Genomic DNA, 115,343 nt, shown 5'->3' with positions numbered 1-115,343 from the left:
AACATCGTGATGAGCCTGCAGGAGTACACCACCCGGACCTTCTTTACCGGCGAAGCGCCGTGGGTGGGGATGGCGAACTACGCCACCGCCGTCGGAAGCAGCCTTTTCGCCCCGGCCATGCTCAACACGGCACTGTTCACGCTGGGATCGATCGCAGGCCAGTTTGTGATCGGCCTGGCGGTGGCCAGTTTCTTCAAGCGGCGGTTCCCGCTGAGCGGGTTCCTGCGTTCGATGCTGCTGCTGCCGTGGCTGCTGCCGCTGATCGTTTCGAGTGCCACGTGGCGGTCGATCCTGGACCAGGACAGCGGCATCCTCAACGCCTTCCTGCGGAACCTGGGCGTCCAGGACCCGATCCCCTGGCTGACCAGCCCGTCGGTGGCGCTGCTGGCCGTGGTCATGGTGAACATCTGGGTGGGCATTCCCTTCAACGTCACCCTCCTCTACGGCGGCCTGCGGGAGATCCCGGAGGAGCTGTATGAGGCAGGCGCGATGGACGGTGCCACCGGCTGGAAGGCGTTCTGGCACATCACCTGGCCGAACCTGCGTCCGGTGGTCAGCGTGGTCCTGGTGCTCGGCGTCGTCTACACGCTGAAGGTCCTGGACATCATCCTCGGCCTGACCAATGGCGGACCCGCCAACGCCACCCAGACGCTGGCTGTGCGCTCCTACCAGGAGTCGTTCGTGAACTTCCAGTTCGGCGTCGGGGCCGCCTTCAGCAACATCCTGATCCTGATCTCGCTGGTGTTCGCGGTGGTCTACCTCCGCCTGAACCGCCGTGCGGTGGACGAGTAGGAGGACCACCATGACAACCCTTGATTCAATGACGGCGCGCCCCGTTCCCGCCGGGCCGGCCGGCCCGCGCGCGCGGAAGGCCAACCGGCCCAAGGTGGGGCACACCGCCATCGGACTTTTGCTCCTGTCGGTGATGCTGTTCCCGGTGTACTGGATGGTCAACGCGTCGCTGCAGCCGTCCGGCAACACCCTCACCGCGGACTTCCTGCCGCTGAACCCCAGCTTCGAGGGCTACGCGAAGGCGATCGCGGACCAGGGCCCCAACCTGCTCACCAGCCTGGTCATCTCGCTGGGAACGGTGGCGTTCAGCCTGGCCGTCGCGGCCCCCGCCGCGTACATGCTGGCGCAGTTCCGGTTCCGGTGGATCAACCTCGCGCTGCTGGCCATCCTCATTTCGCAGATGATCCCCGGGATCGTGGTCGCCAACGCGCTCTACGCGGCCTACAACGACCTCGGCCTGCTCAACTCCATCCCGGGGCTGATCCTGGCAGACTCCACCCACGCCATCCCGTTCGTGATCCTGATTCTGAGGGCGTTCATGATGCGGATCCCGCCCAGCATCGTGGAGGCGGCGAGGGTGGACGGCGCCGGGCTGGTCCGGGCGTTCGTCTCGATCGTGCTGCCCATCAGCCGCAACTCCATGATTACCGCTGGCCTGTTCGCCTTCCTGTTCTCGTGGAGCGACTTCCTGTTCGCCCTGACGCTGACCACCACCGAGGAGGTCCGGCCCGTGACGCTGGGCATCTACCAGTATCTGGGTACGCAGGTGTCCAACTGGAGCGCGGTGATGGCGACGGCGGTGCTCTCCTCATTGCCGGCCATCGTGCTGCTGGTGCTGGCCCAGAAATACATCGCTGCCGGGGCCACCGGCGGCGCCGTCAAGTAGCTTTTCCCTCAAACTAAGGATTTTCATGACTCAGAACCACGCTCCCCTGCGCGTCACCGTATGGGGCGAAAACCGCCACGAACAGCACCAGCCGCACGTGGCCGGGATCTATCCGGACGGCATGCACAACACCATCCGCGAGGGCATCGAGGAGAACCTTGGTGCGCGGGCGGAAGTCCGGACCGTGACCCTCGACGATCCCGAGCACGGCCTCACCGAGGAGCGGCTGCGGAACACGGACGTCCTGGTCTGGTGGGGCCACGCCGCCCACGCCGAGGTGGCGGACGAGGTGGTGGAGCGCGTCCACCGGCATGTGCTGGCCGGCATGGGCCTGGTGGTGCTGCACTCCGGGCACTGGTCCAAGATCTTCGGCAAGCTCATGGGCACCACCTGCACGCTGCGCTGGCGCTCGGAACGGGACCGCGAGATTGTCTGGACCGTGGACCCGACGCACCCGATCGCGCAGGGCATCCCGCACCCGTTCATCATTCCGGAGCAGGAGATGTACGGCGAGCACTTCGACATCCCCGCACCCGACGAGCTGATCTTCCTGAGTACCTTCTCCGGCGGCGAGGTGTTCCGCAGCGGCTGCACGTTCAAGCGCGGCTACGGCAAGATCTTCTTCTTCAGCCCTGGTGACCAGGACTACCCCGTCTACCACCACAAGGACGTGCGCAGGGTCATCGCCAACGGCGTGGAATGGGCCCGCACAGTGCGGCCCGAGCGTACCGACCCCGTGCTGCTGCGGTATGAGACCGAGGAGTTCTACACGGGCCACAGCTACGAGGGGGCGATGGCGAATTGAGCCGTTTCGCTACTTTGGCAGACTCTTCTTTGGCTGACCCGGCGGCGCCGGTCCGCGTGGTGCAGGTGGGGGCCGGCGGGATGGGCCGGGCCTGGCTGCGGCTCCTGGGTGAATCGGCCGACGTCGAACTGGCCGGCGTTGTTGACCTGAACCCGCAGGCGGCGCGGGATGCCTTGGACGATCTGGGACTTGCGTCCGTGCCGGTGGGAACAAGTCTGACCGAGCTGGCAGGTGCCGTCGGTGCGCAGGCGGTGGTCAACGTGACGGTCCCTGCGGCGCACCATCCGGTGAACGTGGAGGCGCAGTTCCTGGGGCTGCCCGTGCTGTGCGAGAAGCCCGCGGCGCCCACCGTTTCTGAGGCCCTTTCCCTCGCCGCTATGGCCGAGGCGACCGGCCAGCTGCTGATGATCAGCCAGTCGCGCCGCTACTTCCGGACGCTCGCCGCGTTCCGGCGGCAGGCCGCCTTGCTTGGTGAGATCGGGCTGCTGACGTGCGACTTCTTCAAGGCTCCGCATTTCGGCGGCTTCCGTGAGGAGATGGAGCACGTGCTGCTGGTGGACATGGCGATCCACGCGTTCGACGCCGCGCGGTACCTCCTCGGCCAGGACCCGGTTTCCGTTTACTGCGAGGAGTTCAACCCGGGGTGGAGCTGGTACGCCGGAGACGCCGCCGCCACGGCCGTCTTCGAGATGGACGGCGGGACGCGGTTTGTGTACACCGGGAGCTGGTGTGCTGACGGACTGGAAACCTCGTGGAACGGCAGCTGGCGGATCAACGGAGCCAACGGAACGGCGGTGTGGGACGGCGGGTCCGAGCCCGTCGCGGAGCGGGTTTCCGGGGACGACGGCGGTGCGCCGGATTCCGCTTCCTTGTCACCTTCTTTCGTTGATGAGGAAGCCCCGGAGGAGATCGCCGGGGCCTTGGCCGAGTTTGTCCGGAGCCTGCGGACGGGTGAGGTTCCCTCGGGCGAAATCCATGCGAACGTGCTGAGCCTGGCCATGGTCGAGGCGGCCGTGAAGTCGTCGCAGACCGGGCAGCGGGTGCTCATCCGGGATGTGCTCGACGACGCCCACCGGCAGGCGCTCGCGGTGGAACCGGTCGCTGCCGCCAAGGAGGTCCTGGCCGCGTGGACCTCGCCGCTCGAGGCGTTGCAGCGGGCCGGCTACGCAGGTTCCGTGACGCCGGTTCCTTAGCGCCGGTTCCTTAGCGCCGGTTCGGCGACGGTCCGGGTGGCGTGCGGTGGGAGTCCCTGCTGTAAGGGGTACCAGCAGGGACTCCCACAGGCGATGTGAACGCTGGTTAGCTGGAAGCGCATCCCCACCAACCGCCGTCGAACTTTCGGCAGCCCCTTACCCCTTGAACGGAGGCAGCGTGACTGTGACCGACGCTCCGGTGACCACGCGCGAACAGGCAGTCGGACGGCCGCTGGCAATTGTCCTTGGCCTGCTGACCATCTTCGGTCCGATATCCATGGACCTGTACTTGCCGGTTCTGCCGGCGCTTTCGGCGGAGCTGGGAAGCTCCACGTCGACGGCGCAGCTGACCATCACCGCGTGCCTGCTGGGCCTGGCCATCGGCCAGGTCATTGCCGGTCCGCTGTCGGACCGCTTCGGCCGCCGGCTCCCGCTGCTGATCGGTGTGGCCGCCTACACGGTCACGTCAGTGCTCTGTGCCGTGAGCCCGACGGTCGAGACCCTGATTGCCGCCAGGTTCGTCCAGGGCCTGGCCGGCGCGGTGGGCATCGTGATTGCGCAGGCGGCCGGACGGGACGTGTACGAGGGTGCGAAGCTCCTCCGCTACTACGGCCGCCTGACGGTGCTCGGCGGCCTTGCGGCCATCGTTGGTCCGGTCATCGGCGGCCAGCTGGCGTCCGTCACGGACTGGCGCGGCGTGTTCCTCTTCCTCGCGGGCATCGGCGTCGCGATTCTGGTGGCCTGCCTGGTGATCTTCAGGGAGACGCTGCCGGTTCAGCGGCGGGCGGCAGGCGGGTTTGCCCACACGCTGCAGGATTTCCGGCGCCTGCTGGCGGACCGGGTGTTCGTGGGCGCGGTGCTGATCACGGGCTTTACGTACTCCGCGATCTTCGCCTACCTCAGCGGCGCTACGTTCGTGCTGCAGGGCATTTACGGGCTTTCGCCGCAGGGGTACTCGTTTGCCTTCGGCCTGAATTCGCTGGGGTTCATGATCTTCGGCTTCCTCGGTGGCCGGCTGGCCGAACGGTGGAACGAGAAGGCAATGCTGGCCATCGGGCTGGCGATGGCGACGGCGGGTTCCCTGGGCCTGTTCATCACTGCACTCCTGCACCTGCCGCTGATTGCGGTCATCCTGTCGCTGTTCACGATGGTGGGCGGCGTGGCGGCGGCGAGCCCGTCCGCGACATCGCTGGCTCTGCGGGGTTATCCGGACATCGCCGGTACCGCGTCGTCGCTGCTTGGCCTGGCCCGGTTTGCGTTCGGCGGCGTGGCCGCACCGCTGGTGGGCATCGCCGGCGCGGACAATGCGCTGCCGTTCGGCGTCGTCACCGTGGTGTCGGTTGCAGCGGCGGTGGCGTGCCTTGGGCTTGTTAGGGCGCGTGAGGCGCGTTAGGGCGGGCACGACGGCGGGGTGAACCGCCGTCGTGGCTTTGGCAGGGTCCGCTCCGGCTAACGTGAAGCCTTGGTGCGTTTAGCTTTGTAAGTGTCCAGAGCCGGCCTTCTTTTCCGCTTTTTGGCGTGCCCGGTCGAGCGCGCGGTAGACGGTGGAACGGCCTACGGAGAACAGTTCGGCGAGCTCATACATGGTGTGTCCGCCGGCGTCATGGAGTTGGAGCAGGAGTGCTTCCTGTTTGGCGGACAGTTTGGGCTGTTTCCCACGTAGCCGGCCCTTGGCTTTGGCGATCTTCATGCCTTCGCGGGTGCGGGCCCGGATGAGATCGCCCTCGAACTCGGCGACCATGGCCAGGACGCTGAAGAGCAGCTTGCCGATCGGGTCCGCGGGATCATGCAATGAACCGCCGATGCTCAGCTTCACTCCGCGCGCGGCGAGGTCGTCGGCGATCTGGTGCGCGTCCCGGACCGACCGGGCCAGCCGGTCGAGCTTCGTCACCATGAAGGAGTCGCCGCTTCGGCATGCGGCCAGCGCCTCTCGCAGGCCTGGACGATTTGTGTTGCTGCCGGTGAGGCCATGATCGACGTAGATACGATCAGGTTCGACGCCCATGGCAGCCAAGGCATCACGCTGGACCGTGAGGTCTTGTTCGTCGGTGGAAAACCCTTGCGTAGCCAACCTTAATTTCACCCATGAACAGGAGTGTCCGCCTCAGGGGTAGCGGTGCGCCATATAGGAGTCCGTCACCGGACATTTCACCGAACCGGTCGTGTGGGACGGTCTGGTCCGCTTGAGCCTAACGCTGCAGGTCAATTGGCGGAGTGTCCGGTGGGTGACCGGCTTGCGGGACGGTATGCGGACTGGCCTCTTTCGGACGTTTTTTAGGCCCAGAGTTCGGCTCTAGATGTCGCAACCAGGAATCAACTCATGTCTGCCAACCGCAATGACCAGCGGCACTGTGTTTTGGACTATGAAGCGTCCGGCTTGGCAGGGCGCCAAGGGTGCTTGGGGTCTTTGCCCTGTTCGGGCCAGTATTCGTCCCTTTGCCACAGTGAAAACCGGGTGGCCCAAACGCCCAAAACGATGACTCCGGCCCCGAGGATGGCAACCTTGATCCAGATCCACGGCTCGGTGGTGAACGGCAGCAAATTCAAGGCCAGCACGATTGGCATGAAGAACATCATGTAATAAGTGAGACGGCGGAATCTCCGCTGGACTTCCGGGCTGGCACGGACAGGTTGCATATCTACCGGACTCAAGCGTGCCTGCTGCCACCGTTTATACATGTAGGGCAGCATCAATGTGAACAAGACCAACGTGCCAACACCTGGAGCAAACTCCCACACGCTTGTCTTGGCGTCGGCTCCATAAAAAATGAGAAGCACGGCCACAAGACTCAGCGTCCAAAGCGTGACTTGAATCCAGAACATTGCGCGCCACAAGTTTAGGTCGCTCTTTCGACCGGCCGTTTCCCAGTCCACCATCTCATCAGCGTAAGTGGGCAGAAACCACTTACGTAAGTAGCTCCCGCCGCCACCTCTGCCTAGGAATGATGGCCGTTGTCGGGGCCCGCTCAAGGTTCCGCTTGTCAGTCGTCGCGGAAGGCGTTGTTGCGATCCGGTCGCTTACGTGGTTGGCCTCAGTCGGGATCGGACCACTACAATCCCGGGACCGTAGCGCTTGTCCATTGCCCTCTGCAGCGATCCGTCGTCGTAGGGAACGTACCTGAAGAGGTAGCCGTTTTCGACCTGTGTATCTGCCGCGGGTCGCTCCGTCTCCCATATCTCGCGTTGAATTTGTTGCAGACGGGCTTTGCTCGCGGTGCCAGGGTTGCGTGGATCCTGTCGAGGATCCGGTTCCCCCCCAGGATTCATTGGACGCGATTTTTCGTGGAGGTCTTGTGACAGTGAAGCTGGTTCCGTCCCAGGTCACGTGGACCACGAAGTCACCGTAGGTCACGTTGCCCACTGTCTCTTCGCCGTCCGCTTTTGACCAGTCCCAGCCGCGGAGTGGCGGCCCGCTGCATAAGGGTGGATCGGAGGTGGCGATGCCACCCATACAGAATATGGGCAGTTCGTTTCCCTCCTGACGCACGAATCCGCGGCCAACGAGCTCGCCAGGCACGGCCGTTGCGGACGGCTGCCCTGTGGGGTCTGACGGCAGTTCGCCGGAAGGTGGAGGGGAGGAGGAGGTGCAGGCTGAAAGCGCCGCCAGGAGAGCAACGATGATTGCGCAACCGGCAAACCTTGGACTCATAGGAAAAGTATGATCCCGGCGAGGGCCCATTCAAGATCGTCAGAGCAAATTCAACAGATGGTAATTCGCGGATGAGGAGGTCGTACACGCACTGGATCCAATTTAAAGGTCAGAGGCTTGGCCAGAATTAGGAGCCGGCCGGGGACCCATTGGACGTAGACGAGGCAAGACGCCGGGTGGGTCAGCTGTTGGGTGTGGGAGAGTTGGGCAGCCGTGCTGTCCTTGACATGCAGGTTAGAAGATTCACCCGAGACCACCGTCAGAAGCTCGCTTCCGAGGCAGAAGAACTTAGATCAAGTTTGCCTGATGGCCACTGAGGCCCAATGTCTCCGTCGATCACTAGTGCCTCGTCATCCGATACAGGTGCTGCGGCTCAGTGATCCGATTTCCGGCTTCCCACTTTGGAGTAGACCAAGGAAACTGGCCCGGTTGAGGTTCGGCCATCAGCCGGCGTACACGTAGCGTCAAGACCTGCCCGTTTCATATGCGAGGATCGATCGATCCTCCTGCTCCTGCAGATAATCAGCAATGCATTTCGCCAGCGGTTCGTTGTGTGCATCTACGGCCAAGAGATTTGGCGAGGACCACTCCATCAGGGCTCCAAGGGAAGCAAGCGCGGATGTTGTGGTCTCCTTCGGGGTTGCTTCAGCTAAGAACACTCGAAAGACATAACGCCCTGATTGTTCGATTACTCGTTCCGCCATGAACTCTGGGGTGGTTTCGACGATGTCCCCCAGAGCGAGGTTGTACGCAAAGAACGGGATACAACAGATTTCGAATTGGCGTTCCCCGACCCGGCGAGCCCACAACTGTTCGGTTGCGACTGCGGTTGTGGCAGGGTCAATTGGCGTGGCGATGATGAAGTCTGCTCGACTGCGCCACACGGGATCTCGGTGGGTTGCTTCCATTTCGCCGGCCAGCTCTTTCGTCCTCAGAGAAAATGATCTGTGTGCACTGTATCGGAGCATGCGCGTCTCGACCGTTCGGGGTTCCTAATTCCGGCTATGCGGTTCCACGCCGTGGTCCAACTGTGCCCAGAGGCGATCACGCTGGGGTCCGGTTACGGCGGCTGCGTCGAAGGTTGCTTCCTGACCGGTTGAAGGATCGGTGGTGACAAAGTGCCCGCGTCGCAGTTCCTCTGCGACATGCCATTCAGGACCGTAGTCCTCTTCGAGATAGTCGTGCTCCCCGCTCAGCCAGTGCACCTGCGTCCACATGCGCTCCTCCTTGAGCCAGAGGAAGGGGAACGATCGCATGGGAGCGACCCCGGTAGTCACCCAACCCATTGGCTCGCCGTTCAGGGACAGCTGCCACACAGCATCCCGAAACTCGTCCAGGCGCGGGTCCTTTGGCCAATCCGTGTCGTCGAACCACTTATTCAGCCATGCCATGAATTAGTTGTACCAGCCCACAACGACCCCGAACGACCGGTAGCCATATGAGCTAGCTGGTTCCTCGATCCAACCTGGTGGAGGTGCTGATGCTCATTGATCTGACATGTCCGTTTTCACTTTTGGAGTAGACCAAGGAAACTGGCCCGGTTGAGGTTCCTCCGGGGACAAGAAAATGCTTGGTGGAAATGGGGGTCGGTCGCGGGGGCCCCATTTCGATTAGCCCAGGTTGTACTTCTGCGCGAGTCGGAATGCTGGCTCGAACTCGCTATTGACGGGCTCTCCGCCTGCCGTTGACGTGGACGTGGCGTGATGCAACGCTCCACGGGAGCGGAGATATTCCATGCGATCGTCGACCATCCGAGTCAGCTCTGCCGCGTTGGCCAGGTCCGCGCTCTTCAACTCGATGTACGGGAGGTCTCCGTGCTCGTAGTAGTACTCGAAGCCACGGGCATCAACGAGAAGAGTGAACTCTCCATGTATGAACATCTCAGCCAACCCTTCAAGGGCATCGCGGTCCTCGAAGCAGTGCACTCCTCCTTCCTCGTCGACGGCCAGGACGGGGTAGGCAATAAGGTCGGGCGCTGAATCGTCCCTGCTCTGGCGGCCTGCGATCGCTTGCCAGCGGCTCAGCGCTTGCGCAAGGACGGAGTCATACTGGCTGCGGTCGAAGGTGATCGTTCGAGGGCCGGGCACTGGCCTGACGTCTTCGCCTTCCCCGGTTTCGTCCTGCCACCCGGCGTCCGCCCAGATGACGGTGTCTTCCGTCCTGCGGACTTGGACGCTCAACGCTCCGCACGCTGCCTCCAGACAGCCTGGGCAAACGAGCAAAGCAACCCGCCCGTCATTGAAATCAGGTTCAACCTGCCCCAATAGACGATGCAGCTGGGCCAGAGCATGATCAGGGGCATCCGTTTTTAGGTTAGTTTCCTCCGCCGGTGGTCGTGGTTCATTCAAGTCAAAGATGTCGGACAGCTTTTTCCCATCGATCAGGAACTCTTGTGCCGACGACGACCGGGACTCGAGCTGCCAAAAACGCGGAAACTGACGGACAGACCAGTACCGAACCAGGTCCCGCAGCGCGAGCATCGAAAGTCTTTCATCCATGACGGCAATTATCGCCGGAAGTGCTCTCAGAAACTGGGGAGATGACCCGACAGGCGTTTCCGAAAGAAATGGACTAGATCTAGCGCCCTGTGCTGTGAAGGGTTCGGCCGAGGGACCGGTCTAGGACCGGTAAGCACGTCCTGGACAGCAGACGGACAGTTTAGATCTTGCGACCAGGCTTCTTTTCTGGCCGGATTTGCGCCCAGACGTCCCCGAGGAGCGGACCGCCAGGCGGCTGCAGTTTGTCATACCGCTTCATCAATTCCCGGCGTTCATCGTCGGTGGCGCCGACCTGATCCAGGAATTCTCCAAGGGCCCATGCGACGTGTTCAGCGAGCGGGCCCATCTTCTTCAGTTCCGGGGAAGCGTGCCAGCTGGTGGCTAGCATCGCATGAGCTTCCCGTAAGCGTTCCGCAGCCCGGTCCAAAACTTCGGGCGGGGTAGTTTCGTTCATCGCAAGCGATGTCAGGACGTTGATGTCGCTCGCTTCAGCAAGGATGAGAAAAACCTCGCGACTCAAGTCTTTGCGCTCTGAGAGAATACTTTGCTCTAGGGCCGAGCCATTTCGCGCTACTTCCTCTAATGGCCGATCAAAATGATGTTCCGGTGGGTTAGAAGAATCCCAGGTAAAACCACGCATACTGCCACCCCTTACCTTGCTCGACGAGCTGGTTGGCCCAGTCCATGGGAGGCCCCCTGAGCTCGGACCCGCCAAAATCCTCTGTCCAAGGTCGAGCCTACGTCACCAGATGTGCTGCACGGGGTTCCGGGTGCGAACATGGTCTAGACCTAGAGACTTGTGCCGTGAGGGGTTACCCATTCGAAAGGCAGCATCATTCAGATGTACCGGCGCTTTGTGAGGCGCAGGTTTCGTGGAATGCGGCGTTGACCCGGCAGGATGATGCCATGGAAAACTTCCGCGATCTGGTCCGGCCAAGGAAGTCAGACTGGATTGGCGTGCCCAGACGGAGGTCCGGGTCCCGGATCGTTTTGACCGCATGGCTGACAGGCGTGGCCACCATTGGGTTGGCGTTCGTCGTCGATCGGGGCTGGGAGGAACCAGCACTCTCCTGGGAGGAATCGCTCCTGCCAATTAGTGTCTTCACTGCTGCCGCGGCAGCTTGCACGGTCGCGGTTGCCTTATTGGGCTGGGCTCTGGGCAGGGCATGTGCCTTCGGACTGGTCATTGTTCTTGCAGCCTGCGCATGGCTACATGGTTCCGTCGGTGCTGCATCTGCCCCTGTCTGGGCAACAGGGGTCATGGTCGCTGTCGTCCTGGCTGCTGCAGAAGCCTGGGCCTCCTCGCGGCAGTTGAAAGCGGTCCAGCAGCTCGCGAACCGACTCAAGGACGGTTCGACAGTGCGGGTAGGAGCCAACGCGCTGTCCTCTGAACGGCGTGCCCTGATGCAAGGGCGTTGGATCACCGCCGGCATGGTGGCTGTGTCGGTCGTACTCTGGGGTTGGTTCTCGGTGCAGTGGTCCATCGCAAGGAACCAGACTCCACCGCCGGACACGAATTTCTTCGAGCCCGTCGTAGCCCAGTTTGCTGCTGTGGCGACCGTGCTGACGGTGGTTTCCGCTGGTCGGAATGTCTGGCGGTGGTGGGCGCACAGGCAGGTACGGCGAACAGTGTGGATCGTGCCCGGCGCAGGCGGACCTGTCTGGGCACCCGGTCTGGACCCTTCATACGGCGACGGGATCGACCCCAAAGACAGTGAAACTCAAGGATGCTCCTGCCTGGCCGAAGCCCAAAGCCGTGACATTGACGGCGAAGAAGATTGGAGCAGCGGCACAATTCCGGCCGATGACTACTGCCCGGTGCACGGAATCGATGCGATTAATGCGCTGGACCACGATACGTTCCGTGCCCTTGCCCGCGCCGCCTGGCTTTGGGACAAGAGCTCGATGGTGCCGTCCACAGGGTCTGACGCTCCTGACAACGCCGCGGGTCTTCTTGCCTTTGCCGGGCACGCATTCGGCGGAATCCCTGTCCAAAGGAACGGCGATCTGTTGGATGCAGCAAGCCCACGGGTTGAAGCAGCCGAAGAGCTGAAAACAACAGACGCCGTCGTCCCGGAGTGGGCCAAACCGCAGTTCCTGTCTCCCCCGGAGCGCGGAATCCTCGACATCGTGGACCTCACGCCGGCCGGCTTGCCCGGGACAGCAACGCGATACCGCCACGGACGAGCGTGGCACGACCCCGATCGGACCCCAACAGACAAAACCATGCCGTAGAGGGTTCCCCTTGGAAATCGCCGCAGGTTCCCCAACGCCCAAACGGGTCATGGCGGTTACTGGTAGGTGCTCGCGGGTCCTGTTGCTATAGGTCTTCCTCACCCATCATCGCCTTACGGAAGAACCGCTGCGTGACGGCATCTACATAGATCCCTACGGGGAGCCAGCGAACGTCCCACGCCACAAACAAGGCTTGCAGTCGGGCGTCGTCGATGCGTTGGTAGGCATCGCTGATGCCTTGACTGCTGCGCTCCCGGGAGACCTGAAGATCCCATCCGTCGTTCTCCGCGGGTTGGACAGCGATATACCTGCCGGCCTTTTGTCCGTTGGTTATGAGCCCAACGCGATGTTCGGACCATTCGCTAGATTCCGATGGCAAGGGTTCTGAGGCCGCGAGTTTCACGGATTTTCGCCAGCTGACGGGCACTTTCCTCCGGGAAGCCGGATGCGGTTGGCCCGGCGAGTACGTTGGGCTGAATGAGGATGAGTCCCAATCGCCTGAAAGCAGCCGGAATGCCGCCTCCACGAACGTCAACAGAATCTGGCCGATCCGGAGTTGCGGCGGCACCGACCGCCGTCCGGATCGGTACTCGCGTCTTCCTGCCATGCCGTTCCCTTGCTACCGCCTTCTATTAGCGTCAGGTGCAGCTAATCACGTCGGAGCCAGTTTGGTATGCAGCGGCAACCGAACTGAGCCAGGATTACGAAAAGGTGCCCCGAAGAAAATGGACTAGACCTCACGGCTTGTGCCGTGAAGGGTTCCTTCGGCGATCCCCAACTGGACGCCATGCCCCATTGATTTCCCTCGTGCAAGAATCGCCGCATGGATGAGGACGAGCGGCAGACAAGGCAAGAATTGATGATCCTCGATGCCGTGCTCCAGGCGATGGACCGGCGTGACGAGGTCTTCCAGATAATTGGGGATTCAGGGGACGAGGACGAAGCAAGGCTTCGGGTGGGTCAGCTGTTGGGTGTGGGAGCGTTGGGCAGCCGGTTCGTCCTCGACATGCAGGCGAAGGGATTCACCCGCGACCGGCGTCAGGCCCTCGCTTCCCGTGCGGAAGAACTTAGATCAAAGTTGCCTGATGGCCCCTGAGGACTTCGTGTTCTCCGTCGATTACTGGTTTCACCATGCCGATCGTTTGAGCATTTCCGCAGAGCTCTGTTGGATAGCTATTGCTGGCGCGACACTTTAACCATGAGGTCAAGGCTGATTGGTGCCGGGTTAGCGTCTGCGGTCGTGGCGGCGGTTATAGGTTGTTCGGAACCAAGCACGCCAAATTTGGAACCGTCCAAAAAACCCTCATATCGTCCCTCTGCAACTGTTGGACCTGGCGAACTTGTTGGACGCCTGCTTGTACGACAGGAAGGCAATGAGGGGCCTGTATTCTGCATGGGCGGTGTCAACAACTCTTACCCGCCCGGATGCACCGGCCCGGTCATTCACGGATGGGATTGGGATTCGGTAGACGGTGAAAAAAGAGCCGCCAACGTGATCTGGGGAGACTATGAAGTGCGCGGGATCTGGGACGGGACCAGCTTCACCGTCGGCAAACATCCGCCGCAGAGCTTCATACAGCCATCTGAGCCACCCCGAAACCGTCCAGCCGATCCGCTGCTGGACCCGCGCAACCGCGGTGCCGGCACAACCGCCCGGCTGGAACAGATACAACGCGAATTGTGGGAATCCTGCCAGCCGGCGCTGACCGACACGCAGATCGAAAACGGGTATCTCTTCCTGCGGGTGCCCTATGACGACGGCTCCGTCCAGGCGCTGATGGATAAACGCTTCGGTCTAAAGCTCGTGGCTGTCCGAAACGCATTCTGGCCGGCCAATTAGGCAACGCGATTATCGTCCCGCGCCAGCCCCAGGCGTATTTCCGACCGATCGCAGTGCTCCAACGACTGCCTTAGATCAAAGTTGCCTGATGGTCGCTGAAGACTCGCCGTTTACCGGCGATCACTAATTCCACGTCCTCCGATGGAAGTGCTGAGGCTCAGCGATGCGGCTTCCGACCTCCCCTTTGGAGTAGACCAAGGGCACAGGCCCGGTTGAGGTTCCTCTTAAAGTCTTAAGTTCACGTGTCACGTTTGGGTCCCGACCTGCCTCCGGTGTGGTTAATCGCCTGGGGTCGGAGTACTTTCGGCGTATGCGGAGGCTGCCATCGCTGGACTCCGCGGTAACTGCAGTAGCCGCTGTACGAAGTGGTTACGAAGTACATCCCCATCGTGCTGAGAGAGGCCGGAATGAATATGGGCGACGTTAAGGCAATTGCACTGATGGGCGTGCTCACCGTTTTGCTAGCTGGCTGTGCGCCAGCTGACGTAGCTCAACCAGCTGCCCCGAGTGACAAAATGGCAACCTCGACTACTTCGAACATGCCACCAACCGCTCCGCCTGGAATTTCGGCGGCCATCGAAGACGTCAATGCAAGTGCAAAGAAGCGAGGCATCCTGCCAAATAAGGTCTGGTACGAAGCCGACCAAAACGTGGTGATGGCCATCATTCCTCCATCGCCACCACACGCAGATGTAAGGGCGTTCGAGGCCGATGTAGCAGCGATCTCAGCCGCCGCTGACGGGTTTACCGTCGGGATCAGGAACGCCCTTCGTAGTTTGGAAGAAGCTAAGGCGATTCAGCGCCGCGTCGACACCGATGGTCCTTTTTTGCGCTCAAAGGGGATCAACATAACTGCAACAGGCATTACCACGAATGGAGACACCGTCTTAGTTGACGTAATCGGTGCGAGCGACATTGAGGCCGTCAAACGTCAGCTTGTCGAGCGTTACGGGCCGGGAATTGATGCACAAACTGCCGTCGGCTGGGCCACTAACTAAGCCTCGTAGCTTTGGGCAAAAGTCGACCGCCGGCGAACGGTTCCCAAGGGAAAATGGTTTAGACCGAGCGAGCTGGTCCGTGAAGGGTTCCCCAAGCTGCCCAGGGGCAGGGATGCGACATCAGGGTTCGGCTGTGACCAATTCTGCGCCGGCCTCCTGCCAAAGACCCAGAGCGTCTCTGTTTTGGTCTGCCAGGACGACGTGGAAGGGCAGGGCGGGACGATCCCACCATTCGCTGTCATTCAATGGTTCCCCAAAGCTCGCTGCCGCATTGTAAATAGCACGGACCAGGGCTGCCAGTTCTTCAGACTGCTCATCTTGGAGCAGCTGGGAAGCCTCGTAGATCACCACGACGAATCCAGTCTGTGCGGACAGCCAGTCGAGGTCGGCCAAACATTCGCTGAACGCTGGCCAGTTTTCCCCGAAGTAATACGGGAACTGAAGCGCCGCGGAGAACTCATCGAACAGGGACTCCAGGGTTCGAGCCTTGGAACCACGGACCGATCGAACTGTTAGCGATGCATCAGCCCATCCGAGAACCAACTCAGCGGCCGTTGGGGCATCGGTTGGAAGAATGAGCAGTGGCCTGGATGGATCGACACGAAGCAGGTGCTCAACGAGAGTCATTTGCCGGACCCGAACACGATCACACAATTGTTGCGATTCATCTTGCACCAGATCTAGGTTCGCGGTGGTAGCCCGGACTTGATTCGCCTGATGCTGGCCAGCCAGTCTTCCCAGGCGGCTGAGTCAGTCGGCTGACCATCCATCTCCAGTACGGTATCACCTAGAAGGGTAATTAGGTCATCTCCAGCCCTCTGGGCGTATTGCCATATGAAATTCGACATGACCAGAAAGCCCTCACGCGCGGTGAGGTGAATCGTATCTTCAACCCGGTCGTGTAGCGATGCCATTTTGTCCCTCCACTGGTAATTCCAGAACCCAGCTTAAGCGGCCTAAAACCAGCAGTGTGCTGCCGGGTCGAGCCTACTTCACCAAATGTCCCGCTCGGGGTTCCTCCAGGGGTGGGGTTCGGGGGGCCTTCAGTGGGGATTTGCTATACCAAGTAGGCCGTTAGCGCAGGCGAACTCAGCAGACCAGTGGCGCTTGGTTGCCAAAGAATCCAGGCAACGATGATGACAACAACGGCAAGAACCAGCAGCAGCGCTGAAACGAGGATTGCGCGAGGTTTCATGAGCGGAGCGTAGTCCCGTTTGACTGGCAAGAACCATACGATGGCTTACACGCCGCCAAAAATAGGAACTGCCTCTTTTAGGGTTACGAGATCGTGCAGCCTACGCCTTATCGACTTATGCTGAGGGCATTTCCCACGGATCCGGTGACCAGTATGAGTCCGTCATATTGAACTCGGATCGTCCGAATCGCCCTAGTGCATACTCAAGTTCTTCCCATGAGTCAGCGGATACTCGAGCAACCGCTGAGCGCAGAAACGACTCGACATGCTGTCGGTCAAATGTGGCAACGATGACTTGGCCGTGGCCGGCAACGCAGGGTTGAAAGCGCAGGCGCCGGCTCAGTTCCTCGACGGTTGTCACGGCTATTTCGTACCTAAGCACTGCAGAGTGCCCTGGTGACGTCACGTACATCTCCAAGAGAGTCGGGAAGTCAGGGACTGCCGCATCCTCCTCGATGTCCGTCCACTGAAACTGCTTTACCTCCGCGAACATGCATTTCCTGTCTAGGTCAGATCGAATATTCGGGGTACCGGACAGAGAACATCTTGGGGTGGCCCTGAAAGTTCAGCCGTAGGTCTCTGTGCAGGATTGCCGAAGGGGAAACATGGTCTAGACCTAGAGAGCCGTCCCGTGCAGGGTTCGTTCTTCGCACCGCCACTGGCTGGTTTCCTGTACGGATATGCCGGCATCAGACCTCGTGTGGGCGCCGGTGACCCACTATTGTCCGGAGGACGCAGTCACTCTCGCCCCTTCCGGGCCACGATAATTAGTTCGGCGAAAATTGCCCCGATAAGTGCGAGTGTAAACGGCGACTTTGCACCTTCTATGCCCATATACAGCATGAGCGGATACTGCTCCTCGTCCAGGGGAAGCCCCGACCCGATCGGGCTGGCGACGGTGGCCAAGACCGCCAGGGTTGTGAGAGTGGCGAGGCGTGCAGCAGTAGCGCGAATTGTGAGGCGGTAGACGAGGACTGCGGCGACAGCGAGCAGAACGAAAGCTAGCCGCCACACATACGGCAGCCATTCTCCCGAGACCCCTACAATCCGGAAGTTGAATCCTAGAACAGCATTGGCATAGGCGGCTTGTAGCTGCATCGTGAGGTACCCCGTTAGGAGAACCACGAGCAGCGGACCAGCCAAAGCGACGACGATAGGAACGGCCGATCCGGGTTGAAGCGTTGATCCCGGATTTTTCTTGTCCGAGCTGGTCATTTTCTCCATCACATATCCCCCAATTCGATTGCTCTGACTGTAAGCCTCCTCCCGCAATTCGGGTAGACACCCGTCATCCGCGCCGCTTGCCGAAGCCGAAATGGACTAGACCTAGCGACATGTGCGGTGAGGGGTTCCCTCAGCTGTAACCACAGCCTTTCAACGTCGCTCCGGCCGGAACATGAGATATGCCAAGCGTAGAGTGTTTCCCGCAAGCGCCGCTGCGGCGACTCCCCAGAAAATCACCGCCTGCACAGCGCTGCTTTCGGTGTAGGGATCAAGCCCCAAGGCCGAACGGAGAACGTCCGACTCGTGCCCAGCCATCCACAACGCGGGCTCTAAGGCCAGCCAAACCGCTAGGGCAGCAGAAAGACTCCAACCAAGCAGTTGGAGAACCGCGAGCCACGCATCCCTAACCAAACGACTTCGGCCCGCGCGCTTCGCCGGCCCAATCCGGTCCCGTCGGCGTCGGTAAGTTGGAGGGTCGTAACTCCTCTCCTCTCCATAGGCTGCAGATTCTGGCCCCTCCACGGGTGGGCCAACAAGCTCCTCCCGCAACCGTTCAAGCGTTCGTGTGTTGTGCTCACGGCCGATTCCTTCGCGGCCGCCAGCGAGATCTGTAAATGCGATCACCCAGGACACCCGCACGTCGCCAGCTGGGGCTATCCACACCAGCTGGCTCATCGGGGTTATGTCCAAAACGCTCTCACGGGCGATCTTCCTGTCGCGGAACAAACCCTTTATATGGACCTCTGTCGGTGTAAGCCGGACCCCGAGCCTCCAGTGTCGCCAGCTGAACCAGAGCAGGACCACGCCGACGCAACTCCAGAAGACCAGCTCTACGGTGGGCGCGCCAGAGGGGGTCCATAACGGAACTAAACCTTCATAGATCACAACGCCTAGGCACAGCAGAAATAACGCAAACAAGGCGACGCGGGTAACAAACAGCTGATGAAAAACCGCTTCATCCCCCACGAAGCCACTCCCTTCCGACAGGCTCTCACCTTTATGGATCGAAACTTAGCGCGGCTCCGATGATTCCAGTCTCAAATGTAGAATCTAAGAACGCCAAACCAGCCACCCTGCGACGGTCCGACTAGGTGGACAGTTCGAACTGCCGCGAGTGAGAGCCGGGTCAGTTTGTAACTGGAGTAGACCAAGGTAACTGGCCCGATTGAGGTTCCAGGACTGGATACTGCCGGGGTCGCTCAAGGCGCCAAACGCGGTGCGAAAACGGGCGACGGGCGTCTTCGTTTTGGGTTTACCGCCGGTTCTGCGCTCGATAGAGGAGTTAGAAGCGGTGCCATGCACGTCCGTGGCGATAACGGACAGCCGTGCCAGGGAAGCCAGCTGGCCCGAGGTCAATGACGTCCAAGATGCCTTGGTCGGCAGGTGGCACGAAGTCTGGATCTGCCCACTGAGGCGGGCCTGCCCGTTCCGGTCGAGTTATTTCAGTGGCCGGTTCAACAAAAGGCGAAACCGAATCAACATTGTCCGCTTCTCTAAAGACTGGCATTCCAGGGAAGGCGTGCCCGGCAAAGGCCAGCAGCCCCGCACCTGAATAGAAGGTCTCACCCTCGCTATGCGGAACCGCGGAGCTCACATCCCACAACCAGGTAGCCCTGGCCAGTTCACGGAAGGCGCCATGATCCAGCGCGTTCACTGCGTCAATACCGTGCGCAGGACAGTAATCATCAGCAGGTATTGATCCGATCATCCAGCCGGGATCTTCATCGAGATCGTGACGCTCTGCTTCTTCCCGGCAGATGCACCCAGACGCTTTGCTGTCCCTAGGAGTTAGGCCTCCGCCGTAGGACCTCATGAGGTGCGCTGTCCAGACCGGCCCCTCTGTACCAGGTATCTGCCAAACGGTCGCTGCCAACTGCCGATGCGCCCACCAACGCCAAGCGACTTGCACCGCCCAAAGAACCGTCAGCAATGAAGCCACGCCGGCGACTGAGGCCGTCGTCGGAGCAAGGATAGTTTCAGGAGCTACCGTGACTTGACCTCCGCCGTTGGCTAACTGCACCAGGAATGTCGCCCACAATAGAAGGGCGACAACTGCCAGAACCACCACGATCCGACGACCACGGGCCAAGGCGCCGTGCTCGGCCGCCAGTGCTTTGGATCCAACATGCACCCTGCTGCCGTCCCGGAGCCGATCGGCCAGCGATCGAACCTTTCGGAGTTGCCCGAGCGACGCCCTGACTTCCCTACCTGCCAACAGCAATCCCGTTAGGGCACCTGCCGCCCATACTGGAGTGGAACCCGACCCACCTGCGGCGTGGACCAGCCAACACGCTGTGAAGATCACCGGCGACGCGAAGGCTGCTCGTCTGCCCAAAGCCCAGCCGAAGGCCGCGAAGTAAACAGCTGCAAGGGTCGCGGCGATGACAGCGACTTCCAGAGGCGCCAGGGCTACCTCCGGACTCGGCGCCGGGGCAGCTTCCCAGCCTTGGTCAGCCACGAAGGCCCCGGCCACCGTGCCAACACCTGCCAGCCAGACAGTTAACATCACCCGGATCCCGGAACCACGACTTGGCAAAGCAGCCCAATCCGACTTGCTCGGCCTGAGAAGCTCACGAACATTACTCATGGCATTTATACTGCCTGAATACCCATCCCTTGATTGACGGCTCACTGCTCATCTAACCTGGCGCCAGGGCTGCGCTACGGATTCACTGCCTAATAGCTCTGCGGTCCACAAACAATTTGGACTAGACCAAGGATCCTATCCCGGTTGAGGTTCCCGAATGCACCCAAGAATGCGAATTAGTTCTCGTGCTTCCCGCAGCGTTAGGGGCCACTAAGAAGACGCTTGAGCCATGAGGGTCGACGAGCGCCGGCCATTGGCGGCGCCTCCACTACCTCGGCACCCCACCCGTCATAATCACCGCCATGGCGCTCCACTACGGAGGACACCTCCTGAACGAACGTCTTCACGCTGTAAGGGTCGAGCGGACTCAAGTGTTGGGCTTCCAAGAGGAAGTAGTCATCCTCTTCGAGGACTTCTGCAGAGTAGCCCAAAGCAGCAAGTTCCTCGGCGGCCTGTGATGCCCCCTTCACATTTGGGAAAACAGCACTGTGGCCCACCGCGCGTGAACTTTCGAGATCGTCGCCAATTTCAAGGCGCTGCTCGATTTGTTTTGCGGAAAGCGCTGTTGGGTCGACGAGCTTGTCCAAAGGGTCTGCCATGGACACAGTCTAGGACGTCGAGCAACCGGCACTTCGCCGTCAGCAGGGGCTCCCGAAGCGCGACATGGATAGACCTGGCGAACTGTGCCGTGAAGGGTTCGGCTCCCGGTAACGACCAGCGCGAAACGAGTGCGCTTAGGGTGAGCCACAAGAGCAGCTCAGAAGAACCTTTACAGGAACTGCCAGCGGGAATGCCGAGAAGGCAGCTATTTCCAAGCGCGAGGCCAGATGCTACTACGCAGAGCAGAAAGCCTCGCCACTCTTGATGAACCATCAATGATGGTTTGCCGGCCGATCTTGCCCGGCCTGTCGGGATGTTCTACGGAGACCTCCTCACGCACACTATTCCCGCAGCCCACTGGGAAGTAGTCGAGGAGGGATACCCCTTGGTTCGTGTCAGCAGGGAAGTTGCCGTTGATGTCGTCCGAGTCGCGCTACGGCGCCTGGCTACCCCGGAGCCCACCCTCGAACAAAACTATGCCCACGTCCTCGAACTCGTCAGGCAAGAACCGTAGAGGGTTCCCATTCCGGCCGTCGATGACCGATGCAACGCCTAAGATCTTCGAAGGGAACTGACAGGAGACGGAATCTCACGCGGACGACGCCGCGCCTGCGGACGGGGAAAGGATACGAATGGAAACTGGGCAGCGCTGGAACGTGCGCTGGTGGATTCGCCTCGCAGGCATTGCTGCAGTTCTAATCCTGATCGCCCAGCAATTCTCGACGACTGATTTCGTTGATCGCGGAGAAATACCGGCTTCTGAAATCCGCTGGGCTGGACCACAGTCTGCGCACTCGCTTTGCTCGTTGTGCTGTGCTACTGAGCTTTCGGCCCTACATAGAACTCCGGGCCACTGGCCAGCTCGTGCTGCAGGGACCGATCCGCAGACACACTTTTCATCGCAACCAGGTCAGTGATGTGCACCCGACAGAATCGAGACTGAGGTTTACCCTTAGGGACGGCTCCCATAGGACGAGCATCGTCTGCCAGAACACTTGGTCCCGCAACGAGCCGCGGTGGCTGGACGTGACTCAAGCAGTTACGGGGCGCCGGCCATTCCTGGACCATCGCGACGGCCGGTCCGACGACACGGCTGACGAAGGGAGCCTGTGAAAGCACTGCGCAGAGCCTTCGATTTACGGTTCGGCTTAGGGCAGCCACCGGACCACTCTTGCAGTCGAGCCGTCAGTTGACCTTAGTCGTCGTCCCATTCATCGCGCAGCGACTTGCGCAGCACGTCCACCTGCACGGTTAGCGCCCCAAGCAATTCCTCACGACTGAGTCGATTAGTGGTTCGGTATGACCACGCCACGTCGCCGTCTCGGTCCAGAACTTTGAGGAGGATGAAGGCCTCCAGCACAGTCTCGCCTGGCTCGAGCGCATGCACTTCGAGCCCGTTGAGTACTTGCTCGACGGGTACTCTTTGTTCTCCCTCAGCCGGGGCTCCTGAATGACTTCCCATGAGAGGAAAGACTACACGCGGAAACGAGGGGGTCTCGCGTTGAAAACGAGTCCCCGTAAGGGTTACCAAAATGATCCGTAGCTGGGGAGAGAATTCGGGATGCTAGAACGCTTGCTGAGATAACCTAGGCGTGCAGTAGGCGCAATCATTGGGGATGAAATATGGCTTACGTACTTCCTGGGTCTGGAATAATCCGGGTGATTTACCGCGCCTCCCTCGCTACTAATGCGCTGCTGTTTCTGGGAGGGCTCTTCTTGACTGTGGCTGTTTCCATCCAATTCGCCAGATACATTGCCACATATCAAGGCCCCGTGGACGGTGACGTCACCCGGGGCCCGGGTATCGTCATCGCTACTGGCCTCATCGCCGCGGTCCTCGCTGGAAGCGCCTTCCTGCTGCTCCGAATCGGCCAGAGGTGGGCAAACTGGTTTGACGTCCTGATCTGGTCCGTTGCATGGTTGCCCGCAAGCATCAACTTGAGTGGCATCATTCGAGACCCTGGCATTGGGTACGCATTGACCTCGACAGTTTGCCTGCTAGGCATCATCCTTGCAGTGGCCACATTCTTTCTTATGCCGCCATCCCCTGGAAACGAACAACCAGGGCATAACAAACCAGCCGACAGCTAGACCGGTAGCGGTTCGACTTACTAGATGAGAACGATCTCTGGAGTAGCGGCACCGAGGGTCCTTGCGCCTATCGGCGGGACGCCGGCGTCAATAGGATGAGGCATGAGCAAGACGATGAAGCGCGCGATATGGGTGGTCTGGTCCCTGCTTATGTGTTGGATTGCTTACCAGGTCCTCGGATAGCTTGGCGTTCTCTTCCTTGTAGGGGGCGGAGCAATTGCAGGCGTCTTAACAATCTTCATCAATCGGAAGGTGAAGCGAGACGAACAAATCGCACAATTCCGAAATCAAACCGATACCTAAAATGGCCTGCTGGCCTTAGCGCTCGCGATTGGAAACTCGGCAGCGGTGGAACGTGCGTTGGTGGATTCGCCTCGTAGGCGTCGCTGCGGTTCTAATCCTTTTGGCGCAGCAATTCTCCACTATCGAATTTGTTGCACGCGGAGAAATGCGGGCTTCCGAAATCCCTCTTGGCTGGATAGCCATCGGCGCTCTGGCTTTGCTCGTCGTGCTGCTGACCTTTCGTCCCTACATCGAGCTCCAGGCCGATGGTCGGCTCGTGCTGCAGGGACCGATTCGCAGACACACTTTTCAGCGCGAACAGGTCAAGGATGTGCGCCCGACAGAATGGGGGCTGAGATTCACGCTCGAAGATGGCACCCAAAGGACTAGCATCGTCTGTCAGAACACTTGGTCCCGCAACGAGCCTCGGTGGTTGGATGTGGCTCACGCAGTTACCGGCGGCAGGCCAGGCTTGGAACATCGCGGCGGTCGGTGAGACCCGGCGGAGGGCGAACGGAACCTGTGACGCATGTGCGCGGAGCCTTCCCGAGGGGAAATGGACCAGACCCAGCGACCTGTACCGTGAAGGGTTGGTTTTTTGATTGGCTGTGCGCCATCGGCGGGTTAGCCCCTTCTGGCTCGAGCAACATGCACGAGGTGCCGCGCGAAGTAGATGACGGCGGCAACGCTCACCAGCACAAAAATCCACGTGCCATCCATGTTGAGTGCGGGGCCGCTAGTACACGCGCCATCGATTATGGGGCCAACGCACTCGCGGCTCTTATACGCCAGAAGAATTAGGTTCACGATGATCACAAGCAGGATGGCTAGGGCCCAGGGCCACCTTCGCAGTGAACGGAATCGCGGCGTTTCATCCATGCAGTCACCATATCGACGGAGCCGACTAATGTCTGCCCCTTGAAGGTTCGCGAATGGCGTAAGTTCCAGCTTTGCGCTTTCCGATGAAGTAGCCGCAGAGCAATAGAACGACGCCACCAAGCACGACCAAGTACGCCCAGATGTTGTTCGCCGTGGACTGAAGGACCAACATGGCCCCCGGTTAAGGCGTTCACGGCACCCACACAATGTACGGCGATTCCAAGCCATCTAGGCGTCATGCCGCCACCCTAGAGTTTCCTGATGGGAATAGCCAGACAATAGGCTGCTGTTCGCTGGTGATGCTCAATGCGGCGCTGTCCCACGAAACATGAGGTATGCCAACCGTAGGGTGTTCCCTGCAGGGACCACCGCCGCGGTGCCTCCTGAATGACTTCCCATGAGAGGAAAGACTACACGCGGAAACGAGGGGGTCTCGCGTTCAAAACCCGTCCCCGTAAGGGTTCCCCACGCGGGTGCTGCCGCTCCTACCTGGGGTCGCGTCTGACACTCTGCTGAATCGCTCCATCTGCAAGACTGTCACCCATGATGCAGACCGTGCACACGAGCTCCCACAACGGGATTACCTCATTATGGTTGGACCGCGATGGCCTCTGCACTGGCACCTTAATATTCGGCGTCGGAATGCGCGATGAACCGTCCGCACTTGCCGGGATAACGCACCTGGTTGAGCACGTGCTTTTGCGCCTTGTGCAGCCCGCAGCGGTCGTGCACGGCGGTACCGTGACCACCGACTCACTCCAGTTCTACGCCGTGGGAAAACCGGAGGATGTTGCCGGCTTCCTGAATGCGATCGCGGTCGCCGTTTCAACATTCGAAGCTGTAACAGACGAAGTTATCGCCCTTGAAAAGTCGGTCCTCGAGGCCGAGGATCCGCACAAGTTCAGCACTGTCTCCAGCGGCTTTCAGCACTGTCTCCAGCGGCTTATTGACCTACCGGTACGGAACGAGCGGCGTGGGCGCCGCACATTTCGGGGCACCGGCCACGACCGGTCTGACCAAAGCTGAACTAACCGAATGGGCCTGCCGGTGGCTCGCCGCCGGCAATGCCGCCCTCACCTTCACCGGCCCCGTGCCCTCCGCTCTGGACATCCCTCTGCCAGCGGGTGAACCCGTAAGTCATCATCAGGATCCACCACTCATCACGGTTCCGACCCTGATCAAGTCCCAGAAGCAGGGCGTCGCGCTGTCTCTTCTGGTGCCATCCCCCGACGCCGATCTTCTCTGCGAAGCACTGCGCTACGAACTGCTGGCCCGGCTCCGCCACGACTCCGGAATCATCTATTCCGTGGAGAACTTCACAACCGCGATCGATAACGACCAGAGCCAACTCGACCTCATTCTCGATCCGGTCAGGCAGAACACCGTCCCGACTTTCAGGGAAGGCATCAACACCCTCCGCGGCGTTGTCGATGCCGGGTTCAGTGAGGACGCTGTCCAGTCGGCACGGCACGCCCTGATGACCGAGTTGGGATGGGACGACTACATTCCCCAAGACCATCTGGATCAGTTGGCGATAGACACTCTGTTCGGACGAAGCAGTCGGGACCGGCAGGAACTCCTGGACCGGGCGACAAACGTCGCCTCCGGCGAACTCACAAAGATTCTGCGAGCCAGTATCGGGTCGCTGATAGTCGCTTTCGATAAGTCGGTGGAGCTTTCCAAGGCAGACGTGCGAGGTCTCGGGCTCGCGATGGATCGTTACGAGATCTGGCAGCGGAATAAGGATCCGAAAAATGCTAAATCGGCAGCAGAAGTCGACGCTGAGAGTACAACATGGCGCCACAAGTCCACCCAGGCGAGGTTAACACTCACCCCAACGCGCCTGATGACCCAGACCTCCGGCAAAACGAGGACGATATTGTTGGCCGACGTCGACGTCGTCGGTGACCACAGCTGTGGCGGCATCTCCCTGATGGATTATCGAGGCAGAACCTGCGACCTCAACATGGATGAATGGAAAGCCGGCAAGAAACTCAGGAGGAAACTGCTCGAAGCGTTCCCGCCTGAGATCATCCGATCATTTTCCGAAGAATAAAGCCTGGAACTCCGGTCGTGGTGAAACGAGAACTGGTCGCTACGGAAAGCGGGTGAATTGCCTCTACGGAACTGCGTCGGCCGCAGACACGTTGGGTTTGCGCCGTAGGAGCCTCAGTGTTTGAACGGCGATGCCGAGGTAGAAAAATAATGCGAAAGCGCTTGGGATCCTTCCCGTCGTCATAACGGCCTCCAAGACGTTGGTGACGGCAAACACAAGTCCGATTGCGGATAAGGCCAGTGCCGCAATAAGCGGAGCCAGGGAATTCGTGGAACGTGCTGCAATGTTCCAAATTCCGGCCACGAGTAGGGCGAGTGCGCCTGGCGTATTCAGCCTCGGCTGCCATGGCTGTGGCGCTTGCATATGGATAGTCAGTGCCCATGCGAGTCCCCCTGAGAGTGTGCAGGGGGTTGTCGATGTCCCCCGGCTGGGAATAACGTAGCAGGCCAGACGGCTGATGTGCTCCGCTACTGGACCTCATCCGCCAGCCTCGGTAGCGTGCAACCCATGACCATCAGACTTGAGAACGTCGGCATCGCTGTTCGTGACCTCGAAGCAACCATCGCCTTTTTCACTGACCTCGGTCTCACAGTTGTCGGCCGTGACACCGTTAGCGGCGAATGGACCGACACCGCCGTCGGACTTGACGGCAACCACGCCAAGATTGCCATGCTCCGGACGCCGGACGGTCACGGCCAACTGGAGCTCTTCGAGTACATCCACCCCGCAGCGATCGAGACGGAGCCTACCCGTCCCAACGAGATCGGCATGCACCGCGTCGCGTTCTCCGTCGACGACATCGACAAGGCCCTGGAAATAGCGGCGCGGCACGGCTGCCATCCGCTTCGCGGTGTGGCGACCTATAAGGACATCTACAAGCTCTCGTACGTCCGCGGTCCCAGCGGCATTATCGTCATGCTCGCCGAGGAGCTGAAGAAGAACTGACGGCCGGGCCGGGCCCCGACAAGTGATTGCTACTTCCGGGTGATCCGGGCGTCGTGTGCGCCTGGGCCAGGGCGGCGAACTCCGCGCTAGGTGCCTCGAGCTCCGCGGACAATGGGGCAAAGGTGTCGGCAACGTAGCGGCTTGCGCCGTCTGCCGGGACGCCCCGATGAGACAGCCAACCTGCGATCGTTCCGAGGTAGCGAAAGTTCGCCGCGACCGTGGCCGATGCTGCGGACACCGATTCAAACGCCAATTCGTCCGCGATCTCCAGGCTCCCGCCAAGCCGGTTATACAACCCCGTTGCCGCCGGCGTTGCCGGGTGGACCGGTGTCACGCTCCCACGGGTCGCCGCGGCGGGGAGCGGGATGCTTCGTGCGACGTCCGTCGCGGGGGCACCCAGTCCGGCCACCCGCCCGACAGGGAAGCCGGCTATCGCGCTGAGCACGGCGTGGTCAGCGCGGAACTGCAGTCCAGCTGGTACCTCCGCGGCGTGCATGGGCAACAGGCAGACGACCACGACGTCGCCATCGTCCACGACCTGCTGGTTGTCCATCGCCACCCGAACCGACGGGAACCCAGCCGCGGCCTAACTGGCGGGGTCGTATGCGAAAGCGCGCACCTCCTGCGCGCAGCGGCAGGCGACTGCGATCTTCGCGGCCCACTCTAGCGCCGCATCGTACGAAGGCAGCTCCAGCACCGAGTAGCCGCCCTCGAGGTGCGCCGTCTGCGGGTAGGTGCCCTGGTTCACGGTCCCGTCGCCGTCGACCATGACCGGCGGGACGCTCTCATCGATGCCGCCGCCGAACACCCACACGCCGGCGTCCTTCGCCTCCTGGACCACGGCGTGGGACGCGTCCGAAACGGCCTCCAGGTCTCCGTCAGGCAAGACCATGGCGGCAGCGGGAAATGAGATCAGATACTTGGTCATCGCTTTAGCTCCTTCCTAGCACTACGAGAGACTGCATTGATCGAATCCGTCACCAACCGCCCCGCGTTGGAGTATGCCCCTTGCGGGCGTCGTCGGGCATTGTCATTTCGGCCCGCAGACCCAGGAGCCGGATGGGACGGCCGGCTTCAATAGCGGTCGCGAGGTCCAAGGCGCGCGCAAGGACCTCGTTTCGGTCGAATGTCTCGGGAATCTTCCTCGCATGGGTCGTGGTGAAGAACGGAGCGTACCGAACCTTGAGGGTCAGCCCCACAACGGGCCGTCCCTCGGCCGCAACATCCTCAAGGACATGCGCCGTCAGTTCCCTCACAGCGTGGTCCACCTCGGCCGGCTCGGTCAGGTCGCGCTGGAACGTGGTCTCCCGGCTATGCCCGCGGGCAACCCACGGCGTGTCATCCACAACACTGGAGCCGTCCCCGCGTCCAAGCGACGCGTACCACGGACCCATTCTGGGGCCGAACTCCGGGACCAGGGCTTGCGGATCGGCCGCGGCGAGCTCGGCGACGGTTTTGATTCCGAGTTTGGCAAGCCGGGCCGATATCTTGATCCCGACACCCCACAGCTCCCGCGTGGGCCGGTTGCCCATGACGTCGAGCCAGTTCCCGGCGGTGAGGCGGAAGACACCGGCCGGCTTGCCAAATCCGGTGGCCACCTTGGCCCGGACCAGGGTGTCGCCGATGCCCACGCTGCAGTGCAGCTGCGTCCGCTCCAGCACAGCGGCCTGCATCTGCCGGGCGTAGGCTTCCGGATTCTCTGACTCAATGCCCACAAACGCCTCATCCCAGCCCAGCACCTGCACCGTGGCGTCCGGCTGCTCCCGCAGGGTTGCCATCACCGCTTCAGACGCCTCGAGGTAAGCCTCATGATCGACGGGCAGGATCACAGCGTCGGGCACTTTCCGGGCCGCGATGCGCAGGGGCATACCGGAACCCACACCGAACGCCCTGGCTTCGTAGGATGCGGTCGACACCACGGCCCGTTCCGTCGGGACACCCCGGCCACCGACAATGATCGGCCGGCCCGCAAGCTCGGGCCGCCGCAGCACTTCGACAGCCGCGATGAACTGGTCGAGATCGACATGCAGCACCCACCGGATTCCGCTCACGCCAACAGTCTGCCCTAAACATCCCCGGGGAGCATCGGTCCGCCCCAAGTTGGGCCGCGGAACCTGATTATCCGGCTGAGGCCAGGAAATGCCTCCGTGGTTTACTGAGAAGACGGTGACCGGCCCAAACGGGCCAAAAACCGCCACTCGTCGTTTTGGGGAAACATGAGATCGCTTCGGTTGTCCATGTCATCGTTACTGGTGACAGTCGCACTCTCAGCATGCACGTATATGGATGCCCCGGGAGGCCAAGCCGGCACCCCCACCTCCTCCCCCGCTGTATCAACGTCAGCATCGGCGCCGGGCCATTGGACGGAGGTCTACGAGGGTGAGTTCGTGTCGCAGGCCTCTCCGACCCGTGGCAGGGCGGTCCTCACCGTCGCCCCCAGCAAGGTGGAGCTGAAACTGTCCGATTTCTCCACGGGCGACGGCGGCAACCTGTATGTGCACCTCAATCCGGGCAAGCTGGGTCCCAACGCTGCCGGCGAAGTGGGCCTGAGTTCCACACAGACGTTTGTGCTGGCGCCGCTCAAGGCACGGCGCGGCGCCCAGTCCTACGATCTGACCCCGATGTGGAAGCATCTGCCGGAGGTCCAGAGCGTCACAATCTACCAGTACAGTTCCCGGGTCCGGCGCGCGTACGGCACGGCCAATCTGGTCAGCCGGTATTAGCCGGAAGCCACCACCGTCCCGGCGCTGCCGTCCACAATGACGCGCTGCCCCTCGGCCAGGACACCCGTCCCCGTGCCGGTTCCCATGACAGCCGGGATGCCGTACTCCCTCGCCACAATCGCGGCGTGAGAGCCGAGGCCGCCCATATCGACGACGACGGCGGCCGCCCGCTGGAACAGCGGCGTCCAGGACGGGTTGGTGTAGGGGCACACGAGGACATCGCCGCTGCTCAGCCGGCCAAACTCCTCCGGGCCCCGGATGATCCGCACCGGCCCTTCGGCGAGGCCACGGCTTGCCGGTGTGCCGGAGACAAGCACACCGGCCGCACGACGGCGGTCCCTAAACAGCAGCGCCGTGTCCAGCAGCGGAATCCCCTCGAGTTCGCGGCGCCTGGCCGCCCTGGCCAGCACGAGCGGCCGGTAACGCTGGCGGACAGAAGGAGGCAGCGCCCCGCCGTCGTCCGTTATTGCCTCCAGTTCCTCGAACCGCAGGTGGTAGACATCCTGGACATCGTCGATGACGCCGGCGGCAACCAGGCGCCGGCCGAGCTCCCGGTACGCGCGGCGCATGGGCGGGATGACCTTGGTGGCGTAGAAGTGGCTGTCCTCGCGGAACGCCATTCCTGCCCGGGCGTCGTCGACGGCGGTGAGCACCTGCCGCCGCACCGGGCCGAAGCGAAGGAGCGGGTGGCGCTTCAGCTCTGCCAGCGCCGCGCCGGTCTGGTCGGCCGGGCCGGGCCGCTGGCCCAGCAGCGCCTTCACCAGCCCCAGCACCACCTCGGGGGCGTCGGACCAGGTGGGGGAACTGCTCAGCACCACGCTGACGGTTTCGCGGTTTCCGTATTCGCGCAGGAACCGGTCGAACGCTTCGCGGAAGGCGGCATGAGCCGGGTCCTCCAGAAGCTGCAGCAGGGCCGGCCCGTAGGAGGAGGAGGAGGCGAACGCTCCGGCCAGCCCCGGATCCGCCCGGACCATCGCGGCCAGCTGCTCCAGGGACCGGTTCGCCTGGCTAGTCCTGGTCTCCGCACCCGCGATCAGCGCGGACGCCAGCTTCAGCCGGCCGAGCAGCAGGAGCATCAGGCGCAGCCTCAGCAGCGGCAGGAAGATTCCGGGCAGGTAGGACATCCGCAGCTCTGTGATGCCCCGCATCGTGGCGAATGACTCCCGTGCCAGGCCCACAACCTCCGTCCAGCGCAGGGCTTCCGGATCCCGGCTATTCAGCCGGTCCACCTGCTCCAGGAATACGGTGAACTGGGAATCGCTCTTCCAGCCGGCCATCCTGAACTGCCTCGCACGGAGGGCCAGGCTCAGCGGCGCGGCAAGGACACGGAGCGTCAGCCGCGGTGACGGCGGCACCAGCTGCACCACTACGCCGTCCTCCTCGGGCAGCAGCTCGTCAACCGCGGGAAACCGCACCCCAACGCTTCCGCCCATCCGCTGCAGCATGGCCAGGATCCCCTGTTTCATCCAGCCGGACACGTCCAGCGGGTAGGGCCGCTCCTGGAACATTTCGATGAAGAACGGCACCACCCGCCGCTGAACCGCGTTGAGCCGCAGTGGCTGGGGCGGCAGCGCCGTCATGGGCCGCGACTGCAGCACATGGATCCGGCCCCCGGCCAGCGCCCACTCCATATCCTGCGGCCGGCCAAAATGAGCCTGCGACTTGCGGCCCAGATCAGCCAGCTCACGCAGCTGGTCAGCGGTCAGGGAAGGATCCGAGCTGCGTCTGCCCGGCTGTTCCCGGGTGCCGCCGCCGGCATCCGGGCTGACCACCACCTCCCCGCCGCCCGGAGCAAAGCTGCGGAGCCTGCCCCTGCCGTCCAGCACATAGTGTTCGGGCGTCACCCTCCCCGAGACCACGGCCTCCCCCAGGCCCGGGCTGGCGTCCACAACAGTCTCGCTGCGCTCACCCGTGACCGGGTTCGCCTTGAACATGACTCCTGCGGCGTCTGCCGGCACCATCTTTTGGACGACGACGGCGATGGCCACCTCATGCGGGTCGATCCCCTGCCGCCGCCGGTAGGCAATGGCCCGGTCCGTCCAGAGGGACGCCCAGCAGTCAGCAACCGCTTTGGCGACCGCCTCCTCGCCGAGGACGTTCAGGTATGTGTCCTGCTGGCCGGCGAACGCCGCCCCGGGCAGGTCTTCGGCGGTGGCGCTGGAACGGACTGCCACCGCCCCACCTCCCAGTGCCGCATAGGCGTCCGCTATCTCGGCCCGCAACCCCGTGGGCATGTCAAAGGAGGCGAACAGCGCGCGGCGGGTGCCGCCGTCGTCCGTGTTTTGATCACTGCCGTCCAGAGCCGCCCCGAGCCCGGTCCCGGCGAGAAGCATACGGTAGGCGTCCGTGGTGATGATGAAACCCGGCGGCACCGGAAAGCCCTGCCGCACCAGTTCACCGAGCGCTGCGCCCTTCCCGCCGGCAGCCGCAAGATCTGCGCTGCCGAAGTCGCCAAGCGGACCGACTGTCCTCCGTGTCATTCGAGACTCCTCAAAGGCCGGGACCAGTGTGGTCGGTGGCGGTCGCCGCACGTTCGTCCGGGCGTGTAAAAAGTACTCCACTGCCACTTCCCACGCATAGGGTCTCGCCACCGGGAAGGGCATTCGCCCTCGGGTTGCGCGACGTTACGCATGCCTCTTGACCCCTCCCGGCAACGGGACCAGACTTTTTACTGATTGGCAATTTAGAGATTCGTAAATCCGTGAATTCCAAGGTGTGGGCAGTGTGTTGGGCGGTTGCTGCACCTCCTGCGTCCCCGGGAGACCCAAGTCCGGCGGCCGCTGTCATTTATGTAGGTCTCAACTCCGAGGAGCACCTCATGGGCCAACGTCCGATTGTTCAGTGGTGGGACGAGCTTGATGACGCCACGAAGAAGTGGCTCGTTGAAAATCCCGGCTGCGTAGTTCTTCCGCGGACCGTGGCAAACGTGGTTCACCAGGTCTCAGGGGGCAGCGTTGCCCAGGACCAGCACGGCGAACACCAGCTTTCAGAGGCGGAGCAGTCCTTCATCCGGGCGAAGTGCAAAGCTGCCAGCGTCTCGACCGTACGGCACGCATAACGCGAGGAGGCTCCCTGCGCCAGCCGCCGGGACACGCTGTCGCGGCGGCACAGCCCAGTGCCCACGGAGTCGGCTCATTTCCGGAGCCTCAGCGCCAGAATTCGGTGAGTTGCCCGGCAAGTACTTTGCCTTGGTCATAGCCGGCGCGGGCAGCGGGCGGACGCAGCGACGGATCCATCGCGTTGGCGCCGAACATGTGCTCCGAGCTGCCATCCGGAAAGACCGTCTCCACCCTGCTGCCGGACCCGCGTAGCTCGTCGACCTGTGCTGCAAGCTGCATGCCCCAGGCCAACGGCATCCGTGTTCTGCCGCCGAACGGCGACAGCACCAGCACCCGTCCGTAGCCGGTAGCCAGATCGGCATTCTCGTTGCGACGGTAGCCGCCGTCGATGTACCGCTTGTCCCCGATCCTGTAGGCGGAGCCACTGGAACAGCTGGCCGCGACGGCGTCCACCAGGTCCACTCCGCTATCGCAGTCGAACACTGCGGCTTCACCGGTCTGGGCGTCGACCGCAGTGACGAGCATTGTTCGGTGTGGCCAGCGCTGACTGGGCAGCCGCGCGGCCACGGTTTCGCGCCACCGCGATTGCCATGCACCGTCCGACCCCGCCTCCCTCCCGAGCGCCGCCGCGCCCATTCTGCGGCGCATGTCGGCCGCGTCCCCGGCGGCGGCGATGATCCTGTCCGTTCTCTCAAGGTGGTCCGAGACCGGCCTGGCAGTAACGCGGCCGCCGTCGGAGCCGACCGGAGCGGTAGGTTGCCGGGAAGCCGTGGCAAGGATGGCGGAAAACAGTTCAGTCGGGCTCGCGCCGGCTATCTGGGCCGCGGCGGTCGATCCGGCCGAGGTCCCGATGACAAGATCGGCCGCGGTCATATCCAGCCCGGCATCGAACAGGCCGGCGATGACGCCGATCAGCCACGCATTGCCTGTTGAACCGCCGCCGCCGAGGACCAGTGCCCGCCCGTGCAAGGATGATGAAGAAGGTGTTGTGTTCAAGGGAGTCGCCTTTCGCGAATTGCCTGTTCGGCGCTCCCGGTGGCGGCTACTTAAGACGCGCGATCGTGGACTGCTGGGGAGCACCCATTACGGATACTGCGTTCATGGGTCTCACCTCCTGCCGTCGGATCACGATCACCCGAATAATCGCACACCGGCGGCGCGGTGCGCAATCGGTACACGCTCATCTCTGATGGGCTTTTAGCGCCTGATGGTCAGGGGCTTCACCGGCATCACGCACGATGCCCGCTCAAAGAGAACGACGGCGGCCCCCGCCACCCGGTTGTTCCTGCCAGTGTCGTCGCACCAGTCAATGTTGTACGGCACTGCCGTGACCGCGGCCTGGCCCGGGACCGCCCGGGCCGGGACGGTGAAAGTGTAAGCAAAGCCGCCGCCGTCGTTCATTGCCGAGGTCGTGTTGATGACCTTCGCGCCTGAGGAATCGGTCACGCTGATCTGGATCCTGGCGTTCCCGCCGTAGCGCGGATTGCAGCCCGCGTCCGGCGCCGTCACGGTCACGCTCTCCCCGGGCCTCGCCACTGAGGGGCTGACGGAAAATGCCGGCGGGAAGCACGGCGGTGCTCCTGGCGACGAGGGAGCGCAGCCCGCAGCGGCCATCATCACCAGCGCGCCGGCCGAAGCCACGGCGGCGAGTCCCCTGGACCGCTGAACGGAAGCCACACCGCCATTATGGCCGCCTGGCCGCACAACGAAAACGGGGACCGCCTGCAAACAGGCGGTCCCCGCATCCTTGGTTATTGCGGATCAGTGGCTAGGCCAGATCACCGCGTTCCGGTGGTGAAGGTCCAGCTCCGCGGGACGAACGGGTTGCCGGCCAGGTCACGTACCGACGAGATCGACATCGTGTAGGTCCGGTTCGCCGCCAGTGTGACCGACGGGTTCAGCGTCACTGTCCGGGTGGCGTTGTTGTAGCTCACCGCTGCCGGAATGACCGTCGTGCCGAGCCGCAGCACCACCGTTCCCGTGCTGGCGCCGGTGATCGCTTCGCTGAAGCGGGCCGTCACGTTCGCCGTCCGGGACACGCCCCGTGCCGAGATGGCCGGGCTGACCGAGACCAGGGTGGGAGCCGGTCCGGTGGTGAACTGCCACGAGGTGGACGCGATCGCGTTTCCTGCCGTGTCACGGACGGAGGAGACCGCCACGCTGTAGTTCCGGTCCGCCACCAGGTTCGCGTTCGGGTTCAGCGTTGCTGTCCGGGTGGCGTTGTTGTAGCTGACCGTTGCCGGGACCACGCTGGTTCCGAGCCGCAGGACCACCGTTCCGGTGCTGACGTTGGCCACCGGCTCACTGAAGGTGACAGTCAGGTTGTTGCTCTGGCTGACCGACTTTGCTCCGGCTGCCGGGGTGCGTGCGGTGATCGTCGGTGCGACGAACTCCGTCCGCGGCGTGGTGACTGCCGTCCGGGCCGACCTTGCGCCGGTGCCGGCCGAGTTGATCGCCGCCACATCGAAGGTGTACCCGGTGGCGTTGATCAGGCCGTCCACGACGGCGCCCGTGCCGGTTCCGACCGTCAGGGTCCTTGCCGGGGTGGTTGCCGTGCCGACGAACGTCCGGATTTCGTAGCCGGTGATCTGCGCGCCGCCGTCGGAGGCCGGAAGGGTCCAGGCCAGCGTTGCCGCCGCGTTGCCCGCCGCTGCAGTCACACCGGTGGGAGCACCGGGTGCGGTGGCTGCAGGTGGCGGTGGGACTTCGACGGTCGCCGCCGGAATCACCACGTTGGACGCCACCGAGAACGGGCTGGTGCCCTGGGCGTTCGTTGCCGACACCTGGAACACATACTTGTTGCCGTTGGTCAGGCCGGTCACCACAAGGCTGGTGTCCGTACCCGGTGCCGTGAGCAGTCCGCCCACCTGGACTCCGGCCGGGTTCGTCGTCACGTCGAGCGTCTTCACATTGAAGCTGCTGGCGACGCCGACGGTCGGTGCGGTCCAGGTAACCGTGGCCCGGGCGTTGCCGGCGGTTGCGACGCCGATGACCGGCGCGTTGGTGACCACCGTGTCAGCGAAGGCGAGTTGCTCGATGTTCCGCAGCGTGTCGGTTCCGTCGGCACCGACGTTGTCGGTCACCGTCGTCGTCGAACCGGGTGAGCCGAGGGTGCCGTCGCCGCCGGTGGTGGTGACGGTGTAGTTGGCCTCGGGGCCGGAGAACACTGCGACGTCAACATTGCCAGCGGTCTGCTCCGCCGTCGGCGTGATGACTTCACGGACTGCCACCAGGTTGCCGGGGTCGATGACGCCAGCGGCGACGTCGGCCTCCAGGGTGTGCGGGTTGCCCGCCTGGTAGGTGTGCTCCATGAGGTCGGTGCTGCCGATTTCGGTGGCGGGATCGGCCGGGTTGGTACGGACGCTGATCCGGACCTGGACATACCGGTCGCCGTCGAGGACGTCGTCTGCGCCGCGGCCTTCCAGCCTGTCGCTGCCGAGGCCGCCGAGCAGGATGTTGCCGTCGCCCCAGACCGGCCCGGTGAGCGGGCAGGCTCCCATTGCCGAAGCTGCCGCGATGGGTTCCAGCGGGGTGGAGGGTGCCGGGAGGATGGCCCCCAGGCCGGCGATCCTGTCGATGCCTGCCTGGTCGAGGACGTCGCAGCCGCTGAAGCCGGCGCCGCCCACGGTGCTGGGCGCCCGGTCGTCACCCTTGATCACGTCGTCGAACGCGGAACCGGAGTTGGCTTCCGTTTCCTGCCAGCGGTCGCGGTTGACCACAATCTGCAGCGGCAGGCCGCCCAGGTTCTGGTTGATCTTCATGTCATCGTTGGCGCCCACCGTGTCGTACTGGTGGATGGCCCAGTCGAACCCGGCCGCACCGGCGAACCGGTCGATCGCCGCGTTGGCAGCCATGATGTCGTCGCCGCCTTCCGCGTCGTAGTCGTTTTCACCGACCTGGCCGACCATGATGTCGTTGCCCGGCTTGGTCTGCGCCGGGTCGTCGAAGAACGGAGCGCCGTGGTCGCCCTGGAGCAGGTCCTGGCCGGAGCCGCCCTGGATCCAGTCGTCCCCGCCGTCGCCGAACACCGCGTCCGCACCGTCACCGGCCCGGATGAAGTCGTTGCCGGGGCCGGCAAACGTCTCATTGTCGTTGGCGCCGCCGTCCATGAAGTCCTGGCCGTCGCCGCCCATCATGATGTCGTCGCCGATGCCGGCATTGGTGTAGTCGTTGCCGGGTCCGCCCTTGAGCACGTCGGCTCCGGACAGGTCAGTGATCCGGTCATTGCCGTCGCCGCCGAGCGCCACGTCGTCGCCGCCGTTACCTTCAATGACGTCGTTCCCGGCGTTGCCCCAGAACGTGTCGTTGTCGTTGCCGCCGGTGACCCGGTCCACTCCGTCAGTGCCGTTGTAGACGGACTGGCCGTTGATGCCGGAGGGATCGACGGTGTTCTTCTCCTGGTACTGGATGGTGCCGTCAGGCTTGCGCAGGAGCAGGGCATTCTCGTTGCAGTCGGTGGTCGTGGGGTCATCTGCGACCGTCGGGCCCGACGCGGTGAAGCCTGCCGGCGTGCCGGCGAGGTTGCCGAGCTGGAACTTGCAGTCCGCGGTCGCAAACACGTCAGCCTTCAGCGTGTTCACGCCGTCGGTGTTGCGCATGATCATCTCGGAGAAGCTGTTGCCCTCGAGCTGGGTGCGCAGGTTCATGCCGGGCGTGCGGGCCAGGTAGTAGAGCCGGTCACCGTTCTGCAGGTCCGTCAGCTGGTTCTCGAACACGTAGTTGAACGTGCTGCCGAGGAGTCCGCCGAAGAGGTTGGTCTTCTCAGCAAGGCCGCCGACCCACAGGTCAACCTTGTTCAGGCCCGTCTCCTGGTTGGCCCAGGCGCCGGAGCTGTTCATGAAGTCGATCATGTCCGCCGTGGGAGGCGTGGCACCGATACCCGGGTCCACAATCGCCTTGGCTGCTGCCCGCTTATCCGCAAGCGTGGTGGCGTTCACGATCGTCGGGTAGGTGCCGTAGGCGGCCACGAAGTTGATCAGCGACTCGGGGTGCTTGATGTTCTGCCCGTAGTCAGCCCAGCTGGTGTAGGGGGTAAGCTGCCCGTCGCCGGTGGAGTCGTGAAGCTGGCGGCGCACCTCGTTCAGCGGCGGGACGCCGGCTTCACGGGCACGGGTCATGTTGATCGTCGCGAGGTCCAGAGGCAGGCCCAGCAGGTTGTTGCGGAGCGTGTCCGTGACGAACTCATCGAGCTCGTTGCCCGTCTGGTCGCTCATGCCCATGACGACGGCGCCCGCGGCCTGCTCTGAAGTCAGCTGGTTACCGTGGCCGTCGTCGGTGAACGCCGGCGGATTCAGGAAGCCATGCAGCAGCGGAATCGAGTTGTCCGTTCCGTCCGGGTTAGTGCGGGCGATCGTTTCGGTCAGCATCGAGTGGCCGAACCGGTACACAGCGTGCGCGAACTCGGCGTGGATCGCGCCGTTGACGTCCGTGTGGTAGACGTGGAACGGCTGGATCGCCGGCTGGACCTTGCGGGCGAACTCCTCGAACACCAGGTGCTGGTATTCCATCTCGGTGACGAACCGGGCGGCCTGGAAGAGGCGTTCGCCGTTCCAACCGCCGGCACCGGCAGCCAGCTTCCATTCAGCCAGCGCGGCCACGCCAGTGACCGAGGTGTCGTTGGTCAGCGTGTTCTTGAAGTCGTCCACGAGCCGGTCATGCTCGGAGTGGAAAATCTGGTGGATGGTGGTGAGGCCGATGTTCTCGTTGACGCGGCCGTCACCGGCGATGAAGTGCGCGTTCAGCATTTCATCGTCGTAGGTGCCCGGAGGCTGGCTGGCGAAGTCAGCCGAGGCGACGGTGTCGGCGTCGGGGGTCGGCGCAACCGGCGGGGTTGCCGGGTTGTGGTCGGTGTCCTGCGGGGACGGGTCGGCGTTGTGGGCGATGTCCGTCAGGAACGGCGTGTCAAAGTACTTGACGTTCGCCGGCACCAGGGTGCCCAGGCCGCCGTTGTCGGCGCGGTCGGCCTCAACGAGTCCGGTGTCGGTCACGAACTGCGGAAGTCCGCGGGCCGGGCCGGGAATGAACTTGCCGTAGGGGTCGACGGCGAGCTGCGGCACGTTCAGGACGTCCTTGTCCAGCAGCTGGATGCCCAGCAGGGTCTTGGCCTGCTCCTTGACGTTGGCCCAGTCGGCCATGCCCTTCTCAGCGTTGGTGCCTGCCACGCCGCCGAGCAGCTTGCCGGTGGAGACCGGTTTGCCGTCGGGGTCGTTGACGTACTCACGCAGGAAGACCTGGTGGGACGGGTGTGAGGTGTAGGTCTGGGACTGGTCCACGTACGGGGAGTCCGTGTTGGTCGCATTCTGTTCATCGTCAGCCGTGCCCATGATGCCGTCGGGGCCGGGCTGGTTCTGGGCCCGGGTCAGCACCATGAAGCGCTGGTTGGCGGGCAGGTCGTCGGCGTTGCCGAAGATGTGGTCCGGTCCGGCGACCAGCGGGTCATCGTCCCGGAGCGGCACGAACACGTTGCCGCCGCTCTTGACGGTCTGGTCCACGCCGTGGTCGAAGAACTGCCCGAACAGCGTGAACATTGAGTTGTAGGGCGGCGAAAGGCCGACGTCGGTGGTGACGTTGGGAATGAATAGCGTGTTGTGTGACGGCACGCATCCGGCCGGAACACCGTCCACCGGCGGGGTGGCCAGCGGATCCGGGTCGGTGGTGCAGGGGTGGACGCCCACGTTGCCCTGGGTGCGCACCGGGAAACCGGCGGCAGCCACGGCTGCAGGGTTGGTGGAGGTCTGGTCCACGATCAGGTTGCTGATGTCACGTGGCTTGCTGTCGAAAACGTTCCCGCTCTTTTGCTTGTAAGAGGTGGGGCCGGCGGGACCGAAACCGGCGGGCACTGGGTCTGCATCGTTGAAGACCGGAGTGGTGTAGCGCGGGAACCTCTGATCAGCGGCGCCGTAGGTTTCGCGCCCGGCCAGGAGGTTGTTGCAGGATCCGTCGACCGTGCGGAGACCGTACGAGGTCAGTGCGTCGGGGATCTGGTTGGGGCCCGTACCGATGAGGGCACCGCAGGGGCCGGTGGCCGACGTCGTGTTGGCCACGTGGGCTTCCGCGATCTTGATTTGCTTGAGGATGAAAGCCAGGTCGGACGCCGTGACGGTGAAGCCCTGGCCCACCGGGGCGGTCACCGCCTGGGCCGCGATGGTGGCTGAGTGGCCAATGGCAGCCACCAGGGACATGGCCACGCCGGCTGCGACGACGCGGTTAGGGGCGGCGAACAGGCGCCGCCGGCTTCCCTTGGCGTGCTTCGGGTGCCGCGGCGCTCCACGTGAGGCCGTCCGATCACCTCCAATGGCACTGATTGGGTGGAACACTTTCATGACGCACCTGCCTATTTTCTTGATTGAACGCCCTGATTGAACGTTGCATTGGACGGTGCAAGAGTGCGGAGGGTGCCTTGCGGAAACCTTGGGCCGTTTTTGCCAATAACGACGCCGATTGGACCGGCGGTAGGGGCTGTTCCCGGTGCTGCCAAGGGCTTTTTGCCCTCCTGGCGCCGAGAACCTCCCCCCGATCAGGGGGTGGACCCCGTCAGGCGGCCGGTCCGGCCGGGGCTTTTCTGCAAGTGGCACTGCCTAGGCTCCCCCGGCCGGACAGGCTGGCCCGCGGTGTGCGGCTGACCGCGGTGAAGCGGGGGCGTGTGACTCTCAGGGAATTCCCAGTCATTAACAAGCCTGTCCGAAGGATGGCCGGATTATCTTGTCCCCAGTTGCCACGCAGAACGTGCAACTGCCGCTAGGAAGGCCCCGCATCATCCCTGATCAGGGTGTGCGGGGCACTCTCCTGTCCACGTCAAAGGAAGGGATGCCCACTGATCAGACCCAGCATCCGTCTGCGCACCTAACCCCTACTTTTCGGTATACCTAAATCTCAGCTATCCTCGTCTTATCGGTACCCCCAATGACGAGGATGGATGATGGCTGTTTCGACCCTTTCAGAACGCACCGCGCCCGCACGGGTCTGGTCGCGCCTGTTGCTGCTGGGTCCGGCCTTCGTGGCGGCCATCGCCTACGTCGACCCGGGCAATGTTGCAGCGAACCTGACGGCGGGAGCGAACTACGGCTACCTGCTGGTCTGGGTGCTCGTGGCAGCCAATGCCATGGCCGTTCTGGTCCAGTACCAGTCGGCAAAGCTGGGCCTGGCCACCGGCATGAGCCTCCCGGAAATTCTGGGCAAGCGACTGGGAACCCGCCGCCGTCGGGCGTACTGGGCACAGGCCGAGATCGTGGCCGGAGCCACCGACATGGCCGAGGTGATCGGCGGTGCCGTCGCACTGAACCTGCTGTTTGGGCTTCCGCTGCTGGCCGGCGGGATCATCATCGGCCTCGCGTCCATGCTGCTGCTCTCGCTGCAGTCGAACCGGAGCCAGAAGTCGTTCGAAGTGGCCATCCTGACCCTGCTCGGCGTGATCGCCGTCGGGTTTGTGTCCGGCCTGTTCGTCAATCCGCCGGACGCCGGCAATGCGCTGACCGGCCTGGTGCCGCGCTTTGAAGGAACGGACACCATCCTGCTCGCCGCGAGCATGCTCGGCGCCACCGTGATGCCGCACGCCATCTACCTGCACTCCGCCCTCGCCCGCGACCGGCACGGCTTCTCCGAGAACCCTGCCATCAGGACCCGCCTGATCCGGGCCACCCGGTTCGACGTCGTCGGTGCCCTGCTGCTGGCCGGCGTCGTTAACATCGCCATGCTCCTGCTGGCAGCCTCCAGCCTGCGCGGTGTGGAAGGGACGGACACCATTGCCGGAGCACATGCGGCCGTGACGTCCGCACTCGGCCCGGTGATCGGCGTCGTGTTCGCGATCGGCCTGCTCGCCTCGGGCCTGGCGTCCACTTCAGTCGGCTGCTACGCCGGCGCCACCATCATGGGCGGCCTGCTCAAGGTCCGCGTGCCGCTGCTGACCCGCCGTGTGATCACCCTGATTCCGGCGCTGATTATCCTGGGCGCAGGCATCGAACCGACGCTGGCCCTGGTCCTCAGCCAGGTGCTCCTGAGCTTCGGCATCCCGTTCGCACTGATTCCGCTGATCCGGCTCACCGGCAAGCGCGAAGTCATGGGAATCCACACCGACTCGACGCCGCTGAAGATCGCAGGCTGGACCAGCGCCACGCTCATTGTTGGCCTGAACTGCGTGCTCATCGTCCTCACCGCGCTGGGCGCGTCCTGACGGTCCTGCCCAGCCTGATCTGTCTCAGGGAGATCAGTCGCGCAGTAAACGGTAAAACGCCCGCACATCGCCCAGCAGCATTTCTGGTTCCTCGAGAGCGGCGAAGTGTCCGCCACGGTCTTCGACGTCGGTCCAGCGCACGATGTTGTTCGCTTTCTCCTCCGCGAAGCGCAGACCCACGTCATGCGCGAACACGATCACAGCGGTGGGCACGCCCGAGCTCTGCGGCTGCGCATTCCAGGCCGCATCCTGGGCGTAGCCGACGTATGCCGATGAGCCGCCGGTTTCGGTGAACCAGTAGAGGGATGCGTTCTCGATGATGAAGCGTTCGCCGATGATCTCCATTGCGGGCATTTCGGCCGGGTGGGTCCAGGCCTGCAGCTTGTCGAGGATCCACGCGAACAGCCCCACTGGACTGTCCGCCATCATCGCGCCGATGAGGCCGGGGCGGGTGGACTGGATTGCGATGTAGCCGAAGTCCTTCTGCATGAATTCTCCGACGCGGCGAAGGCGGTCCTGTTCCAGCGGGGTGAGCCCCGCCGCTGTCTCGTCATCGATCCCGCCGACGAATGTCCCGAGCGAGCCGTTGACGTGAACACCGATGACGCGCTGCGGAGCCAGCCGCGCGATCTCCGGTGCGACGCCGGCGCCGACGTCGCCGCCCTGCACTGCAAACCGCTCGTATCCGAGCCGGCCCATGAGCTCGAGGAAGACGGCTGCGATGTCCGCCCGCTTCCATTCCGCGCCCACCAGCGGCGTGGAGAAGCCGAATCCGGGATGCGAGACGATGACAACGTCGAACGCGTCGGAGGCCACGCCGCCGTGCGCGGCAGGGTCGGTGAGCGGGCCGATGAGCCCTTCGAACTCGAGGAACGATCCCGGCCAGCCGTGCATCAGCAGCAGCGGCATCGCGTCCTTTTCACCGGAGCGCACGTGGACGCCATGGATGTTCTGTCCGTCGATGTTCGTGATGACCTGCGGCAACGCGTTGAGCCGCTCCTCCGTGGCGCGCCAGTCATGTGCAGCCCAGCGGGCAATGACGTGGTCCAGCACGGACACGGGGATGCCGGTGTCCCAGCCAGTGCCGGGGAGCGGATGCGGGAGGCGCGCGTTGCTGAGACGCGAGCGGAGATCCTCCAGTGCGGAATCGGGGATCTCGATGCGGAAGGGGTGGACGCGGGCGTCGATCTGGTTTGCAGTCATGTCTTCATGTTCCGGGTGTATCAGGACAGAATGTGTCCTAATACGGGAAAAGGATGATGGCATGACGCGCACCACCGGGCGAACACTCGCCCTCCTCGCGCTGCTGCAGATGCGCAGGGAATGGAGCGGATCCGCGTTGCGCGAGCGGCTCGAGGTGGGCGACCGCACGCTGCGGCGGGACATCGATGACCTCCGCGAACTCGGCTACGGCATCGATGCCACACGCGGGCGGCACGGGGGCTACCGGCTCGGTGCGGGCGCAGCGGCTCCTCCTCTGATGCTGTCGGCGGACGAGGCGGTGGCCATCGCAGTCGGACTGCGCGCGGCTGCGACCAGCGTACTGACCGGAATTGAGGATGCCTCGGCACGCGCCCTCGCGAAGCTTGAGCAGTCGCTGTCTCCGGCGGCGCGGCGGCAGATCGCCGAGGTGGAGCAGGCGATGTTGCCGCTGGCGTCCCCGCACGGTGACATTGACCTGGACGTAGTGACAACGGTCGCGGCCGCAATCGCCGCGCGCCGCAGGCTCCAGACCGACTACACCCGCCACGACGGCGTGGAGGGACGCCGCACCATCGAGCCCCACCGCATCGTGCACACGGCCGAGCGCTGGTATCTCGTGGCCTGGGACGCCGAACGCGGGGCCTGGCGGACACTGCGGGTCGACCGGATGCGGCGGCCCACAACCCTCCGCGACGAGTTTCCCCGCCGTGACATCCCGGATGAGGCTCTCCGCCGGTTCACCACCCGGAGCATCACCACATCACCACACCCGTACCGGGCGCGGATACTCATGCACGCGTCGGCCGACGTCGTCTCCCGCCACTTCGGCGCCACGATTGCCGAAGTGGCCGACAACGGCGACGGCACCAGCATCCTCACCGCCGGGTCCAGGACGCCCGAGGAGTTCGCGCTTTACATCGGCATATCGGGCATCGAGTTCGAACTCCTTGAGGGTGAGGACGTGCGCCGTGCGCTTGCCGAGGTCGGCGAGCGGATGCTGCGCAGTGCAGCGTCAACCCACCGGCACTGATTCATCACCCGCTAACGTCAGCATCGCCGCCGTCATATGCTGCTCCTGTTCTTCCTCAACCGTTGTGAAACCTGCCGCGCCCGGGTTGCGTGCCGGGGGTACTGCCGTTACCTGTATTAACAGCCACTCCCATGCCCGCCGGGTGTGCGGTTTTCTGGGTACACCCGACTTCGTCCTGGACCGAATAGCGAACAGAAGGAAATCCAATGACCACATGGATCATCACAGGCTGCTCCACCGGACTTGGCCGGGCCCTCGCCCAGGCGGTACTCGCCCACGGCCACAACGCCGTGGTCACCGCACGGAACGTCAACGCGGTGAAGGACATCGTGGCCGGCTTCCCCGACACGGCACTGGCACTCCCCCTCGATGTCACCGACAAGGAGCAGATCATCTCGGCGGTGCAGCAGGTCCAGGACCGGTTCGGCGGCGTCGACGTCCTGGTTAATAACGCCGGCTACGGCTACCGTGCCGCTGTGGAAGAAGCGGACGACGCCGACATCCGCCAGCTGTTCGACACGAACCTTTTCGGCGCCGTCGACATGATCAAAGCAGTCCTGCCGGACATGCGCGCGAAGCGGGCAGGGGCGATCCTGAACATCTCGTCCATTGGCGCGCGCATCTCACCCGCCGGTTCCGGCTACTACTCCGCCACCAAGGCGGCCCTGGAGGGACTGTCGGGTTCGCTGCACAAGGAACTCCAGCCGCTCGGCATCAGTGTCACCACCATCGAACCCGGCGCGTTCCGCACCGACTTCGCCGGCCGTTCGCTCACGCAATCGGCGACGGCGATTCCGGACTACGCGGAGACGGCCGGCAAGCGCCGCAAGGAGCACGACACCGTCCACGGCACCCAGCCTGGCGACCCGGTCAAGGCAGCGGAGGCGATCATCGCCGTCGTCGAAAGCCCCCACCCGCCGTCGCTGCTGGTCCTTGGCCAGGACGCCTACGGTGCGTTTGCCGCCGTCGCAGACGCCCAGCGCGCGGAACTGGACCAGTGGCGCGAGGTGAGCCTCAGCACGGGCATCGACGAGTAATAACCGGCGCGGCTCGGGAGGCTGCCGGCTCCCCATGCAAGAATCAGCGGATGGACGATCCGCAGGCCTTGCCAGTCGATTGGCCTTCGCTGCTTTTCGCTCTCCTTGCCGATTCCGTTCTCGTGTGGGGGCCAGCAGCGGCCATGTACTTTCTTGTACCAGGACATCAGGTCCCGGCTGCCATCGCTCTTGTAGTGGTGTTCTGGGCCATGAATTGGGCGCTCTACTCCCGCGGCACCACACTCGGCACCTATCTCGGCGGCTTCCGTCTCCGGACGCGGCGGCGGCAGGCGCCGGGGCGGAAGTATGGCCTGGCGCTTGCCACCGTCAACCTTGGTTCCCTGCCCGCCCTGGCCGTGCTGGCAGCGATCTGCTACACACCCCTATCTGATGCCTCAGGCCCGCTGGGACGGGCCGACAGCTATCCCCTGTTGGGAGAACAAATCCGCCGGCGCCGGTTCCTGCAGGCCGCCGACGATTACTGGGAGAGGTGGAGCTGACGGGCCGTCAGGCTCCTGACCGGCCGCCTACTCGGCGTCGAAACCGAGACGGTCCCGCACAAGCTTCGCAACCACGGCAGCGTGCTGGTTCTTGTCCGACCGTGCCTCCGATTTCAGCATCGCCAGATAGGCAACGTACGCGGCAGTCCGGGTGTCATAGGCCGCTGCCCGCGTTTCGAGCGCGAGGGCAAGCGTGGCGTGGGCCTGGGCCAACCTGATCTGGAGTTCGGCGTCGACATCGGCGCCCGAGAGTGCTTGCTCGGCGGCGGCGAGCAGGGACCGGGCGACGTCGGCGTGCTCGTTCGCGGCGCGTTGGCCAAGGTCCGGCTGCATTGGCTCTGCCTCTCTTCATCCAGCCCGCGACGCGGATGCGTGCTGTGGAGTAAGCCTAAATCACCCTGCGCACTTCTGTTATGCCTCCTGCCCGTCCGCCCGGGGCAGCCCAGCCGCGATGTCTTCGACGGCGTCCACCAGTGCGGCCAAGGATTCAGGGCCGCCGTGCCCGTCGTTCTCGACGACGGTGAGCCGGCTGCCTTCCCAGCGCTGATGAAGGGTCCAAGGCGTGATCACGGGCCCGCTCACGTCTTTCCGTCCATGGATGAGATAGCCGGGAATTCCATTCAGTTCGTGGACTCGTTCCATGATGGCCTGCCCGTCCGGGAGGAAGGCGTCATGGGACCAGTAGTGGGTGACCAGAATGGCGAAGGTCATCCGCTTGCGGTCGTCGTCGAACATTGGGCCCGGCTGCCACAGCGGATCCAGCGAGATGTGCGTTGATTCCCACCGGTCCCACCCAAGCGCGGCAGCCTCGGCGTCCTCCCGGTCAGGGCCGGCGAGCCGACGGGCGTACGCATCCACCACCCGCTCCCCCGGCCGGAGTTTGGCTTGGCTTGAGAACTCCGCCCACGCTTCAGGAAAGATCCGGCCCACGCCCTCGGTGATCCACTGGACCTCGTCACGGCTCGTCGTGGTGACGGCCATCAGCGCGACCCCATGGACCCGGCCCCTATGCTGAAGGGCATAGGCCAGCGCCAGCGTGCTTCCCCACGACGCCCCTGTGACGATCCACTTGTCGATCCCGAGAGTCCGGCGGACGGCCTCGATGTCCTCGATCAGGGCCTGGGTGGTGTTTGCCGGCAGGGAGCCCAGATCGTCCTGGACAGTTGGCACGCTCTTCCCGCAGCCGCGCTGGTGAAGACCGATGGTCCAGAACTTTGAAGCATCATGACGGGTCCGGTATCCCTGCCCCAAGCCGGCGCCCGGACCGCCGTGCAGGTACAGCACCGGCGTCCCCGCCGGGTTCCCCGCAGTCTCCCAGTAGATCTTCGCGCCTGACACCCTGACCCAGCCTGCAGTCTCGCCCGTCATGCAGGAAATGCTACGTGGACCGCTTCGAGAACACGATGTCGGCCTTCGAGGAGGTCACCGAGCCGCATCGCCTGTTCGGATCCCCTACTTCGTCCGTATCAAGGTCGCGGATCTTCCGGCCTACGAGACCTTCCTATGTGACAGGTTTGACCATCCCCGGCATCCAAGAGGTCCGTTCGCGGTTCACCATGAAAACCACCAAGGGCTGAATCCGCCGATCCAGGAAAAGTGACACGTAGGCTGGAGCCTGCCGGCGGCCCGCCGGATGGGCGCCGTCGAATCCATGGCCCATGACGCTGACAATTCCCGAGAGGAACCACATGGCCCACGCTGAAAACGAAGTCACCATTCACAGCCCCGCGTCCGAGGTGTACGCATTCCTGGCCGACGGGCTCAACAATCCAAAATGGCGCTCCGGCGTGCAAAGCATTTCCCTCAAGGAAGGCGCCTCCGGTGAATCGGGCGCCGTCTACAGCCAGACGCTCACCGGGCCGAAAGGGCGGCCCATTCAGGGCGACTACAGGATCACCGATGCCGAGCCCGGCAGGCTTCTGGGTTTTCAGGTTGTGGCTGGCCCGGCGCGGCCGTCGGGTACATACGCGCTGGCCGAACAGGCTGACGGCACACGGGTCCGCTTCAGCCTCGACCTCAAGCTGCCGGTCCTCATGCGGGTTTTCGACTCCCTGGTGACGAGAACCATGGAGTCCGAGGTTGCCCAGCTGCGGAACCTCAAGGACGTCATCGAGGCCGGCTAGTTCCGTCCGGCTCCGGCGGCCAGGTTTACAGCCGGATGTGGCGGAACAGTGCAGCCGTGCCCATGCCGCCGGCGATGCTGATCATGGCGAGGGCCAGCTTTTCCTGGGCAGGGTCCGCCTGTTCCCGCCGGGCCTGTGCCAGCAGCCGCGTGACCAGCACGGCACCGGACGCCCCGTAGGCATGGCCCAAAGCCAGGGCGCCGCCGTCGGCGTTGGCGCGGAGAGCGTCAATCCCCAGGTGGTCCAGGCACGCAAGGGTCTGCGAGGCGAACGCCTCATTGAACTCCACCAGGTCCAAGGCCGCGGCAGCCACCGACTGTGCAGCCAGCAGCTTAGAGGCGGCCGCCGCTGCGCCGATGCCCAGGAGCCGCGGCTCCACCCCCGCGGTCTCCGTGCCAATCACGGCCAGGCCATCTCCGGCGCCCAGTTCCCGTGCCCTGGCCAGGGACGTGATGACGACGGCGGCTGCACCGTCCGCGTCGAAGCACGAGTTCCCGGCGGTGACAGTGCCGGACTCCACGAACGCCGCCGGGAACCGTGCCATCAGGGCCTCGCTGAGTTTGGGGCGGGGCCCGTCGTCGGCGGTTACTGACATTTCATCCGCACCCGGTGCGGCGGGCAGCGCAACCGATTCCCGGGCAAACGTCCCGCTGGCCTGCGCGGCCACCGCCCTGCGGTGGCTGCGGAGGGCAAACTCGTCCTGGCGTGCCCTGCTGATGCCGTACTCGCGGGCCACGTTTTCGGCGGCGACGCCCATGTCCGGATCACCATGGCGATGGGGTGCAAACTGGGCGCGGCTGAAAAAGGCGGGTTCGCCGTCGGCGTTCCGGTGCGCGCGCAGCGGTGCGGTACTGATGCTCTCCACCCCGCCCGCAAGATAAGTGCCCCCGCCGGCAGCCACGAGCCGCGACGCGAGGACGATGGCATCGAGCCCGGAGCCGCACTGCCGGTCGACGGTGAGGCCGGGGACCGTGACGGGGAGGCCCGCTTCAAGGGCCGCGAGTCGCGCGACATTGCCGCCCGCACCCACCGCGTTGCCGATGACGACGTCCGCCACCTCGGCAGCCTCCACGCCAGTTTCGGCGAGCAACGCCGTGAGGACCGGGGCCAGGAGCTCGTGGGAGCGCAGGTGCTTCAGCGCGCCGTTCGCGCGGCAGACGGGCGTGCGCAGCGCGGCGATGATCACGGGCTGCCGGTCCTCCGGCAGCCCGTGCACCGAGCCAGAGGGTGCCGCGTTAGACAAGGTGCCGGACCCGGCTGTCCCGGGCCGCGATCCAGTCCAGCAGCAGGCGGCGGCTGACCTTGCCGCGGTCCGTCACCGGAAGCTCCTCGAGCGCGTAGTACTGCAGCGGCCGCTTGTCCTTGGCCAGCACGTCTTCCAGGCCTGTCTTCAGCTGGGTGGCAGTGACTCCGCCGTGCGAAGGAATAATGCCGGCCACCACGCGCTGGCCGCGGAGGTCGTCATCCATGCCCGCCGCGATCGCCGAGGCGACTCCGGGGACGGATGACAGCGCCAGCTCCACCTCATGCGGGTAGACATTCTTTCCGGCCGTGATGATCATGTCGGCGCGCCGGCCGAGGATGTGGAGCACGCCGCCGGACAGGTAGCCCTGGTCCCCCACGGTGAACCAGCCGTCGAAGCAGCGCAGCGCCTGGCCGTCGTCGCCCCAGAGGTAGCCGTTGCTGACCATGCCGCTTTGGACGCTGATGTTCCCTGCGCTCCCGTCGGGAAGCTCGGCGCCGGTATCGTCCAGGATCCTTACCTCGACGCCCGGGAACGGCCGGCCGATCGCGGTGCTGCCGGCAGCGAACGGCTCGCCCGCAGCCAGGCCGGCGCCGGAGACGAAACTCAGCTCCGACGCGCCGTAGTACTCGTAGATGGTGGAATGCGGGGCCCAGCGGCGGGCCGCCTCCAGCGTGCGGGCGTCCAACTTTGAGCCGGCACAGATGATGGTCCGGACGCTGGAGGCGTCCACGCAGCCCAGCAGCCCGCGTTCGCTCAGCAGCCGCAGCATGGTGGGCACCAGCACCAGCCGGGTGATGCCGTCGTGGGCGATGGCGGCGTGGACGTCACCGACGTCGAACGATTCCAGCGTGTGGAACTCGGAGCCGGCGTAAAGGCACTCGGCGAGGGCGTACAGGTTGAGGCTCGCGGCCAGCGGGCCGGGGGCGAGGGTCCTGTCGTCCTGAGCGAGCCTGAAGAACTCCATGGACGCATCGAAGGACAGCTGCCAGGAACGGCGCGAGCGGGTGAACGCTTTGGGCACCGAGGTGGTCCCCGAGGTCAGGCCGATGAGGAACGAAGCTTCGGGGTCCCCGTCCGCCAGGTCAACACCGGTGCTTCCAGACACCGGGTGGACACCGCTGCCCAGCCGCTGGACGATCTCGTTCTGCAGCGCTTCGGGCCAGGTGGGGTCCAGGACCGCACACTCACGGTCACCGGCCACAGCCGCGGCGAAGTCAACGGCGAACCGGGTGGAGTTGGGCTGGGCGAGGACCGTGACGGGCGCCGTGCTGCGGCTGGCCGCGGCGTGCGCGGCGTCGCGCAGTTCCGCCCAGCTGAGCCGTTTTCCGGCCACGACGACGGCGGTGTCATCGGGGCGTTCATCGGCCCAGCGCTGGAGGTTGTTGAGAAAAGGCATCGGATCAACTTTACCGGCCTGAACCCGCCACTGCCCCGCGGCGGCGACTATTGTGACAACATGAGCTTCAACGACGGGGTCGAACTGGACCCATCCCAGGTGGAAGACCGGCGCGGCGGCGGAATGGGCCGCGGCACCAAGATCGGCGGAGGCATCGGCGGCGGCGTGGTCCTGCTCCTCGCAGCCCTGTTCGGCATCAACCCGCAGCTGCTTGGCGGCCTCCTGGGCACCGGGCAGGAGCAGCCGGCCCAAAGCACGGGAACACCACTTACCCAGTGCAAGCTCGGTTCCGACGCGGACAAGGACCTCGACTGCCGGATTGCCGGCACGGTGAACAGCCTCAACGCGTTCTGGCCGGCCTACCTCGCTGACTACAAGGTGAAGTATCCGCGGCCGAAGGCTGTGCTGTTCGAGGGCGCCACCCGTACCGGCTGCGGTACGGCCTCGTCCGAGGTGGGCCCGTTCTACTGCCCGGCAGACACCACGGCCTACTTTGACCCCGGCTTCTTCCAGGAGCTCGTGACACGCTTCGGTTCATCGGGCGGCCCGCTGGCACAGGAGTATGTGGTGGCCCATGAGTTCGGCCACCACGTGCAGAACCTGCTCGGCGACCTGGACAAGGCGCAGCAGGATCCGCAGGGCGCTGAGTCCGGTGCCGTCCGCGTGGAGCTGCAGGCCGACTGCTACGCGGGCCTCTGGACCCGCTACGCCACCACACAGAAGGATCCGAAGACAGGGCAGCCCTTCCTTGAGCCGCTCAAGCAGAAGGACCTGAACGATGCGCTTTCGGCCGCGTCGGCCGTCGGCGACGACCGGATCCAGAAAGCCGCCACCGGACGTGTCTCGCCCGAGGGCTGGACGCATGGCTCCAGCGCGCAGCGGCAGAAGTGGTTCTACCAGGGCTACAGGACTGGCGACATCAACCAGTGCGACACGTTCAGCGCCGCCACGCTGTAACCTGGGCCGGTGGGGACGACGACGGCCGGTCACCTTCGCTGTGAAGGTGACCGGCCGTCGTCGTACTTTTGGATCTAGATGTTGAAGCCGAGGGCCCGCATCTGGTCCTTGCCGTCGTCGGTGATCCGCTCCGGACCCCATGGCGGCATCCATACCCAGTTCAGGCGCCACTCGTCCACGACGCCGTCAAGCGCCTTGCCCACCTGCTCCTCGAGCACGTCGGTCAGCGGACAGGCGGCCGTGGTGAGGGTCATATCGATCAGCAGGGCGCCGTCGTCCTCCGAGTACTTAAGGCCGTACAGCAGGCCAAGGTCCACGATGTTGACCCCGAGCTCGGGGTCGATGACGTCCTTGAGCGCCTCTTCGACATCCTCCAGCCCGGTGCGGGCTGCGTCGATTTCGGTCATGGTCAGTCAGTCCTAACTAGGCCTGGACCGCTGCGGCAGCCGTGGCGGTGCCGGCGGCCCCGACGTAGCGGTCGTAGCCTTCTTCTTCCAGGCGGTCGGCGAGTTCCGGGCCGCCCTCTTCCACAACCTGGCCGTTCACGAAGACGTGGACGAAGTCAGGCTTGATGTAGCGCAGGATCCGAGTGTAGTGCGTGATGAGCAGCGTGCCCATGTTGCCCGTGGCGTGTGCACGGTTGACGCCTTCGGAGACCACCTTGAGGGCGTCAACGTCCAGGCCGGAGTCGGTCTCGTCCAGCACGGCGAACTTCGGCTTGAAGAGTTCCAGCTGCAGGATCTCCACGCGCTTCTTCTCACCGCCGGAGAAGCCTTCGTTGACGTTGCGCTGGGCAAAGTCGGCGTCGATGCGCAGCTGCTGCATGGCAGCCTTGACGTCCTTGGTCCAGGTGCGCAGTGCCGGTGCTTCGCCGTCGATGGCGGTCTTGGCGGTCCGCAGGAAGTTGGTCATGGTGACACCCGGAACCTCAACCGGGTACTGCATGGCCAGGAAAACGCCGGCGCGGGCGCGCTCGTCAACGCTCATGGCCAGCACGTCTTCGCCGTCCAGCGTGATGGAACCGCCGGTGACGTTGTAGCGCGGGTGGCCGGCGATGGTGGACGCCAGGGTGGACTTGCCGGAGCCGTTGGGGCCCATGATGGCGTGGGTCTCACCGGTGCGGATGGTCAGGCTGACGCCCTTCAGGATCTCCTTGGTGCCCTGCTCGGTGTCGATGCTGACGTGCAGGTCCTTGATCTCAAGAGTAGACATGTGTCTTGTTCTCCTCTGCACCGTGCCGTTCAGGCGGCGGTGCGGTCTTTGGTCTGGAAGTTGTTAAGTTCTGGGACAGGCCCGGCCGGTTTCTCCGGCCGAAGTTGCCGGATCAGGTGAAGTTCGGCGTTTCGGCGCCGTTCAGGACATTGGTGAAGTCCACGTAGACGTCATCTCCGTGGATCTCCACCGCGAACACCGGAACGGGATCGTAGGCCGGCAACTGCAGGGGTTCACCGGTGCGCAGGTCGAACTGGGAGCCGTGGCCCCAGCATTCGATGGCGCAGCCCTCCACCTCCCCCTCGGAGAGCGAGATGTCGGCGTGCGAGCAGGTGTCACCGATAGCGTGGATTTCTCCCATGGAGTCCTTGACGATCGCGACCGGGTAGTCGTCGATCAGGATCCGCAGGGCCTGCTTGAGCTGGATCTCGTTCGCCTTGCAGACGAGTTCGCCCTTTGGCTGTTCTGTCATCCGTTGTCCTGTGCTGTAGTTCCGGCTGGCTGGGCCGGGCCTGTTTCCGTACGGTCAGTTCTCGTTGGCGGCGAGCTCGCGCTCGACTTCCTCGGTCAGCCGCTCTTCGAGGGCCGGAACCTTGATCTGCTGGATGATCTCGTTGAGGAAGCCGCGCACCACGAGCCGCCGGGCGACGTCTTCGGGAATGCCGCGGGCCATCAGGTAGAACAGGTGCTCGTCGTCGAAGCGTCCGGTGGAGCTGGCGTGGCCGGCACCCTCGATCAGGCCCGTCTCGATTTCGAGGTTAGGCACGGAGTCCGCGCGGCAGCCGTCGGTGAGCACCAGGTTCTGGTTCTTCTCGTACGAGTCCGTGCCCAGGGCCTGCTTCTGGATCAGCACGTCGCCCACCCAGACAGTGTGCGCGTTCTTACCCTGCAGGGCGCCCTTGTACAGCACGTTGGACTTGCAGTTGGCCACGTTGTGGTCAACGAAGGAACGGTGCTCGAGGTGCTGTCCGGCGTCGGCGAAGTAGAGGCCCAGGAGCTCGGCCTCGGCGCCCTCGCCTGAGAAGCGGACGTTGGAGTTCAGGCGCACCACGGAACCACCGAGCGAAACCGCGATGTGCTTGTAGACGGCGTCCTTGCCCACCTGGGCGTCGTGCTGGCCAAGGTGGCGGGCATCGTCTTCCCAGAGCTGCACGGAGATCACGGTGAGCTGCGCGCCGTCGCCGACGATCACTTCCACGTTTCCGTTGTGGTCAGCGGCACCGGTGTGCTCCACGATGACCACGCTGCGCGAGTTGGCGCCGGCTTCCAGCACGAAGTGTGCGTTGGAGCGGCGGCCTGCGCCCGCACCGTTGACCAGGATGCGGAGCGGCTCAGCCGGCTCGGCGTCGGCCGGGATGACCACGTGCAGGGCCTCGTCCGTGTTGGCGGAGGCGACGACGGCGGCCCGGTCGGCCGGGGTCAGGACGGTGCCGCGCGGGGCGGCTCCCTGTGCCAGGCTGCCGCGGACGTAACCTTCGGGGGCTTCGACGGTGAACGCTGCTGCGTCGCCGTCGGTCGCGGTGTCGGAGAACAGGTTGGCCAGCCCGCGGACCGGGGTGAAGCGCCATTCCTCCTCGCGGCCGGTGGGCAGCGCGAAGTCGGCCACGTCGAAGCTCGTGAGCCGCTCGGCGCGCGAGGACATGACGGTGACGCCGTGGTTGTGGCTGTGGTCCACCTTCGCGGGGACCAGAGCCTCGCCTTCCTCCGTGAACCCGGCGATGGAAGGAGCCCCGATGCGGGCCTTTTCAGTAGTAATTTCGGCAGTCATTAACCGACGGATCCTTCCATCTGGAGTTCAATGAGGCGGTTCAGCTCGAGGGCGTATTCCATCGGCAGCTCGCGGGCGATCGGCTCGATGAAGCCACGCACGATCATGGCCATGGCTTCGTCTTCGCGCATGCCGCGGGACATGAGGTAGAAGAGCTGCTCTTCGGAAACGCGCGAGACGGTGGCCTCGTGCCCCAGCTGCACGTCATCCTCGCGGATGTCGATGTAGGGGTAGGTGTCAGATCGGCTGATGGTGTCCACCAGCAGCGCGTCGCAGCGCACCGTGTTCGCGGAGTGCTTGGCACCCTCGCGGACCTGGACCAGGCCGCGGTAGGCCGCACGTCCGCCGCCACGGGCCACGGACTTGGAGATGATGGAGCTCTTCGTGTTCGGTGCGATGTGCACCATCTTGGAGCCGGTGTCCTGGTGCTGGCCTTCACCGGCGAACGCGATGGACAGGGTCTCGCCCTTGGCGTGCTCACCCGTGAGGTAAACGGCCGGGTACTTCATGGTGACCTTGGAGCCGATGTTGCCATCGATCCACTCCATGGTGCCGCCCTCTTCGCAGATGGCGCGCTTGGTCACGAGGTTGTACACGTTGTTGGACCAGTTCTGGATGGTGGTGTACCGGACGCGGGCGCCCTTCTTGACCACGATCTCGACGACGGCCGAGTGCAGCGAGTCCGAGGTGTAGATCGGCGCGGTGCAGCCTTCGATGTAGTGGACGTAGGAGTCCTCGTCGGCGATGATCAGCGTGCGCTCGAACTGGCCCATGTTTTCCGTGTTGATACGGAAGTAAGCCTGCAGCGGGATGTCCACGTGCACGCCCTTGGGCACGTACACGAAGGAACCGCCGGACCATACAGCCGTGTTCAGCGAGGCGAACTTGTTGTCGCCCACCGGGATGATGGTGCCGAAGTATTCCTGGAAGATCTCCGGGTGCTCGCGCAGCGCGGTGTCGGTGTCCAGGAAGATGACGCCCTGGGCCTCAAGGTCTTCGCGGATCTGGTGGTAAACCACTTCGGACTCGTACTGGGCCGCCACGCCGGAGACCAGGCGGCTGCGCTCGGCTTCCGGGATGCCGAGCTTCTCGTACGTGTTGCGGATGTCCTCGGGCAGGTCCTCCCAGGAAGCGGCCTGCTTCTCGGTGGAACGCACGAAGTACTTGATGTTGTCGAAGTCGATGCCGGAGAGGTCCGCGCCCCAGGTGGGCATGGGCTTGCGGTCGAAGTACTTCAGGCCCTTGAGGCGCAGGTCCAGCATCCATTCCGGCTCACTCTTCTTGGCCGAGATGTCGCGGACCACGTCCTCGTTGAGGCCGCGGCGGGCGTTAGCGCCGACGTCGTTCTTGTCGGCCCAGCCGTACTCATAGGTGCCGATTCCGTGCAGCTCGGGATTCTTTTCCAGAATCTCCGCGATAACACCAGGCTCGGCAACCTTCTTCTCTGATAGTTGGTCCGTCATCACGGCCTTTCTTGCAGATGGTTGGATACTTCGTCCAGGGTGTCCGGCGCGTAGCCGGTGGCCGGAGCCACCGTCAGGGCCGGACGGCCTGTGGGTATGTGGGTAGTGCAGACGTGTCCCCCGCGGGCGAGAGTGGAAAGCCTGCGGACATCGACACCGACAAGGCGCGAAAACATTTGCGTTTCCGCGTCACAGAACACGGGAAACTGGGTGGCCAGCTGCTGGATCGGGCAGTGGCCCTGGCACAGCTGGACGCTGGACAGCGCGGCAGGCAGCGGAGCCTTGGCTTCGATGCTGGCCGTGGAGGCCACGAAGCCGTCGCGGGACAGTGCGGCGGACAGGGCCTGCGCGCGGGCGGTGATGTCCGCTCCGGCCGCTTCCACTTCGGGTGCGTAGCGGCGTTCCATCTCGGCGAACCGCTCGACGGCGAACTGGCGGACGGCTTCGTCCCCCGCCACCGCGCCGAGCTGCTTGAGCGCCAGGGTGGCGATGTTCAGGTAGTCATCGCCCAGCGAGGACTGGCCCTGGGAACTGAGGACGTAGCGGCGGGCGGGGCGGCCGGCACCGGCGCCTGCGCGCGCAACGCGCTTGACCTCGATCACACCCGCACGGGACAGGTGGTCAAGGTGGCGGCGGACGGCGGCCGGGGTGAACCCGAGCAGGTCGCCCAGTTCCGCGGCGCTGACCGGCCCGTGTTCCAGAACGGCGCTGAGGACGCGGTCGCGCGTGCGCTCGTCGGAGTCGGCGGCTGCGGCCGGCACGGACGCCAGGGCAGCACGTTTTCCACCGCGCAGCGCACCTTCAGGCGCGCCCTGTCCGGCCAATGGCGCGGAAGTGGTCTTGGTCATGGAATACACAACACAATCATGTCGTAATTTATTGCGGCCTTCCAGTAAGGCAAGGCTGACCTGAGCCCGGCATCCGGCCCGAGCGTGACAGTACTACTTCACGTAGAATACTGGGGTGCGATCCCCCAAATCCCCCGTACTGACCATCGACGGGCTCATCAAGGACGTCGGTCCGCTCCCCACGCTCGATGGCAAGATGCTCCGGGTGGTGAGCGACGTCTCACTCGTCGCCGGCCGCGGCGAGGTCACGGCGCTGCTCGGAGCCAACGGTGCCGGCAAGACTACCACCATCGAATGCGCCCAGGGGCTGCAGAAGCGAACGGGCGGGACTATTACACTGCTCGGCGCCGATCCCGGCACTGCCGGCGCGGAACTGCGCGCCCGGGTAGGCGTCATGCTCCAGGACGGCGGCCTCCCGCCGTCGGCCCGTCCCATTCCCCTGCTCCGGCACATTGCCGGCATGTACCGCAATCCCCGGCCGCTTGATGAGCTGGTGGAGCGGCTGGGCATTGACACCTTCAGCCGGACCAATGTCCGGCGGCTGTCAGGCGGGCAGAAGCAGAGGCTGGCCCTCGCCGCCGCGCTGATCGGCAATCCGGAAGTCCTGTTCCTGGATGAGCCGAGCGCCGGACTGGACCCGCAGTCCCGTCAGCTGGTCTTCGACCTGATCGGCGAGCTCCGGGACGCAGGCATGGGTATCGTCCTCACCACCCATCTGATGGATGACGCGCAGCGGCTGGCCGATTACGTGTACATCATCGACGCCGGCAGGAATGTTGCCGAGGGCACCGTTGCCCAGCTGCTGCAGCACAACATGCCGGAGACGCCCCACAAGGATCATGTCCGGACGCTGCACTTCGAGGCAGTGCCGGGACTGGACTTCACCGGTGTCCTGCCTGCCGAGGTCGAGGTCCGCGAGACGCGTTCCGGCAGCTACACGGCCACCGGGGCGCTGACCCCCGAGGATCTTGCAGCGCTGACCGCCTGGTGGGCGCAGCACGGCGTCATGCCAGGGTCCCTGAACATGGAGGCACGGAGCCTCGAAGACGTATTCCTAGACATTTCCGGAAGGGAAATCCGATGACGACAGCCGCGGGCAGCACTCCCGCTCCCCTGCTCCGCCGGATCCTGCTGCAGGGCAAATACGAGGCCGCGACCATGCTCCGGAACGGCGAGCAGCTCATCCTGGCCGTTGTCCTGCCGCTCCTTGCCCTGATTGGACTGACAGTCACTCCGCTGCTCGACGGCATCGGGGACAGCCGGGTCAACGTTGCTGTCCCGGGCATCCTCGCGCTGTGCGCCATGTCCACTGCGTTCACCGGACAGGGCATCGCAACCGGCTTCGACCGGCGGTACGGCGTGCTGCGGTTCCTGTCCACCACGCCGCTGGGCCGGGCAGGCCTCATCGCCGGCAAGATCCTGGCGGTACTGGCTGTCCTGGTGATCCAGGTGGTCATCGTCGCCGCCGTCGCCTTCCCACTGGGCTGGCGGCCCAATGTTCTGGGCGTGCTGCCCGGCCTGGGCCTGCTTGTGCTGGGCGCAGCCGCGTTCACGGCACTGGGCCTGCTGGTGGCCGGCACCGTGCGGCCCGAGGCCACGCTGGCCATCACCAACCTGCTGTGGATCCTCCTGGGCGCCCTTGGCGGCATCGTGATCCCCATGCAGCGGCTGCCGGAACTCGCCCAGAACACCGTGCACCTCCTGCCGTCCGGGTCCCTTGGTGAGGGGCTGCGGGACGCGTTCCTGCACGGCGCCGTGAACGGCAACGCCGTCCTTGTCCTGCTGATGTGGACGGTTCTCGCCGGCGCAGCAGCCATCCGCTGGTTCAAATGGAATTGAGAAAAAAGTGAGCACGGCTTCGCGCCTCCCCCAGTTCGTCGGCCGCCTGGCATCCAAGCTGCCCGTCACCGTCGATTCGACCATCCGCCGACTTGCTGTGCTGTCCCTGATCGGGCAGACGGTCCTGGTGGTCACCGGCGGCGCCGTCCGGCTGACCGCCTCGGGCCTGGGCTGCCCCACCTGGCCCCGATGCACCAGCAATTCACTTGTGAACACGCCGGAGATGGGCATTCACGGCTTTATCGAGTTCGGCAACCGCCTCCTGACGTTTGCCCTTGCCGCCGTCGCCGCGTTGATGCTCGTGTACCTGTGGAACCTGCGCAAGGAACGCAAGGACCTGTTCCTGCTGGCGCTGGGCCTGCTGGCAAGCATCCCGGCGCAGGCCATCATCGGCGGCATCACCGTGCTGACCCAGCTGAACCCGTGGGTGGTCGGCCTGCACTTCCTGGTGTCCATGGCCCTGGTGGTTTTCGCCACGCTGCTGGTCAACCGGGCGTACGGCAGGACGGGCGGTTTCCGGGCCCGTCCCCTGGCCGCGCTGCCGGGCGTTCTGCGGCCGGTGATGACCGCCGTCGCCCTGTTTTCCGCCGTGGCCGTGATGCTGGGCGTCGTGGTAACAGGCGCCGGACCGCACGCGGGCGACGCCAACGCGCCCCGCAACAACCTCGACTGGGACCTTTTCTCGCACATCCATGCCGTGCCCGCGTACCTGGTCACCGCCGGCACGCTGCTCGCCGTGTATTTCGTGTTCCGCCGCGGGATTGCGGGGACTTTCCGGACGGCCGTGCTGCTGCTCCTCGGTGTCACCGTGCTCCAGGCCATCATCGGCTTCACGCAGTACTACAACGGCATTCCGGCGCTCCTTGTCGGCGCGCACATGCTGGGTGCGGCCCTGCTGATGAGTGCCGCCACCAACGCCGCCGACATCGCCCGCTCCAGCCCCGTGGCGTAGCCCTAAACCCTCCCTCACCTCCTGACGGGTTTCCCCTGACGCGTCCTCACCTCCCGTCGGGTTTTTCCTGACGCGTCCTCAGCTCCCGTCGGGTTTTTCCTGACGCGTCCTCAGGTCCTGTCGCCCACGGGGAAGCGCCCGGGGCGTGTCGAAAGGGATCACCGGCTACTTGGGGGTCATTGCGTCTGCCCGTCCATGGGTGACCATGGTGGCCTGGCAAAACACACGCGGACACAGCAGCCGGCTCCGCACCTCAACATCGATAGCGATAAACGGAAAGGGCTCCCTCATCTGAAATGAGGGAGCCCTTTCTGCTGAAGACGCGAGGACGCGTTTCGGTTTAGGCGACAGGAGGTGAGGACGCGTTTCGGTTTAGGCGACAGGAGGTGAGGAAGCGACCTTGGAAAGGCGGCAGGAGGTGAGGAAGCGACCTTGGAAAGGCGGCAGGAGGTGAGGAAGCGTCCTTGGAAAGCCGACAGGAGGTGAGGAAGCGACCTTGGGAAGCCGACAGGAGGTGAGGAAGCGTCCTTGGGAAACCTGCAGGAGGTGAGGAGGGGTCCTTAGCCCATGATCGGCAAGCCGACGAAGGGGTCGACCGCCAGAGCGATGAACAGCAGCGTCAGGTAGCTGATGGAGCCGTGGAAGACCTTCATGGCGCCCTTGTCGGAGAGGTCGCCGCCCTGCGCCCGGCTGTAGAGCGCGTGGGACTCGTAGAGGAACCAGGCGCCGGCCAGCACGGCGACGGCGGTGTAGACCCAGCCCGCGTTGCCGGCCGGAATCATGAGCAGCGAGCACGCAACCATGGCCCAGGCGTACAGGACCACCTGCACGGACACGACCCTGGCGCCGGCGATGGCCCCGAGCATGGGTACGTTGGCGTTGCGGTAGTCCTCGCCGTAGCGCATGGACAGGGGCCAGTAGTGCGGCGGGGTCCACAGGAAGATCACCATGAACAGGATGATGGCCGGCCACTCAACGGTGTTGGTGACCGCGGACCAGGCGATCAGCACCGGGAAGCAGCCTGCAGCGCCGCCCCAGACGATGTTCTGGGCGGTACGGCGCTTAAGGATCATCGTGTAGATGACGACGTAGAAGACGATGGCGCCCAGTCCGAGCCAGGCGGAGAGGGGGTTCGCGCCGAACCAGAGGATGGCTATGGCTGCAGCACCCAGCAGCCACGCAAACACCAGGGCCTCGCGCGGCGTCACCTCACCGGTCACCAGGGGGCGCTTCTCGGTGCGGTGCATCAGCTTGTCGATGTCGCGGTCGATGTAGCAGTTGAAGGCACCGGCGCTGCCCGCGGCGAAGGCGCCGCCGACGAGGGTGGCCATGATGAGGCCGAGCGACGGGAAGCCGCGCTGTGCGTAGATCATGGTGGGCAGCGTGCTGACCAGCAGGAGTTCGATGACCCTGGGCTTGGTGAGTGCAAGGTACGCCTTCGCCTTGCGGGCTAGTCCGGCTCTTCCGTGGACCCGGGAAGAGGTCAGCGGCGTATCTGTTGTGCTCACGTGGCAGTCACTCTGTTTCTGTCTGGCTGTTCATCTGATCAGTCCGTCTGGACGTCATGGTCCGGGCTGATCCCTCAACGGCGGTCGACGGGGGCGTCACGTGTGTACTTGAGCCCGCACTGTCCGCCGGTGGCCTCCCGATATCATACCGCGGACCCGCATGGATCGTTGGCATCGGCGTGTGACGGCAAATCACTGAAAATGATTCGTTTGTGCTTGCTTCAATCACATTAACGCAGCCTCACGGCACGAGTGATTCACAAAAGAGAAATTGCGTCCAACTGGTGAGATTTTGGCCGCTCGAAGTGTGGAATAGAGCTAAGCTGTCTGCAGATCAGCGCACGCTGGGAGGCGGGCAAGAAACCGCATTCCACCCGTTGGGCGACTGAATGAAGATCAACGTTTCAATGGTGAACGGCTGGTACACAATAAATGCAGCGGGCACCAATTATGCCCTGCCGCTGTGTGTCATTACCGTCCGCCGTTAACACAGAGAGGGGCCCGGTTTCGTGGCACATTTGACAGAGCAAGAACTGAGCTGGACCGACCTCGACAAGCGCGCCGTTGACACTGTGCGTGTCCTGGCCGCCGACGCCGTCGAAAAGGTGGGCAACGGCCACCCCGGCACCGCGATGAGCCTGGCTCCCGCCGCATACCTTCTGTTCCAGAAGCTGATGCGGCACGACCCGAAGGACCCGAACTGGATCGGCCGCGACCGGTTCATCCTCTCCCCCGGCCACACGTCCCTGACGCTGTACATCCAGCTGTTCCTCTCCGGCTACGGCCTGGAACTGAAGGACCTGGAAGCGCTGCGCACGTGGGGCTCGCTGACCCCCGGCCACCCCGAGTACAAGCACACCGCCGGTGTGGAGATCACCACCGGCCCGCTGGGCCAGGGCCTGGCCTCCTCCGTGGGCTTCGCCTACTCCCAGCGCCGCCAGCGCGGCCTGTTCGACGCCGATGCTGCCGCCGGCGAGAGCCCGTTCGACCACACCATCTGGGTCATCGCCTCCGACGGCGACCTCCAGGAAGGCGTGACCTCCGAGGCTTCCTCCCTCGCCGGCCACCAGGAGCTCGGCAACCTCGTTGTCATTTACGATGAGAACCACATCTCCATCGAGGACGATACCGACATCGCCTTCACCGAGGACGTCCTGAAGCGCTACGAGTCCTACGGCTGGCACACCCAGCGCGTGGACTGGACCAAGACCGGCGACTACGTCGAAGACGTCCAGGAGCTCTACTCCGCACTGCTGGCTGCCAAGGCCGAGACCTCCAAGCCGTCCATCATCTCGCTGCGCACCATCATCGGCTACCCCGCCCCGAAGAAGCAGAACACGGGCAAGATCCACGGCTCCGCCCTGGGATCCGAAGAAGTGGCAGCCCTGAAGAACGTCCTCGGCTTCGACCCCGAGAAGTCCTTCGAGGTGGACCAGGACGTCCTGGCCCACGCCCGCTCCGTCGTCGACCGCGGCGCACACGCCCGCAAGGAATGGGAAGAGACCTTCTCCGCCTGGCAGTCCGCCAACCCCGAAGCCGCAGCCCTGCTGGAACGCGTCGAAGCCCGCCAGCTCCCTGCCGAGCTAGACGGCGCCCTGCCGGTCTTCCCGGCCGGCAAGGACGTCTCCACCCGCGCCGCCTCCGGCAAGGTCCTGAACGCGATCGGCCCGGTCATGCCGGAGCTCTGGGGCGGCTCGGCTGACCTCGCGGAGTCCAACAACACCACGATCGAGGGCTCGCCGTCGTTCATCCCGGCCTCGCGCTCCACCGACGCCTGGTCCGGCAACCCCTACGGCCGCGTCCTGCACTTCGGTATCCGCGAGCACGCCGCCGCGTCGATCGTGAACGGCATCAGCCTGCACGGCAAGACCCGCGCGTTCTCCGGCACGTTCCTGATCTTCAGCGACTACCAGCGTCCCGCCATCCGCCTCGGTGCCCTCATGGGCGTGCCGTCGCTGTACGTCTGGACGCATGACTCCATCGGCCTGGGCGAAGACGGTCCGACGCACCAGCCGGTGGAGCAGCTCGCATCGCTGCGTGCGATCCCGGGCCTGGACGTCGTCCGCCCGGGTGACGCCAACGAGGTGGCTGCAGCGTGGAAGACCATGCTGGAGAACCACGAGAACCCGGCAGGCATCGTCCTGACCCGCCAGAACATCCCCACGTACGAGCGTGGCCAGGGTGCAGCGGAAGGCGACACCTTCGCATCAACCGCCGGCGTGGCCAAGGGCGGTTACGTCCTGGCCGAGGCTTCCAAGGACGGCAAGACGGTGGACGCGCAGGTCATCCTGATCGGCACCGGTTCCGAGGTCCAGCTGGCCGTCCAGGCCCGCGAGGCACTGCAGGCCGAAGGCATCGCCGCCCGCGTGGTTTCCATGCCGTGTGTCGAGTGGTTCAACAAGCAGGACGCCGCATACCGCGAGTCCGTGCTTCCCGCAGCCATCAAGGCCCGCGTTTCGGTTGAGGCGGGCCTGGCCCTTGGCTGGAAGGAATTCGTCGGCGATGCCGGCCGCTCCATCAGCCTCGAGCACTTCGGCGCTTCCGCCGACTACAAGCGCCTGTTCCAGGAATTCGGCATCACGGCAGAAGCAGTTACCGCCGCCGCCAAGGAATCCCTCGCCGGACTCCAGTCCTGACAGACTCCCCCACAGTTCAAGGAGATTAGAAATGACTAGCACTCCCACCCAGCAGCTTTCAGACGCCGGCGTTTCCATCTGGCTCGACGACCTCTCCCGCGGCCGCCTGAAGACCGGCACGCTGCAGAAGCTGATCGAAGAGAAGAACGTCGTCGGTGTCACCACGAACCCGTCCATCTTCCACGCCGCCATCACCTCCGGCACGGACTACGACGCCGTAATCGCCAAGGAGGCCGCCGCCGGCGCCTCCATCGAAGAGACCATCTTCGAAATCACGACGACGGATGTCGCCGACGCATGCGACCTGTTCGCACCGATCGCCGCGGCCACCAAGGGCGTCGACGGCCGCGTCTCCATCGAGGTTGACCCGCGCCTGGCATGGGACACCGAAGGTACGATCGCCGAAGCGAAGCACCTTTACAAGAAGGTCAACCGCGACAACGTCCACATCAAGATCCCGGCCACCCTCGAGGGCCTGGCGGCCATCACGGCCACCCTGGCCGAGGGCATCAGCGTCAACGTGACCCTGATCTTCTCGCTGGAGCGCTACCGGGCCGTCATCAACGCCTTCCAGAGCGGCCTGGAGCAGGCCAAGGAAAACGGCCACGACCTCTCCAAGATCCACTCCGTCGCCTCGTTCTTCGTCTCCCGCGTGGACACCGAAATCGACAAGCGCCTTGACGCCATCGGCACCGAGGAAGCCAAGGCCCTCAAGGGCAAGGCCGGCGTCGCCAACGCCCGTCTGGCCTACCAGGTGTACGAGGAGCTCTTCTCCACCGAGCGCTGGGGCGTGCTGGCCGAGGCCGGCGCCCTGCCGCAGCGCCCGCTGTGGGCTTCGACCGGCGTGAAGGACCCGGCCTACCCGGACACCCTGTACGTCACCGAACTCGTTGCCCCCGGCGTCGTGAACACCATGCCGGAGAAGACCCTGGACGCCACGTTCGACCACGGCGTGGTCACCGGCGACACCATCACCGGCACCTACGGGGAAGCGAACGCCACCCTCAACGCCCTTGATGCGCTCGGTGTTTCCTACAACGAGGTCGTCGCCCTGCTGGAATCCGAAGGCCTGGACAAGTTCGTGGCCAGCTGGAAGGAACTCCTGGCCGACGTCGAAGGCGCTCTCGCCACTGCACGGAAGGCTTCCTAGTCCACAATGAACACACTCAGCTACGACGCCACCGGTGCCGCCCGGAAGGCTCTTGAGCAGCACTTGCCCGCCCTCGTGGAAGACCGCGTTGCCACGCGTATTTTCGCCAAGGACCACACGCTGTGGGGTCCGGATGCGGAGTCCGAGTCGGCCATCCGCCTGGGCTGGGTCGAGGCGGCCACCGTCTCCCGGTCCCTGGTGGACGGCATCCTGGAACTCCGGGATGCCCTGAGGGCCGAAGGGGTGACCCGGATTGTCCTGTGCGGCATGGGCGGTTCTTCCCTGGCTCCCGAGGTCATCGCCGGGACCGCTGGCGTCGAGCTGACTGTGCTGGACAGCACCGACCCCGAACAGGTCGGTGCTGCCCTGGCGGACCGTCTGGCGGAAACCGCCATCGTGGTGTCCTCGAAGTCGGGGTCGACCTTGGAGACCGATTCGCAGCGCCGGATCTTTGAGCAGGCGTTCACCGAAGCCGGCCTCGATGCCCGGAGCCGGATCATCGTGGTGACGGATCCCGGTTCCCCGCTGGACAAGGCGTCCCGGGACGCCGGCTACCGCGCCGTGTTCAACGCGGACCCGAACGTGGGCGGCCGCTACTCGGCCCTGACCGCTTTCGGGCTCGTCCCCTCCGGCCTGGCCGGCGTGGACATCGCGGCCTTGCTGGACGAGGCGGAAGAAGCAGCCGAGGTCCTGAACGAGGACGCACCGGAGAACATCGGCCTGGTCCTCGGTGCCGCCCTCGGCGGCACCAGCCCGCTGCGCGACAAGATCGTGATCGCGGAGGATGGCTCGGGCATCGTGGGGTTCGCTGACTGGGCCGAACAGCTCATCGCCGAATCCACGGGCAAGCTCGGGACCGGCGTCCTGCCGGTGGTCGCCGGTCCGAACGCTCCGGAGGTCATCTCCGGCGCCGAAGACGTCCTCGTGGTCCGGCTGGTCAGCACGGACGCCGACGTCGAGCTGGGCGAGAATGAGGTTGCCATTGCCGGCGGCCTCGCCTCGCAGATGATGGTGTGGGAATTCGCCACCGCCGTGGCCGGACGCCTGCTGGGCATCAACCCGTTTGACCAGCCCGACGTCGAGGCCGCCAAGGTGGCAGCCCGCGGCCTGCTGGACGCGCAGCCGGAACCGACGCCGGCGAACTTCACCGACGGGGCCATCGAGGTCCGCGGCGGGGAGTGGCTGGGCGGCGCCACCACGGCTGCCGACGCGGTCGCCGCCCTGCTGGCGCAGTTGGGTACCGATGGGTACCTGAGCGTCCAGGCGTACTTCGACCGACTGGCCTACTCCCAGCTCGAGGGCGTCCGGGACGAACTCGCCGCGGTGAGCGGCCGTCCGGTCACGTTCGGCTGGGGTCCGCGGTTCCTGCACTCCACCGGGCAGTTCCACAAGGGCGGCCCCGCGATCGGCGTGTTCCTGCAGGTGACGGCGGCGTCCGCCACGGACCTGGCCATTCCGGAGCGCCCGTTCACCTTCGGCGAGCTGATCGCGGCCCAGGCCGCCGGCGACGCCCAGGTGCTCAGCGAGCACGGCCGGCCGGTCCTGCGCCTGCACCTGACCGACCGTGCGGCGGGCGTGGCCCAGCTGCAGGAGATCGTTTCGTCGCTGGCCAGCAAGGCAGCATCCGCCACTGAGAGCTAAGGCACCGATATCACCATGCCAGATACTTTGAACGGCAAGAGGCCAGCTGGCCGGTCCGGGAACCCTTTGCGGGATCCGCGGGACCGGCGGCTGAGCCGGATCGCCGGACCGTCCTCGCTTGTGCTCTTCGGAGTCACGGGGGACCTTGCCCGCAAGAAGCTTATGCCTGCCGTGTATGACCTTGCCAACCGCGGCCTGCTGCCGCCCAGCTTCGCGCTGGTGGGTTTTGGCCGGCGGGACTGGGACAACGAGGACTTCGCCGCCGAGGTGAAGGACGCCGTCAAGTCCTACGCACGCACGCCCTTCGATGAGGCGGTCTGGAACCAGCTCTCCGAGGGGATCCGGTTCGTGCAGGGCGCGTTCGACGACGATGCCGCCTTTGAGCGGCTCGGCGAGACGATCAAGGAACTTGACGAGAACCGCGGCACCCGCGGCAACCACGCGTTCTACCTGTCGATCCCGCCGAAGGCTTTCGAGCAGGTCTGCCGCCAGCTGTCCAAGCACGGGCTGGCGCAGGCCGAGGGCGAGAAGTGGCGGCGCGTGGTGATCGAGAAGCCGTTCGGGCACGACCTGGAGTCTGCCCGGCAGCTGAACGACATCGTGGAGTCGGTGTTCCCGCAGGACGCGGTGTTCCGGATCGACCACTACCTGGGTAAGGAAACGGTCCAGAACATCCTGGCTTTGCGTTTCGCGAACCAGCTGTTCGAGCCGCTCTGGAATGCCAACTATGTGGACCACGTCCAGATCACCATGGCCGAGGACATCGGCACCGGCGGCCGGGCAGGATACTACGACGGCGTGGGCGCAGCCCGCGACGTGATCCAGAACCACCTGCTGCAGCTGCTCGCGCTGACCGCGATGGAGGAGCCGATTTCCTTCAACGCCGATGACCTGCGTGCCGAGAAGGAAAAAGTCCTCGCCGCCGTCCGGCTGCCCGAGGACCTCTCCACCCATTCGGCCCGCGGGCAGTTCGCCGGCGGCTGGCAGGGCGGCGAGCAGGTCCAGGGATACCTGGAGGAAGAAGGCATCCCGGCCGACTCCACCACCGAAACGTACGCGGCGATCCGGGTGGACATCAACACCCGGCGCTGGTCCGGAGTGCCGTTCTACCTCCGGGCGGGCAAGCGTTTGGGCCGGCGGGTCACGGAAATCGCGGTGGTGTTCAAACGGGCACCGAACCTGCTGTTCCGGGACCACGGGGATGACGACTTCGGGCAGAACGCCGTCGTGATCCGGGTCCAGCCGGACGAGGGCGCCACGATCCGCTTCGGCTCCAAGGTCCCCGGCACGCAGATGGAAGTCCGGGACGTGACCATGGACTTCGGCTACGGGCACTCCTTCACCGAGTCCAGCCCGGAAGCCTACGAGCGGCTGATCCTGGACGTGCTGCTGGGCGAGCCGCCGCTGTTCCCGCGGCACGAGGAAGTGGAGCTGTCCTGGAAGATCCTGGACCCCTTCGAAGAGTACTGGGCAGGCCTGGGCGAACAGCCCGAGCCCTACGCGCCCGGCAGCTGGGGCCCTGCCTCGGCTGACGAGTTGCTGGCCCGCGACGGACGCACCTGGAGAAGGCCATGATTGTAGATCTTCCGAACACCACCACCTCCAACGTCTCCAAAAAGATTCAGTCCCTGCGCGAGCAGGGCGGCGTGATCGCGCTCGGCCGGGTCCTCACCCTCGTGGTGGTCACCAAGTCCGGGCTCGAGGAGGAAGCGATCGAGGCGGCCAATGAGGCCAGCCGCGAACACCCCTGCCGGATCATCGTGCTCGCTGACGCCGGCTCCTCCGCGCCTAACCGGCTCGATGCGCAGATCCGGGTCGGCGGGGACGCCGGCGCGTCCGAGGTCATCGTGTTGCGCGGCTACGGGGAACTCGCCGAGGAAAGCGAGTCCCTCGTGGCGGCGCTCCTGCTGCCCGACGCCCCGATCGTGGCATGGTGGCCGCACGGCGCACCGAAGAACGCCTGCGAAACCTCCATCGGACGCATCGCACACCGGCGCATCACCGACTCCGCGAACGAGGCCGAACCGCAGGTGGCGCTGGAGAACATCCGGAACACCTACAAGGCCGGTGACACCGACCTCGCCTGGACCCGCCTGACCAACTGGCGGATCCAGCTCGCGGCCGTCCTGGACCAGGTGGACTCCTCGCCCGTCACCGCCGTCGCCGTTGAAGGTGCTTCGGACTCGCCCAGCACCATCCTGCTGGCGGCCTGGCTGACCCTGTCCCTGGACGCTCCGGTAACGATCGTGGCCGACCCCGCCGGGACCGGTATCCGGCGGGTCCGGCTCACCCGCGCCAGCGGCGACGTCCAGCTCTTCCGCCCGGGACTTTCCGTGGCCGAGCTGACCCAGCCAGGGCAGCCCGCGCAGCGGATCTCCCTCCCCCGGCGCAGCCTCCGCGACTGCCTCGCCGAGGAACTCCGCCGCCTGGACCCCGACGAAGTCTTCGGCGAAGTGATTACTATTGGACTGCCACGTACCAATCTAAGGAGTGTCCGTCCCAGTGAGCGCTGAGCCCAGAGTAAGCATCCATCCTGACTCTTCCGTACTCATGGCCGCGATTGCGGCCCGCCTGATCACCAAGCTCGTGGATGTGCAGGACCGATTCGGTGAAGCAACGGTGGTGCTTACCGGAGGCACGGTGGGCATCGGAACGCTGAAGGCCGTGGCCGATTCACCGGCCGCGCCCGCCGTGGACTGGGCCAAGGTGAACTTCTGGTGGGGTGACGAGCGCTTTCTCGGCTCCCAGGACGCTGACCGCAACGCGGTCCAGGCCCATGAGGCGCTTTTGAAGCATATCGACGTCGATGCCGCGCGTGTCCACGTGCCCGGGTCGACGGACGACTTCGAAACACCGGAACTGGCCGCTGAGGACTACGCACGCCGCCTCAGTGAGGCGGCCGCGGCCGAGCACGCCGCTGACGCCTCGGATGACCGTCCCGAGGAGCCGGGCCGGCTCCCGCGGTTCGACGTCGTCCTGCTGGGTGTGGGTCCCGACGCGCACGTGGCGTCACTGTTCCCCGAACAGGGTGGCATCCGCGAGAAGCAGCTGACCGTGGTGGGGGTCCGCAACTCACCCAAGCCGCCGCCGGAGCGCATCTCCCTGACCCTGCCGGCCATCAACACCTCCGCGGAGGTGTGGATGGTGGTCGCAGGCGAGGATAAGGCCGGTGCGGTGGGCCTGGCCCTGGCCGGGGCCAATCCGGTGCAGGTACCCGCCGCCGGTCCCGCGGGACGGTCCCGGACCCTGTGGCTGATCGACGAAAACGCAGCCTCGCGCGTTCCTGAGCAGCTAGTCAGGAAGGCGCCGGCTGGCTCTTAGCCGCTGCAGCGCTCCAGCCAGAACGTCCTCGGCGTCCTGGCTGGAGCGTCTTTCTTTAACGTATTCCAAGTGGGTCTTGAAGCCTTCTTCCAGCGCTTCGCCGGGCACGCCCGCGCCGGGATTGCGCGACGCCGGCCGGCCGCAATGGCGGCAGTCCCACACGTCCGGAATCTGGTCGTCCGGCAGCTTAAGAAAAACAGGCCGCGTCTCATGTCCCATGGCGCACCAATAGGAGACACAAATACGCGGCAGGGGCTCCCCGAGAGGATCATCCCCCTGGTTCTTCAATCCGGCCCCTTGAATGACACCCACGCGGGTGCCGCGGAATCCTGAAGAGGTATGCACCATGGGAACTCCCTCGCTACTAATGGCGGCGCTGCCGTTAGATCCGATAGCGACAAGTTTAGTGCGGAGTTCGCCCTGGCGGCAGGGAAAAGCCCGGCCCAATCAGGAATGGATCCTGACTGGGCCGGGCTCTTTGTGCCTGGCTGGACGGACCTGCGTTAGGAGTCAGCCACGCCTGTGAAGCGCATCAGCAGGCCGAGCGCAATGATCACAACGCCCCAGGTGACACCGAGGATGATGGTGAACCTGTTGAGGTTGCGCTCAGCAACGCCTGAGGACGCCAGCCCTGAGCTCATTCCGCCGCCGAACATATCCGACAGGCCGCCGCCGCGTCCCTTGTGGAGCAGGATGAGCAGGGTCAGCAGAAGGCTGGTAATGCCCAGCAGGATCTGCAGAATCACATGAAGAACGTCCACGACGGCCTTTCCGAAGTTAGTGGATGCGGGAGCGTGCCAGCGGAACGGATCAGTCCGTTACGAGGTGGCTCTCGAACTTGACAATATTAGCAAACTCAGCGGGATCGAGGCTGGCACCGCCCACCAGCACGCCGTCGACGTCGCGTTCCTTGAGGATCGCGGCAACGTTGCTCGCCTTGACCGAACCGCCGTACAGCAGGCGGACCTTGGCGGCCACATCGGCGTCGAACAGTTCGGTGAGTTCGGCACGGATGGCCGCACACATTTCCTGGGCGTCCTCCGGACCCGCAACCTCCCCTGTGCCGATGGCCCAGACGGGCTCGTAGGCGACGACGAGTTCGGCCGCCTGCTCGGCGGTCAGGCCTTCGACGTCGGCCCGAAGCTGGTCCAGCGTGTGCTGGACGTGGGTGCCGGCCTGGCGGATCTCCAGGCCTTCCCCGATGCAGAGGACGGGGACGATGTTGTGGCGGTATGCCGCCTTGACCTTGGCGTTGAGGACTTCGTCCGACTCACCGTGGATTGTGCGGCGTTCGCTGTGGCCCACGAGGACGTACTTGCAGCCGAGCTTGTTCAGGAACTGGCCGGAGGTGTCGCCGGTGTAGGCGCCGGAGTCGAACTGGGACAGGTCCTGGCCGCCGTAGGCGATGTCGAGTTCGTCGCCCTGGACAAGGGTCTGCACACCGCGCAGGTCCGTGAAGGGCGGGAACACGGCGACTTCCACGCGGCTGTAGTCGTGCTTGGCGTCGGACAGTGTCCAGGCCAGCTTCTGCAGCAGGGTGATGCCCTGGACGTGGTCCATGTTCATCTTCCAGTTGCCTGCGATCAAAGGCGTGCGGTCAAAGGTGCCGTTGGTTGACGTAGTCACGTGTTCTCCAATAGATGTGGGCAGCCGGCAGGGCTCCTCCGGCGCACTTCACGTGAAGCACGGTGCGAAAGGTGCCCTGCCGGCTGGTGTGGCTGTTAGCGGTCCAGAACGCTCAGGCCGGGAAGTTCCTTGCCTTCAAGGTATTCCAGGCTGGCGCCGCCGCCGGTGGAAATGTGGCCGAACTGGTCATCTGCGAAACCGAGCGTACGGACGGCAGCCGCGGAATCGCCGCCGCCGACGACGGTGAACGCGTCCGTCTCCGTCAGCGCCTGGGCGATTGCCCGGGTGCCTGCGGAGAACGCCTCGAACTCGAAGACGCCCATGGGTCCGTTCCAGAACACGGTCTTGGCGGCCTTGATCCGCTCGGCAAATGCCTTGGCGGAGTCCGGTCCGATGTCCAGGCCGATGCCCTGCGCACCGAAGCTGCTGCTTTCGATGGCGTCGGCACTGACCGTTTCGTGATCGGCGTCGGCTGCGAACTTTGCGGCGACCACAACGTCCGTGGGAATCACAAACTGGGTGCCGGCCCCGGCTGCGCGCTTGAGGTAGTCCTGCACCACCGGGATCTGGTCCTCTTCCAGCAGGCTGCCGGCCACCTTGTGGCCCTCGGCTGCCAGGAACGTGAACAGCATGCCGCCGCCCACCAGGATGGTGTCAGCCTTGCCCAGGAGGTTATCGATGACTGCGAGCTTGTCCGATACCTTCGAACCGCCCAGGACCACGACGTAGGGACGCTGGGTGTCGGCGGTCAGCTTGCGGAGGACTTCCACTTCGGTTCCCACAAGGTCGCCGAGGTACGACGGCAGCCGGGTGGCGACGTCGTAAACGCTGGCGTGCTTGCGGTGCACGGCGCCAAAGGCGTCGTTCACAAACGCACCGTTGGTGCCTGTGAGCCCGACCAGTTCGTCGGCGAAGGCGCCGCGCTCGGCCTCGTCCTTGCTGGTCTCGCGTGCGTCGAACCGCACGTTCTCGAGCACCAGGACCTGGCCGTCCTGCAGCGCAGCGGCCTGCTCCTTGGCCGAGGGACCCACCGTGTCCGCCGCGAGGGAGACCGGGAAGGACGCCAGCTCGGCCAGACGGGCAACCGCCGGCTTGAGGGAGTACTTGTCTTCAGGGGCGCCCTTGGGGCGGCCCAGGTGGGCTGTTACCAGCACGCGGGCACCGGCGTCCGTGAGCTTTCCCAGCACTGGCAGTGAGGCCCGGATGCGGCCGTCGTCAGTCACTGTAGAGCCGTCGAGCGGCACATTCAGGTCACTTCGAACCAGAATGTACCGCCCGCGGACACCTTCAGCGATCAGTTCGTTGAGGGTGTGAGATGTCATGTAGCTAACCCTAGCCCAGCTTTGCCGCGACAAGCTCCGTGAGGTCAACGAGGCGGTTGGAGTAGCCCCATTCGTTGTCATACCAGGACACAACCTTGACCTGGTTGCCGATGACCTTGGTCAAACCGGAGTCAAAGATGGACGAGGCGGGGTCGCCGACGATGTCGGAGGAGACGATCGGGGCGTCCGTGTAGGTCAGGATGCCCTGCCACTCGTCGGACTCTGCAGCCTTCTTGAGCGCTGCGTTGACTTCCTCGACGGTGGTTTCGCGGGAGACGGTGACGGTGAGGTCGGTGGCGGAGCCGGTGGGGACCGGAACGCGGATGGCGTAGCCGTCCAGCTTGCCCTTGAGCTCCGGCAGGACCAGGCCGATGGCCTTGGCGGCACCGGTGGAGGTGGGAACCATGTTGATGGCGGCGGCGCGGGCACGGCGGAGGTCGTTGTGCGGGCCGTCCTGCAGGTTCTGGTCCGCGGTGTAGGCGTGGACGGTGGTCATCAGGCCACGCTCGATGCCGAAGGTGTCGTTAACGACCTTGGCCAGCGGGCCGAGGCAGTTGGTGGTGCACGACGCGTTGGAGATGATGTGGTGCTTCTCGTTGTCGTACAGGCCGTCGTTGACGCCCATCACGATGGTGATGTCCTCGTCCGAGGCGGGGGCGGAGATCAGGACCTTCTTGGCGCCGGCCTCAATGTGCTTCTTGGCCGCAGCAGCCTTGGTGAAGAAACCGGTGGACTCGATGACGATGTCGACGCCGAGGTCCTTCCAGGGCAGGTTGGCGGGATCGCGTTCGGCGAGGACCTTGATGGCGTTGCCGTTGACGACGAGGTTGCCTTCCTTCACCTCAATGGTCTCGGCCAGGCGTCCGCCGACGGAGTCGTACTTGAGCAGGTGGGCCAGCGCTTCGGGGCTGGTGAGGTCGTTGACGGCAACGATTTCAAGGTCCGCACCCTGTGCCAGTGCTGCGCGGAAGTAGTTGCGGCCGATCCGGCCAAAGCCGTTGATACCAATACGGGTCGTCACTTTTCAGTCTCCTTTGTGCTTGGGTAGCACAACTAGTTGAGCGGGCTTATAAAGCCAACTAACAGATCCCGCACGCCATTGGGCAAGATTTTTTTCAAATCGGAGGGCGACCAGCCTCATTGCTGAAGGCTAACCGCCTTCCGTGATCTATCTTACGTTTAACTTGGTCTGCCCCCGCAAGTGCGGGGGCAGACCGTCCATGATTTGGCCCTAATGACGCCGAATGTGAGCTTTGTTACTGCAATGTGTACTTCCGGTCACACATTCGGGTATTGCACTTAAAGCGTGATCAGGCCGGTTGCGTTGGCGCGTGCCGCAGCGAAGCGGGCCGAAACGTCGGCCCAGTTGACGATGTTCCAGAACGCCTTGACGTAGTCGGCCTTGACGTTGACGTAGTCCAGGTAGAAGGCGTGCTCCCACATGTCCAGCATCAGCAGCGGGGTGGTGCCCAGCGCGACGTTGCCCTGCTGGTCGTAAAGCTGCTCGATGACGAGGTTGCCACCGATGGGCTCGTAGGCCAGGAAACCCCAGCCCGAACCCTGCAGGCCGAGGGCGGCTGCGGAGAACTGGGCGCGGAAGGCATCGAACGATCCGAAGGCGTCGTCGATGGCGGCGGCGAGCTCACCTTCAGGCTTGTCGCCTCCGTCCGGGGAGAGGTTGTTCCAGAACACGGAGTGGTTGATGTGGCCGCCGGTGTGGAAGGCCAGGTCCTTGGAAAGCCGGTTGATGTTGGCGAAGTCGCCCTTTTCGCGTGCCTCGGCCAGCTGGGCCAGCGCGTTGTTGGCGCCCGTCACGTACGCGGCGTGGTGCTTGCTGTGGTGCAGCTCCATGATCCGTGCAGAGATGTGGGGCTCCAGCGCTGCGTAGTCGTAGCTGAGTTCGGGCAGAACGTACTCGGTCACAAAATCCTCCAATGTCGTGGACAGGTTGTCCGGTTTTGCTAACTCTCGGATTTGCATCCCGGATGACGGGTCATCCGGAAAACTCCGGTGGCGGCAATGTCCCCCACCTGGTCTTGATTCTATGGGCGCCGTTTACTCGTCGAGCATTTCAGGCGTCACATTGGCATCCGTGCCCGGGATGCCCAGATCCACGGCACGTTTGTCCGCCATGGCCAGCAGCCGGCGGATGCGCCCGGCGATGGCGTCCTTGGTCATGGGCGGATCGGCGAGCCGGCCAAGTTCGTCGAGGCTGGCCTGCTTGTGGGCCACCCGGAGCTCACCGGCGTACTTGAGGTGGTCCGGGACGTCGTCGCCGAGGATCTCCAGGGCCCGGTCCACGCGCGCCCCGGCTGCCACGGCGGCCTGCGCCGAGCGGCGGAGGTTGGCGTCATCAAAGTTGGCCAGCCGGTTCGCGGTGGCGCGCACTTCCTTGCGCATGCGCCGCTCCTCCCAGACCATGAGGGCGTCGTGGGCGCCCATCCGGGTGAGCAGCGCGGCGATGGTGTCGCCGTCGCGGATCACCACGCGGTCCACTCCCCTGACCTCACGGGCTTTCGCCTGGATCCCGAGCCGGCGCGCCGCGCCGACCAGGGCGAGGGCCGATTCCGGCCCGGGGCACGTGACCTCCATGGATGAGGAGCGGCCCGGTTCCGTGAGGGATCCGTGGGCCAGGAAGGCGCCGCGCCACACCGCTTCGGCGTCGGCGGCTGAACCATTGACGACGACGGACGGCAGCCCGCGCACGGGCCGTCCCCGGCCGTCCAGGAGACCGGTCTGACGGGCCAGCGCCTCGCCATCGCGGACGACGCGCACCACGTAGCGGCTGCCGCGGCGCAGGCCACTTCCGGACACGACGATGATCTCGCTCTGGTGCCCGTAGACCTCGGCAATTGCGGCGCGCAGGCGCCGGGCGGTGGAGGCAAGATCCACCTCGGCCTCGATGACGATCCGGCCCGAAATGATGTGCAGTCCCCCGGCGAAGCGGAGCATGGCCGAGACCTCAGCCTTGCGGACTGATGACTTCTTGATGTCCAGGCGGGAGAGTTCTTCCTTGACTGATGCTGTCAGTGCCATGGCACCTTTCCTAACTGTTCCCGAAAATATCCTGGTAGGCCGTAGCCAGCCGCAAGGGATCGTGGACCGGACGCCGGCCCGAAGCCCCTACTCTACCCAAGACAACCTCGGCACCGATCATCCCTGCGGCCCGCTCAAACTCGGCAAGGTCCGAAACCGACGCCGGGTCCGCGAGCACCACGTCCGCGCTGAACTCCGGCGCATAGTCGCGCAGGACGTGAAGGTGGTCGGCGGCAGACATGCCGGACGTTTCCTTGGTGTCCATGGCGAGGTTCATGGTGAGGCAACGCTTGGCGGGCGTATCGCAGAGCGCCTGCCGCATCTCCGGCAGCAGCAGGTGCGGAAGCACGGAGGTATACCAGGAGCCCGGGCCCAGCACCACCCAGTCGGCGAGCTCAATCGCGGTCAGGGCCTCAACGCAGGCCGGCGCCCGTTCCGGGAGCAGCCGGACGCTCTCCAGCGACCCCGCCACGGCGCAGCGCGCCTGGCCCGTGATGGTGGTGACAGTGCTGCTGCCGTCAGGGGCGGTAACGCGCACATCGCCTTCGATGGTGAGCGGAACGGTGGACATGGGCAGCACCTGGCCGCGTGCGCCGAGCAAGGCACCGGCCCATTTCAGGCCTGCCACGGCGTCGCCGAGCAGCTCCCAGAGCGTGACAATCAGCAGGTTTCCCATGGCGTGCTCATCCAAGGAGGCGCCGCCGCGGGCGGACCGGAAACGGTGCTGCATGACGTCGCGCCAGGTGCGGCCCCAGTCCGTGTCGTCGCAGAGGGCGGACAGTGCCATCCGGAGATCACCGGGCGGGAGGACGCCGTACTCCTCGCGCAGACGGCCGGAGGAACCGCCGTCGTCCGCCACGGTGACCACAGCGGTCAGCTCGGACGTGAGCAGCCGCAGCGCCGAGAGGGAGGCCGACAGGCCGTGGCCGCCGCCAAGCGCGACGACGGTGGGTCCCTTGGCCTGTTGGGAACCGGTCAGGCCGGCCGGCGGAATCAGGGGCAGCGGGCCGGTAAGGACACCCATTACTCGCGGCCCAGGTCCCGGTGCGTCGTGGTCACCGTCACCCGTGGATATTGTGCAAGCCGCTTGGAGAGCTCCATAGCCACGGCAACCGAGCGGTGCTTGCCGCCCGTGCAGCCGACGGCGATCGTGGCATAGTGCTTGTTTTCCCGGCGGTACCCTTCCAGGACAGGTTCCAGGGCAAGGACGTAGCGTTCCACGAAGTTCGGCACGCCCTCGGCTCCCAGGACGTACTCGCTGACATCCTGGTCCAGGCCGGTGTGCGGCCGGAGCGCGGGCACCCAGTGCGGATTCGGGATGAACCTGACATCCGCCACGTAGTTCGCGTCCACGGGAAGGCCGTACTTGAAGCCGAAGCTCATGATGTTCAGGCGTATCGCGATGGGGCCGGTCTCGGTGAACAGCTCGGTGATCGCCGTGGCGAGCCCGTGCACGTTCAGGGCCGAGGTGTCCAGGACGAGGTCCGAGGAGTCACGCAGCTCCTTGAGGAGCTCACGCTCCGCGGCGATGCCGTCCAGGATCCTTCCGCCGCCCTGCAGCGGGTGCGGACGCCGGCCCTGCTCGAAGCGGCGCACCAGGACATCGTCGCTGGCGTCGAGGAACAGCACCCGGAAGGTGACGCCGCTGGCTTCCAGGGCACGCAGCGCCGCGCGGATGTCGGCGAACAGCGCCTTGCTGCGCACGTCCATGACCACAGCCAGCTTGGGAATGGACTGCGGCGCGTGGGAGACGAGTTCGGCCAGGGTCCCCAGCATCTGCGGCGGCAGGTTCTCGACGACGTACCAGCCGTGGTCCTCCAGCGCATCGGAGGCGGTGCTGCGGCCGGCGCCGGACATGCCGGTCACGATGAGCAGTTCCGCTTCGGCGGGCTTGACCGGTGTCAGGCCGTCCTCTTCCGTGCTGGACTCCGCCGTCGACTCTGCCATTGATTCCAGCCTCATTCCTGTTTGCGGCACACGCCGATTTCCCGTACTTACCCTAACCAAGTTTCCGGGCGCGGGCTAAGTTTCCAGCACTTCACCGGTGGTCATATTGATCGCCGGTACTGTCTCCGCCGATTCACCGCCCGGGCTGAAGTGCGTCACGATGGCCGCGGCCAGCGCCGGCCCGACGCCCTTGGCGGCCTTCAGTTCCTCCGCGGATGCCGCCTTGATCTTCTTGACGGAGCCAAAGTGGGCGAGGAGCGCCTTCCGCTTGGAATCGCCCAGCCCGGGCACGCCATCGAGGGCGGAGACGGTCATGGCCTTGCCGCGCTTTTGCCGGTGGAACGAGATGGCGAACCGGTGCGCTTCGTCGCGGATGCGCTGGAGCATGTAGAGCCCTTGGGACGCACGGGGCAGGATGACCGGGAAGTCGCTGTCCGGCAGCCAGACCTCCTCGAGGCGCTTGGCGAGCCCGACGACGTAGACGTCATCGACGCCGAGCGCTTCGAGGGCCCGGGCGGCGGCGTTGACCTGGGGCTTGCCGCCGTCGACCACCACGAGGTTGGGCGGGTAGGCGAACTTGGCTTTGGGAGCCGGCGTGGTGGTGTCGGAGAGTGCGGCTTCCGCAGTGGTGATGGGAACTGTTCCGTTGGATCCGTTGGCGCCGGCCGCCGCCGGGGTGGCCACCAGCTCCGCGGCGTCTACCTGGGCGGTCTTGTCCACGAGGTAGTGCCGGAAACGCCGGGTCAGCACATCGTGCATCGCGGCCGTGTCGTCCGTGGCCGCCGACCCGGTGATGGAGAACTTGCGGTAGTCGGACTTCTTGGGCAGCCCGTCCTCCACCACCACCATGGAGGCCACCACGTTGGTGCCCTGGACGTGGGAGACGTCGTAGCACTCGATGCGCAGCAGCGGGACGGGAAGTTCCAGCGCCTCCTGGAGCTCCTGCAGCGCCTGTGACCGGACCGTCAGGTCGCCTGCGCGCCGGGTCTTGTGGAGCCGGAGCGCGTGCTCGGCGTTTTCCCGGACCGTGGACATCAGGGCCGCCTTGTCGCCCCGCTGCGGTACGCGGATGTCCACCCTGGCCCCGCGGATGCCGCCAAGCCACTCAGCCAGATCCTGCGGGTTGCTCGGCTCGACGGGCACCAGGACTTCGCGGGGAAGCCGGCCCTGGATCTCGGCGTCCTCGCCGTAGACCTGCTGGAGGAGGTGCTCGACGAGGTCTGGCGTGGTGAAGTCCTCCACCTTCTCGACCACCCAGCCGCGCTGGCCGCGGACCCGTCCGCCCCGGACGTGGAACACCTGGACGGCGGCTTCGAGTTCGTCCTCGTGCAGGGCGAAAACGTCGGCGTCGGTGTCCTCGGCCAGCACCACGGCGTTCCGCTCGAAGACCTTCTTGAGGGCTGTGATGTCGTCACGCAGCCGCGCGGCGCGTTCGTAGTCAAGGACGGCGACGGCGGCCCCCATCTCCTTTTCGAGCCGCGAGATGAACCGCTTGGCCTCGCCTCCCATGAAGGCACAGAAGTCCTCGGCGAGGGCGCGGTGTTCCTCGGGCGTGACGCGGCCGACGCAGGGGGCCGAGCATTTGTCGATGTAGCCCAGGAGGCAGGGCCGTCCGCTGGCCTGGGCCCGCTTCAGCACGCCCGGGCTGCAGCTGCGCACGGGAAAGACGCGCAGCAGCGTGTCCATGGTTTCCCGGATGGCCCCGGCCGTGTACGGGCCGAAGTATCGGGTGCCCTTGCGCCGCTCCCCGCGCATGACCTGCACGCGCGGCAGCTTCTCGCCCATGGTGACGGCGAGGTAGGGGTAGGTCTTGTCGTCCCGGAACACCACGTTGAACCGCGGCTTGAATTCCTTGATCCAGGTGTATTCCAGCTGGAGGGATTCGAGCTCGCTGCCCACCACGGTCCACTCGACGCTGCTGGCCGCATACACCATGGCGTGGGTCTTGGGCAGCAGCCCCGCCGGGTTCGCGAAATAGGAGTTCAGGCGCGACCGGAGGTTCTTGGCCTTGCCGACGTAGATAACCCGCCCATGGGGATCCCTGAACCTGTAAACACCCGGATTGGTCGGAATCTCACCCGTCTGGGGTCTGTAACTCGATGGATCTGCCACGTTTCCAGTCTACTGAGCCGGGGAGCTGCGGATTGCCGCCGGCCGTGCGGGGGAACCGGAGGCCGGGGGCGGGGGGAAACCGCTGCCATGGAAGGCAGGGCCTACTCGATGACCTTGCTCTGGTTGTAGCTGGTGGAGCGCTCCTGGCCGCTGAGTTCGGCGATGGCGTCCATGATCTTGTCAGTCACCTGGCGCCGCGCAGGCAGCGAATGGTCGGGTCCGGTCTTATCGAAGTAGAGCGGCTCCCCCACCTTCATGGTGAAGTGCTGGGGCTTGACGGCGTTGCGGCCGGCGGGCTGCAGCTTTTCGGTGCCGATCAGCCCCACCGGGATGACCGGGGCGCCCGTGGTGAGGGCCAGCCAGCCGACGCCGGTACGGCCGCGGTACAGGATGCCGTCGCGGGAGCGGGTGCCCTCGGGGTAGATGCCGATGCCCCTGCCGTCCTCGAGGATGTCCAGCAGCGTCTTGAGGGCCTGCACGCTCGCGGCCTGCTCGCCGCGCTCCACCGGAATGGAGCCGACGGCGGTGAAGAAGGACTTCATCACCCGTCCCTTGAAACCCTTGGTGGTGAAGTACTCAGCCTTGGCAAAGAACGCGACGGGCCGGGGCATGAGTGCCTGGACGATCACGCTGTCCAGGAAGGACAGGTGGTTCGGCGCCACAATGAACGGCCCGCTCTTGGGCACGTTTTCCAGCCCGATGACGGTGGGCCGGCAGCTGCCGGAGATAAGGGTGCGGGTGGTCCAGCGGACTCCGTCAAACAGTTCCATCGTTGCGCACCTCGCTCATGGCTGAGGTACGAACGTTCTCCAGCTCCTCGACCTTGGCCTGCAGGCCGGCGGTATCGTGCACGACGGCGACCGCTCCCGCTTCTTCAAGTTCACCGTCGGGCGCAAAGCCCCAGCTGACGCCGATGCAGTCGAGACCGTTGGCCAGTGCTCCGGCCACGTCCTGCGCACGGTCCCCCACCATGACAGCATGCTGGGTGTGCAGGGACGCCATGGCGGCGGCGATGATTCCGGTCTTGCCGACCGGACCGGCCGCAGCCGCTGTTTCGTCCGCAGCTGATCCCTTGATGGTGAGGAACCGGCGGGCGATCCTGTGGTGTTCAAGCACGATGTGGGCAAGAGCCTCGGGCTTTTGCGTCGCCACCGCTACGGGCCGTCCCGCCTCCACGTATTCGTCCAGCAGCTCGACGATGCCCGGGTACAGGCGGCTCTGGGCGATGCCGACGTCGAGGTAATGCATCCGGTAGGTCCGGATGACCGCCTTCAGCATCGCCGGAGGAACAGCCGCGACGTTCAGCAGTGAATCGCTGAGCTTGGGCCCCACCATCGCGTCCAGAAGGTCCTGGCTGGGCACGGCAAGGCCATGTTCCTTGAGGGCCGCGGCAATTCCGTCTGTAATCCCGCCGGCCGGATCGACAAGAGTGCCGTCCAGGTCGAAGATCACGGGCACTGTTGTTGAAGTCACCGGCTTAGTTTCTCACGATGGCACGCCTGCTCAAACTCGTATGCCCTCCGAGGCATACTTCTACCCCCAATGAGGAGTTTTTGTCCACTTGTCGCGACTTCCGGGGCGTTTAGCGGCCATTATCTGTACAAAACTCCAAATGAGCGGAGGGCGACGGCGGATCCGGGGATACGACGGCGGCCCGCCAGTTGCTCTGGCGGGCCGCCGTTACTGCCGCGAATGGGCGCTGTGCGCGCGTTAGCCGAGGATTTCGGCCAGGAACTTCGCGGTGTGGCTTTCCGATGACTTGGAAACCTGCTCGGGCGTGCCGGTGGCCACGATCCTGCCGCCGCCGGAACCGCCGTCGGGGCCAAGATCCACCAGCCAGTCGGCGCTCTTGATGACGTCGAGGTTGTGCTCGATGGTGATGACGGTGTTGCCCTTGTCCACGAGGCCCTGCAACACCATGAGCAGCTTCCGGATGTCCTCGAAGTGGAGCCCGGTGGTGGGCTCGTCCAGGACATAGACGCTGCGCCCGTTGGACCGCTTCTGGAGCTCCGCCGCGAGCTTGACGCGCTGCGCCTCGCCGCCGGACAGCGTGGTGGCGGGCTGGCCCAGCCGGACGTAGCCGAGGCCGACGTCCACGAGGGTCTTCAGGTGCCGCGCGATCGGGGAGAAAGCCGCGAAGAACTCGGCGCCCTCCTCGATGGGCATGTTCAGCACGTCGGCGATGGTCTTGCCCTTGTAGTGCACCTCGAGGGTCTCCCGGTTGTACCGGGCACCGTGGCAGACCTCGCACGGAACGTAGACATCCGGCAGGAAGTTCATCTCGATCTTCAGCGTGCCGTCGCCGGAGCAGGCCTCGCAGCGGCCACCCTTGACGTTGAAGGAGAACCGCCCGGGAAGGTATCCGCGGACCTTGGCCTCGGTGGTCTCGGCGAAGAGCTTGCGGATGTGGTCGAACACGCCCGTGTACGTGGCCGGGTTGGACCGCGGGGTACGGCCGATCGGGCTCTGGTCCACGTGCACCACCTTGTCCAGGTGCTCGAGGCCCTGGACGGTGCGGTGCCGCCCGGCCACCTGCTTGGCGCCGTTGAGCTTGTTGGCCAGCACCTTGTACAGGATCTCGTTGACCAGGGTGGATTTGCCGGAGCCGCTGACGCCGGTCACCGCGGTGAACAGGCCCAGGGGAAAAGCGGCATCGACGTTGACGAGGTTGTTCTCGCGGGCGCCGACCACCTTCAGCTCGCGTTTCTTGTCGTACTTGCGCCGCTTCTTGGGAACGTCGATGCTCTTCCGGCCGGAGAGGTAGTCGCCGGTGAGGGACTTCGTGTTCGCCAGCAGCGCCTCGTAGGAGCCGGAGTGGACCACCTCTCCGCCGTGCTCGCCGGCGCCCGGGCCGATGTCCACGATCCAGTCCGCTTCGTGGATGGTGTCCTCGTCGTGTTCGACCACGATGAGGGTGTTGCCCAGGTCCCGGAGCCGGGTCAGGGTTTCGATCAGGCGACGGTTGTCGCGCTGGTGTAGCCCGATGGACGGCTCGTCGAGGACGTAGAGGACACCGACGAGGCCCGAGCCGATCTGGGTGGCCAGCCGGATGCGCTGGGCTTCGCCGCCGGAGAGCGTTCCGGACGGGCGTTCCAGGTTCAGGTACTCCAGGCCGACGTCCAGCAGGAAGGTCAGGCGGGCCTGGATCTCCTTGAGGACCTGGTGGGCGATCTGCGCCTCCCGGCCGGTCAGCACGAGGTTGTCCAGGAAAGCCGCGCATTCGCGCATGGGCAAGGCCGCGACCTCGGCAATGGACTTGCCGTTGATGAGGACCGAGAGCGAGGCCGGGTTCAGCCGGGCGCCGTTACATGCCGGGCAGGGGATCTGCCGCATGTACTCCTCATACCGGTCCCTGGCGAAGTCGGACTCGGTTTCGGTGTGCTTGCGGTGCACGTACTGCACCACGCCCTCGAAGCCCGTGCTGTACTTGCGCTCCCGGCCGAACCGGTTGCGGTACTGCACCACAACCTTGTGGTCCTTGCCGTGCAGGACAGTCTGGCGGACGTCCTTGGGAAGGTCCTGCCAGGGCGTGTTCATGGAGAACCCGAGTTCCAGGGCGAGTCCGCCGAGCAGCCGGTTCCAGTATTCGGTGGTCGCGGTGCCGAGGGACCACGGGGCGATGGCGCCGTCCTCGAGCGCGAGCTCCGGGTTGGGAATGATGAGTTCCTCGTCGACTTCCAGCCGGGTGCCGATGCCGCTGCAGGCCGAGCAGGCGCCGAACGGGTTGTTGAACGAGAAGGACCGGGGTTCGATCTCATCGATGGCCAGGGGGTGCTCGTTGGGGCAGGCCAGATTCTCCGAGAAGGCCCGCGTGCGGTGCGCGTCGTCGGCGTCGAGATCGACAAAGTCGGCCAGGACGCGGCCCTCGGCAAGGCCCAGCGCCGTTTCGATGGAGTCCGTCAGCCGCTGCCGGATGCCTTCCTTGACCACGAGCCGGTCCACCACCACCTCAATGGTGTGCTTGAACTGCTTGCCGAGCTTGGGCGGATCGCTCAGCTGTGTGAGGTCGCCGTCCACCCGGGCGCGCGAATAGCCCTTCGCGGTCAGCTCCTTGAAGAGGTCGACGAATTCACCCTTGCGTCCGCGCACCACCGGGGCGAGGATCTGGAAACGGGTGCCGTCCTCCAGCTCGAGGAGCTGGTCCACGATCTGCTGCGGGGTCTGCTTGATCACGGGCTCGCCGCACACAGGACAGTGCGGACGGCCCACGCGCGCCCACAGGAGACGCATGTAGTCGTAGATCTCGGTGATGGTGCCCACCGTGGATCGCGGGTTCTTGCTGGTGGACTTCTGGTCGATCGAGACCGCCGGCGACAGGCCCTCAATGAAGTCGACGTCGGGCTTGTCCACCTGGCCCAGGAACTGCCGGGCGTAGGCCGAGAGCGATTCGACGTAGCGGCGCTGGCCCTCGGCGAAGATGGTGTCGAAGGCCAGGGAGGACTTGCCCGAGCCGGACAGGCCGGTGAAGACAATCATGGCGTCGCGCGGCAGGTCGAGGTCGACGTTGCGCAGGTTGTGCTCGCGCGCGCCCTTGACCACCAGCCGAGAAAGGTCCGGGCGCGCCGGTATGGCGGGATTCAGGGGGACGACGGCGGAAGGGGCAACGGCGGTTTCTTCAGCTACGGCTTTAGGCACCCACTAATGCTAGTCGAAAACTTCTTCGAATATCCACGCGGGTGTGCTGCGCCACTTCGCTACTCGGCGTCGTAGGCCGCCGCCAGCAGGTGGACGGCCTGCGCGAAGGTCGCTCCCTGTGATTTTGCCGCCGCGGCATAGTCTGCCGCGGCCTCGGACAGCGCCACCCACCGTTCGTCCCGGGCGCAGACCACCGTCCCGTTCCGGCCCTTGGTGGCGACGACGCCTGCCGCCTCGAGTTCCTTGTACGCCCGTGCCACGGTGTGGGGTGCTACGCCGAGGGTTCCGGCAAGGCTCCGCACCGCCGGCAGCCTGGTGCCGGGGGCAAGCTTTCCCTGGTCCGCCTGTTCGATCACGTGGAGCCGCAGCTGTTCAAACAGGGCCACCGAGCTGCTTGTGTTCGGCTTCCACTGCCCCGGAAACGTATCGCTGGCGGTCACAGGCCGGACTCCCGGTAGCGCTGCTGCCCGGCGGCGTGCCGGCCGTGGTGCCGCCGGTTGGCGCCAAGTTCGCGGTCCGTCCCGCTAAACTGCGCCTCATACAGATGCCGGTAGTGGCCGTCCACGGACAGCAGGCTGCTGTGCGTCCCCTGTTCAACAATGCGTCCGTGATCCATGACGAGAATTAGATCAGCGTCGCGCACGGTGGACAACCTGTGGGCAATGATGAAGCTGGTCCGGCCCTGCCTCAGCCGGTTCATCGCGAGCTTGATCTGCACCTCGGTCCGGGTGTCCACCGAGCTTGTTGCCTCGTCCAGGATGAGGACGCTGCGGTCGGCGAGGCGGGCCCGGGCGATCGTGATGAGCTGCTTTTGGCCCTGGCTCAGCGAATCGCCGTCGTCGCCCAGGACCGTGGCGTAGCCGGCGGGCAGCGACCGCACAAAGTGGTCCACGTGGCTGTCCTCGGCGGCGGCCAGGATGCGGTCATCGCCGGCCCCCGGCTGGCCGTATTCGATGTTGTCGCGTACCGTGCCAGTGAACAGCCAGACGTCCTGCATGACGACGGCGAAGCTGGACCGCAGCGAGTCCACGGGCACCGTGGCGATGTCCGTGCCGTCGATCGTGATGCGTCCGGAATCGAGTTCGTAGAAGCGCATGAGCAGGTTCACCACGGTGGTCTTGCCGGCGCCGGTGTGCCCGACGATGGCCACGGTCTGCCCCGGGAGGACGGAGAAGGACAGCCCGCTGACAGCCGGAGACCCGGGGGTGTACGCGAAGGTGACGTTTTCGAACTCGATCCGGCCGCGCAGATTGTCCCGGCGGGCAGGAACACCGTCCCCGCGGGGGATCTCAGGCTCGTCAAGGAGGGCGAAGACGCGCTCAGCCGAGGCTGCGCAGGACTGCATCAGGGTGAGCATGCCGCCGATCTGCCCCATGGGCTGGGTGAACAGGCGGCTGAACTGGATGAACGCCTGGATGCCGCCAATCGTCATGGCTCCCGCCGCCACCTGCAGCGCGCCGACGACGGCCACCGCCACGTAGTTGACGTTGGCCACGAAGACCATGAGTGGCTGCACCGCTCCGGAGACGAACTGGGCGCGTGCGCTGGCGCGGGCCAGCCGGTCGTTGCCGTGGCCGAAGATGGCCGACGCAGTGTCCTGCTGCCCAAACGCCTTGATGACCTCGTGTCCTGTGATGAATTCCTCGATGTGGGCGTTCAGTTCCCCGGTGGAGGCCCATTGGGCGGCGAAGTAGGCCTGGGACTGGCGCGCCATGAACACCGTGATCAGCGTGGAGACTGGAACAGACACAATGGCGATGGCCGCCAGCAGCGGAGAAATCCAGAGCATCATGGCCAGCGAACCGCACAGCATCAGCACTGACATGATCAGCTGCGTCAGCAGCTGGTTGAGCGCCTGGGAGATGTTGTCGACGTCGTTGGTGGCCCGGCTGAGGACATCGCCCCTGGCCTGCTCCTGGAAGTGCGACGACGGCAGCCGGTGCAGTTTGTCCTCGACGGCGGCGCGGAGCCCGAAGACAAGACGCTGCACCGCCTGCGCGGTCAGGACTCCCTGGACCCAGTTGAAGACGGAGGTGCCGACGTACATCAGCGAGACCACGCCGAGCAGCATTGCCAGCCGGCCGGCGTCGAACGTGCCGTGCATGAAACTGTCGACGACGACGTCCGTGGCGTCGCCGAGGAGCTTGGGAGCCGCCACGTTGAGGGCGGCGAAGCCGCAGGTTGCCGCGACTGCCAGTGTCATCCTCCCCTTGGAGGGGCGCAGCAGGCCGAGGAGGCGTTTGGCCGCCGGCAGGAAGCTGCCGGTGGTGCGTTTCGCTGCGTGTGTGCCCTTCATGGGCGCCCGCTTCTCACGGCTGCTCATCCAGGGCCAGCTGAAACTCGGCGATCTCCCGGTAGGTGGGCGACAGGGCCAGCAGTTCGGTGTGGGTTCCCTGTGCCACCAGCCGGCCTTCCTCGAGCACCAGGATCCGGTCCGCGCCCATGATGGTGGGGATGCGTTCGGCCACCATCAGCACCGTGGCCGCTTCCAATATGGGCGCCAGCGCCTGCCGGACCGCGGCCTCGGTGGCATGGTCGAGGGCGGAGAAACTGTCATCGAAGAGGTAGAGATCCGCGTCGCGGAGCATGGCGCGGGCGATGCAGAGACGCTGGCGCTGCCCGCCGGACAGCCCGGCGCCGCCCTGGGCAACGGCCGCCTGGAGACCCTCGGGGAGCCCGCGGACGAAGTCCTCGGCCTGCGCCAGCTGCAGGGCCTGCCACAGCTGGTCCTCGGTGGCCTCCGGCGCGGCCATCCGCAGGTTACTCGCCACGGTGCCGGAGAACAGGTAGGAGTGCTGCGGCACCGCCGAAATCCGTTGGCGCAGCTGGTCCGGCGGCAGCGTCCGGACATCGGTTCCGCCGAGCCGGACCTCACCGGAGGTGGCGTTCAGGAACCGCGGCAGGAGGTTCAGCAGCGTGGTCTTGCCGCTGCCCGTGGCACCGATGATGGCCGTGGTTGTGCCGGGGCGGGCCGTAAATGAGATGTCGGCCAGGACCGGCGACTCCGCACCGGGATAGGCGAACCAGACGTGGCTGAACTGCACTCCCCCGCCATCCGCAGTCGACGGCGCGGCAGTCGGCGCCGGCGCCACGGCTGCCACGGCCGGCGTCACGTCCAGGACGTCCTGGATCCGTTCGGCGCAGACGGCCGCGCGGGGTGCGGTGCTGAACACGTACATGGCCATCATGATGGCCAGCAGGATCTGCAGGATGTAGGCAATGACGGCCGTCAGGGCACCCACCTCCATGCTGCCGCTGCTGATCAGGTGCCCGCCGAACCAGACCACGGCCACCGAGGACAGGTTCACCACGATCATGATCATCGGGAGCATGCCCGCAACCAGGAGCGCCGACTGGAGATTGTTCCTGGTCAGCCGCCGGTTCGCTTCCGCGAAGCGGGCGGCCTCATGCTTCTGCCGGACGAAGCCCCGGATGACGTTGGCCCCGATGATCTGTTCACGCAGGATCCGGGTGATGCCGTCGATGAGTCCCTGGCCCTGCCGGTAGAGCGGGATGAGGCGGCGCACGATCAGGTACATGATGAGCACCAGGACTGGGACGATGACTATCACGACGGCGGACAGGGCCGCGTTCTGCTGGACGGCCAGGATGACTCCGCCGATGCCCATGACGGGCGCGGCGGCGAGCATGGTGAAGACCAGGACCGCGAAGGTCTGGATCTGCTGGACGTCGTTGGTGGCCCTGGTGACGAGGCTGGGGGTGCCGAAGGTTCCGATCTCCTGGGACGACATCGCCTGGACCTGGGAGAACAGCTCCCGCCGCAGGCGGTGGCCAATCTTCATGGCGACGTCGGCTCCGAGGTATCCGGCGCCCAGGGCGGCTGCGGCCTGCACCGCGGTCAGCACCAGCATCCAGCCGCCGAGTCCCAGGATCACCCCTGGCTGGTTGGCGAGGATCCCGTCGTCGATGATGCTGGCGTTGAGGGTCGGCAGCAGCAGGTTTCCCGCCGTCTGCACCACCTGGAGCGCGACGATCGCCCAGACAGCGGCCCGGTGCTCGCCGAGGAGGCGGAGCATTAAGCCAATCAGCACCGCACCTCCTACTTTGCCAGGGCGTACGGGAGCCTGGGCCGGCCCCCAATAACCGCTTGGCCATTGTAAGCCAGATCACATCGGAGTGCGCGGGACTCGGCCCGCGCGGCGCGAGCGGCGACCTTAAAGCTTGCGGGCCACCGCGAAGATCCTGCGGAACGGATACACCGTGCCGTGCGGTGTGGCCGGATATGCGTCGGCCAGCCGGGCGCCGTATTCGGCCTCGAACCCGGCGGCGTCATCCGGCGACAGGGCGGCCAGCACAGGCCGCAGGCCGGCGCCCCGGACCCAATCCAGCACCGGGTTTTCGCCGGTGAGCACCTGCTGATAGGTGGTTTCCCACGCATCTGCCGCACACCCGGCGTCGAGCATGATTTCCAGGTACCGTGCAGGCGGTGCCACGGCCTCATCGTGGCGCAGCACGCCGGCGAGTTTGCCGGCCCACTTCGGTGACTCGGCGACATCCCGCATCAGCGTGTGGGACGCGGAAGTGAAGTTGCCCGGAACCTGCAGGGCGAACCAGGCGCCCGGTTTCAGCGCCTTCAGCCAGCCCGCCAGCAGCTCAGGATGCCCGGGAACCCATTGCAGCGCCGCGTTGCTCACCACGACGTCCGTGTCAGCGGACGGCGCCCAGGATGCGATGTCCCCGAGCGTGAACTCCAGCCCCGGCGCCGACTGCCGGTGCTGTTCCGCGGTGGCGAGCATCTCCGCCGAGGAGTCCAGGCCCACCACCCGGGCGGACGGCCAGCGGGCTGCGAGCGTGGCGGTCAGATTTCCGGGGCCGCAGCCCAGGTCCACCACCTCCCGCGGCGCGTCGGCAAGGACGCGGCCGGTCAGGTCAAAGAACGGGCGCTGCCGGTAGTCGCCGAACTGGACGTATCTGGCGGGATCCCACACATGGCCTCCTCTGTCGAACTCCTTCGAATGGCCAGGACAGGTACATCTCCCGGCACGCCGAGCCTAGCGCCGGGCCGGGACGAAACCGCTCAGGGACGCGCTGGCACTAAGCTGGAAAGCAATGAAACTCGTTGAACAGCTCCCCGCCCCGTCCGCACGGATCACCACCGGAACCGGCGCGGACCCGGACACGCTGTACGAGCGCTTTGTGGAGTGGACTGAAAGCCGGGGCCTGCAGCTCTACCCGGCCCAGGACGAGGCCATCATGGAGCTGGCCTCCGGCGCCAACGTCATCCTGGCGACGCCCACCGGATCAGGCAAGTCCCTGGTTGCCATTGCCGCCCATTTCCAGGCGATGGCCCGCGGCGAACGCAGTTACTACACCGCCCCCATCAAGGCCCTGGTGTCCGAAAAGTTCTTTGCCCTCTGCGAGATCTTCGGGGCGGAGAACGTCGGCATGATCACCGGCGACTCCGGCGTCAACCAGGACGCTCCGATCATCTGCTGCACCGCCGAGATCCTGGCCAACACCGCCCTGCGCGAAGGTGCGGCGGCCGAGCTGGGCTCCGTCATCATGGATGAGTTCCATTTCTACTCCGATCCGCAGCGCGGCTGGGCGTGGCAGGTGCCGCTGCTGGAACTTCCGCAGGCACAGTTCCTCCTGATGTCCGCGACGCTGGGCGACGTCAGCCGCTTCGAAGCCGGCATGACCGAGCTCACGGGACGGCCCACCACCACCGTCAGCTCTGCCGAACGCCCGATTCCGCTGCACTACTACTACCGCGAGACGCCCGTCCACGAGACGCTCGAAGAGCTGCTGGGCACCAGGGAAGTGCCGGTCTACGTGGTGCATTTCAGCCAGGCGGAAGCCATTGAGCGCGCCCAGACCCTCATGAGCATCAACGTGTGCACGCGCGAGGAGAAGGACAAGATCGCCGAGCTGATCGCGAACTTCCGGTTCGCGGCCGGCTTCGGCAAGACGCTGAACCGCCTGGTCCGGCACGGCATTGGCGTGCACCATGCGGGCATGCTGCCCAAGTACCGCCGGCTCGTGGAGCAGCTGGCCCAGGCCGGCCTGCTCAAGGTCATCTGCGGCACGGACACGCTGGGCGTGGGAATCAACGTGCCCATCCGCACCGTCGTGCTCACCGCACTGAGCAAGTACGACGGCGTACGCACCCGCCTGCTTAACTCACGTGAGTTCCACCAGATTGCCGGACGGGCGGGCCGGGCCGGGTACGATACGGCCGGCACGGTGGTGGTACAGGCTCCCGAGCACGTCGTGGAGAACGTGAAGGCGATGGCCAAGGCCACCGCCAAGTTCGGTGATGACCAGCGGAAGCTGCGCCAGGTGGTAAAGAAAAAGCCGCCGGAGGGATTCGTGTCCTGGGGTGAACCCACCTACAACCGCCTGGTGGAGTCCGTTCCGGAACCGCTCAGCTCCAGCTTCACCGTGACCCACGCGATGCTCATGAACCTTATGGAGCGTCCCGGCGATCCGTTCGCCGCGGCGCGGCGACTCCTCACCGAAAACCACGAGAGCCGTCCCTCCCAGCTTCGGCTCATGAAGAAGGCCCTGGGTATTTACCGGGAGCTGCTCGCGGCCGAGGTTGTGGAGCGCATCCCGGCTGCCGAGCAGGGGGCGGACGGCCGTGCCGTGCGCCTGACCGTCCACCTGCAGCCGAACTTTGCCCTGAACCAGCCGCTTTCACCGTTTGCGCTGGCCGCACTGGACCTGCTGGACCCCGAATCGCCGTCCTACGCCGTCGACGTGGTTTCAGTAATTGAAGCCACGCTGGAGAAGCCGCGGCAGATCCTCTCCGCGCAGCAGAAGAAGGCGCGCGGCGAGGCCGTGGCTGCGATGAAGGCGGACGGCATCGAGTATGAGCAGCGGATGGCCATGCTTGACGAGGTCACCTATCCCCAGCCGCTCGCGGAGATCCTGGGCGAGGCCTTCGAGGTGTACCGGAAGGCAGCGCCGTGGGTGGGCGACTTTGAACTGGCACCCAAGTCGGTCATCCGGGACATGTATGAGCGCGCGATGAACTTCGGTGAGTTTGTGCAGTTTTACGGGCTTGCCCGCTCTGAGGGCATCGTGCTGCGGTACCTGGCGGACGGCTTTAAGGCGCTCAGGCAGACCGTGCCGCAGGACGCGCTCCGGGAGAACCTCGAGGACCTGATCGCGTGGCTCGGCGAACTGGTACGGCAGGTGGACTCCAGCCTGCTGGACGAGTGGGAGGAACTGACCTCCGGGGCCGCCCCGACGCCGCACGACGCGCCGCCTCCCCGGCCGCCGTCGCTCACGTCCAACATCCGGGCGTTCCGGGTCATGGTCAGGAACGAGATGTTCCGGCGCGTCGAGCTTTTTGCCGACGAGGACGCCACAGCGCTGGGCGAGCTCGATGGCGACACCGGCTGGGATGCCGACCGCTGGGAAGATGCGCTGGACGACTACTTCGACGAGCATGAGGACATCGGCACCGGCCCTGACGCCCGCGGTCCCGGGCTGCTCATTATCACCGAGGAACCCGGCGTCTGGAAGGTCCGGCAGATCTTCGACGACCCCGCGGGCAACCACGACTGGGGAATCTCCGCGGAGGTGGACCTGGCCGCCTCGGACGAGACGGGCACGGCCGTGGTCCGGGTGACCGGGGCGAACCGGCTCTGACAGGCGCGTTTGTTTGAGGGCCGGAACTGTTAGCCTGCCTGGGCCTCGTCCTGCAGTTCGTCCTGGCGGCCCATTGCCCCCGAGCCAACAAGTCCAGGGGCTTCCTCGGCCACGAGCCCGGCGGCTTCGATGGCGCCGCCCAGAATCAGGGTGGTCAGGTCAGCCACGGCCTCCATGTAGCTGCCGTGCTTGGGATTGTCTGCAAAGTCCTCCAGCCACTTCATGGCGACCCGCCCGACGAACTCCATGGTGCTTGTGTCATCGGCCATTGCGTTCTCCTAAGGTGAGGCTGGCTGACCCGTTCAGGCTATGACGCCAAACTGTAACCTCCGTGTGAACGAGCAGTGTATTACCAAACAGCGGGAGCCGTAAACAGCTTTCGCGGGGCATACCTCAGGAGCTTCAGGACCAAACTGGCCCCGTCGGACGAGAACCGCTCGCCGGTATCGGGATCCAGCCACGGTGCGGGGTCCTCCGGGTCGCGGGCCAACTCCAGGACCGGCAGGGGCAGGCTGGGCCCCTGCCCGTCAAAAGCGAGGAACAGGTCCGGCCTGGAGCGGGGATCGTAATACAGCCGGCGCCTGGGTTCACGGGTAATTTCGTAAGGGCTGTGGCAGGTGTATCCGGCCCAGTGGACGGGACCGGCCCCGGTATCAGGGCAGGCGTGCGTATCAGTGACAGAAAGCGTGTGGGTTCGCCCCGCCGCCTCCGGCGTCGTAACGGACTTTACGTATTCCACCCACTGCCCGTCGACCTCAACATAGAGCAGGTTCCGCTCGCCGCCGGGGAAGTAGACGGTGACACCTGCCTGCACGTTCGCAGCAGGATCCGTCTGCGCCGCCGGCGGCATGCTGCCGCCGGCACTCATCTCATGCATCTGGCTTACCACCGTCGGTACCGGTTTCTGATGCTTGGCGGTAGCCGGACTCAGCGGCGGGCGGGTTCCGGCAATGGAAGACGGTACTTCCACTGGGCTGGCATCTTCGTCACCGTGACACCATCCTCCGGTGCCGGTGGGAGCTGGCGTGGGACCTCCGGTGAGCATCTTCCCGCAAGGCCGCCACGGCGTCGTTCCGCCCGGCCGCCGTTGCCCGATGGCGGGGGTGCACGGCTGCCACGGCCTCAGGCTGCCGCTCAACCGGCGCCCTGCCTGTAGCCGCCCTGTCCGGTGCCTGGTTGTCGACAAGTGCCCTGTGGCGCGGGCTGGAGGAAACTTCCGGTGAAGGCGCCATGATGCGTCGCGGCGGGGTCACGTCCCGGGCCGGGTTGCCCACAAACACGGAGTCCTCCGGAACTTCGGCGCCTTTCATCAGGAAGGCGTCGGCCCCGACGGTTGATCCGTTGCGCATCGTCACTCCGTAGTGGACAAATGCCTCCACGCCGAGGCAGCACCGGTCGCCCAGGACGATGTAGCCGGACTTGAAGGTTCCGTCCTCCAGGGAATGTCCCTGCATGATGGAGCCTTCGTTGAAGGCGCAATCGTCGCCGATGGTTACGAGTGTCTTCTCCGGGATGCCGGTGCCGGCGTCGTAAAGGCGTTTGCCGACTTTGACGCCCAGCAGCCGCCAGACCATGGGCTTGAACGGTGTCCCGTTGAAGGGCGCTGCGGTCATCAGCTTCCAGAGGCGTTCGTGATGCCAGAAGTAGCGGTCGTAAATGGAACAGTACTGGGGTTTCAGGGGGCGGAAGCCCAGGATGGCGTGCTCCACGAGAGCGGAAAAAAATATCCGGAACAGCAGGAAGGCCACCATGGACAGTGACAGCGCCAGTACACCCAGGACTCCGTGGGCGGCGACGGCAACGGCGCTGCTGAGCGTGGCGGCGAATACCCAGAACCAGTTCTCGGCCAGGAAGAGCACCATGGTCACGATGTTGTGCCGGTTTTTCGCGGGGAGCAGCCGGTTCTTCGCTTCCTCGGTCTTGAGTTCGTCGAACCGGGCATCGCGCTGGACGGACCGTGGAATTTCGAACGCCGGCGAACCCAGCAGTCCGACGTCGGTCCGCACCGGCCCGTCGATCGGAACCATCACCTTCGTGGCCAGGAGGCAGTTCTCGCCCACGCGCGAACCGATGGGAATCGTGAGGTGATTTCCCAGGAAATTGCGGCCCGCGATCCGCACCCGGGACACTCGGAACGATGTGCTGGAGAAGTCGGCGTTCATGATGTTGACGGCGTCGGAGACCATTGTTCCCGTTCCGACTGTGGTCAGGAAGGGGGATTCGTGGGCGATGGCGGGGCCGAAGTTGGATCCCGTCTGCTCGATTTTGCAGAGGTTGTAACCCAGGGCCTGCAGGTAGTGCACGATGTACGAGCTGTCGCCGAAGATGTTCAGATACAGCGAGGCGTTGGAAATCCGGGAGATCATCCGCTGGATGGAAAAATGCACTCCGTAGAGCGGGTAGACCTTGTCCGGTTTGAGGAAGAGGTTGAGCAGCCGCGGAACACCGAGGACAAAGAGCATTCCGCCGATGAGACCGGTGAGAAACAGGACCAAGGTCACGGCCATGATCTGGAGCAGGAAATTCAGGTCTCCCAGGCGGAGGTTTTCGGGATCCAGATAGGGGGGCAGTAGATTGCTGAGCCCGACGACGGCGACCGGAACCACCACCACAAACCGGCTCGTCAGCTGGAACAGGCTGAAGATCACCTTCCGGCGCGTGGTGAGGCGCACAGGAGGAACGCGGCGGTAATTCGCGCTGGTGCGGGCTGCGGGGGAACCGTGCCAGACCTCACCGTCCGGTATGGACTCCGACGTCTGCAGCGCGGAGGCGTGCCCGAGCTGAGTGTCGTTGCCCATCGAAGACCAGATGTCGAGCGTGGTGTTCTCCGATAGCAGGACGTTGCTGCCGAGCGTCACGCGTCCGGTCTCGATGACGCCCGGGCGGGCGCGGTAGCAGAGGAAAAAGGAGTTCTTGTGGATCACGGTATTCTCGCCCACCGTCAGCAGGTCCGGACACGCCGGCACGTGCCGCGAGAAGATCACCGCGCCTTTGCCGATGTTTGCCCCGAGCATGCGCAGGTACAGCACATACAGCGGTGAACCGGCAAAGAACACCAGCGGGTTCGCCCGTGTCAGCGTCTTCACCAGCCAGAACCGGATGTAGTCCAGGCTCCACATCCTGATTTGCCGGGGCTTCCACCGGCCGATCAGGACCCATTTCAGCAGCACCGGGGTCAGGGAGAGCAACAGGAACATGGCGGCGCCGAGAGCGACGGAACGCAGCCAGGTGTCGAACAGGTTGCTGCCGGTGGTCGTCCAGCCAAAGCCGACAACCACCAGCCACGCGGCGTACGTGGTGTAGCCCAGGAAAATAGCCAGCTGGATGGCGCCGCACACGATGTACTGGAATGTACCCGGAAGCGGCACGGCCGGCTCACCGGGCACGTCGGGCCCGGACTGCGCGGGCCGCGCGGCACTTTCCGCTTCAGACACGGGTTCTGCGGCCGTGAGCACCAGAGCGAGCTGGCGGACTGTGGGGTTCTGGTAAACGTCCTGGATCGCCGGTGGCGTAAGGCCGGTGTTGCGTCTGACCCGGGCACAGAACTGGGCCATCAGCAGGGAGTTGGCACCGAGGTCACTGAAGAAGTGCGCGTCGGCCGACACCCGGTCCAGGCCCAGGATCGCCCCCAGCTGCTCGGCCAGCGAGAGTTCGGCCGGCGTCCCGGGAGCGGCATAGCTTCCGGTCGCGGCCAGGCTGACCCGCGCGGCCGGACGCGGCAGCCGCTTCCGGTCGGCTTTGCCGCTGGCCATCATCGGAATGGTGTCGAGCTGCTCATAGTAGGCAGGCACCATATAGCCGGGAAGCCTCGTGCGAAGCATCTGGTAGATGTCCGGTGGATCCACGGTCCCGGCGTCATGGCGCAGCGTGAAGTAGGCCGCGAGTTCCACCAGCCCGGGCTCTGGTTCGAAAGTGTCGACCACCGCGTGTGCGATTCCCGGGAACTGCAAAAGGAAGGACTCTATCTCCGCGAGTTCAATCCGGTACCCGCGGATCTTGACCTGGGTATCAATGCGGCCCAGGTACTCGATTTCCCCGTCCTTGTTGATCCTGCCCAGATCTCCGGTGCGGTAGATCCTGCCTGACGGGTTGTTGCCGATGTTGAGGAAGTCGGGAACAAAGGCCTTCGCGGTCAGGTCCGGACGGTTGACGTAGCCCCGCGCAAGCCCGACGCCGGCGAGCCCGATCTCCCCCGACTCACCTTGTGGCAGCGACCGGCTTTCGGCGGGATCCAGGATGACGGCGGAGTAGGTGGGAAGCGGGACGCCCAGGGAAACAGGACCGTCCGGGTCCACGAGGGCCCAGGTGGCCGTGACCGTCGCCTCCGTCGGCCCGTAAACATTCAGGAAGCGCCGGCCGGGAATGTGCCAGCGGGTCACCAGGTCACGCGGGCACGCCTCGCCTGACACCAGCAGGAATCGCAGCTCGGGCAGGTCCTCGTCGATGGTGGCCAGCAGGGTGGGCACGCAGCACAGGGCGCTGATCCGTTTCGCCACCAGGTAGGAGGCAAGATCGGTACCCAGAAGCGTGGTGCCTGCAGGCTTGGGCACCAGCGTGGCCCCGGCGAGCCAGGAAACCCAGATTTCCTCAACAGAGAAATCGAAAGCGATGGTCATCCCCTGGTAGACGCGGTCGGCAGGCTCGATCCCGTAGAGGGCCGAGGCGACCCGCACGAAGTTGCAGATGCTCGCGTGCTCGATCGCGACGCCTTTCGGCCTGCCCGTGGATCCTGACGTGTAAATAATGTAGGCGAGCTCGTCCTTGGTTCCGCCAGGCAGGGAATCCTCCTCCAGCCGGTGAGGGTCCAGTGCGCCCACGTGCTCCCGGACATCGTCCAGGCATATTGTCAGCGCGGCCACTTCCGGCATCAGGTCCCGCAGGTGCGCCAGCGAGAGGACGGCCGTTACGTCGGCGTCTTCGACAATGTACTTGAGCCGGTCCGGCGGGAAGCCCGGATCCAGCGGCACATAGGCGGCGTGGATCTTAAGCACGCCAAGCATCGCCACATAGGACAAGGATGGCTGGTCGAACAGCAGGGCGATCCGGTCCCCCGGCCTGGCACCGCAGTCCAGCAGGTAGCGTGCCAGCTGGTTGGCGCGCCGGTCCAGTTCGGTGTAGGTAAGGACCGTGTCCTCGGCGTCAACGGCGAGCTGATCCGCGCGGCCCTGCTCTGCGAGGGTGTCGCAGCGGTCCTCAAACAGTTTGTTCAGCCTTTCTCCCTGGCTCCACCGTGCCACATGGTCGGGAAAGGCCGACGTCAGGACAGGTCCTTCCCCGTTCCGGGCTGGTGTCAGGATTCCGCGCAGCTCGGCGGGCCGGAGGCCGCCGCGGCTCCGCGTCTTCACATTTTTGGTCATGGTGCTGATTCCTTCATTGGAATTGGTCCCCTTGAGGCCGGCCCTATGCCCGCCGTGTCAGCTTGGCCGGCGCGGTCCGTGACGGATGTGGATAGCTTGCAGCGCGCGGGCCGCGGGCTGCTGCGAGCCGCGTGCCTCCTGACGCCTTTGCCGCGGCCGCGTCCGGGCTGAGGCCGAAGGCTGACCGCACTGCCCGGACTGCATTCTCCAGCTGGTCTGCCCGGGTCAGCGCGCCGAGGCCGGTCTCCGATATTTCGATGAGGTCCAGGTCCACCCGGGCCGTGGACAGTGCGGTGAAAAACGTGGAAAAGACCGCAGGGGATGACCTCATGCCGAGCCCGGACAGCATGACCTTGCCGGCGAGTCCGTTGTGGTGCAGCTCCTCGAAGCCGAGATCCGCCTGCCGGGCGCGGAGCAGGGAAAGGGCACCGGTGGCCTGGGCGGCAGGCAGTGAAAATACGACGTCGGCACGCCGGGCCGTGCCAGGCCTCTTCTCGACGACCGACTCGACGCTGATTCCCGGCTGGGACAGGCTGCGGAAAAGGGCCGACATGCTGGCCGCGTCATCGGGCAGTCCGGCAACGGTGATTTCCGCCAGCGCCTCGCAGCCGGAGACCTCGGTGATCACCGCCTGCTCGGGCGCCGGCCTTTGGAAGGGGCGCCGGTCAAGGCCGGGCAGGATCAGGGTTCCCATCTCGTCGGTGAAGGACGACCTGACGTGGATGGGAAGACCGAACCGGCGGGCATATTCAACGCTGCGCAGATGCATGACCTTGCTGCCGCAGGCAGCGAATTCGAGCATTTCCTCGCTCGACAGGGCGGCGATCTTTCGCGCCGTCGGAACTATGCGGGGGTCCGCGGTATAGACACCGTCCACATCGGTGTAGATCTCGCAGATGCCTGCTCCAAGAGCGGCGGCGAGTGCCACCGCTGTCAGGTCCGAGCCGCCCCGCCCCAGTGTGGTCACCCGCCGGCCTTTCTGGGTCCTGCCCTGGAACCCGGCCACGATCGGCACGGTGTCATGGTCAAGGCAGGTCCGGATCCGTCCGGGCCGGACATCGGTGATGCGCGCTTTGCCGTGGACGCTGTCCGTTATCAGCCCGGCCTGGCTGCCGGTGAACGTCCGGGCAGCCTGGCCGCAGTCCATCAGGGCCATCGCCAGCAGTGACGACGAGACGGCCTCCCCCATGCTGAGCAGGGAGTCCAGCGCTCCTGGATTCGGCTTCTGGGAAACACCGGCTGCCAGTTCACACAGCTGGTCGGTGGTATCTCCCATGGCGGACACGACCGCCACCACCTGGTATCCCGCCTCACGCGTCTTGGCTATCCTGCGGGCGGCCCGGCAAATGCCGGCCGCGTCGGCTACCGACGAACCGCCGAACTTCTGCACGATGAGCGAGCCTCTGGGAACTGTAGGACCAGCGTCCTCATAAACGGAGCGGGTCCACTCGGCCCAAAGCGGTGCCTTGGCTGTGGCTTCGGCTGGACTTCCAGGCGGTGATGAACCGAAGGAACCGTCATCTGCCGGATGGTCAAAGGGCATGCTCATTTGGATTACCCGCGTTCCTTACGTCGTTGTACGGCGGTTTTTCCTGGTCAGGCACAATCTGGCGACGCCTGCGAAGTCAGGCGACAGTTTTCAGTACGGTCCTGCGGCCGGTGACAGCTTCGGCCGCTCCGGCAAGGATCGCCAGGCCGCGGCCCATGTCCTCGGCGCTGATGGTGAGCGCCGGCATGGTCTTGAGCACCTCATCGTCCGGACCCGAGGTCTCCACCAGAAGGCCGCGGGCAAAAGACTCGGCTGCGATCTTCCCGGCCGCCTTGTGGTCGTCGTAATGGATTCCGGCCAACAGGCCCCGGCCCCTCACGGTGGCTCCCTCGGCTCCGTCTGCAATCCGGGCCAGCCCGGCGTGCAGCTGGTCCGTGCGCGCCGCGATCCTGGCTTCGATATGGCCGTCCTGCCAGAAGTGCTCCAGCGCTGCAGCACCCGTGACAAACGCCAGGTTGTGCCCGCGGAAGGTCCCGTTGTGTTCCCCCGGCTTCCAGATATCCAGTTCACGTTTGAACAGGGTGAGGGCCAGCGGCAGCCCGAAGCCTGAAATGGATTTGGAGAGGCACACGATGTCCGGGACGATGCCTGACTCCTCAAAACTGAAGAAAGTCCCCGTCCGTCCGCATCCGGCCTGGACATCGTCCACGATGAGCAGGATCCCGTGCTGGTGGCAGATGTCGGAAAGCTCCCGAAGCCAGGCGGCGCGCGCCGCCCTGAGACCGCCCTCGCCCTGGACAGTTTCAACTATGATGGCCGCCGGCTTTTCCATGCCCGACCCACGGTCGTCCAGGGCCAGGCGGAGCCATTGGAAGTCGGGCCCGCCGCCATCGAGGAAGCCGTCGTACGGGATGCTGGATGCGTTGGCCAGCGGAACGCCGGCGCCGTGCCGCTTCATGGAATTGCCCGTCACGGCGAGCGAGCCAAGGGTCATCCCGTGGAATGCGTTAGTGAAACCCAGGACGTGCGGACGCCCGGTTACCTTTCTGGCCAGCTTCAGTGCTGCCTCTACGCAGTTCGTGCCGGTGGGCCCGGGAAACATGACCTTGTAGTCGAGATCCCGCGGTTTCAGGATCAGCTCATAAAACGTTTCCAGGAACCGGCGCTTGGCGGCAGTTTTCATGTCCAGGGAGTGGACCACCGCTCCGGACAGCAAATATTCCACGAGCGGGCGAAGAAGCGCCGGGTGGTTGTGGCCGTAGTTCAGGGCGCCGGCGCCTGAGAAGAAATCGACGTACTCGCGCCCGTCCTCGCTGTAGATCATGCTGCCGGCCGCACGTTCGAACACGGTGTTCCAGTGACGGCAATAGCTACGGACTTCGGATTCCAGGGATTCAAAAATATCCATCATGGGGGATGTTCCTGCCAGCTTGTGTGTGAAGGGTGGCGGACATCTGCGTCCAGACCCAGTTCACTTTTCAAGAAGAGCCGCGCACAGCGGCATGTATGGAACACTGCGGCCACCGCTATTTCCCCAGCAGCGAATACCTGGCTTCCCCACCGCGAGTGATTCCGGGATGCAGTTGAGGCTTCAAACCTGCTGGTTCGACAGTAGGCAGATTTCGTGGCCCACCGCAACCACTCTGAGTACCTATATCCGGGACCCGGCCAGTACCTGCTTACTCGCACACGCAGCCAATTCCGCGGCGTCCTACCTGACTGTTGACAAAGTCCTTCCGGGCGCCCGGAAGCAGGCGGTAACTTTCTATCATGGACGCGTTCCGATCGACGCGCAGATCCCGAAAAACCATGGCAGGGACCGTATTTGCTGTGGCCGTCGTGTTACTGGCGGCGTGTTCGTCACCTGCCCAGCGGGCCCCCGAGACGCCGGCTGTGACCCTGCCGGCGGATGAATCGCCCCGGTCACCCTCCCGGTCAGCCCCGCCGACGCCGACGGCTGCGCCAGAGACTGTCACGCCCGCGCCGAAGGCGAAGGCCAGCCAGGTACATGCTGCCTTCGCCGGCAGGAACCTGATGAAGGACCTCGAGGCTCTGCAGAAGATCGCCGATGCGGCTGGTGGAAACCGGGCGGCGGGCACCTCAGGCTACGAGGCATCCGGCCGATATGTTGAGGAACAGCTCCGTGCCGCCGGGTACAAGCCTGTCCGGCAGGTCTTCACGTACCGGGACGACAACCGTGAGGCAGACGTTGAAACCTTCAACATCCTTGCAGACACCGCGGGTGATCCGGCCCACACGATCGTGGTGGGCGGGCACCTCGACTCCGTGCGCCGCGGACCCGGGATCAACGACAACGGCAGCGGCGTTGCCGCCATGCTCGAAACGGCCCGCTGGATGGCTGAAACGGGAGTCAAGCCGAAAAACAGGGTGCGCTTTGCCTTCTGGGGCGCCGAAGAGGTTGATCTGCTGGGTTCCAAGCACTATGTGGACTCCCTAAGCAACACCGAAATCTCCCAGACGATGTTGAACCTCAATCTGGACATGGTTGCCTCGCCCAACGGCGGAAGGTTCGTCCACGACGGTGACGGCTCCACCTTCGGGAAGGCGGGGCCTGCCGGCTCGGACGGTATCGAGCGCACCTTCATGGACTATTTCGCACAGAATGGATTGGCGGCCGAGGCCACGGTGTTTGACGGCGGCTCCGACTATCAGCCTTTCCTGAGGGCCGGTATCCCGACGGGCGGGCTGTTCAGCGGCGATGTCGACTCAAAGACCTCAGAGCAGGTCGACGAATTCGGCGGCGTCGAGGACGACGATCTCGATCCCTGCTATCACAAGAGTTGCGACACCATTGCGAACATCGATCCGAAGCTGCTGAACGAAATGGCTGGTGCCCTGGGCTACGCCACGATGGCCTACGCGATGATGGCCCGCCCTGACTGAGGCCGGGAACCGGGGCTGCGGGCTAAAGACGAGGCTTCAGAAGAACCGCCACTGCCGCAGTGAAGGAATCCGGCAGCCCCACTGCAGCCGGGTCGACGGCGTCGACCAGCCAACGATGATGGCCGCCTTCCTGGCCCCCCACCAGAGGCATACCCGTCGTAAGACGCCCGGCCGGCGCCGGACCATCTGCTTGCGCCAGCCAATCTGCTTGCGCCTCCATAAAGGCCGGCAGCAAAGGCACCGGACCGGCAACGTCCACGAGACCGGGGTCGACGACGGCCAGCCCCCTGCCCACCGCCTTGAGCACTGCCTCTTTGCGCGTCCACAGGCGTGCCTGGGTACCCGGCCGGAGTGCGGGCTCTACCCCCCGAACGTGGTGCCGTTCTCGCTCCGAAAGGGCTACCTCACCGAAACCGTCGAAGGCGGCGGCTGCGCTCCCCTCCAGGTCGACGCCGACGCCCAGCACCTGCTGGTCTGTTGTTGCGGCCAGCAGGCACCAGTCCTCCGCCCGGCTCAGGCTCGCGAGGATGGTAGGCCCGGACGGGCCGGCCCGGTACCGGGGCATTCCGTGCACGTGGTCATCCCTCGCGCATTCCCGGCAGATGTAGTCGGCCTGCAGCGCGTCGGCGCTCACCCCTGCTGCCTCGGCGGCGTGGCGGCGCAGCGCTATGCGGCCGGCCAGGAACCTGTCCCGGTGGATCCCCGACGGAAACGAGGAGGCCAGCCGCTGCTCGGCGACGTCCAAGGTGCCGGCTTGGCGAAGATCGACGCCGGACAGTTGCACGGCTGCCAGCAGGATCCGCTGAACGCCTTGGTCCTCAACGCCTGGCTCTGCCGCCCTTTCCACACCGCCTCCGGAAGTATTGCTGCACTGTTGATAGGTCATCAGCCTATACGGCGGTGTCCGCTGCCGGCATGCCGCCGCGTCGGGACGCAGTAAGCTCGGACTCATGAGTGTAATCCGTCCCGCAACACCCGCCGACGTTCCCGTAATCCTGCAGATGATCCACGAACTGGCCGTCTATGAAAAGGAGCCGGACGCGGTCCGGAACACCCCCGGGATGCTCACCGAGGCGCTCTTTGGCAGCAACCCCCGCGTCTACGCCCACATGGCCGAGAACGAGGGCGGGGAGGTCCGCGGCTTCGCGCTCTGGTTCCTTAACTACTCAACGTGGGAAGGCGTGCACGGGATCTACCTCGAGGACCTCTACGTCACCCCGGAGGCCCGCGGCGAGGGCCACGGGAAGGCCCTTTTACAGCACCTGGCCGCGACCGCCGTCGACCGCGGTTACGCACGTGTTGAATGGAGCGTCCTGGACTGGAACGAGCCGTCCATCAACTTTTACCGGAAGCTAGGTGCCTTCCCGATGGAAGAATGGTCCACGTTCCGGCTGACCGGGTCGGCGCTGGCCGAATTCGGCAGCCGCCGCGGGGTCGATGTCCATGGCTGAGGCAGCGCTGGACGCCACTGTAAAGAATGGCACTGTCCACACAGTGCGCGCGCGGCACACGTTCCGCGGCATGCGCACGGCAGAACACTGCTTCACCGTGCCGCTGGACCATTTTGCCAGCGCGGACGGGGCCGGCGCGGCCGAGCCCATCACAGTTTTCGCCCGCGAATACGTCTCCAGCGAGCACACCGAGGCCGAGGCGGCCAGGCTTCCATGGCTCCTGTACCTGCAGGGCGGACCGGGCGGTCGCGGCAACCGCTTTGCCTCCCTGGGCGGGTGGAGCAAGGCAGCCGCCAAGGACTTCCGGATCCTGATGCTGGACCAGCGGGGCACCGGCCTCTCCTCCCCTGTTGACCGCAACACCCTGCCGCTGCGCGGGGACACGGCGGCGCAGGCCCGGTACCTTGAGCACTTCCGGGCCGACTCGATTGTTGCCGACGCCGAGCTGATCCGCGAGGCTCTCGGCTCGGAGCCGTGGACCGTCTATGGGCAGAGCTATGGCGGTTTCTGCGCGCTCACGTACCTGTCGTTCGCGCCCACCGGCCTGCGCGAGGTGCTGATCACAGGCGGCCTTGCCCCGCTGACCGGCCCGCCCGAGCGCGTCTACCGCGAGACCTTCGGGCGGGTGGCGGCGCGCAACGCGGAGTACTTCGGCTGGTACCCCGAGGACCGGGAAGCCGTGAACCGCATCGCCAGCCACCTCCGCAGCACGGAGGAACGCCTTCCGGACGGTTCCCCCCTTACGGTCGAGCGGTTCCAGATGGTGGGGTCCTTCCTCGGCGGGAACACGCGGGTGGACAGCCTGCATAACCTGCTGGAGGACGCCTTCGTGGACACACCCGGCGGCCCGCGGCTCTCAGACCCGTTCCTGGAACAGATCCGTCCCCTGGTCTCGCGGGCGGCCAACCCCCTGTATGCACTGATGCACGAGTCCATTTACGGCCAGGGCACGGCCACCGGTTGGGCGGCCTGGCGCGTCCTTGAGGAGTTCCCGGAGTTCCGCCCCGATGCTGCCGACCTGCTACTGACCGGCGAGATGGTCTACCCGTGGTACTTCGAGCAGGACCCGGCCCTCCGCCCGCTGAAGGAGGTGGCCGAACTGCTGGCATCCAAGGCTGACTGGAAACCGCTGTATGACACCGCGCAACTGGCCGCGAATATCGTTCCGGCGGCTGCAGCCGTATACCGCGGCGACATCTATGTGGACTACGGGCTCTCCATGGAAACCGCCGCGGCCGTCCGCAAGCTGAATACGTGGGAAACCGGCGAGTTCCACCACGATGGCATCGCCGACGACGGCGAGGCCATCTTCGGCCGCCTGCTCGGCATGGTCCGCTCGGCCCGCTGAGCCCTGTACGGGGCAAAGCAACCCCGGCCACCTGGTGGCCGGGGTTGCTTTTCATGCATGGGGAGACGAACCCTAGTCGACGTCGCTCAGGCTCTTGCGGGCGTCCTCTTCGAGGCGCTCGTCCAGTTTGGCCTTCTGCGCGCCGGAGCTGACCAGGCTGGCGATCACGGCGATGATGATGGTGCCGATGATCACTGCAAGGGACACGTAGGTCGGAATCTCCGGGGCCCATTCAATGTGGTGGCCGCCGTTGATGAAGGGCAGCTCGTTGACGTGCATGGCGTGCAGGACCAGCTTCACGCCGATGAAGGCCAGGATGATGGACAGCGCGTGCTTCAGGTAGACGAGGCGGTTCATCAGGCCGCCCAGCAGGAAGTACAGCTGCCGCAGGCCCATCAGGGCGAAGATGTTCGCCGTGAAGACGATGAAGGCGCTCTGCGTCAGGCCGAAGATGGCAGGGATGGAGTCGACAGCGAACAGCAGGTCGGTCATGCCGATGGTGACGAAAACGATCACCATCGGGGTGAAGACCTTCTTGCCGTCGACCGTGGTGCGCAGCTTGCCGCCGTCGAACTTCTCGGACATCGGGATGACCTTGCGGAGCTTGGCGATGAGGGCATTTTCCTTGTCCTCTTCGTCCTCACCCTCGTCCTGCGCCTGCTTCCAGGCGGTCCAAAGGAGGAAAGCACCAAAGATGTAGAAGACCCAGCTGAACTGCTCGATCACGATGGCGCCAAGCATGATGAAGATGCCGCGCAGGATCAGCGCGATGATGATGCCCACCATCAGCACTTCCTGCTGGTACTTACGCGGCACCGAGAAGCGGGCCATGATGATGATGAAGACGAACAGGTTGTCGATGCTGAGGCTGTACTCAGTCACCCAACCGGCCACGAACTGGCTGCCGTACTCGGGTCCCGTGAACATGAACATGGCACCGGCGAACACGAGGGCCAGTGCCACATAGAAGGCCACCCAGAGGCCGGCTTCCTTCATGGAGGGTTCGTGCGGACGGCGCACCACCAGAAGCAGGTCCATAAGCAGGATGATGCCGAGGACGACGAACGAGCCGACCTCGAACCAGACGGGAAGTTCCACAAAAATGCCTTTCGCAGGGTACAGAAAACCGGTGTAAGTCTCTCCGGCGAACCTGTGCACTTTGTGCTGATGTGGCTGCCCGCTACGCCCGGCAAGGCATCTGTGCCCTGCGTGTTGACGTTCGTAGCGCTTGGGATACTCCCCTACGTGAGCTCAACTTTACCCTAGAGGCACGGCCGCGCGCGCCACGTGACGCTAGGCGTGCCCAGCCGACTGCATCTGGCGCAGTTCCTTCTTCAGCTCGGACACTTCGTCGCGGATCCGGGCCGCCACCTCAAACTGCAGTTCGGCGGCTGCGCCGTGCATCTGCTCGGTCAGCTGTTCGATCAGTCCCACCAGATCCTCGGCCGGCGCCGCTGCCAGTCCGTCGGCGCGGACCATGGCGGCGCCCTTCTTGGCCCCCTGGCCTGCCCTGGGCTTGGCAGCTGAGGTAATACCGCGCTTGCCCTTGCCGTAGTCGAAGCTGCCCAACAGCGCATCGGTGTCCGCATCCTCCTTGGCCAACTGGTCCGTGATGTCAGCGATCTTCTTCCGCAGCGGCTGCGGATCGATGCCGTTTTCCGTGTTGTACGCCACCTGGATGGCGCGGCGCCTGTTTGTTTCGTCGATGGCGTGCGCCATGGAATCAGTAATGCGGTCCGCATACATGTGGACCTGTCCCGAGACGTTACGGGCTGCACGGCCGATGGTCTGGATCAGCGACGTGGACGAACGGAGGAACCCCTCCTTGTCCGCATCCAGGATGCTCACCAGCGAAACCTCGGGCAGGTCAAGGCCTTCCCGGAGCAGGTTGATGCCCACCAGGACGTCGAACGTGCCCATCCGCAGTTCCCGGAGGAGTTCCACACGGCGGAGGGTGTCCACGTCGGAGTGCAGGTACTCCACCTTCACTCCGTGGCCCAGCAGGTAGTCTGTGAGGTCCTCCGCCATCCGCTTGGTGAGCGTGGTGACCAGGACGCGTTCGTTCTTCTCCGTCCGGGTCTTGATTTCGCCGAGCAGGTCATCGATCTGGCCTTTGGTGGGCTTGACGACCACTTCGGGGTCGATCAGGCCCGTGGGCCGGATGATTTGCTGCACAAAGCCGTCAGCCTTGCCGAGTTCGTACTTACCGGGCGTGGCGGACAGGTAGACGGTCTGGCCCGTGCGTTCGAGGAACTCATCCCATTTGAGCGGACGGTTGTCCATGGCCGAGGGCAGGCGGAAGCCGAAGTCCACGAGGTTCCGCTTGCGCGACATGTCGCCCTCATACATGGCGCCGATCTGGGGCACCGTGACGTGGGATTCATCGATCACCAGCAGGAAGTCGTCCGGAAAGTAGTCGAGCAGGCAATGCGGGGCTGTCCCGCGGGCACGGCCGTCAATGTGCGAGGAGTAATTCTCGATGCCGTTGCAGAATCCCATCTGCTGCATCATCTCGAGGTCGTAGGTGGTGCGCATCCGGAGCCGCTGGGATTCCACGAGCTTGTTCTGGCTTTCCAGGACCTGCAGCCGTTCGGCAAGTTCATCCTCGATCCGCTTGATGGCACGGGCCATCCGCTCAGGTCCGGCGACGTAGTGCGAGGCGGGGAAAACGTACATCTCCTCTTCATCCCGGATCACCTCGCCGGTCAGCGGATGCAGGGTGTGGATGTTTTCGATCTCATCCCCGAAAAATTCGATCCGGATGGCCAGTTCCTCGTACATGGGGATGATTTCCACGGTGTCCCCCCGTACGCGGAAGGTGCCGCGGTGGAAGTCCATGTCGTTGCGCACGTACTGCATGGAGACGAATTTCCGCAGGAGATCGTCGCGGTTCATCTCGGCGCCCTTGCGGAGCGTGACCATGCCGGCGATGTATTCCTCCGGCGTACCCAGGCCATAGATGCAGGAGACGGTGGCCACCACGATGACGTCGCGGCGGGTCAGCAGGGCGTTGGTGGCCGAGTGGCGGAGACGTTCCACTTCCTCGTTGATGGAGGAGTCCTTCTCGATGAAAGTGTCCGTCTGCGCCACGTAAGCCTCAGGCTGGTAGTAGTCGTAGTAGGACACGAAGTACTCCACAGCATTATTGGGAAGCAGTTCGCGGAACTCGTTGGCCAGCTGTGCAGCCAGGGTCTTGTTCTGCACCATTACGAGCGTGGGCCGCTGGATCTGCTCCACCAGCCATGCGGTGGTGGCGCTCTTGCCTGTACCGGTGGCGCCGAGCAGGACCACGTCCTTCTCGCCGTTCTTGATGCGTTCGGTGAGTTCGGCGATGGCCGCCGGCTGGTCACCTGCCGGCTTGAATTCGCTGATGACCTCGAAGGGCGCAACGACGCGGTTGATCTCCTGCGCAAGACTCATGTATCTAATCTACAGCCGGGCACTGACAGGAACTGATGATTCAGCTTTGGGCTGTACGGGTCAGCTTTGCGCTGAGTTTGAGGAGACGGGGCTGGCAGAGTCAAAGCCGCGGGAGGTGGAAATGTACGACGGCGGCTGCCAGCCGCTGCTTTCGGCCCACCGTTCCATTCCTGGTACCGCGACCTCACGGAACCAGGCCTCCTTGTCTTCTGCGTAGCCTGCGGTGGTGGCGTCAGAGGCATGCTGCGCGGCCACGCGCCGTTTCTCGGCGGCGTATTCCCCGCGCGCGGCAGGGTCGGCGCGCAGCCAGTCGCGGAAGCACAGGGCAAACCGCCAGCCCGGCGAGCCTGCCACCCGCACGTGAAGATTCACCGGACGCGCAGGATCAGCGTTGCCATGCAGGCGCTTGGACCAGGCGGCGGGGTCCGGACGTCCGGGCAGCTGGCTGTCCATGAGGATGCCCGGCCAGAGCGGGAACCCGGCGGCGCCAAGCAGGGGCGCAATGCGGTCAGCCGTCGCGAGGTCAGCCACGGCGAGCTGCAGGTCGATGACGTCCTTCGCCTCGAGGCCGGGAACCGCCGTCGAACCGATGTGGTCCACGGCCAGGACGTCCTCCGGGGCCGCGGCCTGCAGCCGCCCGGCCAGGCTGGCAGCCTGGCGCTCCCAGTCGGAGTGGGGGGCCGCCAGGACGGGCGCGCCGCTGCGGGCCGCCACCGTGCCCTGGCTGATGTTCCGCGCGAACGGCAGGAGGCGTTCGTTCCACAGCCGGTCCACCGCGGCCAGCAGTTCCCCGCGTGTTCCGGAATTGGGAAGAACCACGTCCGCGGCGTCGAGGCGGTCCTGCCGGGATGCCTGGGCGGCCATCCGCGAACGGGCGTCCGCTTCGGTCATGCCGCGGTGCTCGGTCATGCGCTGCAACCGGACGTCCTCCGGCGCATCCACCACCAGCACAAGGTGGAAGGTGTTCTGCTGTCCGGTTTCCACCAGGAGCGGGATGTCCTGCACCACCACCGCGCCCTCCGGCGCGGCAGCGATCACCGCCGCGGCGCGTTCACGCACCAGCGGGTGGACGATGCCATTGAGCTCCGCGCGCCGTTCCGGCTCCTGGAAAACGATGGCCCCGAGCCGGGGCCGGTCAAGCCTCCCGTCGCCGTCGAGGATCTCCGGCCCGAATGCGGCCACGACGGCGGCAAGGCCCGGAGTGCCGGGTTCCACGACTTCCCGCGCGATAGCGTCGGCGTCGACGAGCACCGCCCCCAGTTCCTCCAGGCGAGTTGCCACCAGTGACTTCCCCGAGGCGATGCCGCCCGTCAACCCAATCTTCAGCACTCCCCAAGACTAATCCCCGCTGCCTCCCCAATCTCGCAAGCTCGATTGGGGCCCCTCGGCAGCGTGGGCCCACCCACCGCATCCCTAACCTCGCTCCGCTCGGCCAGGGAACCCTGGCGGTGTGGGCCCATCCGCCGTATCCCACTCCCGCAAGCTCGATTGGGGAACCCTGGCGGCGTGGGCCCATGTCCTAGACTTGGGCGGTGCAAGAGCAAGAGAGCAGGTTATCCGCGTACACCACGCTCGCCGCCGGCGACGGCTTCCGCCACGAGATCGAGGTCAAGCGGTCCCGTTTCATCACCGTGCTGCGGCGGGCGGACAGCGAAGACGCCGCCCGCTCCCTGGTGTCGGAGCTCCGCCGTGAGTTCCACGACGCCCGGCACCACTGCTCCGCGTTCGTGCTGGGGCCCGACCGGGACATCCAGCGTTCCAGCGACGACGGCGAACCCTCCGGCACCGCCGGGATCCCCATGCTGGAGGCCCTCATCCGGCGGGAGACCGCGCCCGGGGTGACGGACCTCAGCGACGTAAGTGCCGTCGTCGTGCGTTACTTTGGCGGCATCCTGCTCGGTGCCGGCGGGCTGGTGCGTGCCTACTCCGATTCCGTCTCGACGGCACTGGAGCTGGCTCCGATGGTGCAGCGCCGGCGGCTGCGGATCTGTGCCGTGCGGGTACCGCATGCCGCGGCCGGGCGCCTCGAAAACGACCTTCGCAGCGCGGGCTATGCCATGGCCGAGACAGGCTACGAGGCCCAGGCCACGGTGCTGCGCCTCGCCCTGCCGGACTCACCGGGTGACCTGGCGGCGGCCGCCGACCGCCTGGCCGCCATGACCGCCGGAAGCGCCGCCCTCCAGCCTGAGGGCGCGGAGTGGATTGACGTCCCGCACTGACGGAAAATCATCAGCTTGCTTATGAGTTTCGGCTTTCCTAGGGTGGACCTGTAAGGCATCACAGGAAAAGGAGGACTCATGTCAGAGCACAACATCAACGGCAAGAGGATCGCATTTCTGCTGACGGACGGCGTGGAGCAGGTTGAACTGACCAGCCCGTGGGACGCCGTCAAAAACGCCGGCGGCGAGCCTGTACTGGTGGCCCCGAAAAGCGGCAAGCTCCAGGGTTTCAAGGGCGTCGAAAAGGGCGACACCTTCGACGTGGACCTGGTCCTGAAGGACGCCAACGCCTCGGACTTCCACGCCCTGGTCATTCCGGGCGGCGTGGTGAACGCCGACCATCTCCGGGTGGACAAGTACGCACAGGCATTTGCGCGGAGCTTCTTCGAGCAGCACAAGCCGGTGGCGGCCATCTGCCACGGCCCATGGCTGCTCATTGACGCCGGCGTCGTCAAGGGCAAGAACCTCACTTCGTACCACACGCTGGCCACGGATCTGCGGAATGCGGGCGCCAACTGGAGTGACCAGGAAGTGGTGGTGGGCCAGGGTTTCGTGACCAGCCGGAAGCCCGATGACCTCCCCGCGTTCAACGCCAAGGTGCTGGAGGAAATCGCGGAGGGTGAGCACGCCGGGCAGACGGCCTGACGCCGCCCAAGCCAACCGGGGCGACCGGCACCACAAAGCCCGCCGGCAACAAAAAAGGTGGCCGCCCCCTTTCGGGGACGGCCACCTTTTTACTGCTTTTCAGCGCTGCTGGCGTTCAGCCAGCGCCGGCCGAAGAAGCACAGGCAATTAGTTGCCGGTCAGCTTCTCGCGCAGAGCGGCAAGAGCCTCGTCCGAAGCAAGCGTGCCTGCACCGGAATCGGTGGCAGCCGGCTCGGAGGAGTAGCTGGTGGTGCCGGAGTCGCTGTCACCGGACGTCGCAGCAGCGGCGTCGTCGGCAGCGTGCTGGGCAACCTGCTTCTTGTGGGCTTCCCAGCGGGTCTGGGCGTCAGCGTACTGCTGCTCCCAGGCGGCGCGCTGGTTCTCGTAGCCTTCAAGCCACTCGTTGGACTCGGGGTCGAAGCCCTCGGGGTACTTGTAGTTGCCCTCTTCGTCGTACTCGGCGGCCATGCCGTACAGAGCCGGATCGAACTCGGTGCTGTCGGCGTCAACGCCCTCGTTCGCCTGCTTGAGGGAGAGGGAGATGCGGCGGCGCTCGAGGTCGATGTCGATGACCTTGACGAACAGTTCGTCGCCAACGGAGACAACCTGCTCAGCCAGCTCAACGTGGCGGACGGCCAGCTCGGAGATGTGAACGAGGCCTTCGATGCCGTCTTCGACGCGGACGAACGCACCGAACGGAACGAGCTTGGTGACCTTACCCGGAACAACCTGGCCGAGGGCGTGGGTGCGGGCGAAGGTCTGCCACGGGTCTTCCTGCGTAGCCTTGAGCGACAGGGAGACACGCTCGCGGTCCAGATCCACTTCGAGGACCTCGACGGTGACTTCCTGGCCAACCTCGACAACCTCGGACGGGTGGTCGATGTGCTTCCAGGACAGCTCGGAAACGTGAACCAGGCCGTCTACGCCGCCCAGGTCCACGAAGGCACCGAAGTTGACGATGGAGGAAACGACGCCGGGACGGACCTGGCCCTTTTCCAGCTTGTTGAGGAAGGTGGAGCGGACCTCGGACTGGGTCTGCTCGAGCCAGGCACGGCGGGACAGCACAACGTTGTTGCGGTTCTTGTCCAGCTCGATGATCTTGGCTTCGATCTGCTGACCGATGTACGGAGCCAGGTCGCGCACACGGCGCATCTCGACGAGGGATGCGGGCAGGAAGCCGCGCAGACCGATGTCGAGGATAAGACCACCCTTGACAACCTCGATGACGGTACCGGTGACAACACCGTCTTCTTCCTTGACCTTCTCGATGTCGCCCCAGGCGCGCTCGTACTGAGCACGCTTCTTGGAGAGGATCAGGCGGCCTTCTTTGTCTTCCTTGGTGAGCACCAGGGCTTCGACCTGATCGCCAACGGAGACGACGTCTCCGGGGTCAACGTCGTGCTTGATGGACAGCTCGCGGGAGGGGATGACACCTTCGGTCTTGTAACCGATGTCGAGCAGAACTTCGTCGCGGTCGACCTTGACGACGGTACCTTCGACGAGGTCTCCGTCGTTGAAGTACTTGATGGTGGCGTCGACAGCTGCGAGGAAGTCCTCAGCGGTACCGATGTCGTTAATGGCGACTACGGGGGTACCGGGCTTCTCGGTGGAGGTGATGGTCATGTAGTAGGGGCTCCGTTGTGGATAGTTAGTCGGTCAGGCAAACCGCCGCGCCCGCGTTATGGAACGCAGGCGCAGGTGCGGGCACTCCGGAAGGAAGTGCCTGGTCATCCTGATTTTGTGGATTAAAGAAAAAGCATGCACGCAGTACACGCCCGTTTATTCTAGTGGCAAGCCACAACCGGGGTCAAAGCGCTAGAAATGTGTCAGGCAGTGCGGCGGACGTTCGACGGCGAACATCCGGGCGGCGCGGAACGCGGCCCCCGGCGTGTGCTCCAGGAGGCGTCCCGACGCCGCCAGGGTGACGGGGCTGACCCCGCCCAGGTAGAGCGCGGACAGCACGGAGATATCGAGTTCGATGTCAGACGCACTGGCGTCCGGCGCCTGGTCGCCCGCAGCCGTGACGACGGCTGTGCCGCCCTCCGCGTCCAGCACGAAGGTCCCGCCGGTAAGGCCGAGGGAGTCGGCGACTTTCAGCACCAGCCGTCCGTCGGCCGGGTAATGGCGGGCTTCCAGCGCCTGTTTCACGTCGAGGATCCGGAGCCAGAGCATGTCCCTCGCCGCCGAGGCTTCCACGCAGCGGGCATCTTCGAGGGCCCACCGCAGCGGATCGTCCACCGGCGCTTCCTCCCACGTGACCCGGTCCACCAGGTCGATGGCGGCGAGGTACTGCCACAGCTCGAGGTACGCCGCACCGGTCGCCGCGACCAGGTCCACGACCTCCATGGTGTAGGGGGCGCTGGCCCAGCCCGCAAATTTATAGGAGACGTAGCCGTCCACGCCGCCGTCGGGCCCGTAGTGCAGCGCCACCTTGACCTTCGGGTCTTCGCCGCCGTCGCGGCTGACGGACCCCGAGGCCAGCTGCCGGTAAAACTCGTGCCGGCGGATGGAACCGGGGGTGTTGCGGTGCACCCGGTCGAAGACGTCCGGTGCCAGCTCCAGGAGGACTTTGGGGTCGGCGACCTCGACGCTGCCCACCGGGGTGTGGTTGAGCCTGAAACGCGCCGTGGTGTCCACCTTCACTGACTGCTCGGACGTGGCAACGCCGAACCCGAACCTGCCGTAGATCGAAGCCTCGGAGGCCGTGAGGGCTGCCATGGCCAGGCCGTTCGCCCGCGCCTGGGCCAGGTCCTCCCCCATCATCCTGCGCAGCAGGCCGCGGCGCCGGTGCGAGGTGCGGACCGTCACGGCAGTCACCAGCCGGGTGTCCAGCAACCGGCCAAAACCGATGTTCAGGGTCTTGTCCATGGTCCCGAAGGTGGCAACCGGCACGTCCGCGCCGAGCGAATGGCCGGCCACGGATCCGGTCTGGTACGCACCGGTCATGACACGCCCGTCTCTGCGCTGCAGCTCGATGCTCTTGTCCACGCGTTCGTCGCTGCGCCGGTCATCGTGGAAGCCGAAGGCCACCGCACGCATCCACGCAACCGACTCCGCGTACGCGGGATCGTCCTTGGCCGCCGCCTGGAACCGGCGGATTTCATAGTCCACGCTCAGATTAGACACAACCCCGAGCCTAGCCAACCGTTCCCCGTCCCGCCACCGGCAGGGCGGGGAACTGTTGAGGCTAGTGCCCGGCGTCGTACCAGCTGGCGCCGACGCCGATCTGGACTTCCAGCGGAACGCTCAGGTCCGCGGCGGCACCCATCTGCTCCGTGACGAGCTTTTCCACGGCCTCCCGCTCGCCCTTGGCCACTTCCAGCACGAGTTCGTCATGGACCTGCAGCAGCATCCGCGACTTGAGCCCCTGTGCGGCCAGTTCCGAGTGGACACCCAGCATGGCGCGCTTGATGATGTCCGCGGCGGAGCCCTGGATGGGAGAGTTCAGGGCGATGCGTTCGGCGTTTTCCCGAAGCTGGCGGTTGGTGCTGGTGAGGTCCGGCAGGTACCGGCGCCGGCCTTCAATGGTGGACGTGTAGCCGTCAACGCGGGCCTGGTCCACCACGCCGCGCAGGTAGTCGCGCACGGCACCGAAGCGGTCGAAGTAGTCCTTCATCAGCGTCCTGGCCTCATCCACCGAGATCTCGAGCTGCTTGGACAGTCCAAAGGACGTCAGCCCGTAGGCCAGGCCGTAGGACATCGCCTTGACCTTGGAGCGCATGGCGCTGGTGACCTCGGCCGGCGGCACGTGGAAGATGGACGAGCCCACGAATCGGTGCAGGTCCTCCCCCTCGCGGTAGGCCTGGATCAGGCCGGCATCGCCGGACAGGTGCGCCATGATGCGCATTTCGATCTGCGAGTAGTCCGCGGACAGCAGGCATTCGTAGCCGTCGCTGACCACGAAGATGCCGCGCACGCGGCGGCCTTCCTCGCTGCGGATCGGGATGTTCTGCAGGTTGGGGTTGTTGGACGAGATGCGGCCGGTCGCGGCCACGTTCTGGGCGTAGGTGGTGTGGATGCGCCCGTCCTCGGCCACGGACTTCTTGAGCGTTTCCACCATCTGCCGCAGCTTTGCCGATTCGCGGTGCGCCATGAGCTGGACCAGGAATTCATGCCCGGTCTTCTCCAGCAGGTTCTTCAGGGATGCCGCGTCCGTGGTGTACCCAGACTTGATCTTCTTGGTCTTGGGGAGCTGCAGTTCCTCGAACAGGACAGTCTGCAGCTGCTTGGGCGAACCGAGGTTCACCTCGTGGCCGATCGCGGCGAAGGCCCGCTCCTGGGCGTCGTCGATCACCCGGGCGAGGTCCGCGAGCTGCTCGTCCATCAGCTCCATGGAGACGGCGATGCCAGCCTGCTCCATGACGGCCAGGACACCGGCCACCGGCAGCTCCAGCGTGGCCAGCAGGTCCTCGGCCTGGCGTTCCTGCAGTTCCGATTCAAAGAACCGGCTCAGTTTGTGGACGACGGCGGCCACCTGCACCAGCGCGCCGGACGCCGCGGCAGCGTCGTCGTCGAACTCCAGTTCCAGCTGGCCCGCCTTCGCGGCCTCGGCGGAAACGTGGACGTTCAGGTGGTGCTGGGCCAGCTCCGCCAGTTCATACGTGCGGCGGTCAGGCTCGATGAGGTAGGCGGAGATGGAGGTGTCGTCCACGACGCCTTCCAGTCCAAACCCGCGGTTG

General features: G+C 65.0%; 96 protein-coding genes and 1 pseudogene (2 of these 97 cut by a window edge). 37 read left to right on the top strand and 60 right to left on the bottom strand.

Annotation, left to right across the window (positions count from 1 at the left end):
• The 5 genes from ACFRAH_RS01765 to ACFRAH_RS01745 all read left to right on the top strand — a co-directional run.
• Window positions 1-792, top strand: partial view of a carbohydrate ABC transporter permease gene (locus ACFRAH_RS01765; protein ID WP_377989206.1) — the 3' portion only. The gene continues 165 nt to the left of window position 1, outside the view; only the last 792 of its 957 coding nucleotides appear in the window; the start codon falls outside the window, past its left edge; the stop codon is at window positions 790-792.
• Window positions 793-802: 10 nt separating this feature from the next.
• Entirely contained in the window at window positions 803-1,678 is an 876-nt protein-coding gene (locus tag ACFRAH_RS01760) for a carbohydrate ABC transporter permease (protein ID WP_377989186.1), read from the top strand.
• 25 nt (window positions 1,679-1,703) lie between these two features.
• Window positions 1,704-2,483, top strand: a complete 780-nt coding sequence (locus tag ACFRAH_RS01755; RefSeq protein WP_377989185.1) for a ThuA domain-containing protein — start codon at window positions 1,704-1,706, stop codon at window positions 2,481-2,483.
• Between the two features lie 29 nt (window positions 2,484-2,512).
• Window positions 2,513-3,676 carry a Gfo/Idh/MocA family protein gene (locus tag ACFRAH_RS01750; RefSeq protein ID WP_377989184.1) on the top strand — a complete coding sequence of 388 codons (1,164 nt, stop codon included), beginning with the start codon at window positions 2,513-2,515 and terminating at the stop codon, window positions 3,674-3,676.
• Between the two features lie 184 nt (window positions 3,677-3,860).
• Complete coding sequence (locus ACFRAH_RS01745) at window positions 3,861-5,069, top strand: multidrug effflux MFS transporter (protein WP_377989205.1); 1,209 nt, start codon at window positions 3,861-3,863, stop codon at window positions 5,067-5,069.
• A gap of 78 nt (window positions 5,070-5,147) precedes the next feature.
• On the opposite strand, the pseudogene ACFRAH_RS01740 reads toward ACFRAH_RS01745, so the two are convergent.
• The 6 genes and pseudogenes from ACFRAH_RS01740 to ACFRAH_RS01715 form a co-directional block, all read right to left on the bottom strand.
• Window positions 5,148-5,763 (bottom strand): annotated as a pseudogene (locus ACFRAH_RS01740) (recombinase family protein).
• Window positions 5,764-6,037: 274 nt separating this feature from the next.
• A complete protein-coding gene (locus ACFRAH_RS01735; protein WP_377989183.1) occupies window positions 6,038-6,553 on the bottom strand; it encodes a hypothetical protein in 516 nt (171 codons plus the stop codon).
• A gap of 1,236 nt (window positions 6,554-7,789) precedes the next feature.
• A complete protein-coding gene (locus tag ACFRAH_RS01730) occupies window positions 7,790-8,233 on the bottom strand; it encodes a DUF4265 domain-containing protein (RefSeq protein ID WP_377989182.1) in 444 nt (147 codons plus the stop codon).
• An 84-nt stretch (window positions 8,234-8,317) separates the two neighbouring features.
• On the bottom strand, window positions 8,318-8,716 hold the full coding sequence (locus ACFRAH_RS01725) for a hypothetical protein (RefSeq protein ID WP_377989181.1): 399 nt from the start codon (window positions 8,714-8,716) through the stop codon (window positions 8,318-8,320).
• A gap of 219 nt (window positions 8,717-8,935) precedes the next feature.
• Window positions 8,936-9,823 carry a hypothetical protein gene (locus ACFRAH_RS01720; protein ID WP_377989180.1) on the bottom strand — a complete coding sequence of 296 codons (888 nt, stop codon included), beginning with the start codon at window positions 9,821-9,823 and terminating at the stop codon, window positions 8,936-8,938.
• A 160-nt stretch (window positions 9,824-9,983) separates the two neighbouring features.
• The gene (locus tag ACFRAH_RS01715; protein WP_377989179.1) at window positions 9,984-10,463 is read right to left on the bottom strand and encodes a hypothetical protein; all 480 of its coding nucleotides are present in this window, start codon (window positions 10,461-10,463) and stop codon (window positions 9,984-9,986) included.
• A 386-nt stretch (window positions 10,464-10,849) separates the two neighbouring features.
• Between ACFRAH_RS01715 and ACFRAH_RS01710 the strand changes: the two genes are divergently transcribed.
• Window positions 10,850-12,058, top strand: a complete 1,209-nt coding sequence (locus ACFRAH_RS01710) for a hypothetical protein (protein WP_377989178.1) — start codon at window positions 10,850-10,852, stop codon at window positions 12,056-12,058.
• An 85-nt stretch (window positions 12,059-12,143) separates the two neighbouring features.
• Here the strand turns inward: ACFRAH_RS01710 and ACFRAH_RS01705 are convergent, their stop codons facing one another.
• The gene (locus tag ACFRAH_RS01705; protein WP_377989177.1) at window positions 12,144-12,665 is read right to left on the bottom strand and encodes a hypothetical protein; all 522 of its coding nucleotides are present in this window, start codon (window positions 12,663-12,665) and stop codon (window positions 12,144-12,146) included.
• Window positions 12,666-12,881: 216 nt separating this feature from the next.
• Between ACFRAH_RS01705 and ACFRAH_RS01700 the strand changes: the two genes are divergently transcribed.
• From ACFRAH_RS01700 to ACFRAH_RS01690, 3 genes are all read left to right on the top strand, one after another.
• Window positions 12,882-13,154, top strand: coding sequence for a DNA gyrase subunit A (locus ACFRAH_RS01700; RefSeq protein WP_377989176.1), 273 nt, complete (start codon window positions 12,882-12,884; stop codon window positions 13,152-13,154).
• A 297-nt stretch (window positions 13,155-13,451) separates the two neighbouring features.
• Complete coding sequence (locus ACFRAH_RS01695) at window positions 13,452-13,898, top strand: hypothetical protein (RefSeq protein WP_377989175.1); 447 nt, start codon at window positions 13,452-13,454, stop codon at window positions 13,896-13,898.
• 407 nt (window positions 13,899-14,305) lie between these two features.
• On the top strand, window positions 14,306-14,896 hold the full coding sequence (locus tag ACFRAH_RS01690) for a hypothetical protein (RefSeq protein WP_377989174.1): 591 nt from the start codon (window positions 14,306-14,308) through the stop codon (window positions 14,894-14,896).
• A gap of 120 nt (window positions 14,897-15,016) precedes the next feature.
• Here the strand turns inward: ACFRAH_RS01690 and ACFRAH_RS01685 are convergent, their stop codons facing one another.
• The 5 genes from ACFRAH_RS01685 to ACFRAH_RS01665 form a co-directional block, all read right to left on the bottom strand.
• Window positions 15,017-15,523, bottom strand: a complete 507-nt coding sequence (locus tag ACFRAH_RS01685; RefSeq protein ID WP_377989173.1) for a barstar family protein — start codon at window positions 15,521-15,523, stop codon at window positions 15,017-15,019.
• A gap of 683 nt (window positions 15,524-16,206) precedes the next feature.
• Window positions 16,207-16,584, bottom strand: coding sequence for an Imm8 family immunity protein (locus ACFRAH_RS01680; RefSeq protein ID WP_377989172.1), 378 nt, complete (start codon window positions 16,582-16,584; stop codon window positions 16,207-16,209).
• Between the two features lie 245 nt (window positions 16,585-16,829).
• Window positions 16,830-17,315 (bottom strand): hypothetical protein, encoded by a 486-nt coding sequence (locus ACFRAH_RS01675; RefSeq protein WP_377989171.1) that lies wholly within the window; start codon window positions 17,313-17,315, stop codon window positions 16,830-16,832.
• Window positions 17,316-17,465: 150 nt separating this feature from the next.
• The gene (locus ACFRAH_RS01670; protein WP_377989170.1) at window positions 17,466-18,281 is read right to left on the bottom strand and encodes a hypothetical protein; all 816 of its coding nucleotides are present in this window, start codon (window positions 18,279-18,281) and stop codon (window positions 17,466-17,468) included.
• Between the two features lie 1,821 nt (window positions 18,282-20,102).
• Entirely contained in the window at window positions 20,103-20,501 is a 399-nt protein-coding gene (locus ACFRAH_RS01665) for a ribonuclease E inhibitor RraB (RefSeq protein WP_377989169.1), read from the bottom strand.
• Between the two features lie 284 nt (window positions 20,502-20,785).
• On the opposite strand from ACFRAH_RS01665, the gene ACFRAH_RS01660 reads away from it, so the two are divergent.
• On the top strand, window positions 20,786-21,016 hold the full coding sequence (locus ACFRAH_RS01660; protein ID WP_377989168.1) for a DUF6278 family protein: 231 nt from the start codon (window positions 20,786-20,788) through the stop codon (window positions 21,014-21,016).
• Between the two features lie 681 nt (window positions 21,017-21,697).
• Here the strand turns inward: ACFRAH_RS01660 and ACFRAH_RS01655 are convergent.
• Entirely contained in the window at window positions 21,698-21,964 is a 267-nt protein-coding gene (locus ACFRAH_RS01655; protein ID WP_377989167.1) for a hypothetical protein, read from the bottom strand.
• 960 nt (window positions 21,965-22,924) lie between these two features.
• Between ACFRAH_RS01655 and ACFRAH_RS01650 the strand changes: the two genes are divergently transcribed.
• The 4 genes from ACFRAH_RS01650 to ACFRAH_RS01635 all read left to right on the top strand — a co-directional run bounded on the left by ACFRAH_RS01650 (window position 22,925) and on the right by ACFRAH_RS01635 (window position 26,755).
• On the top strand, window positions 22,925-23,371 hold the full coding sequence (locus tag ACFRAH_RS01650) for a hypothetical protein (RefSeq protein ID WP_377989166.1): 447 nt from the start codon (window positions 22,925-22,927) through the stop codon (window positions 23,369-23,371).
• A gap of 926 nt (window positions 23,372-24,297) precedes the next feature.
• The gene (locus ACFRAH_RS01645) at window positions 24,298-24,780 is read left to right on the top strand and encodes a hypothetical protein (RefSeq protein ID WP_377989165.1); all 483 of its coding nucleotides are present in this window, start codon (window positions 24,298-24,300) and stop codon (window positions 24,778-24,780) included.
• The gene (locus tag ACFRAH_RS01640; RefSeq protein WP_377989164.1) at window positions 24,728-25,810 is read left to right on the top strand and encodes an insulinase family protein; all 1,083 of its coding nucleotides are present in this window, start codon (window positions 24,728-24,730) and stop codon (window positions 25,808-25,810) included. Before ACFRAH_RS01645 ends, ACFRAH_RS01640 begins: the two co-directional genes overlap by 53 nt.
• Window positions 25,811-26,317: 507 nt before the next feature.
• Window positions 26,318-26,755 carry a VOC family protein gene (locus ACFRAH_RS01635; protein ID WP_377989163.1) on the top strand — a complete coding sequence of 146 codons (438 nt, stop codon included), beginning with the start codon at window positions 26,318-26,320 and terminating at the stop codon, window positions 26,753-26,755.
• Window positions 26,756-27,341: 586 nt separating this feature from the next.
• On the opposite strand, the gene ACFRAH_RS01630 is transcribed toward ACFRAH_RS01635, so the two are convergent.
• Complete coding sequence (locus ACFRAH_RS01630) at window positions 27,342-27,683, bottom strand: YciI family protein (RefSeq protein WP_377989162.1); 342 nt, start codon at window positions 27,681-27,683, stop codon at window positions 27,342-27,344.
• Window positions 27,684-27,732: 49 nt separating this feature from the next.
• Window positions 27,733-28,788, bottom strand: a complete 1,056-nt coding sequence (locus ACFRAH_RS01625; RefSeq protein WP_377989204.1) for a DNA polymerase IV — start codon at window positions 28,786-28,788, stop codon at window positions 27,733-27,735.
• A gap of 249 nt (window positions 28,789-29,037) precedes the next feature.
• Here ACFRAH_RS01625 and ACFRAH_RS01620 point away from each other — a divergent pair, with 249 nt between their 5' ends.
• Window positions 29,038-29,478: a DM13 domain-containing protein gene (locus ACFRAH_RS01620; protein WP_377989161.1), complete on the top strand. Its 441-nt coding sequence runs from the start codon at window positions 29,038-29,040 to the stop codon at window positions 29,476-29,478.
• Here ACFRAH_RS01620 and ACFRAH_RS01615 read toward each other — a convergent pair.
• Complete coding sequence (locus ACFRAH_RS01615) at window positions 29,475-31,958, bottom strand: PEP/pyruvate-binding domain-containing protein (RefSeq protein ID WP_377989160.1); 2,484 nt, start codon at window positions 31,956-31,958, stop codon at window positions 29,475-29,477. The genes ACFRAH_RS01620 and ACFRAH_RS01615 overlap by 4 nt on opposite strands.
• Window positions 31,959-32,296: 338 nt before the next feature.
• Here ACFRAH_RS01615 and ACFRAH_RS01610 point away from each other — a divergent pair, with 338 nt between their 5' ends.
• Complete coding sequence (locus ACFRAH_RS01610; protein ID WP_377989159.1) at window positions 32,297-32,536, top strand: hypothetical protein; 240 nt, start codon at window positions 32,297-32,299, stop codon at window positions 32,534-32,536.
• 88 nt (window positions 32,537-32,624) lie between these two features.
• On the opposite strand, the gene ACFRAH_RS01605 is transcribed toward ACFRAH_RS01610, so the two are convergent.
• From ACFRAH_RS01605 to ACFRAH_RS01595, 3 genes are all read right to left on the bottom strand, one after another.
• The gene (locus ACFRAH_RS01605; protein ID WP_377989158.1) at window positions 32,625-33,533 is read right to left on the bottom strand and encodes a patatin-like phospholipase family protein; all 909 of its coding nucleotides are present in this window, start codon (window positions 33,531-33,533) and stop codon (window positions 32,625-32,627) included.
• A gap of 201 nt (window positions 33,534-33,734) precedes the next feature.
• Window positions 33,735-34,214, bottom strand: a complete 480-nt coding sequence (locus tag ACFRAH_RS01600; RefSeq protein ID WP_377989157.1) for a hypothetical protein — start codon at window positions 34,212-34,214, stop codon at window positions 33,735-33,737.
• Window positions 34,215-34,315: 101 nt separating this feature from the next.
• Window positions 34,316-39,859, bottom strand: a complete 5,544-nt coding sequence (locus ACFRAH_RS01595; protein ID WP_377989156.1) for a peroxidase family protein — start codon at window positions 39,857-39,859, stop codon at window positions 34,316-34,318.
• Between the two features lie 596 nt (window positions 39,860-40,455).
• On the opposite strand from ACFRAH_RS01595, the gene ACFRAH_RS01590 reads away from it, so the two are divergent.
• A complete protein-coding gene (locus tag ACFRAH_RS01590) occupies window positions 40,456-41,706 on the top strand; it encodes an Nramp family divalent metal transporter (protein WP_377989203.1) in 1,251 nt (416 codons plus the stop codon).
• Window positions 41,707-41,739: 33 nt separating this feature from the next.
• Here the strand turns inward: ACFRAH_RS01590 and ACFRAH_RS01585 are convergent, their stop codons facing one another.
• The gene (locus ACFRAH_RS01585; RefSeq protein ID WP_377989155.1) at window positions 41,740-42,909 is read right to left on the bottom strand and encodes an epoxide hydrolase family protein; all 1,170 of its coding nucleotides are present in this window, start codon (window positions 42,907-42,909) and stop codon (window positions 41,740-41,742) included.
• Between the two features lie 61 nt (window positions 42,910-42,970).
• Between ACFRAH_RS01585 and ACFRAH_RS01580 the strand changes: the two genes are divergently transcribed.
• From ACFRAH_RS01580 to ACFRAH_RS01570, 3 genes are all read left to right on the top strand, one after another.
• Window positions 42,971-43,939 (top strand): helix-turn-helix transcriptional regulator, encoded by a 969-nt coding sequence (locus ACFRAH_RS01580; protein ID WP_377989154.1) that lies wholly within the window; start codon window positions 42,971-42,973, stop codon window positions 43,937-43,939.
• A gap of 206 nt (window positions 43,940-44,145) precedes the next feature.
• On the top strand, window positions 44,146-44,976 hold the full coding sequence (locus tag ACFRAH_RS01575; protein ID WP_377989153.1) for an oxidoreductase: 831 nt from the start codon (window positions 44,146-44,148) through the stop codon (window positions 44,974-44,976).
• A 50-nt stretch (window positions 44,977-45,026) separates the two neighbouring features.
• Window positions 45,027-45,476, top strand: a complete 450-nt coding sequence (locus ACFRAH_RS01570; protein WP_377989152.1) for a hypothetical protein — start codon at window positions 45,027-45,029, stop codon at window positions 45,474-45,476.
• 27 nt (window positions 45,477-45,503) lie between these two features.
• On the opposite strand, the gene ACFRAH_RS01565 is transcribed toward ACFRAH_RS01570, so the two are convergent.
• Together ACFRAH_RS01565 and ACFRAH_RS01560 are read right to left on the bottom strand one after the other, a co-directional pair.
• The gene (locus tag ACFRAH_RS01565) at window positions 45,504-45,809 is read right to left on the bottom strand and encodes a hypothetical protein (RefSeq protein WP_377989151.1); all 306 of its coding nucleotides are present in this window, start codon (window positions 45,807-45,809) and stop codon (window positions 45,504-45,506) included.
• A 78-nt stretch (window positions 45,810-45,887) separates the two neighbouring features.
• Window positions 45,888-46,844: an alpha/beta fold hydrolase gene (locus tag ACFRAH_RS01560; RefSeq protein WP_377989150.1), complete on the bottom strand. Its 957-nt coding sequence runs from the start codon at window positions 46,842-46,844 to the stop codon at window positions 45,888-45,890.
• Between the two features lie 320 nt (window positions 46,845-47,164).
• Between ACFRAH_RS01560 and ACFRAH_RS01555 the strand changes: the two genes are divergently transcribed.
• Window positions 47,165-47,599 (top strand): SRPBCC family protein, encoded by a 435-nt coding sequence (locus ACFRAH_RS01555; RefSeq protein ID WP_377989149.1) that lies wholly within the window; start codon window positions 47,165-47,167, stop codon window positions 47,597-47,599.
• A 25-nt stretch (window positions 47,600-47,624) separates the two neighbouring features.
• Here ACFRAH_RS01555 and ACFRAH_RS01550 read toward each other — a convergent pair whose 3' ends face one another.
• The gene (locus ACFRAH_RS01550; RefSeq protein ID WP_377989148.1) at window positions 47,625-48,842 is read right to left on the bottom strand and encodes a thiolase family protein; all 1,218 of its coding nucleotides are present in this window, start codon (window positions 48,840-48,842) and stop codon (window positions 47,625-47,627) included.
• Window positions 48,835-50,241: a class I adenylate-forming enzyme family protein gene (locus ACFRAH_RS01545; RefSeq protein WP_377989147.1), complete on the bottom strand. Its 1,407-nt coding sequence runs from the start codon at window positions 50,239-50,241 to the stop codon at window positions 48,835-48,837. The genes ACFRAH_RS01550 and ACFRAH_RS01545 overlap by 8 nt, the downstream gene beginning before the upstream one ends.
• Before the next feature lie 60 nt (window positions 50,242-50,301).
• Between ACFRAH_RS01545 and ACFRAH_RS01540 the strand changes: the two genes are divergently transcribed.
• Window positions 50,302-51,198: a neutral zinc metallopeptidase gene (locus ACFRAH_RS01540; protein WP_377989146.1), complete on the top strand. Its 897-nt coding sequence runs from the start codon at window positions 50,302-50,304 to the stop codon at window positions 51,196-51,198.
• Between the two features lie 74 nt (window positions 51,199-51,272).
• On the opposite strand, the gene ACFRAH_RS01535 is transcribed toward ACFRAH_RS01540, so the two are convergent.
• The 6 genes from ACFRAH_RS01535 to ACFRAH_RS01510 form a co-directional block, all read right to left on the bottom strand.
• Complete coding sequence (locus tag ACFRAH_RS01535; protein WP_003798940.1) at window positions 51,273-51,605, bottom strand: metal-sulfur cluster assembly factor; 333 nt, start codon at window positions 51,603-51,605, stop codon at window positions 51,273-51,275.
• A gap of 16 nt (window positions 51,606-51,621) precedes the next feature.
• Window positions 51,622-52,410 carry a Fe-S cluster assembly ATPase SufC gene (sufC, locus tag ACFRAH_RS01530; protein ID WP_377989145.1) on the bottom strand — a complete coding sequence of 263 codons (789 nt, stop codon included), beginning with the start codon at window positions 52,408-52,410 and terminating at the stop codon, window positions 51,622-51,624.
• Between the two features lie 112 nt (window positions 52,411-52,522).
• A complete protein-coding gene (locus ACFRAH_RS01525; RefSeq protein WP_377966733.1) occupies window positions 52,523-52,882 on the bottom strand; it encodes a non-heme iron oxygenase ferredoxin subunit in 360 nt (119 codons plus the stop codon).
• Between the two features lie 54 nt (window positions 52,883-52,936).
• Window positions 52,937-54,178, bottom strand: coding sequence for a Fe-S cluster assembly protein SufD (sufD, locus tag ACFRAH_RS01520; RefSeq protein WP_377989144.1), 1,242 nt, complete (start codon window positions 54,176-54,178; stop codon window positions 52,937-52,939).
• The gene (gene sufB, locus ACFRAH_RS01515; RefSeq protein WP_377950961.1) at window positions 54,178-55,641 is read right to left on the bottom strand and encodes a Fe-S cluster assembly protein SufB; all 1,464 of its coding nucleotides are present in this window, start codon (window positions 55,639-55,641) and stop codon (window positions 54,178-54,180) included. Before sufB ends, sufD begins: the two co-directional genes overlap by 1 nt.
• A complete protein-coding gene (locus ACFRAH_RS01510) occupies window positions 55,641-56,498 on the bottom strand; it encodes a helix-turn-helix transcriptional regulator (RefSeq protein WP_377989143.1) in 858 nt (285 codons plus the stop codon). Before ACFRAH_RS01510 ends, sufB begins: the two co-directional genes overlap by 1 nt.
• A gap of 106 nt (window positions 56,499-56,604) precedes the next feature.
• On the opposite strand from ACFRAH_RS01510, the gene ACFRAH_RS01505 reads away from it, so the two are divergent.
• From ACFRAH_RS01505 to ACFRAH_RS01495, 3 genes are read left to right on the top strand one after another with little or no spacing between them, the layout of a single operon-like run.
• Window positions 56,605-57,573 (top strand): ABC transporter ATP-binding protein, encoded by a 969-nt coding sequence (locus tag ACFRAH_RS01505; RefSeq protein WP_377989142.1) that lies wholly within the window; start codon window positions 56,605-56,607, stop codon window positions 57,571-57,573.
• Complete coding sequence (locus tag ACFRAH_RS01500; RefSeq protein ID WP_377989141.1) at window positions 57,570-58,328, top strand: ABC transporter permease; 759 nt, start codon at window positions 57,570-57,572, stop codon at window positions 58,326-58,328. Before ACFRAH_RS01505 ends, ACFRAH_RS01500 begins: the two co-directional genes overlap by 4 nt.
• Before the next feature lie 7 nt (window positions 58,329-58,335).
• Window positions 58,336-59,280: a heme A synthase gene (locus tag ACFRAH_RS01495; protein WP_377989140.1), complete on the top strand. Its 945-nt coding sequence runs from the start codon at window positions 58,336-58,338 to the stop codon at window positions 59,278-59,280.
• Window positions 59,281-59,840: 560 nt separating this feature from the next.
• Here the strand turns inward: ACFRAH_RS01495 and ACFRAH_RS01490 are convergent.
• The gene (locus tag ACFRAH_RS01490) at window positions 59,841-60,788 is read right to left on the bottom strand and encodes a heme o synthase (protein ID WP_377989139.1); all 948 of its coding nucleotides are present in this window, start codon (window positions 60,786-60,788) and stop codon (window positions 59,841-59,843) included.
• Between the two features lie 518 nt (window positions 60,789-61,306).
• On the opposite strand from ACFRAH_RS01490, the gene tkt reads away from it, so the two are divergent.
• From tkt to pgl, 6 genes are read left to right on the top strand one after another with little or no spacing between them, the layout of a single operon-like run.
• Complete coding sequence (gene tkt, locus ACFRAH_RS01485; protein WP_377989202.1) at window positions 61,307-63,424, top strand: transketolase; 2,118 nt, start codon at window positions 61,307-61,309, stop codon at window positions 63,422-63,424.
• A 31-nt stretch (window positions 63,425-63,455) separates the two neighbouring features.
• Window positions 63,456-64,574, top strand: coding sequence for a transaldolase (tal, locus tag ACFRAH_RS01480; protein WP_377989138.1), 1,119 nt, complete (start codon window positions 63,456-63,458; stop codon window positions 64,572-64,574).
• Between the two features lie 6 nt (window positions 64,575-64,580).
• Window positions 64,581-66,215, top strand: coding sequence for a glucose-6-phosphate isomerase (locus tag ACFRAH_RS01475; RefSeq protein ID WP_377989137.1), 1,635 nt, complete (start codon window positions 64,581-64,583; stop codon window positions 66,213-66,215).
• Window positions 66,216-66,230: 15 nt separating this feature from the next.
• Window positions 66,231-67,790, top strand: a complete 1,560-nt coding sequence (gene zwf, locus ACFRAH_RS01470) for a glucose-6-phosphate dehydrogenase (RefSeq protein WP_377989136.1) — start codon at window positions 66,231-66,233, stop codon at window positions 67,788-67,790.
• Entirely contained in the window at window positions 67,787-68,728 is a 942-nt protein-coding gene (locus ACFRAH_RS01465) for a glucose-6-phosphate dehydrogenase assembly protein OpcA (protein WP_377989135.1), read from the top strand. Before zwf ends, ACFRAH_RS01465 begins: the two co-directional genes overlap by 4 nt.
• Window positions 68,718-69,536: a 6-phosphogluconolactonase gene (pgl, locus tag ACFRAH_RS01460; RefSeq protein ID WP_377989134.1), complete on the top strand. Its 819-nt coding sequence runs from the start codon at window positions 68,718-68,720 to the stop codon at window positions 69,534-69,536. The genes ACFRAH_RS01465 and pgl overlap by 11 nt, the downstream gene beginning before the upstream one ends.
• Here pgl and ACFRAH_RS01455 read toward each other — a convergent pair.
• The 17 genes from ACFRAH_RS01455 to ACFRAH_RS01375 form a co-directional block, all read right to left on the bottom strand.
• Entirely contained in the window at window positions 69,507-69,884 is a 378-nt protein-coding gene (locus tag ACFRAH_RS01455; protein WP_377989133.1) for an RNA polymerase-binding protein RbpA, read from the bottom strand. The genes pgl and ACFRAH_RS01455 overlap by 30 nt on opposite strands.
• 155 nt (window positions 69,885-70,039) lie before the next feature.
• Window positions 70,040-70,297, bottom strand: a complete 258-nt coding sequence (gene secG, locus ACFRAH_RS01450) for a preprotein translocase subunit SecG (protein ID WP_306923517.1) — start codon at window positions 70,295-70,297, stop codon at window positions 70,040-70,042.
• Window positions 70,298-70,346: 49 nt separating this feature from the next.
• Entirely contained in the window at window positions 70,347-71,162 is an 816-nt protein-coding gene (gene tpiA, locus ACFRAH_RS01445; protein ID WP_377989132.1) for a triose-phosphate isomerase, read from the bottom strand.
• Between the two features lie 95 nt (window positions 71,163-71,257).
• Window positions 71,258-72,484, bottom strand: coding sequence for a phosphoglycerate kinase (locus ACFRAH_RS01440; RefSeq protein WP_377989131.1), 1,227 nt, complete (start codon window positions 72,482-72,484; stop codon window positions 71,258-71,260).
• Window positions 72,485-72,494: 10 nt separating this feature from the next.
• Window positions 72,495-73,505 carry a type I glyceraldehyde-3-phosphate dehydrogenase gene (gene gap, locus ACFRAH_RS01435; protein WP_377989130.1) on the bottom strand — a complete coding sequence of 337 codons (1,011 nt, stop codon included), beginning with the start codon at window positions 73,503-73,505 and terminating at the stop codon, window positions 72,495-72,497.
• A 278-nt stretch (window positions 73,506-73,783) separates the two neighbouring features.
• On the bottom strand, window positions 73,784-74,407 hold the full coding sequence (locus tag ACFRAH_RS01430) for a superoxide dismutase (protein ID WP_003805561.1): 624 nt from the start codon (window positions 74,405-74,407) through the stop codon (window positions 73,784-73,786).
• Between the two features lie 132 nt (window positions 74,408-74,539).
• Complete coding sequence (gene whiA / locus ACFRAH_RS01425) at window positions 74,540-75,520, bottom strand: DNA-binding protein WhiA (RefSeq protein ID WP_377989129.1); 981 nt, start codon at window positions 75,518-75,520, stop codon at window positions 74,540-74,542.
• A gap of 10 nt (window positions 75,521-75,530) precedes the next feature.
• Window positions 75,531-76,544 (bottom strand): uridine diphosphate-N-acetylglucosamine-binding protein YvcK, encoded by a 1,014-nt coding sequence (gene yvcK / locus ACFRAH_RS01420; protein ID WP_377989128.1) that lies wholly within the window; start codon window positions 76,542-76,544, stop codon window positions 75,531-75,533.
• On the bottom strand, window positions 76,544-77,467 hold the full coding sequence (rapZ, locus tag ACFRAH_RS01415) for an RNase adapter RapZ (RefSeq protein WP_377989127.1): 924 nt from the start codon (window positions 77,465-77,467) through the stop codon (window positions 76,544-76,546). The genes yvcK and rapZ overlap by 1 nt, the downstream gene beginning before the upstream one ends.
• 75 nt (window positions 77,468-77,542) lie before the next feature.
• Entirely contained in the window at window positions 77,543-79,579 is a 2,037-nt protein-coding gene (gene uvrC, locus ACFRAH_RS01410; RefSeq protein ID WP_377989126.1) for an excinuclease ABC subunit UvrC, read from the bottom strand.
• Window positions 79,580-79,680: 101 nt separating this feature from the next.
• Window positions 79,681-80,349: a lysophospholipid acyltransferase family protein gene (locus ACFRAH_RS01405; RefSeq protein ID WP_377989125.1), complete on the bottom strand. Its 669-nt coding sequence runs from the start codon at window positions 80,347-80,349 to the stop codon at window positions 79,681-79,683.
• Complete coding sequence (locus ACFRAH_RS01400; protein ID WP_377989124.1) at window positions 80,336-81,052, bottom strand: HAD hydrolase-like protein; 717 nt, start codon at window positions 81,050-81,052, stop codon at window positions 80,336-80,338. Before ACFRAH_RS01400 ends, ACFRAH_RS01405 begins: the two co-directional genes overlap by 14 nt.
• 237 nt (window positions 81,053-81,289) lie before the next feature.
• Entirely contained in the window at window positions 81,290-84,214 is a 2,925-nt protein-coding gene (gene uvrA, locus ACFRAH_RS01395) for an excinuclease ABC subunit UvrA (RefSeq protein ID WP_377989123.1), read from the bottom strand.
• Window positions 84,215-84,273: 59 nt separating this feature from the next.
• On the bottom strand, window positions 84,274-84,654 hold the full coding sequence (locus tag ACFRAH_RS01390; protein ID WP_377989122.1) for a GntR family transcriptional regulator: 381 nt from the start codon (window positions 84,652-84,654) through the stop codon (window positions 84,274-84,276).
• On the bottom strand, window positions 84,651-86,510 hold the full coding sequence (locus tag ACFRAH_RS01385) for an ABC transporter ATP-binding protein (protein ID WP_377989121.1): 1,860 nt from the start codon (window positions 86,508-86,510) through the stop codon (window positions 84,651-84,653). Before ACFRAH_RS01385 ends, ACFRAH_RS01390 begins: the two co-directional genes overlap by 4 nt.
• A gap of 13 nt (window positions 86,511-86,523) precedes the next feature.
• Entirely contained in the window at window positions 86,524-88,266 is a 1,743-nt protein-coding gene (locus tag ACFRAH_RS01380) for an ABC transporter ATP-binding protein (RefSeq protein ID WP_377989120.1), read from the bottom strand.
• Window positions 88,267-88,389: 123 nt separating this feature from the next.
• Entirely contained in the window at window positions 88,390-89,163 is a 774-nt protein-coding gene (locus ACFRAH_RS01375; RefSeq protein WP_377989119.1) for a trans-aconitate 2-methyltransferase, read from the bottom strand.
• 121 nt (window positions 89,164-89,284) lie between these two features.
• Here ACFRAH_RS01375 and ACFRAH_RS01370 point away from each other — a divergent pair, with 121 nt between their 5' ends.
• Window positions 89,285-91,831 carry a DEAD/DEAH box helicase gene (locus ACFRAH_RS01370; RefSeq protein ID WP_377989118.1) on the top strand — a complete coding sequence of 849 codons (2,547 nt, stop codon included), beginning with the start codon at window positions 89,285-89,287 and terminating at the stop codon, window positions 91,829-91,831.
• A 29-nt stretch (window positions 91,832-91,860) separates the two neighbouring features.
• On the opposite strand, the gene ACFRAH_RS01365 is transcribed toward ACFRAH_RS01370, so the two are convergent.
• The 5 genes from ACFRAH_RS01365 to ectB form a co-directional block, all read right to left on the bottom strand.
• A complete protein-coding gene (locus ACFRAH_RS01365; RefSeq protein WP_377989117.1) occupies window positions 91,861-92,100 on the bottom strand; it encodes a hypothetical protein in 240 nt (79 codons plus the stop codon).
• Window positions 92,101-92,180: 80 nt separating this feature from the next.
• Window positions 92,181-92,708 (bottom strand): hypothetical protein, encoded by a 528-nt coding sequence (locus ACFRAH_RS01360; protein WP_377989116.1) that lies wholly within the window; start codon window positions 92,706-92,708, stop codon window positions 92,181-92,183.
• 109 nt (window positions 92,709-92,817) lie between these two features.
• The gene (locus ACFRAH_RS01355; protein WP_377989115.1) at window positions 92,818-97,188 is read right to left on the bottom strand and encodes a Pls/PosA family non-ribosomal peptide synthetase; all 4,371 of its coding nucleotides are present in this window, start codon (window positions 97,186-97,188) and stop codon (window positions 92,818-92,820) included.
• 43 nt (window positions 97,189-97,231) lie between these two features.
• Window positions 97,232-98,578, bottom strand: coding sequence for an aspartate kinase (locus tag ACFRAH_RS01350; protein WP_377989114.1), 1,347 nt, complete (start codon window positions 98,576-98,578; stop codon window positions 97,232-97,234).
• Window positions 98,579-98,813: 235 nt separating this feature from the next.
• On the bottom strand, window positions 98,814-100,085 hold the full coding sequence (gene ectB, locus ACFRAH_RS01345; protein ID WP_377989201.1) for a diaminobutyrate--2-oxoglutarate transaminase: 1,272 nt from the start codon (window positions 100,083-100,085) through the stop codon (window positions 98,814-98,816).
• 401 nt (window positions 100,086-100,486) lie between these two features.
• Between ectB and ACFRAH_RS01340 the strand changes: the two genes are divergently transcribed.
• Window positions 100,487-101,581: a M20/M25/M40 family metallo-hydrolase gene (locus tag ACFRAH_RS01340; protein WP_377989113.1), complete on the top strand. Its 1,095-nt coding sequence runs from the start codon at window positions 100,487-100,489 to the stop codon at window positions 101,579-101,581.
• Window positions 101,582-101,603: 22 nt separating this feature from the next.
• Here ACFRAH_RS01340 and ACFRAH_RS01335 read toward each other — a convergent pair whose 3' ends face one another.
• Complete coding sequence (locus tag ACFRAH_RS01335) at window positions 101,604-102,467, bottom strand: 4'-phosphopantetheinyl transferase family protein (RefSeq protein ID WP_377989112.1); 864 nt, start codon at window positions 102,465-102,467, stop codon at window positions 101,604-101,606.
• A 64-nt stretch (window positions 102,468-102,531) separates the two neighbouring features.
• Between ACFRAH_RS01335 and ACFRAH_RS01330 the strand changes: the two genes are divergently transcribed.
• Window positions 102,532-103,032 (top strand): GNAT family N-acetyltransferase, encoded by a 501-nt coding sequence (locus ACFRAH_RS01330; protein ID WP_377989111.1) that lies wholly within the window; start codon window positions 102,532-102,534, stop codon window positions 103,030-103,032.
• On the top strand, window positions 103,025-104,380 hold the full coding sequence (locus tag ACFRAH_RS01325) for an alpha/beta fold hydrolase (RefSeq protein WP_377989110.1): 1,356 nt from the start codon (window positions 103,025-103,027) through the stop codon (window positions 104,378-104,380). Before ACFRAH_RS01330 ends, ACFRAH_RS01325 begins: the two co-directional genes overlap by 8 nt.
• Before the next feature lie 72 nt (window positions 104,381-104,452).
• Here the strand turns inward: ACFRAH_RS01325 and ACFRAH_RS01320 are convergent, their stop codons facing one another.
• From ACFRAH_RS01320 to coaE, 3 genes are all read right to left on the bottom strand, one after another.
• The gene (locus ACFRAH_RS01320; RefSeq protein ID WP_377989109.1) at window positions 104,453-105,478 is read right to left on the bottom strand and encodes a TerC family protein; all 1,026 of its coding nucleotides are present in this window, start codon (window positions 105,476-105,478) and stop codon (window positions 104,453-104,455) included.
• Between the two features lie 195 nt (window positions 105,479-105,673).
• Window positions 105,674-107,800 (bottom strand): excinuclease ABC subunit UvrB, encoded by a 2,127-nt coding sequence (uvrB, locus tag ACFRAH_RS01315; RefSeq protein WP_377989108.1) that lies wholly within the window; start codon window positions 107,798-107,800, stop codon window positions 105,674-105,676.
• Window positions 107,801-107,860: 60 nt separating this feature from the next.
• Window positions 107,861-109,129, bottom strand: coding sequence for a dephospho-CoA kinase (coaE, locus tag ACFRAH_RS01310; RefSeq protein WP_377989107.1), 1,269 nt, complete (start codon window positions 109,127-109,129; stop codon window positions 107,861-107,863).
• A gap of 203 nt (window positions 109,130-109,332) precedes the next feature.
• Between coaE and ACFRAH_RS01305 the strand changes: the two genes are divergently transcribed.
• Together ACFRAH_RS01305 and ACFRAH_RS01300 are read left to right on the top strand one after the other, a co-directional pair.
• Window positions 109,333-110,019 carry an IMPACT family protein gene (locus ACFRAH_RS01305; RefSeq protein WP_377989106.1) on the top strand — a complete coding sequence of 229 codons (687 nt, stop codon included), beginning with the start codon at window positions 109,333-109,335 and terminating at the stop codon, window positions 110,017-110,019.
• Window positions 110,020-110,097: 78 nt separating this feature from the next.
• Window positions 110,098-110,664, top strand: coding sequence for a type 1 glutamine amidotransferase domain-containing protein (locus ACFRAH_RS01300; RefSeq protein WP_377989105.1), 567 nt, complete (start codon window positions 110,098-110,100; stop codon window positions 110,662-110,664).
• Between the two features lie 147 nt (window positions 110,665-110,811).
• Here ACFRAH_RS01300 and rpsA read toward each other — a convergent pair whose 3' ends face one another.
• The 3 genes from rpsA to polA all read right to left on the bottom strand — a co-directional run.
• Window positions 110,812-112,287, bottom strand: coding sequence for a 30S ribosomal protein S1 (rpsA, locus tag ACFRAH_RS01295; protein ID WP_159632080.1), 1,476 nt, complete (start codon window positions 112,285-112,287; stop codon window positions 110,812-110,814).
• 192 nt (window positions 112,288-112,479) lie between these two features.
• Window positions 112,480-113,781, bottom strand: coding sequence for a GNAT family N-acetyltransferase (locus tag ACFRAH_RS01290; RefSeq protein ID WP_377989200.1), 1,302 nt, complete (start codon window positions 113,779-113,781; stop codon window positions 112,480-112,482).
• A 70-nt stretch (window positions 113,782-113,851) separates the two neighbouring features.
• A protein-coding gene (polA, locus tag ACFRAH_RS01285; RefSeq protein WP_377989199.1) for a DNA polymerase I crosses the window boundary here: on the bottom strand, window positions 113,852-115,343 show its 3' portion. The gene runs 1,148 nt beyond the window's last position; 1,492 of the gene's 2,640 nt are visible here — the last part of the coding sequence; its start codon lies off the right edge, out of view — the gene reads right to left on this strand; its stop codon occupies window positions 113,852-113,854.

The organism is Arthrobacter sp. NPDC056727 (assembly GCF_042790555.1).
GTDB lineage: Bacteria > Actinomycetota > Actinomycetes > Actinomycetales > Micrococcaceae > Arthrobacter.
Note: the sequence above shows the minus strand (reverse complement) of the source record. Positions and strands in the feature narration are given on the sequence as shown.

What these genes read in the sequence shown, in the direction of transcription:
- ACFRAH_RS01475 (WP_377989137.1), top strand. Translation starts at nt 64,581, where the DNA reads ATGAACACACTCAGCTACGACGCCACCGGTGCCGCCCGGAAGGCTCTT.
- ACFRAH_RS01355 (WP_377989115.1), bottom strand. Translation starts at nt 97,188, where the DNA reads ATGACCAAAAATGTGAAGACGCGGAGCCGCGGCGGCCTCCGGCCCGCC.
- ACFRAH_RS01615 (WP_377989160.1), bottom strand. Translation starts at nt 31,958, where the DNA reads ATGACACGGAGGACAGTCGGTCCGCTTGGCGACTTCGGCAGCGCAGAT.
- ACFRAH_RS01730 (WP_377989182.1), bottom strand. Translation starts at nt 8,233, where the DNA reads ATGGAAGCAACCCACCGAGATCCCGTGTGGCGCAGTCGAGCAGACTTC.
- ACFRAH_RS01590 (WP_377989203.1), top strand. Translation starts at nt 40,456, where the DNA reads ATGGCTGTTTCGACCCTTTCAGAACGCACCGCGCCCGCACGGGTCTGG.
- ACFRAH_RS01455 (WP_377989133.1), bottom strand. Translation starts at nt 69,884, where the DNA reads ATGGTGCATACCTCTTCAGGATTCCGCGGCACCCGCGTGGGTGTCATT.
- ACFRAH_RS01705 (WP_377989177.1), bottom strand. Translation starts at nt 12,665, where the DNA reads ATGGCAGGAAGACGCGAGTACCGATCCGGACGGCGGTCGGTGCCGCCG.
- ACFRAH_RS01665 (WP_377989169.1), bottom strand. Translation starts at nt 20,501, where the DNA reads ATGGCAGACCCTTTGGACAAGCTCGTCGACCCAACAGCGCTTTCCGCA.
- ACFRAH_RS01385 (WP_377989121.1), bottom strand. Translation starts at nt 86,510, where the DNA reads ATGAAGGGCACACACGCAGCGAAACGCACCACCGGCAGCTTCCTGCCG.
- ACFRAH_RS01700 (WP_377989176.1), top strand. Translation starts at nt 12,882, where the DNA reads ATGGATGAGGACGAGCGGCAGACAAGGCAAGAATTGATGATCCTCGAT.
- ACFRAH_RS01365 (WP_377989117.1), bottom strand. Translation starts at nt 92,100, where the DNA reads ATGGCCGATGACACAAGCACCATGGAGTTCGTCGGGCGGGTCGCCATG.
- ACFRAH_RS01680 (WP_377989172.1), bottom strand. Translation starts at nt 16,584, where the DNA reads ATGTTCGCGGAGGTAAAGCAGTTTCAGTGGACGGACATCGAGGAGGAT.
- whiA (WP_377989129.1), bottom strand. Translation starts at nt 75,520, where the DNA reads ATGGCACTGACAGCATCAGTCAAGGAAGAACTCTCCCGCCTGGACATC.
- ACFRAH_RS01645 (WP_377989165.1), top strand. Translation starts at nt 24,298, where the DNA reads ATGATGCAGACCGTGCACACGAGCTCCCACAACGGGATTACCTCATTA.
- ACFRAH_RS01760 (WP_377989186.1), top strand. Translation starts at nt 803, where the DNA reads ATGACAACCCTTGATTCAATGACGGCGCGCCCCGTTCCCGCCGGGCCG.
- ectB (WP_377989201.1), bottom strand. Translation starts at nt 100,085, where the DNA reads ATGGATATTTTTGAATCCCTGGAATCCGAAGTCCGTAGCTATTGCCGT.
- ACFRAH_RS01685 (WP_377989173.1), bottom strand. Translation starts at nt 15,523, where the DNA reads ATGACTCTCGTTGAGCACCTGCTTCGTGTCGATCCATCCAGGCCACTG.
- ACFRAH_RS01500 (WP_377989141.1), top strand. Translation starts at nt 57,570, where the DNA reads ATGACGACAGCCGCGGGCAGCACTCCCGCTCCCCTGCTCCGCCGGATC.
- ACFRAH_RS01585 (WP_377989155.1), bottom strand. Translation starts at nt 42,909, where the DNA reads ATGACTGCAAACCAGATCGACGCCCGCGTCCACCCCTTCCGCATCGAG.
- ACFRAH_RS01690 (WP_377989174.1), top strand. Translation starts at nt 14,306, where the DNA reads ATGAATATGGGCGACGTTAAGGCAATTGCACTGATGGGCGTGCTCACC.
- ACFRAH_RS01695 (WP_377989175.1), top strand. Translation starts at nt 13,452, where the DNA reads ATGGGCGGTGTCAACAACTCTTACCCGCCCGGATGCACCGGCCCGGTC.
- ACFRAH_RS01330 (WP_377989111.1), top strand. Translation starts at nt 102,532, where the DNA reads ATGAGTGTAATCCGTCCCGCAACACCCGCCGACGTTCCCGTAATCCTG.
- ACFRAH_RS01755 (WP_377989185.1), top strand. Translation starts at nt 1,704, where the DNA reads ATGACTCAGAACCACGCTCCCCTGCGCGTCACCGTATGGGGCGAAAAC.
- ACFRAH_RS01370 (WP_377989118.1), top strand. Translation starts at nt 89,285, where the DNA reads ATGAAACTCGTTGAACAGCTCCCCGCCCCGTCCGCACGGATCACCACC.
- ACFRAH_RS01570 (WP_377989152.1), top strand. Translation starts at nt 45,027, where the DNA reads ATGGACGATCCGCAGGCCTTGCCAGTCGATTGGCCTTCGCTGCTTTTC.
- ACFRAH_RS01405 (WP_377989125.1), bottom strand. Translation starts at nt 80,349, where the DNA reads ATGGAACTGTTTGACGGAGTCCGCTGGACCACCCGCACCCTTATCTCC.
- sufB (WP_377950961.1), bottom strand. Translation starts at nt 55,641, where the DNA reads ATGACGGACCAACTATCAGAGAAGAAGGTTGCCGAGCCTGGTGTTATC.
- ACFRAH_RS01565 (WP_377989151.1), bottom strand. Translation starts at nt 45,809, where the DNA reads ATGCAGCCGGACCTTGGCCAACGCGCCGCGAACGAGCACGCCGACGTC.
- sufC (WP_377989145.1), bottom strand. Translation starts at nt 52,410, where the DNA reads ATGTCTACTCTTGAGATCAAGGACCTGCACGTCAGCATCGACACCGAG.
- ACFRAH_RS01540 (WP_377989146.1), top strand. Translation starts at nt 50,302, where the DNA reads ATGAGCTTCAACGACGGGGTCGAACTGGACCCATCCCAGGTGGAAGAC.
- uvrB (WP_377989108.1), bottom strand. Translation starts at nt 107,800, where the DNA reads ATGAGTCTTGCGCAGGAGATCAACCGCGTCGTTGCGCCCTTCGAGGTC.
- ACFRAH_RS01735 (WP_377989183.1), bottom strand. Translation starts at nt 6,553, where the DNA reads ATGGTGGACTGGGAAACGGCCGGTCGAAAGAGCGACCTAAACTTGTGG.
- ACFRAH_RS01725 (WP_377989181.1), bottom strand. Translation starts at nt 8,716, where the DNA reads ATGGCATGGCTGAATAAGTGGTTCGACGACACGGATTGGCCAAAGGAC.
- ACFRAH_RS01440 (WP_377989131.1), bottom strand. Translation starts at nt 72,484, where the DNA reads ATGACATCTCACACCCTCAACGAACTGATCGCTGAAGGTGTCCGCGGG.
- yvcK (WP_377989128.1), bottom strand. Translation starts at nt 76,544, where the DNA reads ATGGGTGTCCTTACCGGCCCGCTGCCCCTGATTCCGCCGGCCGGCCTG.
- ACFRAH_RS01535 (WP_003798940.1), bottom strand. Translation starts at nt 51,605, where the DNA reads ATGACCGAAATCGACGCAGCCCGCACCGGGCTGGAGGATGTCGAAGAG.
- ACFRAH_RS01575 (WP_377989153.1), top strand. Translation starts at nt 44,146, where the DNA reads ATGACCACATGGATCATCACAGGCTGCTCCACCGGACTTGGCCGGGCC.
- rpsA (WP_159632080.1), bottom strand. Translation starts at nt 112,287, where the DNA reads ATGACCATCACCTCCACCGAGAAGCCCGGTACCCCCGTAGTCGCCATT.
- ACFRAH_RS01580 (WP_377989154.1), top strand. Translation starts at nt 42,971, where the DNA reads ATGACGCGCACCACCGGGCGAACACTCGCCCTCCTCGCGCTGCTGCAG.
- ACFRAH_RS01715 (WP_377989179.1), bottom strand. Translation starts at nt 10,463, where the DNA reads ATGCGTGGTTTTACCTGGGATTCTTCTAACCCACCGGAACATCATTTT.
- zwf (WP_377989136.1), top strand. Translation starts at nt 66,231, where the DNA reads ATGCCAGATACTTTGAACGGCAAGAGGCCAGCTGGCCGGTCCGGGAAC.
- ACFRAH_RS01340 (WP_377989113.1), top strand. Translation starts at nt 100,487, where the DNA reads ATGGCAGGGACCGTATTTGCTGTGGCCGTCGTGTTACTGGCGGCGTGT.
- ACFRAH_RS01555 (WP_377989149.1), top strand. Translation starts at nt 47,165, where the DNA reads ATGGCCCACGCTGAAAACGAAGTCACCATTCACAGCCCCGCGTCCGAG.
- ACFRAH_RS01720 (WP_377989180.1), bottom strand. Translation starts at nt 9,823, where the DNA reads ATGGATGAAAGACTTTCGATGCTCGCGCTGCGGGACCTGGTTCGGTAC.
- ACFRAH_RS01630 (WP_377989162.1), bottom strand. Translation starts at nt 27,683, where the DNA reads ATGACCAAGTATCTGATCTCATTTCCCGCTGCCGCCATGGTCTTGCCT.
- ACFRAH_RS01595 (WP_377989156.1), bottom strand. Translation starts at nt 39,859, where the DNA reads ATGAAAGTGTTCCACCCAATCAGTGCCATTGGAGGTGATCGGACGGCC.
- ACFRAH_RS01655 (WP_377989167.1), bottom strand. Translation starts at nt 21,964, where the DNA reads ATGGGAAGTCATTCAGGAGCCCCGGCTGAGGGAGAACAAAGAGTACCC.
- ACFRAH_RS01545 (WP_377989147.1), bottom strand. Translation starts at nt 50,241, where the DNA reads ATGCCTTTTCTCAACAACCTCCAGCGCTGGGCCGATGAACGCCCCGAT.
- ACFRAH_RS01635 (WP_377989163.1), top strand. Translation starts at nt 26,318, where the DNA reads ATGACCATCAGACTTGAGAACGTCGGCATCGCTGTTCGTGACCTCGAA.
- ACFRAH_RS01620 (WP_377989161.1), top strand. Translation starts at nt 29,038, where the DNA reads ATGGATGCCCCGGGAGGCCAAGCCGGCACCCCCACCTCCTCCCCCGCT.
- ACFRAH_RS01335 (WP_377989112.1), bottom strand. Translation starts at nt 102,467, where the DNA reads ATGACCTATCAACAGTGCAGCAATACTTCCGGAGGCGGTGTGGAAAGG.
- tal (WP_377989138.1), top strand. Translation starts at nt 63,456, where the DNA reads ATGACTAGCACTCCCACCCAGCAGCTTTCAGACGCCGGCGTTTCCATC.
- ACFRAH_RS01560 (WP_377989150.1), bottom strand. Translation starts at nt 46,844, where the DNA reads ATGACGGGCGAGACTGCAGGCTGGGTCAGGGTGTCAGGCGCGAAGATC.
- ACFRAH_RS01360 (WP_377989116.1), bottom strand. Translation starts at nt 92,708, where the DNA reads ATGCATGAGATGAGTGCCGGCGGCAGCATGCCGCCGGCGGCGCAGACG.
- sufD (WP_377989144.1), bottom strand. Translation starts at nt 54,178, where the DNA reads ATGACTGCCGAAATTACTACTGAAAAGGCCCGCATCGGGGCTCCTTCC.
- ACFRAH_RS01300 (WP_377989105.1), top strand. Translation starts at nt 110,098, where the DNA reads ATGTCAGAGCACAACATCAACGGCAAGAGGATCGCATTTCTGCTGACG.
- rapZ (WP_377989127.1), bottom strand. Translation starts at nt 77,467, where the DNA reads ATGGCAGAGTCGACGGCGGAGTCCAGCACGGAAGAGGACGGCCTGACA.
- ACFRAH_RS01675 (WP_377989171.1), bottom strand. Translation starts at nt 17,315, where the DNA reads ATGGAGAAAATGACCAGCTCGGACAAGAAAAATCCGGGATCAACGCTT.
- ACFRAH_RS01610 (WP_377989159.1), top strand. Translation starts at nt 32,297, where the DNA reads ATGGGCCAACGTCCGATTGTTCAGTGGTGGGACGAGCTTGATGACGCC.
- ACFRAH_RS01525 (WP_377966733.1), bottom strand. Translation starts at nt 52,882, where the DNA reads ATGACAGAACAGCCAAAGGGCGAACTCGTCTGCAAGGCGAACGAGATC.
- ACFRAH_RS01325 (WP_377989110.1), top strand. Translation starts at nt 103,025, where the DNA reads ATGGCTGAGGCAGCGCTGGACGCCACTGTAAAGAATGGCACTGTCCAC.
- ACFRAH_RS01465 (WP_377989135.1), top strand. Translation starts at nt 67,787, where the DNA reads ATGATTGTAGATCTTCCGAACACCACCACCTCCAACGTCTCCAAAAAG.